Origin of the sequence: Rhizobium sp. Nf11,1, assembly GCF_050587665.1 — a bacterium.
GTDB lineage: Bacteria > Pseudomonadota > Alphaproteobacteria > Rhizobiales > Rhizobiaceae > Rhizobium.
In genome coordinates this window covers 1-113166 of the sequence record NZ_JBOBHU010000011.1, presented here as the reverse complement: position 1 = coordinate 113166, position 113166 = coordinate 1, and the positions used below count along the sequence as shown (strand labels likewise).

Genomic DNA, 113166 nt, shown 5'->3' with positions numbered 1-113166 from the left:
CGATGCCCTCTCCATGCTGGCCGGTCACCGCATCAAGCCGTCGATCGAGGATCTCGACGAACCGCAATCCGTCGAGCATATCAACGGCTGGGTCAGGCAGGCGACGCGCGACGCCATTCCGGTGATCCTCGAAACGCCGCCCGGCGGCGGCTTCATCAGCCTCGGGGCGCTCTCCTTCAAGGCCCGCTGGAAAACCGCCTTCGAGGCAGAGAGCCCGGCAGCCCCGTTCCGGCGGCCGGACGGCTCGACAGTCTCCGTGCCGATGATGCATCTTGCCGGCGACGGCCAGAAATTCCGCGTCGACGATCGTTTCGCAGCCGTCGACCTCGCCTATGCAGGCGAAACCTACCGTATGGTGGTGATCGCGGCGCGCTCGGAAAAAGGCGTCGGCGGCGCCGATCTCAAAACCCTTGGGTCCTGGCTTCAGGGTGAGAAATTCGAACCCGCCAAGGGGGAAATCTTCCTGCCCCGCTTTTCCCTCAATGACGGGCGTGATTTGATGCCGACACTCCACGCGATGGGGCTTTCGCCCGAAAAGGCGAGCGATGCGGCTTTTCCCGGGTTCACCACGGAAAACATCAGCTTGTCGCGCGTTCTGCAGAAGACGATGATCAAGGTCGATGAAAACGGCACGGAAGCGGCGGCGGCAACGGCCGTGGTGACCGAGCGCAGCATCGATCCGAAACTGGTGCGGGTGAGCGCGGATGCCCGTTTCGCCTTCGCGCTTCGCGATACGAAAACCGGCCTTTTTCTCGCCGCCGGCCTGATCGGCGATCCGCTTCTGGCGGGTGAATGACATGCGCTTTGATGAAGACAAAATGGCAGGGGGACACGTGCATGAGAAGTGATCTGATCGCCCGCTACACGATCGGCGAGCCGGTCTATGAGAACGAGTTCATCGTCTATCCGGCTCAGGACAAGCGGATGGATCGTTCGGTCTTCATCGTCGCGCCTGACGTGGCGCTGAAACTGGACAAGGCCCGCTTCGAGCGGGTCTGGACCTCGGTCAACGAGGCCAAGTCGCTGACGGCGCGGCGCTTCGTCGAAATAGAGGACCTCATCCCGCCGTCGCCGGAAGACGACAACTTCTACATCGTCGAGAAGCGGCCGTCGAAGACGCTGCACCAATATCTCGAGGAAACCGAGATGGTGGCCTATGATCGCGCCATCGAGATCGGCCGTCATATCCTTGAAGGGCTGGCGACGCTGCACGGGGCGGGTTATGCCCACAACGCGCTGACCGACCAGTGCATCTACGTGTCGGAGGATTATTCCGGCCTCTCGGTCAGGATCGGCAACCTGCACCTGATCTCCAAGATCGGCGAGCACATCATCCCGCCCTATGCGCCGGAATTCGGCGCGCCGGAGATCTATGCCAGCGGCACCTTCTCGGCTTCCGCCGCACTCGACATCTATGCGATGGGCATGATCGCCTACAAGCTCTTCCTGCCGCGCCAGACCTATGCCAGCGTCTTTGACAGCGTCATGGTCTGGGAGGACGAACACCAGCGCGAGCAGAGCTGGAAGAACATCCATCTCGACCCGTCCAACATCTTCCCGCGCCTCGACGTGCTGATCCCCGGTTTTCCCGAGGGGTTGGCCAGCCTGGTCGAGAGAATGCTGAGCCGCGACCCGGCCCAGCGCCCGCGCATGGGCGCCGATGCGCTCGGCGAATTCAGCCGGGTGACGACCGGCATCCAGCCGATGGCCTGGGATCCGCGCGGCGGCATGCCGCAACAGCCGGAAGCTCCGAAGCGGAAGAAATGGACGCTGGCGCATTTCTCGATGATTGGTGCGCTGCTCCTGATCTGCATCGGCGTCGGCGTCGTCACCATCCCTAAGCTGCTACGCCCCGATCCCAAGCTCGTCGCCGATGTCGGCACCTGGAAGAAGGAGGCCGAAAGCCGCAGGGACAAAGCCATCGCCGCCAAGGCGCCGGAACGCCCCTCGGGTGATGAGGCGAAGCTTTCCTATGATGCCGGCGCCGCCGCACTGACCGAGGCCAATGCCCTGCTCAAGGACGAGGACTATAAGAAGGCGCTTCCGGGATACCAGAAGGCCGCCATCAGCCTCGGCAAATCGCTGATCACCATCTCGAAAGAAAATGCCGAGAAGGCCAAATCGGCCGCTGCCGCCGCCGGCGGCGACAAGGCGCCAAGTTTTGCCGAGGCCGACGGCAAGATGAAGGCCGCGGCCGACAGCGCCGCCGCCCAGCAGATGCACGGCGCGGTCGATAATTACGAGGCTGCGAGAACGGCTTACGACGATCTCGCCAAGGCGCTGACCGCGCTGACGGCGGCCGAAAAGGACGCCACGGCAAAACGGGAAACCGTCACCCGCATCGGCGCCGGCGACAGCCCCGACGTCGCCAAGGCAAGCGGCGTGATGACCGAGGCCAAGGCCAAAGCCGAGCAATGGCAGCTGCCGGCCGCGACCTCGGGCTACGGCGACGCCGCCAAAATCTTCGCCGCGCTGATATCGGATGTCATGGCCGCCAAGGACGAGGCGACGGCGCTGAGGCAGAAGGTCACCGATCTCCACGCTTCGCTGACGACGCGCGCCGGCCCCACAGATCCGACGCTTGCCGCGCTCGCGCCGAAGCTCACCGAGGCCGACGGCCGCTACACCGCCGAGGCCTACAAGCTCGCAATCGCAGCTTATCAGCCGATCCTGGCCGATCTCGAAGCGCTGTCGGCACGCGGCTTCTGCCCTGTCGCACCGAATGTCACCTTCGAGACCATCCCGGCCGGCAGCTATTCGCTCGACAATGTCCGGCTGATGACCTCGTCGCTGAAGGAGCTCGGCGGCATGCTCGGCGTCGCCAATGGCGCGGTGAAGGTCGAAAAATCCTTCTGCATGCAGGCAAAGGCGGTCACCCGCGCCGAGATGGCAGAATATTACACCGCCAACGCCGACCCGGCCTCGGCCCAGGCCTATGCCGGCAATCCCGAGCAGCCGGCCGACGACGTGCCGCTCGCCGAGGCGCAGAACTATACCGCCTGGCTGTCGAAACAGCTGAACGCCCCCGTCCACCTGCCATCGGCGACCGAATGGATGGCCAGTGCCGTCAAGCTGATGCCGGAAAAACTGCCCGACAATGGCGACATCATCCTGCAATGGAGCGCCACCCCCTGCGAAGCCGGCGGCAACGTCGCCTTCATGGCGCAGGAGGGCTCCACCTTCGTCGTCTGCTCGGATGCCTCGGCCGGCGGCATTTTTCGGGTGAGTGCCGAGTTACGGTGAGGGAGCAGAGGCCTTGAGTCGAATTGTCCCCCGATAGGCGTGGGATTGTTGGGGTTCGGTATCACCAAGGGTACCGGCTTTGCTCGCGCATCTCAGGCTCGGAGAGCTCCTTCATGCTGTCGGAGCGACTGAACACCATTCACGTCCTCATATTTCGTCTTACGGGCGCGATTGAGCGGTTGGGAGCTCGAAACTTGCTATCCGCCTTTTCATTTGCCAATGGTACTATTCGAAACGCGTAGCAGGCACCGCGATACATTCATCATCGCGAAGATGGCGGCGCCGAAGGGGAATATATGCTTTCAGTAGAGAGATATCTCTATGCCGATGGTGTCGTTGGCGGCACAATAATATTGTCGTTGGTGTTTTTATTTTTGGCTATCGAGGAAGCCAGAGAAATTCTATTTTATATTGGAAATAACTGGAACTTTGACATCGACAGCAATATTGGAGGAAAGATTTATAATGGGGACTCAACCGACGATCGAGATCTTGCGACAAACAGATCAAGGGTTTTATATGGAAGACCATTCCTTATTGTAGTGTTTCTGGCGTTTCTTGTTATTCATATTGCCGCTCTTTTCTCGAAATAAATTTCGTTCTTAGTGAGTGACGATGTTGGCCTTGAGAGCTTGCTGATTAGTTTGAGGTTCTCAGCTAAAGGCAAAAATTGTGCATCCCTACAATCGGCGAAGGGTAGCCACCGTCTGTGGAAGGTCTGCAAACCGCTGTTGGCGGCGCGACCCCCGCTACGCTCTATGCTTCAAACCGCCTTCTCACGATAAGCATGAATAGCGCGTGCCAACGCTTCTCCTTTGGCTCGGGCGGCTGCGGTGCGACCAAACATGACGCCCGCTGCAATGCAGTACCAGCCAGAGAACCAAGGTGTGACGAGAAGCAACAGCGCAATGGCCGATATTCCTCCGAGCAGGAGACCAAGGGTACCCAGGATCTGCGAAACAAGCAGGGTTGGGATCAAAACCGATAGTCCAGCAACGCCCCACCAGAAAAAAACCACTGCTCCAATCAGATGCATGGCGAGGAGCGGCACTCGCAATGCCAGGCGAAGCGCTGCCAACTCGCTCCGATGGCGATAATACGTGACTTTCTCCCAGAGCTGGCCCATTGCGTTGTCTCCGCTACCGCAGTGTATCAAGACCCCGGTTAACCAATGTCATATGAGCTATTCTCACCGCGACGTCAGCCAAATGCGGGCATCCGTCTGTGAACGCCCCCGCTTTTCTTCTCAATTCACGATCCTCCCGTTTAAGCAGCGTCTATCCAAAGATTTCAATTCCAAATTTCTAAATACGCGCGTACATTGAACATGGGGACTGCAGTATCCGTGCGTTGAGGGGTCGGGGAAAATGTGCTGGAATACATCATCAGCATTCACGCCTGTCGGGTTTGCTTTGCGGGGTCCGAAATCTCGCAAGATCGTGTGGACGTTGGGCGACGCGGCGCGCCTCCTGATGAACGACTGGCCTTGCGATGACGGCGAGGAATACATGGCTGCCGTCAAAGCCTGCGTCGACGCCATCACCGGCAAAATTGCCGCGGAGCAATTCCGCGAAGTGCTTCTGCGTGCCGCCGACGAGGCGGGTATCCGAACTCTATCGCTCGTTCCGCAGGGAATGGGTGAGCGGCGGCCCGGTCTTCACCCCACGTTGCGTATATAGGCTTTCCATTAGGGAGCTGTCCGCTTTCGCCGGGTTTCCGTGAAGGAACGACGGATTTTGGGCCTGGAGCGGAATGGCAGCTTCAGGCAATAGGTGATGTAGCTGATACGATGCCAACAGCAGCGGCGTGCGCTGGCCCCTGTCCATCAACAGCCCGTCCATACTGCAAGCGAGGCTTACTAACATATTGACCGTCGGAGCCTTCAACGAACGGGCGATCTACGGACGGGTTAGCGATGAAATCAGCCAGTTGAGTTCGGTGCGAGCCGACGAGAGTAGGCTTGCGTAAGAACTGACGGTAGTCATATCAGTCCCATATCTCTTGTCCATAGAGGCTGCGGAGCCCTTACCGATCATCAAGATCCGCAACGGGCTGCTTGAGGTGATGGTCCCTGACAAGTCATCACGATATTGCTCGGCTTGAGCTATGTCTTCCCGAGAAATCGGATGGTTGGGGCGTTTGAACTCAATCAGCAGATAGCTGTCAGCTAGATCCTGTGACAACAGAAGATCAGGCCGTCTCGAGGCCCGCTCGCCCGTAAATTTCTTATCACTATAGTTCGCGATGACCCGTTTCAATGTGATGTTCGATGACATCAAAGCGTATTGGCGACCAAGAAGCCACAAATTCGTCTCGAAGGCCTTATGGACGTCTTTTTCGAGGGTCGCTTCGTTGTCGATAAGCTCCTCAAGGTAGTCCAGAAATCTCATCCGTCTAGTCGCTTGAGCAGCGATCCCAGAGAGCTCAACCATACCAAAATCTTCGAGCGCCGTTGCAAAAGAACTGACATCTGTGCGGTCGGTGGCATTTATCCGCTCGAGTACGGCCCAGTAGGCGTCATGCTCCATGGCGTCGAGCGCGACCTCAGCGATCGTCGCAATGCGGTCCTCGCTTTCCCGATAGAATCGCTGCAGGATCCGGTGGAGACGCAAGTGCTGGTGCCGACGCTGATCGAATACCAGAATGCCTATCCCGACGTCAGCATCGAGCTGTCGCTCGACAACAATGTCCATGATCTCGTCGGCGAGGGGTTCCAGCTCGGCATCCACATCGGCCCGCTCTCGGACAGCATTCTCGTCGCCCGCCCACTCACGCCCTATCGGCGCATTCTCGCCGCCGCGCCGGATTATCTTGCCCGCCATGGCCGGCCGGCCGCGCCGGAGGATCTGGCGACCCATCTCTGCCTCGGCCATTCCTATTGGCGAATGCATGACCGCTGGCACCTGGTCGGGCCGGGCGGCGAAATGCGCGATGTGCCGATCTCCGGAAAATTCTCCACGAACCAGGGCGCAGCACTGCGCATGGCAGCGCTCAGCGGCGCCGGAATCGTGCTTCAGCCGGAACTGCTGCTCGCCGCCGATATCGCCGAAGGTCGGCTCGAACAGGTGCTGCCGGAATGGTCCTACAGGCCTGTGCCGATGTATCTCATCTTTGCCCCGAACCGGCGCCCGACAGCGATGCTGCGCACGGTGATCGATTTCCTGGTGGAACGGTTTGGCTAGAGCAAATCCGGCCTCGCGCCGCTGATTGGGACGGATCCAGAAGCGCAATGTTGAGCGCCGGTATGCCTTTGCTTGTTTGATCGCGGTCATTGATGGATCGATGACCGCATCGATGACCGCATCGATGGCGTCGAAATCGACAACTAGCGACGACCGACGCGGTTAACTGGACCACCTTTATTTACGGCGGTTCCGTGCGTCACTGTACCACGCGCTGCGCGAGCAACTGGGCGCGGCTTCAACACGACCCCGGGTCTTACGACGCAGCCGGCCGGATAACTGATATATTGGCAATAGACGACAGCATTGGCGGTATCGATGGGCGGGGCCGTAAATCCAATCGTTAGGAAGGCAAGTGACGCGGCGGCAATTCTTTTCATATTCTCCTCCTATATCCTCGACACTTCCCCAGAATTACTGCGGTTGTTCCCCCTTCTAGGGTTAGGCCTGTGGGACTGATCAATGACATTAAACAGGCCATAGTACGTACAAACGCTTTGATAATGCGGAGCGTCAGAACTGGCCATGGCGGACCCTTCCACGAACGGCCTTATCATAACATTCGAACCAATTCCTGGCCCGTAACATCATGTAGAATCGGATCCGTGCTGCGATGCTGCGGACGGTGATCGATTTCCTGGTGGAACGGTTTGGCTAGTCGATCGACGTCGACATGGCGACGGACGTGCCGGGTCATCCCCCATACGGTAAGACTCTTCTCGCCGGATTGAAGCCCATGATAAGAGCGCTCATGGGCATCAAGAACTATTTGATCGAAGGCAGTTCGGGCACTGGAAAAACGTCAGTCGCTTCCGAACTGGAGCGGCGGGGCTACCATGTTGTCCATGGCGACCGCGTCCTGGCATATGTGGGCGACCCCGAGACAGGCCGCGCACTCGCAGGACCACCCGAAGGCGCCGACCGCATTGCCTGGGGATACGCGCATTGGATTTGGCCAGCCGAAAAGGTCCGGGCCATTGCTGCCGACACCACCCACCCTGTTACCTTCTTCTGTGGCGGCTCGCGCAATTTCCACAAATTCCTGCACCTGTTCGATAAGGTTTTCGTGCTCGATATCGATGTTGAGACTTTGAACCGACGATTGGATGGACGGCCCGATGAGCCGGGCTTCGAGCCGGCCGAGCGGGCTCTGGTGCTCCGTTATCATAAGACCCGGGAGTATCTTCCCGTCGGCATCAATATCGACACGGCGGGCAGCATTACGGGTGTCGTCGACGATATCCTCGCTCAACTCACCTGAGGTTCTCCGCCTGAACGCTGATCGACGGAGCGGCAAACGGCGTGTCGTCGCGGCTGTAATGAGGGCGCGAAGCTGCCGAGCTCCTTCGGCAGCTGTCGGCTGGCGCCCAGACGATCTTTTGCTGCCGCGACGGTGCATAACCTCGAATGACCTGTCGACGGCAGGGCAAGTTCGGAAGGCTTGCACTTCCTGCGCGAGCAGGTTATACACTGAACCATATGGTTCAGTATTTAGATCCTCCCCTCGATCTCTCGTTCGCGGCGCTGTCCGATGCGACCCGCCGCGGGATCATCGATCAGCTTGGGCGAGGGGACGCGTCGATCACCAGTCTCGCGGACAAGTTCCAGATGACGCTGACCGGCATGAAGAAGCATGTCCAGGTTCTCGAGCGGGCGGGGCTCGTAGTCACGCAGAAGGTGGGACGGGTGAGAACCTGCAAGCTCGGGAAACGCGGTCTCAAGGCAGAGGCCGAGTGGATCGAGGCGCATCGCAGGCTGTTCGAGGCCCGCTTCGAAGCATTGGACGAAATCATCAGCGAAATGAAACGGGAGGGAAGCGATGACTGAGCCAGTTGAGAGGGCAGGTGGCGCGCAGAACCGCTCGTCGGTCGAGCGCAGAGGGGATCGCGAACTCGTGGTAACCAGGATATTCGATGCGCCGCCGAGCACAATTTACAGGGCGTGGAGCCAGCCCGAGCTGTTCCAGCGCTGGTGGGTGCCGAAATCAGCACCCGGCATTTCGCTCGTATCATGCGAAATGGAGGTCCGCACCGGCGGCAAATATCGGCTGGAATTCGGCGCCGGCGGTTCGGAAACCATGGCCTTCTACGGCAAGTATCTCGAGGTGGTGCCGAACGAGCGCATCGTCTGGACCAACGACGAGGGCGAAGAGGGCGCGATCACCACCGTGACCTTCGAGGATCAGGGCGGGAAGACGCTGCTGACGTTCCACGAACTCTATCCATCCAGGGAGGCGCTTGAGGAAGCACTGCAGGGCTCGGCTGTCGCATTGCCGGAGCAGTTGGAACAGCTCGACGAATTGCTTTCCAGCCTGCCCGAGTAGCGGACGGCCTTCATCGCCTTTGCCGCCATCCACGCACGGTTGGAACGCAACTCGTCCTGTTTCATTACCGTGGATGCGGTAAGAAAGGGGAGTTATGGCAATGCTGATCCAGGGAATCTACGCCGCGCTCGCAACGGCAGACATGGACAGAGCGGAGAAGTTTTACACGCAGCTGTTCGACCGGGAGCCCGATGATCGCCCCATGGAGGCGTTGATCCAATGGCGCAACGTCGCCGGAGCGAACATTCAAATCTTCCTCGAAAAGGAGAATGCCGGGTTCGGCAGGCTGACCATTGTGGTGCCGAAAATGGATGAAGCCCGCAGAGCGCTCGAAGAGACCGGCGTGACGCTGACAGGTGAATCCGAGGGCGACTACGGAAGGATTGCCCAGATCGCGGACCCGGACGGCAATTGCATCACCCTTGCGGAGCCGCCCTCTCGGCCGTTCGATACGCAGCGAAAATAGCGTCACCGCTTGACCCTCTGGTTTGCTCCTGCCTAAGCTTGTGCATGGGCGAGCAAGAAATTCCTCTCGCAGGCGGCGCAGATTCGAATGTTGTCCGGGTCGGCGGCACGGTTCGGCGTGGCGGCCGCGCATGGTCTTCCGCCGTTCTCGACCTGCTTCGCCACGTCGAACGGCAAGGATTTCTCGGAGCTCCCCGTGCGCTCGGCTTCGATGATCAGGGACGCGAATGTCTCACTTACGTCGAAGGTGAAGTCGGCATGGGCAAAGGCTTCATCCCGGATCAACTTGGCCGCTTCGACGTCCGGCTTCCTGACTATGTCTGGAGCGACCGGGCCCTTGTCGAATTAGGGAAATTGCTGCGATCCTACCACGATGCTGCCGCAAGCTTTCCCTGGAATGAGCGCAACTGGCGTCTTCAACCTCAAGAACCCGTCGAGACGATCTGTCACAATGATCTCTCACCCTGGAATACCGTCGTTCGGGCTGGGCTCCCTGTCGCGTTCATCGATTGGGATGCTGCAGCACCAGGACCACGCTCCTCGGACCTCGGCTTCATTGGCTGGCGTTGGGTGCCCTTCTGGCGTGACGACAAATGCGAAGCGCATGGTTTGCCGAAAGGCGTGCGCGAGAAAGCGCGGCGCTTCCAGCTGTTCCTCGACGCCTATGGGATTGAGCCGGAGATTGAGATCATGCGGGCAGCTATCGAAAGGGTGCGGCAGATGCAGCAACATATGCGCAATCTCGCTGCCTCCGGCTCGGCATGGGAAATGGAATTGGAACGCCGTGGCGTCCTTGATGAAGGGGCACTCGAACTGGCCTGGATGGAAGAACACGCACGGGAATTGGTGCGGCGACCAGGTGTGTCGTCATAGCCTCTGGATCAGGCTGCGCGAGCAAGACAATACCTGGCAAGGTGCGAACGGCATATCGCTTACGCGGAAAAGTTCTAGGCTTGTAAGCCAACGCCAGAAACAGGATTAACAGGCAGTCGCCCGTCCTTTGCGACCAGACCCGTGTCTTGTCATGGGCAGTGTTGCAGAACCGACGATCACCACGGTCGGCGGCTTCGAGGCGCCGCCCCCACGCGGTCTACTTGACGACGTTGACGTCGAAAGTCACGTCGCGAACGACGCCGTCTCCATAGGACTCCCTGAACGTTGTTTTGTCAGGGCCGACATATCCGGCTGCAGAGGTGTAGTAAACGACCATGCCGGCGGTTTTCACCCCGGCGCATTTGGGAAATTTCTTCGAATTCGCAACTACGTCTTCCGGTACGATTTCGAGTTTCCCATGAGCTGGCGGAGAAACTGTTCGAACGTTCGGACGGCTTGATGGTGAGCAATCGACTTTGAGGTGCCAGGCCTGCCCCAGTCGTGTCCGCTCGGCGCTGACTGCAGTAAGTCTCTTGTTCTCGGTGACGATGCCACCCGAGGTGGTCGTGCAACTCGCCAGTATTGGCAGAAGGAGAGCGGAAATTGCTGCAGCCGAAGTTCGCATCACTGGTTTCCTGTTGCTGATGCGTATGCGTATCGACGGCCCGTAAAAGCGTCAATTGCGTGAGGCATTGAGCCGCAGGTGCCAAGTCCCGCTGACCAGCTGCAGGCGCTCCGCATTGGTGAACTCTGCGCACGACGGCAAGGGAACCTTTGGCAGCGCCGAAGTGTTGTGCTCGGCATGATTGCGGGAGGCATGGCCGATGTACATCATTGTCGGAGGGACGGGGCGCGTCGGCTCCGCCGTGGCGAAGGCGCTGCTTGCTGAGAGCGAACCCGTCACCATCGTCACCCGAAACGCTGAGAAGGCGGGCGCGTGGCGACAGCGGGGCGCAGAGGTTGCGCTCGCCGACGTCCACGACGTGACTTCGATGCGGACGGTGTTCCGCCGCGGGAAGCGGGCCTTCCTGTTGAACCCGAACGCTGACATCGCGAGCGATACGGATCGCGAAGAACGCGAGACCGTGCGTTGCCTGCTCGAGGCAATCGAAGGCTCGGGACTGGAGAAAGTGGTGGCGCAATCAACCATGGGCGCGCAGCCGGGCGAGCAATGCGGCGATCTCAATGTCCTTTATGAACTGGAGACGGGGCTGAGAAGCCAGCCGATTCCCGCCAGTATCATCCGCGCAGCCTACTACTACAGCAACTGGGATGCGATGGTGGGGCCTGTCACGAATGGCGGGGTGCTATCGACCATGCTCCCGGCCGAGCTCACGCTCCCGATGGTCGCGCCGGAGGATCTGGGAAGGGTGGCTGCGCGGCTGCTGCAGGAGCCGGTCGACCGGATCGGCATATACCCCGTCGAAGGGCCGGAACGATACTCCCCCAATGACGTTGCCGCAGCCTTCGCCGCCGCCCTCGACCGCGCCGTCCGCGTCGAGGTGATCCCGCGGGAAGCCTGGGAAGACGCATACCGCAATTTGGGCTTCTCCGACGCGGCGGCTCACTCATATGCCAGGATGACGGCTCTCACCGCCGATGGCCCCGAATATCCCGAGGACTCAATTCGCGGATCGATCTCGCTCCAGACGTACATAGATGGGCTCGTTCGTGGCTCGTCCTGACGCGCCCCGATGGACGAAATAGCGAGACCGCCAAAAAGGCTGTGTGAGACTTGTGCCGTTGGGCAGGCGCCTCGGCCTCAGGTAGCGACCTCCATGGGATTGCTGAAGCCGCCACGGCGTGTTCATCAACCGCGTTCGACCAGTTTGCGGATAGCGGTCTCAAAGGTGGTTGTGCCCTTGCGCGATCGGGCCTCGCCGCCTTCGAACTCGATCCAGCCTTCGTTGAAGCCGTCAAGCATGCGCATACGGGGTCTGGGGTTCTGCATGCCCTGGTTCAAAAACAGCGCTTCCCATGTCTCTCTTGCAACCGGCTCGGCACGGACCGTCTTGTTGAGCACCGCAGAGAAGGCCTCCGCCATCTGCAGCGGCGTGATGCGGAAAGGACCCTCAAGCTCGACGATGCGTTTACCGGTCCAGTCCTCCTGCAGCATTTCAGCCGCAGTAGCGCCGACATCGCGCACGGAAACCATCGGCACGGGTTTGGTGACCGGCTGCAGAAAGCTTGGCATGATGCCGCTCTCCCTTGCCGGTGCGATGTCCCAGGCTGAATTCTCCATGAACCAGCAGGCGCGCAGGAACGCGACCGGCATCGGAAGTGTCGACATTGCCTGCTCGAAGAGGCCGAGTTGGCTCAGCAGATTCTCCTGCTTTGCCTGAGCGCCGATCGTCGACAGGCAGACCACCTTCTTCGGTGACGCCTTTGTGAGGGCGGTCTTCAGTGCTTCGATGATTGCCTTTACCTCCGGGAAGCCCGGCGCGGGATCGAAGCTTGGCGGCAGAAGCAGGAAGACGCCCTCGGCGCCTTCGAAGGCGAGGGCGAGGGATGACGCGTCCGTCATTTCGGCAATGGCGATTTCCGCGCGGCGATCCCGCCAGGCGCCTGCTTTTTCCGCATTGCGCAGGACTGCACGGACAGGCAGTCCCTGATCCATCAATTTCGCGCCGACCACGGCGCCGACCTGACCTGTTATTCCAGTCACAGCAAACATTCTCGGACTCCTTTTGGCAGCGGCTTGCGCCGCGATGAAAGAAAAGATGCGCCAAAGTCGCTTTTGACTGAATTGACCTTTTGTCAGATAGTTCATGACACAATATCAGGAATTGGATGATGTTCGACGGACGATTGCTGAATGGGGTCAGCGTGCTGGTCGCCGTCGTTGAGAGCGGCAGTTTTGCGCGGGCCGGCGAGGCGCTGGGCCTGACAGCTTCCGGAGTCAGCCGGGCGGTGGCGCGACTTGAGAGCCGCATCGGCGTGCGCCTGCTCGAGCGGACGACCCGATCCCTGAGGCTCACCGATGACGGCACGCGTTTCTACGAGCAGGTGGTGCCGCTACTTGGCGGCATCGAAGAAGCCGCTGCCTATGCCGCCGGGACGACGCAGACGGTGCGTGGGAGGCTGCGGATCAATGTCGATCCCTATTTTTCGCGGCTGATCCTCGCGCCGAAGCTCGGCATCTTTCTCGACCGCTATCCCGATCTTCAGATCGAGCTGGTGACAAGGAACGAGATCGGCGCTCTTGTCGCCGACGGCATGGATGTGGCGGTGCGCTTCGGCGAAATCCCGGCGAAGAGCTCGCTGATTGCCCGGCAGCTTTTTCGCACGCGGGTGATCACGGTTGCCGCGCCGTCCTATCTTGCACGGCACGGCACGCCGAAGCTGCCTGCCGATCTGACCGATCATACCTGCATCCAATATCAGGACCCTTTGACGGGCAGGCCTTTCGAATGGGAGTTGCGACGCGGAAAGAAGGTCGTGCCGATCCAAACGCATGGGCGCATCCTCGTCAATGATGCCGGTACGGCCCTTGCTACCTGTCTCGCCGGGATCGGCATTGCCCAGGTCTTCTCGCTCGGCATGAAGCCCTATCTCGATTGCGGCCAGCTGGTCGATCTCTATCCGGACTGGCCCGATGAGACCTTTCCGTTGCACTGCTTCTACACCTCCCGCCATCACGTACCGGCCAAGGTTCGCGCCTTTATCGATTTTTGCGTCGAAATCGTCGGCTAGATGCCGCTGCGAAGATCGGCTCGGAGGCTTTTGCCACCAGCATCTTCGGACGGATTCAGCGGCCGCAAAAGCGCGGCATAAGTCGCATCGCACTTGCCGACGGCGTGGGCTGGCCTCAGGCGACGGACCAGCCACCATCCACCAGCAGGTTCGCGCCGGTGATGAGGCTCGCCGCCGGCGATGCCAGGAACACGACGGCGCCCACCACATCATCGGTTTCACCGATCCGGCCGAGGGGAATGTGATCGAGCGTCGCTTGGCGATTGGCGGGGTCGGATAGAAAGGGTGCCGTGCCATCCGTGTGGATGAAAGTCGGCGATACGGTGTTGACGGTGACATTATAGCGGGCCCATTCGGCCGCAAGGCAGCGCGTCAGATGATTGATGGCCGCCTTGCTCATGCAATAGATCGCTTCGCCGCGCAGCGCCACGGTGCCGGCCTGTGAGCTGATGCTGATGATCCGGCCACCATTCTGTTTGATCATCTGACGCCCGACGGCCTGCGTCATCAGAAAGGTGCCCTTGATGTTGACATCGAGGATCTCGTCGAGGTCCTTCTCCTCGACCAGTTCGGCGAGATTGCCTGGAGCCACCCCGACATTGTTGACGAGGACATCGATCCGGCCAAATGCCGTCAACGCCGCGTCGACGGCTTGGGCGATATGGGCCTTGTTGGGAAGGTCCAGTTCGACGGCGAGGACTTTTCGCCCCGTGTCCTCGAGCTCGGCAACCAGACCCGTCGACGCTGCGACATTGCGAACTCCCAAAACAATATCGGAGCCTGCTGCGGCACAGGCAAGCGCGCAAGCCCGGCCGATGCCACGGCTCGCTCCTGTTACCAAAGTCACTTTGCCCTCAAGGCTGAAGTCCGGCGCATTCTTCTGCATCATGGTTCCTCCCTTGATGAAATCAATTTATGCCAGGGTCGGCGCGGATGCCAGTGCTCTGCGCATGTGCAGCGGCATCCCCGCCGGACCGCAGCGCCGGGGTTCAAGAGAGCATCATTCTGAGGTGCCGCAGGGGCCTCGAAGGACGAGGCGGGCGCTCAGGCGTCGATACATGCAAGAAGCAGCGTTGCGGCGTGCTTCGAGGCTTCGCCCTTTCGGGCTGCGCACCTCAGCATGAGGGACGTTGGAGGATGCCGCACTCCGATAACAGGCGCTTGGATGCATATACAGATCACGGGGTTGGAGAATATAGCGCCGGGGTTCAAGAGAGCCTCATCCTGAGGAGCCCCGCAGGGGCCTCGAAGGACGAGGCGGGTGCTCAGGCGTTGATACATGCAAGAAGCAGCGTTGCGGCGTGCTTCGAGGCTTCGCCCTTTCGGGCTGCGCACCTCAGCATGAGGGACGTTGGAGGATGCCGCACTCCGATAACAGGCGCTTGGATGCATATACAGATCACGGGGGTGGAGAATATAGCGCCGGGGTTCAAGAGAGCCTCATCCTGAGGAGCCCCGCAGGGGCCTCGAAGGACGAGGCGGGCGCTCAGGCGTCGATACATGAAAGAAGCAGCGTTGCAGCGTACTTCGAGGCTTCGCCCGTTCGGGCTGCGCACCTCAGCATGAGGGGGGTTGGAGGATGCGGCGCTGCTCGGACCCGCATCCGCCTGGCACTGTTGATGCGCGGCTTAACGCAGTGGACGCATATGAATAACAGAGTCCGATCCCCGGGGAGTGCAAGTCTACTCACGTCTTAGCCCGAATTAACTAAGAAAATCACACAATTAGTAAGTTGATCTGTCGCCGCCCTGATTATAGTCTTCTCGTCTTGTGGAAAGGCATAAATCCTCCTCCGACTGCAGAGATCAGTCGGAAATGGAGGTTTTTGCTATGGGCAAACATTCTCACGTGTCAGATGGATTTGTATCGCGCGTTGAAGCCGATAGCCGACCTCCAATGAGGAGAATCCTAACATCCGATTCAGCTCCCGCCGCGAGGCGGGGCGAGGAATCGTCGTCCGTTGGCGACCAACGCCAGGGGAGCCAACATATCTCAAAAGGAACGCTCTGGCGCATGCCTGATGTTAGTGAACCCGATCAAGGAGCATGTACCATGTCGAGACTTACGCTTTCGGTTTTCACCGCCCTCGCACTTCTGCTCGGTGGGCTTCAGTCGACGTTTGCTGCCAGCAGCAATTCACGGGACCAGACCACAACCATGGGCGAAAGCGGCAACCCGCCACCGAACGACAACGCAGCAAGCAGCAGCGGCACCAAGGACACCTCAACAAACAAGGGCAACCCGGACAACACCAACTGCAACGACTGCGGTTCGACCGGGCCCGGCAACAAATGAGGCTAATCCGGACGGCATCAGGTCCGGACAAACGTAGCAAAGCCAAACCATTGGATGGCTAACTCTGCCGGAGCAGATTTTCGTCAGGCGAAAGGCGTGGCGAGGGCATACTCAATGTGCCGCCGGCATTCAGGGGCCTCGCAGATTTGTCAGCGAATCTGCGGGCCGCCTGCTCGACCGGCCGGCTTGGCCGTAGGCGTGACTACGACGCGCGCTGGCCGGTCGACCCTCCGAGCCGTTTTGAAGAGTTTCGACCCGCCAATCACCGCCGCGCCGGCGGCTTGGTGGCGGCGCGGCGCTGCAGCGCGAAACGCGCGGCCGAGCAGTTGACGTCGGGGACGAGATCGTAGGTCTGCTGGTAGAGGCTCTGAGCCAACGTGTTGTTGCCACGGTTTTCCGAGGCAAGGGCGGCGAGCGCCGTGCGCTTGTAGGCCTCGACGATCGGCTCCGCCGCCTTTGCCAGCGCCGCGTCGTCGGCGGGGTCGGCTGCCAGCGCAAGCGCGGCATAGGTGACGTCGCCATCGCGGCCGACGCGGCCGCCGACGGCGCCGTTGAAAGTCTGCTCGGAAACCTGGCGCAGACGCCTGGCATTCTTGATGCATGTCGGGATGCGGGCGGCTTCGGCATTGATGCGCTCGGCAGTCGGGCCGGCCTCCGTGCTGCCGCCGCCGGAGAGGATCACATAGCCGATGATCCCGACGACGGCGAGGTAGACGAGGCCCATGGCGGCGAGGAAGGCCGGCTGCTTGAGGAGCGGCTTTTTCGGCTTGCCGTCGTCTGCCTTGGCAGCCTCCTTTTTCGGCGCCTCCTTGGCCGGCGCCTTCTCCAGAAACTGGAATTCGACATCCTTGCCGAGACGGAAACTGTCGCCTGTTTTGAGCGAGGCGGTCTGCAGCAGCGCCTCGCCGCGCAGCATGATCGGGTTCAGCCCCATGCGGCGGATGATGAAGCCGCCGTCGCTCTGCTTTTCGATGCGGGCGTGGATCGGCGCCAGGAACGGATCGTCGACGACGATATCGGCATTGGCTGCCCGGCCGATCGACATTTCCGCCCGGTCGAGCACATGGCTGCGGCTCTGGCCGCCGGGGCCGGTCTGCAGAAGGCTGGGTTTGTTGCCACGAAAGAAGGAAAAGACCATGATCAGAACATCCCACTCGACATCATCTCGACGATAGCAGGCGCCAGTACCAGAAGAAGGATCGACACGACGATCAACATCGCCGGCATGACGATCTTGGCCTTCAGCTTCTCACTGGCCCTGTCGGCCTTTTCCCAGCGGCGGAAGCGCAGGTCGCGGGCATGTTCGCGCAACAGCTCAACGCGGTTGCTGCCCTCGACCTCGCCCTGGATGACGGCGCGGATGACGCGCACCACCTCCTCGGCCGTCATGCGCGCCTCCAGGCGCTGCAGCGCCTCGATCATGCCGGTGCCGAGCGCCACGTCCTTCAGCGTCTGCTCGATCTCCTCGGTCATCACGGTGCCGGGTGCTGCCTCGGCATAGAGCCGCAGGCTTTCCGGCAGGGTCGCCTGCGCCTGCTGCGTCATGACGACGAGATCGAGGAAATAGGGAAATTCGCGCGAGATGCGTTCCTTGCGGTCCTGCATCTTGTCGTCGGCGACGACCCAGAAATAGATGGCGGGGATGAAGCCGAGGATCAGGCCGGCGGCCAGCCCGCCGATGACGCTGCCGCTCGCAATGCCGAACAGCACGCCGAGCAGGATGAAGCCGAAGAGGCTGAGGACGACGAGAAGGGCGATATATTCACGCCCCGTCACGCCGCCGAAGGGCCGGCCGCCATAGATCAGCTTCTTTTCGAGCTGCGCACCGAAATCGGCCAGAAGCGGCTCGAACTGCCTCAGCACGAATTCGACCGGCGTGCGCATGCCGATGCTGTCGACGATATTCGGCGGCGGCCCGTCGCCACCGGCCGACCGCCGCACCACCTTGATGCTGCCGAGGAGATCGCCGATCCACCAGACGATGAGCGCCGCAGTGACGCCGGCAAGGACAATGATGATCGGGGCGAGGGGGATTGCCGACATCATACCGACACCTTCATCATCGAGCGCATCCAGAAGAAACCGGTGGCGTAGAGAATGGCGCCGACGATCGCGATGACGATGCCGATGGCGTTGCCGAACACCTTGTCGATAAGCTCCGGCTGGCCGAAGAAGATCATCAGGATCATGAACAGCGCGCCGCCATTGACGACGCGGAAGTTCATCCGCGCCTGTGACGACGAGGTGCTGATCTTCTGGTCGAGCTTCCAGATCTCCTTGAAGGATTTCGACATTTCCGTCAGCGGCTCGGATATGTCGCCGCCTTGCCGGGCAAACAGGCCGAGGGCGGCGTCGACCATCTTGAAATGCAGGCTCGGCACCGTGCGACCGTGGCGGTCGAGCGCTTCGACCAGGCCGATGCCGAGCTTCTGTTCGCGGGCGATGCGCTCGAATTCGCGCGAGGCCGGCATCTGGCCAGTGTCGGCAACCGCATTGACGGCGACGGCGAGCGGCTTGCCGGTGCGCACCGCCGAAACGATCTGGTCGACGGCATAGGGAAGCTGCGATTCGATCTGCAGCCAGCGGCGCCGCAGGAAATAACGGATCGTCGCCTTGGGCAGGAAGAAGGCGACGGGAATGGCAACGACGATGCCGAAGATCGGTCCGAAGACCAGCGAGATCAGAGCGAAGACGATGATGGCGGTGATGGCATAGGCGAGGATCATCGTATAGGGCGGCACGGCGTCGCGGCCGAAGACCTGGGCCGCCTCGCTGGCGAGCGCGATATCGCGTTCGGTGGCGCGCAGCAGCGGTGCCGGCCATTGCATTGGCGCGCCCCAGACGAGCAGTCCAGCGGTCACTGCGCCGAGGGCGATCGTCAGGATCTGCAGAAGGCTGATGTCCATGGTTCCACCCTCAAACGAACATATCGAGGTTCTTGATCTCGCCGTCTTCGCCGAAGGCGACGAGTTCGGCGACGAAGCTCGGCAGATAGCCGGTGAAGGCATGCACCGCCTGGCCGCCGGCGCGGCCGACGAGATTGAAGATCGGCTCGACGATGATGAGGCCGGTATCCGGATCGATGCCGATGACCTCGGATATTTCGGTGACGGCGCGCCGGCCGCTTTCCAGGCGGTTGAGCTGCACGACGAGTTCGACGGCGGCGACGATCTGCTGGCGGATCGCCGTCACCGGCAGCGAGCTCTGGCCCTGCAGCACCATCACCTCAAGCCGGGTCATCATGTCCTGCGGCGTGTTGGCATGCGCCGTCGTCATCGAACCGGCATGGCCGGTGTTCATCGCCTGCAGCATGTCGATCGCCTCGGCGCCTCGGCACTCACCGACGATGATGCGGTCGGGGCGCATGCGCAGCGCGTTGCGCACGAGGTCGCGGATGGTGACGCTGGTTTCGCTCTCCGCCGTCTTCGGCCGCGATTGCAGGTAGACGACATGAATGCCGTCGAGCTGCAGTTCGGACGTGTCCTCGACGGCAACGACGCGCTCGCCGACCGGAATGAATTGTGACAGGCTGTTCAGCAGCGTCGTCTTGCCGGAGCCGGTGCCGCCTGAGACGACGATATTCTTGCGAGCGCGCACCGCCGCCTCGAGGAAGGCGCGCATCGGTTCGCTGAGCGCGCCTGCGGCCACCAGCTTGCTGATATCGAGCCGCGACTTGCCGCCGAACTTGCGGATGGTGAGGCAGGCGCCCTTGACGGCGAGCGGCGGGATGACGGCGTTGACGCGCGAGCCGTCGGGCATGCGGAAGTCGGCCATCGCCTCGCTCTCGTTGATCGAGCGGTTGGAATCGACGGCGATGCGCTCGATCACCTTCATCAGCTGCCGCTCATTGGCGAAGGCGAAGGGATAACGTTCGAGCAGGCCGAATTTTTCGACATAGATCTCGTCGTAACGCGTCACCATGATTTCCGAGATGACGTCCAGATCCATCAGTTCCGAGATCGTGCCCCAGCGATACATCAGCTCCTCGATATTCGAGCGCAGGTGCATATGGGCGATCTCGTAGCGGTCGCCGGCGTTGAACAGCGCCTGCCGGGCCTGGAAGGCGGCGCCGAACTTGGTGTCGAGCTGGGCGAAGTCGGAGCGGGTGGATTCGAAGTTGAGCTTCAGCTGCAGCGCCGAGATCAGCGCCTTGCCGACATCGAAGAGCCGGCGGTTGTCCTGCTCTTCGCGTGCGAGGCTTGCCGCATTCGACGCGCCGTCGCGCCGGCCGGTGCGGGCAATGCGTTTTGCCAGCCACCGGTAGACGGCGTTCTTGATGACGAGGATGACGAGATCCTGCGGCGCGCTGTCGAGTGCCTCCTTGATGAACAGGTCGAGGCGCTCGCGAATGCGGCTGCGCGTCTCCTCGCGGCCGAAATCGGAGGATTTCACCAGCCGGTCATATTGCGTGTCTTTTAGCAATCGCTCATGGATTTCCATCTGCAGCGCCAGCACCCGCTCCTGGTCCGGAAACTGCGTCACCGCCTCCGGCGCCGCCGCCGGCTCGACCAGTTCGATCGTGACATTCGGCACCCAGATCGACATGCCGGCCGAGACCGCCACCGGCGTGCCGGCCCGAAGCGGCTGGTCGTCGACCCGGGTCGGGTTGCGGCCATGATGCTGCACCGACCATCCCTGGCCGGACTTGCGCAGCACGAATTGCGGCGAGGAAACGTGGCTGCCGCGCAGCCGCACGACGCCGGCGCCGGCGGGAAGCGAAAGCGTGCTGCTTTCGCCGACGAAATAGGTCTCGTTCGCCGAGAGCGGGATCACCTCCCGTCCAATGCCGTCCTCATAGGAAATCTTCAACAGCATGGCTCAATCCCCGAAACGATCACATGCGCGTCCAGTTGATGCTCGGCAGGTCTTCGACGCTATTGTCCGTCGGATTGCGCAGCACGAGGTTGAGGCTGCCATTCGCTTGGCCCATGGCGAAGATCAGCATCTCGGCTTCCGACGGCGTCACTTCGACCGTCACGTGATTATAGCTGCTATTGGCCTTGGTGACCGCACCTTCCGGCGTGGTCGCCGCCCCGACGGCGAGCACCTTGACGTTTTGCAGGAAGGTGCGGGTGACGACGCGGGTGCGTGAGCTGATGCCGAGCTTGTAGTCTTGCGCCTGCTTCCGGTAGGCGTTGATGTCGTTCTCGTCGGCGCCCGGATATTGGGTGAGATAGTTCTTCAGCATCTGCTCGACCGGCGAGGGCGGCTGGGCCGGAGCCTGCGGCTGCGTGGTTGCGGCGGGCGTCTGGCCGGGTGCGGCCGGTGGCTGCCCAGGGGTTCCCGGCTGCACCACGGCGGGCGGCGCCACCGGCTCGACCGGTTCGTCGACCGTGCCGAGAATATCGACATAGCTGCCCGGCTCGACGAAATGGCCGACCGCCTCGGCGGCATTGACCGGCAGGGTCAGCGCCCGCTTGCCGGGCGCGATCATCGTCGTCAGCCGACCGCCGTCGGTATCGTCGAAATACTGGAAGAGCAGCACCGAGCCGGCCGGAATGTCGGCCGCCGCCGTCCGGTCCTTCAGCCATTCCTGATAGGCGCTGGCGGCAGGAACGGCGAGCTTGGCGAGCGCCCCGAAGCTTTCCGGCAGCATCACCGGTTCGGCGAGCATGTCGGGGGTGATCGCCTGTCCTCTCGTCACTTTTTTGTCAGGCTGCAGCCGCATGAAGGCATAGGCCACCTGCTCGTTCTTGACGCTCTCTGTCCAGAAGTAGAGGAGAACGCCGGTGATCAGCCCGACGATCACAGCGGCAATGAGCTTCCAGTTCATGGTGTTGTTCCTTCGACGAAGGGTTGCCTGATTTGAATCACCTCTACGGTCCTGCCGTCGGTTCTGCTTCTGGTGTAGAGAACATTGGCTTCGACGCTGCCGCGCCGGCCGTAAAGCGCGGTGACGCCGCCGCGCTCAGCCGGCGGCGTTTCGATGGTGAAGCCGTCGCGGACAAGGAGATCGGCGCGCTGATCGGACCAGCGCGCGGCGGCGAGCGTGCCCTTCGACACGACCGTGCGCGACATATGGCCTTTGTCATGGTCGCCGATATCGCTCAGCACTTCGACGCCGGCCGGCGGACGCAGCGACGTCGGCAGCTTGGCGACATCGGCAGGGGCGGCGAAGGCCGGCAGGGTGGCGGCGACATCGTCGAAGCGGCTCATCAGTACTTCGGTCATCGGCGCATCGGCAGGCCGGCGGATCATGATCGAGACGCCCGGAATCGGCGCTCTCGCCGAAGGATCGTTCGGATCCTGCTGTCTCATATAGTCGAGCGCAGCCTCGCCGTCGCCGTCGAAGAAGCGCACGACAACGGCAAGATCGTCGCGGATGCGGCTCACCTTCGGGACGATCATCATGTTGGCGGCGATGACGGCGGTCAGTTCCTCCCGGTCACTGCTTTTCGGCATGGCCGGCCGGGTATTGGCGGCCAGCACCCGCAGCCACTCGTCGGTGATATCGGCAATGCTGCGATCGCTCTGGTAGGGCGTGAACTCGAGCGGCTGGCCGTTGATGACGAGATCGCGCGGCGCCCGTTCCGGCGCCCCGAGGATGCCGGCCAGCATCGAATTCAGCGTCACCCGGATATCCTTGTAGATCTCGGCGCGCCCCGGTGTCGCCATCACGGCGAGCCCGACGACCAGGGCGGTGCCGAGGAGATGAACGGAGATGCGCGATCGCTGTGCCATGTCACTTCGCCCCCGGAAAGACGCCGTCGAAGAGATCGCCGGAATCGCTGGCCACATCGCGAATTTCCCGGCGCAGCGTCGGGTCGTAGCCGCGCCGCGTGGTGTCGTTGTTGTGCGAGATAAACAGCGTCGAGTCGTCGACTGTGAACGCATCCTTCCAGCGGATGCTGCGGATGGTGTCGAGATCGTCGGAATCCCTGAACTTGTAGACGCGGTCGGCGGTCGCGGTGACGAGCTGCGGCTTCTCGTCGGCAAGCTCGCCGACCATATCGCCGAAGTCGCGACCATTGCCTTTGAGGGTTTTCTGCACGTCATCCCAGATAAAGGTCCGCTGAGGATCGCCGTCGCCTTCATGCGAAGGGGTGCGCGAGCAGTTGATCGCGTCTCCCCCGGGCAGGGCCGGCAAGGCCGGGATCGGGAAAACGTTGGAGAAATCAGAGGTGCAATTCAGGCCGCTCGCCTCGGCGAAGGCTGCATTGCGCATGGCAAGCATGGTCGCGACCTTCTTGGTGGAGATCTTGTTGGCGTGAATGACGAAGATTACGATCAGCAGGATAACCGGCGCGGCGAGTACGAATTCGATCGAGGCAAGACCGCGCCGGTCGCGGTGCAGCCGCATCATGAACCCGCCGGCCGGAGCGTCACCGGCTTGCTCAGTGTGTGTTGACGGCAGCCCAGGCATTGGCTCCTCCCTGGTCGAAGACGCGCGTCAGGCCGGTGAAACTGTCGGCGGCCGGGCTTTGCTTGATGGTGCCAGAAACAGCGCCGATATCGTCGGCGAGCGTCGCTGGCGCCAGCGAGGCAAGCCAGTCCTGCGTGTAGAGATCGAAGGCCGTGTAATTATGGACCCAGCTCTGCGCGAGCGCATAAGCGGACGGCGTCTTGTCCTTGAACAGGCGAACCTGGAGCCTGGCGCGCGGCGCACGCGAAACGATCGCCAGCGTCTGGTAGTCGGTAAGCTGGTCGCCGCCGAAGGGCGTGAAGTTGAAGGGAATGCGTCCCTTCAGCCAGTAGGGCTTCGGAAAGGAGAGAAGCGGCAGACTGACACCGGTCACCGAGATCGCCCCGCCCGCCGGGCCGCAGACCTGGTTCCAGATCATGTCGAACTTGCGGGTGAAGTCGTTCTCGTCCTTGGTCTGTTTGTCGGAATAACGCGGCGGCACGTCGATCGGCAGCTGGAAGGGGTTGGTGATGCCGAAGCCGACGCCGAAGACCTTGTCGGCGATCCAGAAGCTGGCATCGAGCGCCAGTTCCTGCCACCAGCTGAGATCGCCGGCATATTGCTCGACAATCGCCTTGAACGGGACCTTGCTCAGATAGGCCGGCCCAAAGGCTTCGTAGAAGATGTAGAACTCCACCAGCTGATCGTCGATGCCGCTCTCGTGGTTGACCCAGTCGCGGATATGGCTGCCGTCGACGCCGCCTGCCGTCAAAGGACCCTTGCCGTTGGGGAAGCCGCGATTGGCGTATTCGCCGCGCATCAGGAACGGATCCTGTCCCTGGGTGCCATAGGACATGGCAAGGCACATTTCGGTATAGGCGGCGGCTGGATTGACGCCGTCGCGATCCACCGGCAGGTTGCCGCCGGCGCCTTCTCCGGCCTGACCGCAGGATTCGCAGGGCGGATGGAAGACGACGTGATCCGACTTGTTCAAACGAACCAGGTGCAAGGCGTCGTTGCCGACCCGCTCCGGAAAGCTTTCAACGAGGTAATCGTTCAGGTCATTCATCGCATCGATGATGTCGCTGGACTTATTGATCAGACCCAGCGGATCGTATTTGACCTGCGCCGCCACCGTATAGGCGATCGCCTTGGTGGCTTCGGTCGCCCGGAATCCCTGGAATGCAAGGCAAGCGCCGTAGATGATGCCGCCGACGATCGGAACCTTCTGCCAGCCGGGGCAGTAGGGCATCGGCGGCAGCGGCGGCAGGAGCGATGCCGGTCCGAAGCCTTCGGTGAAGGAATATTGGGCGAGTTTCGCCAGAATGGCGGCCGAGCGCAGGGCCAGTTCCGCGGTGGTCAGCTGATAGGCAACCGAGGTCGCCATGACCACGGTTGCCTGCGAGGAGGCGACGTTGTTCATCGCCATGATGTTGAGATAACGCGCCTCCCAGTCGGCATGGACGAGTGCGGCGGCATCGGCGGTATCCTGCGTGCGCTGCTTGTCGTAGATCATCTGCCCGGTGTTCAGGATCCAGACGATCATCAGCGCCAGCGCGATCGTCATGTAGAGGATGATCGGAGACAGGAAGCCGCGCTGGTCGCGGTGCAGGCGATGGACGAAGGACGGTGTCATAGCAGGTTCACCTCCGCCGTCGAAATCGTATAGTAGCGCCCGTCCTTCCGCTGGCCGCGGGCAAAGACCCAGCCGGCATATTCGAGCAGCAGGAAGCGCGCTTCGACCTTGGCCGTCACGGGCACATGCGGCGAGCGGTTGATGGCGGCAAAGAGCGCCATCGGGGCGCGGTCGACGGTGACCGTGACGTTCTGCGGGTCGAACATGTAGCGGGCCTGGTTGCGCATCGCGCGCCAGTTCTTCGAAAGGCCCGAGGCGTCGGCAAGGCTCTTCAGCGCCTCCTCCGGCGGCTGGCAGGCGCCGACGCATTTCAGCTGGTCGTAGGGAGCGGCCGGGATCAGCGCCAGGCGGGCGGCAAGATCGGCCTTGCCCGCTGCAGCGTCGTTATCGCAGGTCTTGGGGCCGATGAAGCTGTGGATGGTGATCGGCAGGGCCGGGCAGAAATAGACGCGGGCGCTGCGGGCCGCCGCATAAGCGGCATAATGGGTGAAGAGGTGGTTCTTCGCCAGGATCGTGAACTGGAAAACCACGAACATGAAAAAGACGAAGATTGGCGTGACCAGCACGAAATCCATCATCGTCGTGCTGCCTGACATATCGCCATGAAGCTCCGATATCCGCCGCCGGCGGGCGGAAAGCCGCGGCAGCAGCAGCATCGAGGTTAGCAACAGCATGGCGATGACAAAGGTGCCGAGAAGCGCGCCATGATCCTGAGGGATCCAGAAGGTCCGCGAGTGCAGGATCGAACTCCAGAAAGCACCGTCGAAAGTGGGGCGTTCGAGTTCCGCGCGCATTGCCGTTACCTCACGAGGGCAAGAGGGGTGAAATCAGGCATGAACAGGCACCAGAGAAGTCCGAGAGCGGCGGCGACGCCGAAACGGACGGTATGATGGGTTTCGCGCGGCTTCAGCACCGAAGCGGCGCTTCGGAGGCCGACAGGCAGAAGCAGGGCGAAAAGTCCGACGCTTCGCGCCAGCGCGCCCCATTGAACCCGCCGCGCCATCGACAAAACCGCAATCATGCCGCCGATCATCAGCGATGCGAGCATCACATCGATGGCGGGCCAGAGGCCGAGAACGGCGCCGAGCGCTGCCATCAGCTTGACATCGCCGCCGCCGCAGCTTCCGGCTGCGAAGGCGATAATGAAGATCGTGCCTGCAGCAAGCAGGCCGGCGAAAGCCAGGCCGATCCCTGCCAGACCGCCGCTGATCGCTGCCAGCATGAAGCCGGCTAGCAGGCAGGGATAGGTCACGGCGTTCGGGATGTGACCATGGCGGTGATCGAACACCGCCGCGGTCGTGGCGCAGGCGACGGCAAGAGCCGCCGCCGCTGGCATCTGGGTCAGATCGTAGGTCATATCCATGACACGGATCCGCTTATTGGCCCGGCTCGGGGATCCTCTCGGCGCTGGTAAGGGCCTCGTTCTTCTCGTTGAACCATCCGGCGATCTTGGTGCCGAATGCGAGCAGGATCAGCATGAGTGGAATGACGATGAGGGCGACGGCCAGGACGATCTGGGCCATGTCGCCGCGTTCGTCCTTGTGAAGTGCAATTGCGAGAGTCTTGAGTTTTCCAAACATCTGCGTATTCCTCGTTCCTTGGTTTGTTTCGGATCGAAGACCTTAGTGAAGAAGAAGCAAGCATACGCTATCGATCCGAACCAGCACGTTGCTCGTTCCAATGATTTTTTCTGCTTCTGCTTTTCTTCCCCGGTCGCCAACGCTTGTTGAGCAACATCATTAAGACCCAAGAGTGCGCCCAAGGCCAGCCCTCCGTCAAGCAAACGGAAGGCAGGGTTCCAATTGTCTTGGAGGCGTCGCTTGAAGGAATGCGGTTGACGGTGACGTTTTCACCCTAACCGGCTGATTAAGCGGTAATTTTTTCGGGTGAGGCATGCAGTGAAGCCGTTTTTGCAAATATCGTCAGCTGCTCCATTATTGGCCAATTGTTTCAAGGTGATAGAAGAGACAGAAGCAACGCGCCCATAGTGGCGGGCGGGCGAGGGCGCCCCCATGGCATTGCTTGCCGATCTGGATTAAGCTCGTCTTCAATATTGGCTATGGCCCGTTAGTCGTTCCGGAGACAAAACCATGGAAACGATGAGCAGCGTCTTGATACTTGCATTGGTCCTCATTCCACTGATGCTGTTCTTTCCGACTGCGGTTCAGATGATGGTGACGCTGTTCGGCATGAGCTCCGTCCTCGTCGGGATGCCGCTCTGATGAAAGCCGTTTCCGACGACGCTGCCGAACAGGCGACCTTCCAGGTTCTGACCCGGGCGCTGGACAAGCTCCTGGCGCCCATCCGCTTCCTGCTCGAGGATCCGAGCGTTTCCGAAATCCTTATCAACGGAACCTCCGACATCTTCGTCGAAAGGCGAGGCAAGCTCGAGCGCGCCGATACGCGGTTTGCCAGCCGCGAGGATCTGGAATCGGCGGCGCGCAGCATCGCGCAATTCTCAGGCAAGCGGCTGACGCCGGAGGAACCGAGCGTCGAAGCCCGTCTGCCGGACGGTTCGCGCGTGCAGATGATCCAGCCGCCGGCCGCCCGCACGGGGCTCTGCATCTCCATCCGCCGCTTCCTGAGAGAACACCGCAGCATTCGCGACCTCGTCACCCAGGGAAGCCTGACGGAGGAGTCGCTGTCCTTGCTGCAGGCGGCGGTCGGGCTGCAGAAGAATGTCATCATCTCCGGCGGCACCGGCACCGGCAAGACGACGATGCTGAACGCACTGTCGGAAGCCTTCGCCGATCATGAGCGGGTCATCGTTATCGAGGACACGTCGGAACTGCAGATCCGCAAGGAGCACGTCGTCTATCTCGAAGTCACCAAGCCCGACAGGTTCGGCCGCGGCGGCGCCAGCATTCGCGAGCTGTTCCGCTCTTCCTTGCGAATGCGGCCGGACCGCATCATCGTCGGCGAGTGCCGCGGCGGGGAAGCGCTCGATATGATCCAGGCGATGACATCGGGCCATAGCGGCAGCCTTTCGACGGTGCACGCCAATACGCCATACGACGCGCTGCATCGTCTGGAAACCCTGGCGCTGATGTCGGATATCGATATGCCGCTGCGGCCGCTGCGCTCGCAGATCGCTTCGGCCGTCGACGTCGTCGTCCAGATTGCCCGGTTCAAGCGCACCGGGCGGCGACGGGTCATCGAAATTTCCGAGATCAAGGGCCTCAATGATGACGGCCAGTATATCGTCGAGAGCATCTACAAGCTCGACGGCGGCGGCCATTCCAACGCGGATGGCGAGCTGCGCTGGACAGGCGCCGTGCCGAGCTTCGCCACGGAAGCCTTTGAGGAGCTGGGAAGCAGCCAGGCTGAGCTCCCGAGCTGGATGAAGCCGGTGGCGACCGCTCACCGGCCTGAGTAAAGCGGAGATCGGTCTGGCCGAGCTCGACACGGTCGCGAGCGACCCCGCCGTTCATCTCCTGGCCTAACCTGCTATCTTCTGCCAGACGGAGACATGTCGATCGCTGACCTTTGTGAACGGCTCCTTTTTCCAGCCGCTCCATCGGTCTTTGAGTTTCAGGCCGGCCAGCCGCGCCATAAGGTCGAATTCCGCTGGCCATGCATAACGAAACGGGACCGAGAAGCTTCGGTAGTTCCCGTCCCGCATCCGGATGTGATGGGACGTGAAGTTCTGGCTTACCACGTCGTACTCGTCGACGCCCCAATGCGTCTCGCTGCGGTCGAACGCCAGGATCGTCTCGCCGAGCGGAAGCCGCTGAAGCGGCGGGACGCCAACCTCGATCAGGAAGCGCCCGCCAGTTTCAAGATGCGCGGCCGCGTTCTGAAAGCAGGCGACCTGCGCTTCCTGCGACGTCAGATTGTTGATCGTGTTGAAAGCGAGATAAACGAGGGAAAAGCGCCGCTCGACACGGGTTGTCGCCATGTCGCCGATCACCACCGGAATGTCCGCGCCGCCCTCTTTGGCGCGAAGGCGAGACACCATCGCTTTCGAAAGCTCGATGCCTTCTACCTCCACGCCTTTCCGCGCGAGAGGCAGCGCCAGGCGCCCGGTTCCGATCGCGAATTCGAGCACGCGCCCGCCGCCTGCGACCTCGGCTAGGAGATCGACCGCCGGATCAACGACCTCCGGGGCCGAGATCCCGTCAGCATCATCGTAGGTTGCCGCGACCTCATCGTCAAAAAAACCATCGTCGTGCATCGTTCTTACCTCTCTGATAGCGGTTGCCTGCGGACCGGTGGTGCGATCACCTTGCCCGCCGCTTCGCGGGCAACGCGTCAATTGGCTCTAGCGATCGCGCCAGCTCGCCAATCTCGTGGCGGGCGACGCCGATATCCGCCAGATCGCGGTCCGACAGCCACTCTAGTGCCTGTTCCGTTTCGCGCCGTTGCCACCAGCGAAGGAGGGCGGGCGCTGCAAACCGCAAAGCTGCCATCTTCGTCAGAAGGCTGGGAGCAAAACGATCCGAAATTTCAATGTGCCGGAGTTCGAATGTCATAACCTACGTCCAAGTTGTGTTGCGGTGATATCAATCTAGTGAAATGCCATCCGACGTGTTATCGGCAGTCTGTCAAATTATGTCTGTGAGACGCCATGATTGCCCGCGACAACCTGACCAATGTTCATCTGCCGGAAGACGCATTTGGAGATTATCCGCACACCGCCGTCGCTCAGGGTGGAGCAGAGCCCGCCGGGCGAACCTATTCTTTCCACGTGCACCATCGCGCCCAGCTCTTTCAGATCGTGCGCGGTTCGCTGCGGCTGGAGACTGAGCGGGGCTACTTCATCGTTCCGCCTGAACGTGCCGTATTCGTGCCGTCAGGCGTCCTGCACGAAGTGACATACCTGCAGGAGACGGAGCGCAGCTACCTCTTCTTCCGGCCCGACGCGGTGATGAACCTGCCCTCCCAGGTCTCAGTGATCGGTACGACGCCGCTCCTGCGCGAACTGATCCTGGCCTTCCTGGAAATACCGCGCGCGGATGCCGGCAGTGCCCCTGCCGAACGGCTCGTCGCCGTCATTCTCGACCAGCTTCAGACGAGTACGGTCGCGCCGCTATCGCTTCCCTCGCCGGCATCCGAACGCCTCCGGAGCATCGCTTCAGACATCCGCAACGAACCGGGTGACGATTGGCCACTCGATGAACTTGCCTCGCGGGCGGCCATGTCCCCCCGCAGCTTTCAGCGCCATTTCCAATCCGAGACCGGCATGAGTTTCCGCGCCTGGCGTCAGCAGGCGAAACTGCTCAAAGCAGTGGAGTGGCTCGCCGCCGGCCGAAGCGTCGGCGATATCGCCTTCTCGCTCGGCTACTCCGGCCCCAGCGCCTTCATTGCGGTGTTCAGGACGGCCTTCGGTGTCTCTCCCGGACAATATTTCCAGGGAGCCTTTCCTGGCCATGGTGCCGGATTTTCCGTGCGCGCGGCGCAATGACGCGTCCGCTGGCGCAATACGGCAAAGCCAGCATCAGCGCCTGACGGTCAACCGGATATTATCTCCAAAGACGCATCGAAAACGGCTCAGCCCGTCTCCGCCGCAAGGGCGCGCCCGCCCGTGCCGCGGGCCATCGCCATGCCGCCCAGCAGGTTGCGCAGCTCCGCCGCGGCTCTGTTGGCGATAACGCCGAGCGCCAGGCCGCCTGATATCGCCAGCAGATGAAAGAGCGGCGCCGGCAGCACGGCGGCGGCCTCTGGCATCAGCAGTTCCGGCACGAAGCGGTGCAGCAGGTAGGTCGGAAAGGCGGAGACGGCAATCAGCGTCACCAGGCGCCCCAGCCGCACCGGCAAGGAAATGCGCGGCAGGTACAGGAGAGCCATCAGTGCTGCGAAGATCGTCAGATATTTCACCGTCGTGCCGATCCAGAGCGTTTCCCAGAAGGCGAGATAGCCGAGCACGGCGGCGGCAATGACCGTCAGGATGATCCGTTGCCCCGGCCTGCCGGCGAGGCCCGCGCACCAGCCGAACAGGCCGAGATGCAGGCCCCAGTAGAGGGTAAAAATCTGCCGCTGGCCGATATCGAAGACGTGTGGCAGCGAAAACCGCGCCGTGACCGCGAGCGCCAGCAGCGCCAGCGAGAAGGCGAAGGGGTGCGCCCGTGCGAGCCTGCGCACCGCAGGCACGGCGAAGACAAGCGAGAAGACGAGGAGCGTCTGCGCATAGGCTTCGATGAACCAGTAGAGATAGGGAAGCATCTGGTGACGCTCCGGCTCGGCATAGCCGAAATTGCCGGTCAGCGTGACCGAGGCCCAGGGAATGGTGCGCCAGGCCAGCCCATAGGCGGCGACGATCAGGAAATAGGGAATGAGAACATTGATGGCAGGCCGCAGCGCATGGCGGAAACTGCCGGCAAGGAAATGGCCCGATTGGAAGCGCGCCAGGCTGAAGCCGACGAGGAGCAGCATCACGCCCGATCCGCCGGGAATGGGCCAGAGCATCTCGTGATGGGTCACGACGAGCAGGATGGCGATCGCCCTCAGAACCAGATCGGTCGGCAGTGCCCTCAACTCTGCGATCCGGCCGGACGCGGTGACCCGCGGGCCGATATCGAGCTCGCCGATCCGCCGCTGCTCCCAGCCCTCCGGCAGCTCGACGCCGAGCCGGTCGAGCGCCATCGTCAATTGCAGGAAGCGCAGGGAATCGCCGCCGAGCGAGACGAAGCTGTCGTTGCGGCTCACTTTGTGGGGGTAGAACACCCCCGCATAGGCATCGAGCACGCTGACCGCCACCGCCCGGCTCGTCTCGCGCGCCGCCAGCATCTCCTCGCCGAGGGCCGCATAGTCGATCTTGCCGGAGGCAAGCCTCGGCAGCGCGCTTCGCGCCCTGACGGTAACCAGGTTCGCCGGAACATGGCTCGCCTCGACGAGCGTCTGGAGCGCCCGGTCGGCCTCACGTGCATCGCTCACATAGGCCTGCAGACCGTGATCGTCGCCGACGACGGCAGCTGCGATCCCCGCTTCCGCCAGAACCTGCTCCATGATGTCGAAGCCGATGCGCAGCCCCGCGACCTTGGCAAAACGGCTCTTGCGGCCGACGATCCGGTAGAAACCGTCCTCGTCGCGCATGGCGATGTCGCCGGTCATCAATGCCGCGACCTCGGCCCCGCGCTGAAGATCGGCGCGGTCCGTACCGTAGCCCATCATCACGTTCGGGCCGGCATAGACGAGCTCTCCGGCAACACCGGCTCGGTCGAGCGGACGCCCGTCATCGCCAACGAGGCTGAGGCTGCCGCCGGGAATGGCGATGCCGATCCGCTCTTCATGGTCGCCCAGGCTCTCCGGCGGCACGAAGGCGATGCGGGCGGCGGCCTCGGTCTGGCCGTACATGACGAAGAAGCGGCCACCATTGGCGCGCATATGATCACGGTAGAGGCGGATGAGTTCGGGCGCCAGCCGGCCGCCGGCCACCGTCATGAAGCGCAGCGCCTTCAGCGCGTTCGTCCGGAAACCGGTCTTTTCCATCAGCTCATAGGAATAGGGCACGCCCGAAAGATTGGTGCAGCCGCTTTCGCCGAGCAGCCTTGGGAAATCCTCGCTGACGACGGAGACGCCCGGCATGAAGATGCTGCCGCCGGCAACCAGATGCGAATGGAGGACGGAGAGGCCGTAGGAATAGTGGAGCGGCAGGACGAGCGCGGTCCTGTCGGCAGGGGAGAGCTCGAGATAGGAAGCGATCGCGCGCGCATTGGCGTCAAGATTGGCATGCGAGAGGCGAACGGCTTTCGCCGGCCCCGAACTGCCAGACGTCATCAGCAGAAGAGCGAGGTCCGGATGCAGCGGCGCAGCACTTTGCCCGAGCCGGCTTTCCTCCACCAGCCGCCAGCGGCCATCGGCCCGGCGGTAGATGAAGTCGGGCTGAAAGGCCGCCAGAAACTCTCGCCACATCCTGTCGTCGCAGGGCGGCAGCATCGCCACCGCATGGCCGGCGCGCAAGGCGCCGAGATAGGCGACGATCGCATGTTCCGAGATCTCGGCCGAAATTGCCACGAGCCGCTTTTGCCCGCCCCCCAGCCGCTCGGCAAAGCGCCGCGTCCGGGCGTTGACATCGGCATAGGAGAGCGTCCGCCCGTCCGGGAAGATAAGGGCAGGGCGGTCGTCGGCGCGAGCGATTTCGGAAAACAGGTTGTCGGGGATCATGCTGACGCTTCGGATTGGCAGAAACTGGCCGAAGCGCGTATAATCCTTGACTATCGCAGTCAACTAATTTCCAGGTGCATATCTGGGCCGCGCCAACTGCTGCGGTCCTCGCACGCGCTGGGGGAGCGGTGTCGTCACGACCGCGGCGGCCGCTTCACTCGGCGGCGACACCAGCCTTGCAGCATGGCTTGAGCCCCGATCCCCCGGCAGCCGATGTCCGATCATCAGCGGGAATGTTGACGCTTCCGTAATCACGGCAAGCGCCTTTGCTTGCCGAGCGGCTCTTTTCTCATAGGATTTCTGCGCCATCTCTTGCCGGGGCAACCAGACAGGGTGCTTTATGGACGAGACAATCGAACAGCTTCTCCATCTTTCCGCACAGACGGAAACGCTGATGGCGGTCTATGACGGCGATGACCGGCTGCGCTATGCCAACAGCGCCTTCCGCTCAGCCTATTTCATCGAGCCGGAGGAAACGCCGCTCTGGCCGGATCTGATGCGGCGCAATTTTGATCTCGGCCGCGGCACCGTCATCCGCACGGAGAATTTCGAGGAATGGCTGCGCTCGACCCAGTCGCGCCGTGGCAAGATCGGCTATCGCGCCTTCGAGACGGATCTTGCCGACGGCCGCTGGCTGTGGATGACCGAGGCGGTGCAGAGTAACGGCTGGATGCTGTGCATCGCCAGCGACATCACCCGTCTCAAGGTCCATGGCCGCACTGTCCGGCAGGATCGCGACCAGGCGATCAAGGCCTCCTACACCGACGAACTCACCGGCGTCGCCAACCGCCGCTTCGTGATGGCGCGTGTCGAAGACATGCTTGAAGCCGCCCGGCATGGCAGCAGCGGCTGCCTTGCCGTCTTCGACATCGACAATTTCAAACGCATCAACGACCGGCTCGGCCACCACGCCGGCGATCTCGTGCTGCGCGATTTCGCCCATCGCATCCATCAGAATGTCCGCCGCAACGACTGTTTCGGCCGGGTCGGCGGCGAAGAATTCCTCCTCGTCATGCCGGCCACCGGGCCGGAAGACGCGCTTGCCATGGTCGAACGAATGCTGACCGTGATCCGCTTCTCCCGGCCGCTGCCGGAGTCGCCGGATTTCAGCTACACGTGTTCCGCCGGTATCGCCGCGTGTGTGCCGACGGACAGTGCGTCCGAGCTTTACCGGCGGGCGGATCAGGCGCTTTATGAGGCGAAGATGAGCGGCCGGGATAGGGTGCGGGCGGCTTAGGAGGCTGATGTTGGCTGATTTCTGCAGGCTTATAGAGCCACACCGTGCGCGCGGCAGATTTCCTTTGAATGCAGGACGCAAGCGCGTATCTGAACCGACCTGATCGTGCTACGCATCGGAGATGGGATTCGGGGTTTTCATTCACCGCTCAGATTCGATTTACGATGACAGCCCGGCAGAACAATATCAGTTCCCGCGCCAGTATCTCGGTCGCGTGCAAGCCTGCCTCGAAGATTGGATCATTTATTACGAGCCGCGCAAGGTGGCGGCGACCCGCGGCTATTTTGCCGTTGCCAAAGTAGCCCAGGTCATCCCGGATCCAAAGGCGTCCGGCATGTATCTGGCACTCATCGAGCCAGGCAGCTACCTCGATTTCATCAATCCCGTTCCGTTCAGTGGGCCGGACGGTGTGACTGAACGAGGCGTGCTGAATCAGGAGGGGCGGATTTCCGGCCGAGCACAAGCCGCCGTCCGCCTTATATCCGCGGCGGATTTCAACCGCATCGTGTCGATTGGCTTGGACGAGCATGAGCCCGAACTCCCTCGACTGGGTGAGCCGGCAGTAACTCGTCCTGCCGACGGATTTGAAGACGGAGCGCAGGCGCCGTTCCTATTTGAGCAAGAGCGCGATCGGATTACACAGCTCTCGTCGCGGATCGTTCGCAATCGGCTGTTTCGTCGGCTTGTTCTACAGGCCTATGACAAACGGTGCGCAATCACCGGCCTGAAGCTTATCAACGGTGGCGGCCGCGCGGAAGTCGATGCTGCGCATATTCGCCCCGTGGAGGCGAACGGACCCGATATCCTCACCAACGGCATTGCTCTTTCTGGCACCGCGCACTGGATGTTCGACCGCGGGCTGATCAGCCTCTCGGATGATCTTGATGTCGTGATCTCGCGGCAAGCCAACGATCCGGACAGCATCCGAGGCCTGATCAACAGGACCGGAAGAGCGATCGTGCCTCCACGACCATTCGAGCGGCCACATCCTCATTTTCTCCACTGGCATCGTCAAAATTGCTTCAAGCAGTAGCAAAGAACGATCCGAAGCCGCTTCAGCCGCGCCTAAACATTGCAGACGATATACTGATGATCCGAGACGCTTCCGGCTCTTCGAACGATAGCCGGAGCGGTCCTAGCCCCAGCGAGCACATGGCATGAATCGTGAGAAGTAGAGTCGCTCCGTCGGGCGGTAAGGCATTTAGGACGGGTGTGTAGTTCAGTTGCTCCGGGAACAGACATCCGGTCTGCGCGGATCGGTCTCCCCGGGTCCCAATTGTGCTCCGTGTTCATCTGAGGAGATCGCCAAAACTGCTTATGGCAATGCGAAATTGGTGTTTTGCTTCCCACTCATATCGAATTTCGTCTGCGCTGACGATGTCGAGAGCGCCCGCCCGAATCAAGTCGACAACAATATCGACCGTCCGCAGGACCATAAGCGTTTGTCCGAAGAGCCCGGCTTCCCGAAGCGCATGTTTGATCGCTCTTCCGTCGTCGATTGCCAGCGCATAGCTACGTGACAATGCTACGGCAATTGCAGAGCATTCGCCAATTCCGAGTCTCGGCGTTTCGGACAAGCGGGCAAATAAGGCTAGTTCGATTGGATCAATAACCTTCTCCTCGCCGATATAGCCTGACTCGATTGCGGCCGCGTAGCGAACAATTTGAGAAGGATAACGGTCAGTCACTTCACCCCGGACGTGATCTGTTGCGATGAAGCCCCCCGGATAACGCCCAAGAAGATCCATACGATCAATCTTTAAGAAATTGATCAATACCGAAGTGTCGGCGACAATAATCATCGTCCGTCGCCCGCACCTATTCCGCTCGAGCCGCCTCGGCGAAGTCGAGAAGATCATCTGCTTCCATAGGAAGTTTCCGACTAAGGTCACGCAGCCTGCCTGCGCTTATCTCGCCACGGCGATACGCTTCAATGGCGAGCCGCGTTATCTGCGCGCGAATCTCCACCCCCCCATCCTCAGGCCGAAGATTGCCCCGTCCATCGGGGTCGCGGAGCATTTGTAAAGCTTGGCCGTAACGATTACCAACATCTTTCTGAGTAACCAGCAAATCGGTCTCGGCGCTGTTTATTTTGCCGACACTCTTAAGCCGCCAAACCATGGCTTCATAGCTCACGCCAAAATGCTGGGCGAGCGCCATCACTTCCTGGTAAGTGATGGCTTGAGATCCAGCAGGTGGCCGGATTTCAGCTTCCTGCGGCTTGTCACCTGCCACATCAAACAATATCTGCGATTGCCGACTTGGATTTCCTTTGTCCATTAATCGTAACTGTTCCGCGATGCCATCTGATGGCATTAAGAAAGCCGCAGCAAACGCATTTGCCCGCTTTTCTATCATGTCCGAGGCGTTTGCCCGTTCGGTCTTTTTAAGTTCTTCTTCCCGATCAAAAAGCGCATGGGCATATTCGTGAGCATAAGAAAAACGGCGGCGGACTGGGTGATGTCTGCCGTTTACGATAACCGCGAGCCCGATCGATGCGTGGTTAAGAAACAGGCCGGATAGGTCATCAGGAAGCTCAGTCGCGGCCGTCCAAATGCCTTGCGAGGCAATCAATGCCGCAATATTCCCAACGGGCGCGGCTCCAAGGCCGAGCCGACGACGTTCTTCGTGTGCTACGAGTTCTGCCTGACGAAGCGATTCGCCAACGGTTCCGGCTTTCATCGCATAATTTGGGACTGCGCTTTCGATCGACCCTCCAAGCAATTCCCGGAGCTTTGCACCCTCGGTGTAAAGGTCGACGATTCTATCGACTGCCGGTCCCATCTCGTTGCTCGCCATGACTGCAGGTAGTGCGCGTGGCAACACGACGGAAAGTTCTTCCATATTGGATTTAGGGCGACCGAAGAAGCTAGCAATCGGTTGCCCGTAAAGATTTGCCAACTTCGACAATTCCAACGTCGAGACAGCGCGATTGCCCGCCTCGAGATTGGTTACCGCCGTACGCGGCATTGCTAAAGCTTCGGCAACTTCCTGTTGGCTCTTTCCGCTACGCTCTCGCGCTCTTTTAAGGTTTGCGCCCAGTTGAACTGCATCAAGTTCATCCCCCTCCTGCATCTCACTCTTCCTTCGAATCGCAACAGGCCAGAGTCCGGCGGGCTCTAGCCTTGATCCATACTGCATTCTCAGACAGATCATGTCAAGTTTATCCTTGACTGTCCGAAAATCGGACATACCATGGAAAGCAGAATCGGACGTTATTGGCCGGTTCACTGAAAAGGAGGTTCGCAATGGACAGTTCTGAGACGAGCAAAAATCTCGATGCCAATAGCCCGTCACCTCAGGCGAAGAAAGTTCGAGTCGAGCTTGAGTTTGAAACCTTGCCCGATGTGAAATCCGAGGAGATTGAAAAAAATGATCTCGATAAGGTGATCGCCATCGCACGAGCAATGGTGGGATTCGAGCATGCCTATGTATTCGAACGTGATAAAGAAGAGCCGCTGAACGCCATTGGTGATCGTCGGGCAATTACCCTTCTCGTGCATCGTTGCCGCCATATTGTTGTGGAGATTCGCTATGATGTCGAAACGCGGCGTCACAGCTTCTCGCCGGCGGCAACCGTTCTACGCGTACTCCATTGGGCTGTCGGTAAACACGGTTTCAATCTCGATGATAATGCTGCCGCTAAGGCCAATTTGATCCTGCAGGGCGCCGACCAACCTTTGCCGAAAGATGCGATGATCGGCCGTTATGCGGAGCACACTGATTGTGCGATTACGCTCGACCTTACGCTAAGGGACTTCACCAATGGCTGATTCCGAGCAGACGCCGGCTATGACAACGCTCCTGGCGCAACTGGACGGCGTTCGCCTTCTGGCTGGTGTTGATGAGGGACGATGGGAGGTGTTGGAACTCAATTGGCCTTACCTCTATGTCCGCATTCGGTTCGTCAGCGGCCTCGACGCCCCCTCGCTCGTCTGCGATTTCCGATTGGAATGTTCGGGGTATCCCGATCCGGGGCCGTTTATCGAAGCTTGGAACTACGCTGAGGATCCTCAACGCGGTCAACGCTGCCCCGCGCCATCCTTGGGAGCTCCGGGCTTTCTGGATGCTCTCAAAAACTGGGGCAGCGGGATGGAAGGGGGCATCTATCGGGCCTGGAATCGCGGTGCAGCCAAGCACAACGATTGGTCGCGCAAGAGGCCGGATGAAGCCTGGAATCGCACGCGAGATATCATGTTCATAATGGAGCATCTCTATGCATTGGTTTCTGAGCAGGCTCTTTGGCTGGCTGCACGATCAGCCTAAGCCACGCATCGTGTGCGATAAGGCCCTTTGGATGGCCGGCGTTGCAGAGCTCGCGCGACGCACAATGGGTTGTCAGAGAGAAAGTGGTGCCTTTTTAATCGGCGATGCTCCCGAACGTCGCCCAAGAGTGATCCGGGCTTTCATATATTACGATGACATCGATGATCGCGCCCTTGAGACAGGCATTGTCAGGTTTAATGGCAATAAGATGCCGAGACTTTGGGAGATCTGCCGACAGCGCGGATTGAGGGTTGTCGCCGACATCCACGTGCATCCGGGCGGGTATGCCCAAAGTTCATCCGACAAAACCGATCCTGTGATGCCACGAGCTGGCCATTACGCTTTCATTTTGCCGGACTTTGCAATCCGCAATGTCACTCCCGGCAGTATCGGACAATACGAATATCGTGGCAATGGCGTTTGGATAGATCATTCGCAAGCCGCCGTTCCTTTTCTCCAGTTGAGGTGATTACCATGGCTCAAATTGCACATCTCCGTCGCTCGCGGATCGTCAAAGCCATCACCGATGTTGCAGGTAGCGACAAAGATTTCGAACAGGCTGACATAATCCTTAACCGGATATTGCCGACTATAAAAATTGACCGTGAGCTAGCTGTGACGGCAGCTGGTCAAGCAGCGGTGCTGACGGCGTTAACAACTTCGATAAAATGTTTCGGCAGCGCCAATCTGGTGTGCGACTTCGATGCACCGCTCAAGCGTAGGCTGAGCTTAGGGAGCAGCTTGTTTGAAGCGGCACACGCAATCGGAGCGACGATCACACAATCAGTTCCAGGGAATTCAACACATCTCATTGCAATCGGAAATGGCCCCGACGAGGGTGCGTTCGTTCGCTGTTGGTGGGACAGATGGACTGCCGGCATACTTCCTCCATGGGATGAGGAGTTGGCTGGCGTATCGGGAAATCCGCTTGCTGGTGTTTTTGCCGGCGGCCTTGCGGTTCGCGAAGTGTTTGCCAATGCTATTGGCCGGCGCCGAAACGTTAACCAGCGGAGCGTTTTGTCGCTATGGTGCCCCTGGAATTCATCGTCAGTCGATGATGTTCCGCCCTCAATTCTCACGTTGCCAGGAAAACTATGGTTTGTCGGCTTGGGCCATTTGGGCCAAGGCTATCTTTGGAATCTTGCGTTCTTGCCGGTAAGTGACACCCATGCGATCTTACAGGATGATCAGGAAGTCGGCGAAGAAAATGTTGCGACCGGGCTTTTGACGCGACACTTAGATTTTGAGACCCATAATAACAAGGCTCGGGTGTCAGCGCGTTGGCTTGAAGAAGCGGGCTGGACGACTAACCTAATTGAACGGCGCAACTATGGAGATATAAGGCTGACGCCTGAAGATCCGCCTGTCGTTCTCACGAGTATAGATGAGCCGCTTGCGCGGATTGAGATCGCAAAAGCTGGACACCAGTTCCTGATTGACGCGGGTGTAGGCCACGGCGCACTCGATTTCGAGATAGGACAGATCCGGGTTGTCCCCAGCGATATTGACCCAGAGAGCCTGTGGTCGCGACAAACGCCTGCCAAAGACATTGATGCTGTGTTGAGAAAGGTCGCCTACATTGAACACGCCAGAAAGCACGATAGGTGTGGCACCTTCACACTTGCGGAAGCAAGCGTGGCGGTTCCTTTCGTAGGCGCAACGGTCGGAGCGCTTGGAATCGCCCAGCTCCTTCGGCTTGCGGCGCTAGGCACGACTCCTCAGATATTGCAGATCGAGCTGGGAATGCCGCAGGGAGCGACCAGAGGTGTTTTGAATCCACCGTCGCCCTCCGCCTTTGGCGGCTCAGAATTCTCGTTCGCTTAGCGTTTGCTTTCATCATCCGGTAGTGGAACTGGAGTTCCGGCCAACCCGAACGAATGGGCCGCTTTTTCCGTCCCCTATCCGTAAGAGAACACGCACTCCCTTCGCACCAATCACCCCACGTCACCAAACTCCGCCGCCAACACCGCATCCTTCAGCGCCCTTGAATACTCATGCTGCGGATCATCCAACACCGCCCGTGCCCGCCCGCGTTCAACAATCTCCCCCTTGCGCATGATGATAATATTGTCGCTGACATAATAAGCCGTCGCCAGATCATGCGTGATGTAGATGATCGAGAGACCCAGCTCGTTTTTCAGCCGGCCGAAGAGGTTGACGATCGCCATGCGCAGCGAGGCGTCGACCATCGAGACGGGTTCGTCGGCCACAAGCAGGCGGGGCTCAGGGATCAGCGCGCGGGCGATGGCGACGCGCTGCAGCTGGCCGCCGGAGAGTTCGTGGGGGAAGCGGCCCTTCACCTCTTCGAGCGTCAGGCCGACATGGTGGAGGGCGGTATCGGCCGTCTTCTCCACCTCCCGCCGGTCCGGCCGGTTGCCGGAGGCGGAGAAATTGCGGGCGGTCTCGAAGAGGTAGCGGTCCACCCGCTTCAGCGGGTTGAAGGCTTCGAAGGGGTTCTGCAGCACCGGCTGCACCTCCTTCATGAAGGCCTTGCGTTCGGCCCGGCTGTGGATGGCGACCGTCTTGCCGGCAAATTGCAGCTCGCCTTCGGTCGGTTCCGTCTGGCCGAGGATCATCGCCGCTACCGTCGATTTGCCGGAGCCGGATTCGCCGACGATCGAGAGGATCTCCGGCTCGTCGCCGATTTCGAAGCTGACATCCCTAACGGCAGTGATCAGCCGCCGGCCGAGCATGCCGCCCTGGCGGTAGATTTTCGTCACATGCGAGAGGCTAAGCAGTGTCAAACCTGATCCCCCGTAACCGCAAAACACGCCACCCGCCGCTCGGGCGCGACGGTGACCATGGGCGGAACCTTCTGTGAGCAGATCTCCATGCGCTTCGGGCAGCGCGGGTGAAAGCGGCAGCCCTCGGGCGGCATGGCAAGGTTCGGCGGCCGCCCCTCCAGCGAGGGCCGGGTGGTGGGGTCGCCGATCTTCGGCAGGCTGCCGACGAGGTGCTGCGTATAGGGGTGGAGCGGCGCGCTGAAGAGCTTCGCCGTCGGCGCCTCCTCGACCAGCCGGCCGGCATAGACGATGCCGATGCGGTCGGAGACCGTCGCATGCACGCCCATATCATGGGTGACGAACAGGAAGGACGAGCCCATCTCGCGCTGGATGTCGCGGATCATCGACAGCACGTCGCGCTGCACGATGACGTCGAGCGCCGTCGTCGGCTCGTCGGCGATGATGAATTCAGGCGTCAGGATGGTGGCAAGCGCAATGGTCATGCGCTGGCGCATGCCGCCGGAGAGTTCGTGCGGATAGGCGTCGAGCAGCTGCGGATCGAGCTTCAGCCGCTGCAGGTGGGTCGCGACCTTTTCGAAGAAGACCGATTTGCTCACCTTCATGTGACGGAAGGCGAAATCGGTGAAGGAATGGCGGATCCGGCGTACCGGATTGAGCACATTCATCGAGCCCTGCATGATGTAGGAGAGATGCTTCCAGCGCAGCGCCACGCGCTCCTCCGGCGTCATCGCATAGAGATCCTGGGTGCCGCCGCCGAAATGGAATTTGACACTGCCGGAAACGACCCGGAGCGGCGGCCGGATGGCGCCGGCAATGGTCTTGATCAGCGTCGTCTTGCCGCTGCTCGATTCACCGGCGACGCCATAGACCTCGCCGCGGCGGATCGCCAGGCTGATATCGTCGACGGCGCGCACCTCGCGATCGACGCCATACAGGAAGGCCCGGTAATAGGCTTTCAAATTGTCGATTTCGACCAGATTCTCCATGCTAACTTCCCATCCGGTTCAGCCGGCTGCGCGGATCATTGTATTCGTTCATCGACATGGAGAGCAGGAACAGCGCCAGGAAGAGAATGACGATGACGGCGACGGGGGCGGCCACCCACCACCAGATGCCCGAGATCAGCGCCGAATGCGCATTGGCCCAGTAGATCATCATGCCCATGGTCGGCGTCTCGATATCGGTGAACCCAAGCACCGAAAGGGTGATCTCCATGCCGATCGACCAGATCATGTTGTTCATCGTCGTCGCGAAGACGATCGGCAGCACATAGGGCAGGTGCTCCTCGACCAGGATCTTGCGCATCGTCATGCCGGAATAGACGCTCTGGGTGGTGAACGGCCGGCTCTTCAGGCCGAGCGCCACCGAGCGGATCAGGCGCGCATCATAGGACCAGCCGAGCGAGGCCATGATGACGATCAGCGCCACCCAGGTCATGTTGTCCTTCAGCACGAAATAGAAAAGGATCAGCAGCGGAAATTGCGGGATGACCATGACGCTGTCGTTGATCGCCATCAGCACCCGGTCGACCGCGCCGCCGGCATAACCGGCGACCAGCCCCACCACGAGCGAGATGATGCGCGAGAGAAAGGCGACGCCGATGCCGAAATAGAGCGTGTTGCGAAGGCCGATCGTCAGCTGCCAGAACACGTCCTGGCCGCGCGATGTCGTGCCGAGCCAATATTCGCCGTCCGGCGGCATATCGGGCGGTAGCAAATAGATGTCGGTCGCGCCATAGGGCGAGAAATAGGACAGGATCACCAGCCCGACGATGACGGCAAAGAGCAGCAGGCCGCAGAGGAATTCCATGTTCTGGCGGGCGAGGTCGCGGATGATGGTAAACATGGCCTATTCCACCTTGATGCGCGGGTCGATCAGCGGGCTCAGCACGTCGATGATGAAGACGGCGGCGGCAACGCCGACGATCGACAGCGCGCTGAGGCCGAGCACCAGGCTGTAGTCGCCGGCATGCACCGCTTCGATCAAGAGATTGCCGATGCCGGGATAGCCGAAGACGATTTCTGTGATGACGGTGCCGTTGAAGATTGCGCCGAGCGACATGGCAAGCCCGGTGAATTGCGGCACCATGGCGTTGCGGGCGATGTAGGAGCGCAGGATCTTTCCCTTCGGCACGCCGCCGAGCTCGGCGAAGACGACATAGTCGTCGGTGATGATGTTGGAAACCAATGCCCGCATGCCGATCAGCCAGCTGCCGGCGCCGACCAGGATCAGCGACAGGGCCGGCAGGATCGAGTGCTTGAGGATATCGACGACGAGCGCAAAGGAGAGGTCCAGATTGGCGTTCATCTCATAGCCGCCATTGATCGGCAGGACCGGCCAGATGAAGCCGAAGACGATGAGCAGCACGAAGGCGAGGATGTAATAGGGGATGGGCAGCATGGCGATGAAGACGAGGCTGACGGCCTTCAGCACCATGTCCTTGCGATAATAGCCGGCGAGCGCGCCGATCGCATTGCCGAGCACGAAGGTGATCAGCGTCGACACCGTCATCAGCCCGATCGTCCAGGGCAGCGACCGCAGGATGATGGTGGAGACGGGGGTCGGAAAGGCCGAGAGCGAGGGGCCGAGATCGCCGGTCGCAAGCCGCAGCCAGAAATGCAGATATTGCTGCCAGATCGAGCCCTGCATGCCGTAAAGCTCGCGCAGCGACTGGCGCATCAGCTCGATCGCGTTGGGATCGGACTGACCCATCTGGGTAATGGCGCCTATGCTTTCTTCGACCGGATCGATCGGGGTCAGGTGGGTGACGAAGAAGGTGATCGTCACGCCGAGAAAGACGACGAGCAGAAACTGACCAAACCGCTTCAGCACAAAGATCAGATAGGGCGTCATAAGGCAGTGGTTCCTCTCTGCTTCCCTTCTTGAAAGGATCGACGAGCATGGCAGCTGGGGCGCATGCCCGCCGATGAGGGGGCCGGCGCGATGGCTTACGCGCCGGCGTTGGGAGGGTTATTGCGGTTGGGCCGGCTTCAGCTTGACCATCATCAACCTGGAGTTCGCCCAGTTCGGCACCGGATCCGTATAGGGGTCCTTGATGGTGGGATAGCCGGTCCAATAGGTCGTATCCATCGAGGTGAAGACGTTGTAGGACATCAGCGGGATCGTCGGCATTTCGCGGGCGACGAGCTTCAGATAATCCTTGCCGAGCTCCATGCCCTTCGGATCGTCGGCGCTGATGCCGCGGATGCTCTCGATGATCTTGTCGAGCTCCGGATTGGACCAGCGCTGCCAGTTGCGCGGCGGCTGAACCTCGCCCTTCTTGGCGACGAACTGGGAGTGCCAGCTGTCGAGGAAGAAGGAGAGGTCGGGATCGCCGCCCCAGGTTTCGACGCTCCAGGCGATCGCCACCTGGAAATCGCCAGGCTGCAGCGCCGTCTGCCAGAGCTTGGCGGCCGGCACGGCCTTGGCGTCGATGCCGAAGGCCGCCCATTGCTGCGCAATCAGCGTGCCGGCGCGGGTGAAGACCGAGCGTGTATCGCCTTCCACCGTCATGCGGATCTTGAAGGGCTGTCCGTCAGGGGTCAGCCATTTGCCGCCGGACTTTTTGAAGCCGGCCTTCTCAAGCAGTTCGCCGGCCGCTTTCGGGTTCGGCTTCCACCAGCCATAGCCGAAGGCACCGCTGATCGCTTCCGCATCGGTCGGGATCTGGTCCTTGAACTTCGGCTGCTTGCGCAGGATATCGGCGATCTGTTGCCCGACCGTCGGGTCATAAGGCTTGATCTTGCTCTTGCCGGTATCGATCTCGAAATCCTTCAGCCAGTCCTGCATCGGCGCCTGATAGTCTTTCATCGTCGCCGCCGTCGGCGGCACGCCGAGTGCGGAAAGCGTCGCCGCGCCGCGGTAGCTCGCCATATCGACGGCCTTGATGTCGATCAGCAGGGCCAGCGCCCAGCGCACATCGGCATTGTCGAAGGGCGCTTGCTGGGTGTTGAAGATCACGGCCGGCAGCGTCGGATCCGGATGGGCGAAGGGGAAGCCCGGGAACCAGGTCTCGATCGTCTTCGACTTCTCCTTGAGGGTGAACATGCCCTCCGGCGTGTTGTCGTGGATGATATCGAGATTGTGCTCGAGCTGGGCGATGGTGCGCTTATCCGGCGGGCCGGGATCGGTATAGGTCACATATTTCGGGGCCGGCTCGCCGAAGCGGGCAAGCGAGGTGCGCTGCCAGTCGTCGCGCTTCTCCCAGGTATACCATTTGCCCTGCGGATCGTAGGCCTTCAGCTTGTAGGCGCCGAGCGAGACGGGATTGGCGAAATCGTAGCGCAGCGGATCTTCGACCTTCTCGAACACATGCTTCGGCATGATCCAGGCGCCGTTCCAGCGCACGGTGAAGATCGCATGGAAGCGCGAATTCGGCTTCTTCAGCTTGAACACCACAGTCTGCGGATCGGTCGCCTCGACACTTGCCACCTGCACCGAGAAGGCCGCGCTCCAGATCATGCCGGGGTGATCCATCTGCGTCTTGACGGTATAGACCACGTCATCGGCAGTGAATTCCACGCCGTCGCTCCAATAGAGCCCCTTGCGCAGTTTCACGGTCATTTCGGTGAAGTCGGCATTATATTGCGGCTTGTCGGCGGCGAGCGAATTGTCCCAGGCCGCACCGCCAAGACCCTGTTCGGGGTCGATATACCAGAGCGTATCCATGGTCAGCTGCTGCAGGCCGGTCGAGACCCCGCCGCCGCCATTGACCCAGATGTTGAACCAGCCGGGATTCTTGATCGTCCCTTCCGGATTTTCGACGATAAGCGTCTCCTTGCGCGGCAAGGAGGTATAGTCTTGGGCTCCGGCCACCGCGGTCAGGCCGAGCGTGGCCAGCACGAAGCCGAATGCAAACCTCTTCCACTTTTGCATGAACTCCTCCCTTGTAAGCGACGATGCGGCGGCCTTCGAGGCACGCAGGGGCATGTCGCGGTTGTCGGTTCCCAGAAGCGGGCTTGTGAGCCTGACGCTTCGGCGAACCATCCTCCGGCCGCCTGCCTCCTCGCAGGGGGCCGATTTCTCAGCCGGGCCGATCGGCACCGGCGGCGGCTGTCACACCGACAGCCGGATGACGTTGTAGGACAGCGGTTTCAGCGCCGCCCGCACCCGTCCATCCTCGATCCTTGCCGTCTCGACCTTGGCGGGCACGACCGTCTCCGGCCGCCGCGCGGTGTTGACGGCTTCGAGATCGCCATGGGTCATCTCCACCTGCTCGATCAGCCGGGCGCCGCCGAAACCTTCCAGCCGCACGTCGAGATCGAGTGCCGTGTCGGGATGGCGGTTGACGGCAAAGAAGGTCAGCGACCGGCCATCCTCGGAATGCACCGCCGAGACGTCGAGATAGGGAACCTCGTTCTCCTCGTCGCTGTCATAGGTCGGGCCGTCGACGACGAGCTGCAGGGCCGATCCGCGGCCATAGCGCGAGGCGTAATAGAAGGGATAATAGATCGTCTGGCGCCAGGCCGCACCACCGTCCTCGGTCATGATCGGGGCGATGACGTTGACGAGCTGGGCGATGCAGGCGATGCGCACCCGGTCGGAGCGGCGGATGAAGGTGTTGAGGATGCCGCCGACCTGCAGCACGTCTTCGAAATTATAGACGTCCTCGAGCAGATGCGGCGCATCCGGCCATTCGTCGCGCGCCAGGATCTCCTTGTCCTGCTGGTTGGAATGGTACCAGACGTTCCACTCGTCGAAGGAAATGCCGATCGTCTTCTTCGAGCGCTTCTTCGCCTTGATGTAATCGATCACGCCGCCGATCGTGGTGATGTAGCGGTCGAGCTTGGTCGCCCGGGCGAGGTAGTTCAGCGTGTTCTTCTCGCGGTTGGCGAAATACATATGCAGCGAGATGTAGTCGGCGCTGTCATAGCACTGGTCGAGAACCTCGGCCTCCCATTGCGGATAGGTCTTCATGTCGGAATTCGACGAGCCGCAGACGACGAGCTCGAGCGACTTGTCGAAGCCGCGCATGGCTTTCGCCGTCTCGTCCGCCAGCCGGCCATATTCATAGGCCGATTTGTGACCGACCTGCCAGGGGCCGTCCATCTCGTTGCCGAGGCACCAGAGTTTGACATCATGCGGATTGGACCAGCCGTGCTTGCGGCGCAGGTCCGACCAGTAGGTGCCGCCGGGATGGTTGCAATATTCGAGGAAGTTGCGGGCGGCATCGAGGCCGCGCGAGCCGAGATTGACGGCCAGCATCGGCTTGGTATTGGCCTTCTTGCACCAGTCGACGAATTCGTTGACGCCGACCTGGTTGGCTTCGCGGGTGCGCCAGGCAAGGTCGAGGCGCACCGGGCGTTCCGAGCGCGGACCGACACCGTCTTCCCAATTATAGGCCGAGACGAAATTGCCGCCGGGATAACGGCAGTAGGGCGTGTCGAGTTCACGCACAAGATCGAGCACATCGCGGCGGAAGCCGTCTTCATCGGCTGTCGGATGTCCAGGCTCGTAGATGCCGCCGTAGATCGCTCTGCCGAGATGCTCGAGAAACGAGCTGTAGAGCCTGGCGTCAATGGTCGCGATGCGGAAATCGCGGTGGGCAACGACATTCGTCTTCAACGGATCCTCCCCGTTTATGTATCAGGATTTTTGTTTTCGTGCCTCTAACTTGATATCAGGAATGTCGTGATGTCAACCGAAAGGCGGATTTAATCATACTAATGCTAATCCGAAGGAAAAATATTGAAATACAATGGCTTGATAAAGTTTAGCGACCTCTGAAACACGAAATAAATGCGATTTTTAAATCAGGTTATCCGATATTATGTTTTCAGACATGCAGCCGCATGGTGATGTCGCGGCCGTGATTGCCGAAGCCGCGACCGAAAATATTGACGCCGCCTGTGTGGCCGGCATTTTCGGCGATGCCGACGCGCAGGCGGATCGACGAATGCTGGCCGAGCGCCAGATCGCTGAGCGTGATATTCGATGCGGCGATACCGTCGATAAAGGTGCCGCGCGTCGAGATCCGCCAGGTTTTCATCGTCCCGTATTGCGAACCTTCGAGCTTCCACCAGGCGGGCGTGAAGGCGCCGCGCTTGTCGCCGTAATCGCCGGGCGAGGTCCAGGTGCCGATCGCCATGCCGTTGACCCAGAGCGTGATGTCGGAGGGCCAGTCCGGATTGGTGCCGGGCACTTCGGATGACAGCTCCAGCGAAAATTCGATAGCGCGAATATCCTTGTTCAACACCTTGGCATTGTTCGGAAATTTATATTCGACATAACCGCGGCCGAACCAGACCAGCCCGGCCTGCATGCGCTGCGGATCGAGGAAATAATCCGGCACATCGAGCGGTCCGATGACGCTCTCGGTCGAGCAGAGACCGCAGGGCGCATGCACGTCGCAGCTCGTATAGAGCCCGACCGGCATCTCGACCTCGATGATATTGTTGGCCCGCTGCGCCGCACTTTCCTCGAAGCTGATCAGGATTTCGCTATAGACCGCCGAGCAGATCTTCTGGTTGCCCTTGCGCGCCTTGGCCAGCCGGGAATCGACGAGTCCGGCATCTTCCAGGATCTGGATGCCGGTGGCGACGGTCGATTGCGGCAGGGAAAGCGCCTGGGCGATATCGTTGATGTTGAGCGGCCCCTTGGCGCAGAGCAGCTTCAATATCTCGATCCGCGCCGGCGCCGACAGCGCTCGAATGGCCTCACTGTTCTCGCCGGCGGCGATCGTCAAAAACGAGCGTTCCATCATTTCCCCATAGTTTCCGATAGAATGATGTATATCGGAAATTATGATGCAGCAAGTGGAGTAGTTCGGAATGATGCGCTAAGCGAGAACAATCACGCGCCAAAGTCCGGCTGCAACAATCAGAGCGTCAGACGTCGCTGCGAACTGTGGGGCGGAAGTCAGCTTTTCTCAAGGGCTGACAGGCTGTCGCTGGAGGAGCGGGATGCGCTTCAGGCGCAGCGCACGTTTCTCCAGGAGATGCCATGAAAGCCAGCCGAGCAACCACGATGTCGGCAGCGAAAGGGCAAAGACGGCCCACCACGTGCTGTACTGGCCGAGGGCATGGTTCATCACCTGCTCCACTGGCCAGCCATAGAGATAGGTCCCGTAGGAGACGTCGCCCAATCGTTCGAGAGTCGGCAGGCGAATGGAGGGCGAGGTCGCGATGTGGACAAGCGGATAGGCGAACAACATGCGGCCGTAGAGATAGCCGGGCCAGAAGACGAGGAAGAGCACGCCGAGCGCCGCGAAGACCAATGCCAGGACAATGCTGGGCCGCCGCTTTTCCATCACGAACCAGAGAAGCGAACCGCAGAAGAAATAGGGAGCGATAAAGGTGAAATCCGTCAGGAAGCGTATGTTTGGCCACGGATGATCGAAGAAAAGCTGCCATGTCACGCCCACGGCGACGGCAAGTGCCATAAGCGGCGCCCGCAGAAGCCCGATTGCCATCAATCCCGCGACGATCAGGTAGCAGAAGATTTCCTGCCCGATCGTCCAAAGAGAACCGTTGACGGAGGTGGCAAGCCAGGAGATGGCCGGATCATAAAACTGCACATGCGGCAGGGTCATGCCAAAGTTCGGGTCGAGCAGCGAATGCAACGTCGTCTTCAGATGAAGCGATTTCAGCAAGTAGCCACTGATGCCCAACGGGCTGAACAGGGCGCCCAGGACATAGACGCTGAGCAGGGTGCAGACGATGAACGCCGGGTATATTCTCAGCGCCCGTCGCCAGAGAAAACCACCCGCGCTGCCGAACTGCGCGCTCTGCGTGACGAGGAAGCCGCTGGTGATGAAAAACACATAGACGCCGAAGAGGCCGAGGATATTGCCCTCTCCGAACAACCGCTCGAAGGGCTCGTTCGCCGAGGTCTTTTCCACGATAAGGAAGGCATGCGAGAAGATCACCGTCGAGGCTGCGACGAGCCTGATCATGTTGAAGTTCGGGTAAAATGCCTTCTTGCCATCGCCCCCGTGCATGCGAGCCTCCCGCACCTCTAAAGTTTGACACGCCATTAAGGCGAGTTTGAACGTTGTCACGAGCCGTTGTGAAAATGGGCTCAAGTCGAGACTCTCTCCGATCTGCCCAACTGCGCCTCTGACAACAGTGCGCTCGGCACAACGACCGGATGAGCCGTGGCCCACCGCCTCAGTCTATCGGAGTGAGCGCTAGAACGAAGTCATCTCCGAAAATCCAGCATGTCTAACATTACGAAAAAGTAATGTAAATCTGGTGCGATTCTATGTCGCGCCGAAGTCCAATTGACTCATTCAGCTGATGGATATAGATCAGTCGATAAAATTTAGAGAATCACGTTGTATTGATGCATCACCTCGGCGAAGTTGTAATACATAGACAAAGAGAAAAGTTGATTGAAATAGTAAGGAAGTTCGTAAATACGGGACAGCCTTACATTATAATTGACTTTCCTTCGAATAAAGATCCGGGGCATCATGCAAGTTGGCTTGGGTTGTCGCAGGTATTGAGGGAAGTAACGGGCAGGATGCCGGCGCTTGTTTGCGGTGCATCCCAAAATATAGACGAGATAAAGGAAACGCCGGCCGATGCTCCCATTTTCATTTGCGGGTGGAGTGATTTTGGGGATTTGCGGGCGGGCAGGGATGATCTTCGCTGCCGCTTGATGTGGAAATATCCGGACCGGACGATCATCCAGATGCCGCAGAGGATTCACTTCGCCAACGAGTCGCTCAAGGAATACGCCAAACGCACGATTGGCAGGCATCGCAACTTCTTCTGCCTGACACGCGATGACCAGAGCTTCGAACTGGCAAGAGCGAACTTCGATTGTGAGGTCGAGGCCGGCCCGGACACGGCATTCGGTATCGAGACGCTGAAGCCCTTCGACGCCGACCCTCTGAGGGTGTTGTATGTCATGCAGCCACTTGGCGAGGACGACGACGTCGATATAGCGAAAGCGCGATCGATTGTTGACGGACCGCTGACCAATTGGATCAATGGTCCCGACAGTTTGTCGCGCCTGCGCATGTCGAGCATCGTCAGCTCAGCGCTGCGGCATGGATTCAGCCGCACGGCGATGCTGGCCCAGCACCGCGAGGATGTCGCCCGTCGATATGTCGATTATGGCGTGCGGATCCTGTCCGGCGCAGAGCGGATCATTACCAACCATTTACACGGCCATATTCTCTGTCTGTTGCTCAATAAGCCGCATGTCGCGGTCGCGAGAGACGGCAGCAATCTTCACGCTTTCATCGATAGCCGGACCGGCGACAGCCCCCTGGTGGAGACAGCAACGAATGCCGGCGAGATTTTCGCAGCAATGTCTCGCCTGCCCTATGAGATCGGCGGCACCTGGTACAAGTCGAGCCGGCCCATGACTGTCGGTCCCAGTATTCCCGCCCCCGATCTGGTCCCTCAACCTTCCATAGTCTGATTTTCGGAGGAGCTCAGTTTGTCGGTTTTGCAAGACGACGATATTCTCTTCAGCCATGTCAGTGAGAACCGGTCCGCCGCAGCCGTAACGGGTGCCTTCTGGTCGGCACTCAGTACCCTTATTCCGACGGTCCTGACCTTCGCTGTTTTTGTGGTCACGTCTCGTATTCTCCAGCCTCAGGACTTCGGTCTTGTCGCGCTGTCCTTCAGCATCGTCTCCTTTGCAGCGAGTTTCGGGCCGACTGCCTTTGGCGAAGCGATCATCCAGAGAGCCGAGATCAGGCGCAGCCACCTCGACACGATATTCCTGCTTTCGCTCGGCTTTTCGTTCCTGGTCTACGGCGGCTTATGCCTGGCCGCTTCGTCGATCGCGGCCTATGTCGGGCATAAGGAAGTCACCTATCTCATTTACATCATGGGATCGAAGGTATTCTTCGACTTCACGGCCGTCGTTCCGAATGCGATCGTGAACAGAAAAATGTCATTCCATCTGGTGGCCGTCCGCACAGTCATCGCGACCGTCACGTCTGCTTGCCTTTGCCTTGTTCTGGTTCTCGCCGGTTTCGGCTTGTGGGGGCTTGCCATTGCCCAGATCGCCGCCACAGCGGCATCGTGCGGCGCCGCTTTCTGGGGTGCGGGTTGGATTCCCGGCCTGAAGATAAAGAAAGCGAGCCTCAATGATCTGCTTCACTACGGTTTCTTTGCATCCGGCACCCGTTTTTTACAGACGATGAGCCTGGACAACTTGCTCATCGGCGTGCTCCTGAGCCCGTCGGCGCTCGGCATCTATAACTTTTCCAAGCGCCTGTTTGACATGATCAACAACGTCATCGCCGGCGGCCTGACGTCGGTGACGCACGTGCTGCTGTCTTCGCTGCGGGCCGATCCGAAAAAAGTCCGGGAAGCATTCCTGATGGCGACGTTTGGCTGTGCTCTGGTTTCCTACCCCGTCTTCATCGGGCTTGCGGCGGTTGCCGATGATGCAATCACGACGATTTTCGGAGCGCACTGGATCGAGGCCGTTTGGCCGGTTCGGTTCTACTGCGTTATTGGCTTGATGGCTGGGATCGGCTACGTGCAGGCATCCCTGATAAAAAGCCAGGGAGAGATGGATTGGTGGTTTTACTACCAGCTGGCTCGAAATGTTCTCACGCTTCTGACCATCGCAGTTCTGTACCCCTACGGCGTGACGACAATCGTGTTTGCGATCATGATCGAAGTCCTGTTGTTCTGGCCGATCACCAGCTGGAAGGTGTCGCAGCATATAGAGCTGAGTGTGCCGGCATATTTGGCGCAGTTCCTGCGGCCGACCACGGCCAGTGCAGCGATGGTGGCTGTCGTTTTGCTGCTGCACGAACTGTTGCCTCATTGGTCGCCCTACGCACGTCTGGCTATAGAAGCCCTTGCAGGCGGCATCGCTTACTGCAGCCTGATATTCTTGCTGTGCAGGGCGCGCCTGAATGTCCTGATCGGCAGCATCAAGCAGGCTCGGCAGCGCAAGGGCAACAGGGGCGCAGTGGCCACCCCTGTGTGATTTCCTGGCTCCAGTGCGGCGGATTGTTTCGCCGCCCGTCTCTCAACCCAAACGGCTTCGGCCGCAAACGCATGAGATAATCGACAAGATGACCGATCTCGACCACGATTATCCGTTACATCAGCTTCACCGGGCAGATGTTTCGACAAGTGGCCGCAGCCGCTACTATACGCTCGATGCCATGCGCGGCTTTGCCGCCATTTGTGTTGTCGCCACGCACTTCCAGGAGAGATACGCGCCATCGGCTTATCTGGCGGTCGACTTTTTCTTCGTTCTCAGCGGCTTCATTATCGCCGACATTTACGGACGAAGGCTGTCGCGCGGCCTGCCATTTCAGTCATTCATGAAGGCCCGCATCAAACGCCTGTATCCGCTCTATCTGATCGGGATCTTGGTTGGCCTCGTGCAGATCATTCTGTTGACGAGCTGGGGACTGCGAGCCCAAAGCGCGGTCGATCTGCTGGTGTCGAGCGCAACCAATACCTTCGTTTTGCCGAGCCCGATGTATTTCCTTCAAGCGCATCCGATGCAAGGGATGTTTCCGATCAACGGCCCGGCCTGGTCGATGTTCTGGGAATTGCTGGTCAATATCGTCTTCGCACTGTGGCTCTTCCGGCTCTCCGTCCGCGCCCTCTGCGCCGTTGCGCTCGTCTCGGCGGCATTCTTGGTTTTTGTCGGTCTGAAGTACGGCATGTTGAATATCGGCTGGGAGTGGCCTTCAGCAGTGGGTGGACTGCCGAGGGTGATGTTCTCATTTACCGCAGGTGTCGTTATCAGCCGTCTCTTCAACGGCGTTTCGGCCTGGAGGAGGGGCTGGGTCGCAATAGCTCCGTGCCTGCTTTTGCTGATCTGCATTGCAGCTCCGGTTCCGCTCGTACTGCGGCCCTACTACGATCTGATCTTCGCGATCACCCTGGCGCCGCTCATCGTAACACTCGGCCTGTTGCTGGAGATGCCCGCCCAGGCAGAAGGGCTGGCGACCTGGATCGGATACATCTCCTATCCCGTCTACATCCTGCATCGCGGTGTGATCGGTGTCTTCAAGCCCCTTGCGGGTTTGGTTGGTCTGAATGGCCCTCTCGCCTTCTTGGTGCTTCTTGGCGCAGTTGTCTGTTTCGCTTACATGACAGCACGCCTCGTAGACAAAGCAACCGCCATCCGGGCTCGTCAAACCGTACAGCTCGATGACATGCAGCCCTGACTGGGCTTCGCACGGCCCATCCAGCGATTGTTTCAATCCCCGCTCGGCTCTGGCAGCAGATCCGCATCCGTCAGCGTCCCGAGGAAGGCGACGATGTCGTCGATTTCGGGATCGGTCAGCGCCGGCGCGTCGCCGGGCTTCCGGCCGAAGGGCGGGTCCTGGTTGAGATTGTCCGAATAGGCCTGCGGCAGGTCGTCATAGCGGCGGATCGTGCCGTCGGCATTTTGCGCATACCAGCGGCCGGGGTCGCTGTCGCGGGTGGCATAGAAGGAGACCACGTCGCGCAGCGTGTGGAAATAGCCGTTGTGAAAGAAGCTCTTCTTCAGCGCGACATTGCGCAGCGTCGGCGTGCGGAAGAGGCCGCAATAGTCCTTGTGGCTGGCGAGATCGGTCCGCTGAGGGCCGCAGAGGCCGAGGTCATGATAGGTCGGATCGCCATTGGCCGGGATCGCCATGTTGCGCGGCGCGCCGAGCGCGAGGAAGCCGAAATCGGAAAAGAGCGGCGGCTCGCCGTCATTGGCGGGTTCGCTGAGGTGACAGCTCGAACAATTGCCCTTGGCCGGGTCCTCGAACAGCTGCCGGCCGTGCAGTTCCTGCGCAGTCAGCGTCGCCTTGCCGGCGAGAAATGCGTCGTAGCGGCTGGAATAGGGGTAGAAATCCGGGCCGCTCTGCTCGAAGGTGGCGAGCGCCTCGGCGGCGGCGTCGAATGTGTCTTGCGGGTTGTCGAATACGGTCTCGCCGAAGACCGCTTTGATGTCGGCGGCATAGGACGCCTTGCGCAGTTTGGCGGCGACGTCGGCCGCATCCGTGTTGCCCATCTCGAAGGGTGAGAGCAGCGGGATCTTCGCCTGGTCGGCGCCATGATCGACCCGGCCGTCCCAGGTCAGGCCGCCGGTCGGGCCGTTGTGGACGCTCTCGTCGCCCTCGTCCTCGGACTCGTAATAATGCTCGGTGAAGGCGGGCACCGCCTGCAGGTAGCGCAGCGTCGGGACGGCGCGCAGGCCCGGCCGGTCCATATTGGCGCCGCCCATCTCGACCGGCGCTGCCGAGGCCGGGCCGAAGGCGTGGGCTGGATCATGGCAGGAGGCGCAGGCCTGCAGCCCCGAGGCCGAGAGCGAGGGATCGAAAAACATCTTGCGGCCGAGCGCGGTCAGCCATTCGGCCCGGGCGAAGGCCTCGGCGCGCGACATTGGGCCGGGATGGATGTCGGCAGCCGCCGCCGCGCTGCTTTGCCGCAGCGGCATAATGGCGAGAGAGAGCATTGCAGCGCCGATTCCGGCCGCCAGGCCGGGCCGCGCAAGCCAGGACATCGTTTTCGTCATCCTAAGGATTCCAATGATTTATGCATGGCCTCCAGCATGATCGAACCGTGATGCAACAAATTGATGACGGCTGTTGTCGTGCCACCGCTGTAACCTTGCTGTCACAAAGTTGATGGAAGGCGGGACTAGCGTCGGTGCGCCCCCCGAGCGGCCCCCGCTCCCTCTAGCCAATGCCCCCTAGCCATGAGGTAACCCCCGTGAAAAGCCTGAAACGCCTCGCCTCGCTCTGTCTCGCCGGATCGGCCATGATGCCGCTCACTATCGCGGCCTCCGCCCATGCCGCGCCCGCCGGTTACGACAAGATCGGCAATATTGTCGTCATCTATGCCGAAAACCGCAGCTTCGATAATCTCTATGGCGGCTTTCCCGGCGCCAACGGCCTTGCCAATGTCGGCGCCGGTCAGGACCGCCAGCTCGACCGCGACGGCAAGCCGCTCGCCGAACTGCCGCCGGCCTGGGGCGGCCTGACCGCCAAAGGCGTGACGCCTGCGATCACCGAGGCGCAGTCGGCCCATCTTGCCAATGCCAGCTTTGCGATCGACGATCCCAAGGGGTTTGCGCAGGCGCCGACGATCGTCACCCGCGATCTCTGGCATCGCTTCTATCAGGAGCAGATGCAGATCGACGGCGGCAAGAACGACAAATTCGTCGCCTGGGCCGATTCCGGCAGCCTGGTCATGGGCCATTATGACGGCTCGATCCTGCCGATGTGGCAGGTCGCGAAAAAATACGTGCTCGCCGACAATTTCTTCCAGGGCGCTTTCGGCGGCTCCTTCCTCAACCATTTCGCGCTGGCCTGCGCCTGCGCGCCCTTTTATCCCGATGCCGACAAGAGCCCGGCAAAGCCTGTCATCGCCAAGGTCGATGCCGACGGCACCTCGCTTGTTGTCGCCGACAACGCGCCGAAATCGGCGCTGCAGGGGGCGCCGAAATTCGTCTCCGACGGCACGCTGACCCCAGACTTCTACGCCGTCAACACCATGCAGCCGCCCTATCAGCCGAGCGCCAATCCGCCGGCCAAGGACGGCGATCCGGCCTATGCCGATCCCAATGCGGCGACGACTTTGCCGCCGCAGCATGAGACCACCATCGGCGATCTCCTGTCGCAGAAGGGCGTCAGCTGGGCCTGGTATGGCGGCGCCTGGCAGGCGGCGCTCGACGGCAAAAACGCCACACCGGTGCCGAACTTCCAGTTCCACCACCAGCCCTTCAATTATTTCGCCAATTTCGCCCCCGGCACACCCGCTCGCGCCGACCATCTCAAGGATGGCGGCCTGGCCGGCGAGGCGTTCCTGCGGGACATCGACGCCGGCAAGCTGCCGGCGGTGTCCTTCTACAAGCCGCAGGGCAATCTCAACGAACATGGTGGTTATGCCGATGTATCAAGCGGCGACCAGCATCTTGCCGATGTCGTCGCCCATCTCGAGAAGAGCCCGCAATGGGGCCATATGCTCGTCATCGTCACCTATGACGAGAATGGCGGCTTCTGGGATCACGTCGCGCCGCCGAAGGCCGACCGCTGGGGTCCGGGCAACCGCGTCCCGGCCGTGATCATTTCGCCCTTCGCCAAGGCCGGCACGGTCGATCATACCCAGTACGACACGACCTCGATAATCCGGCTGATCACGACGCGTTACGACCTGCCGGTGCTGCCCGGCATCGCCGCCCGCGACAAGGCGCTCAGCGACAATGGCGAGCCGCCGATGGGCGATCTCACAGCCGCGCTCGATCTGACGCATTGACTTTTCGTCTAGCGGCTCCGGTTCCGGCCGGGGCCGTTCGCCTTTCGGCTTGCCGTTATCGGCGCAGCAGCGGCCGCAACGCCGCTTGCGTTTCCTTCAACAGCTTGAGATAGCGCGCCTTCATCTCGGCGGCCGGGACGAGCGCGGCCGGCGCGCCGATATTGATCGCCGCGATCGTTTCGCCGCGGTCGTTTTCGACTGGCACGGCGATCGAGCAGAGGCCGATCTCCAGCTCCTGATCGATGACGGCGCAGCCTTCTGCGCGCACCCGGCGGAATTCTTCGATGAGTTCGTCCGGATCGGTTTTGGTATTGGCCGTGTTCTGCTTCAGCTCGCTCCTGGCCAGGATGGCGCGCGCCTCTGTCTCCGATAGGGCCGCCAGCAGCACCCGGCCCATCGAGGCGCAATAGGCCGGCAGGCGGCTGCCGGGGGTCAGATTGATCGACATCACCCGGCGCTGCGCGGCGCGGGCGATATAGACGATCTCGGTGCCGTCGAGCACCGAGGCCGAGGCGCTCTGGCCGGCCTGTTCCGAGAGCTGATCGAGATGCGGCTGCAACAGCGCCGGCAGCGGCGTTGCCGCCAGATAGGCATGGCCGAGCCGCAGGATCTTCGGCGTCAGCGTGAAGAACTTGCCGTCATAATCGGCATAACCGAGCTCGGCGAGCGTCAGCAGCGAACGCCGCACCGTGGCGCGGTCGAGCTCTGTCAGCTTCGATGCCTCGGCGATGGAAAGCCGCTGCCGCGTTTCACCGAAGGCTTCGATGACTTTCAGGCCGCGGGCAAAGCCGCTGACGAAATCGGTTTCACGCATGGGTTCGATTCTCCTCTTAACAAGTGAGCATGTGCGATATATGAACAAATGTCAAATAACGCACAAAATGCCTTGCCGTTGCTCCTGCTGCGTTTTATTTCTGATGACAAGGAAAGGCTGAGGAGATCCCCATGGACAAGACAATCGCGAGCACGGCTGAGGCCGTCTCCGAGATCGGCGACGGCGCCACCGTCATGATCGGCGGCTTCGGCGGCTCCGGCGCGCCGATCGAGCTGATCCATGCCCTGATCGACAAGGGCCCGAAAAACTTGACTGTGATCAACAACAATGCCGGTAACGGCCGCATCGGCATCGCCGCGATGATTGACGCCGGCTTGGTCCGGAAAATGATCTGCTCGTTCCCGCGCTCCTCGGATCCGCGCGCCTTCACCGAAAAATATCTGGCCGGCGAAATCGAGCTCGAACTGGTGCCGCAGGGCACGCTCGCCGAGCGCATCCGCGCCGGCGGCTCCGGCATTCCGGCCTTTTATACGCCGACCGGCTACGGCACCGAACTCGCGGAAGGCAAGGTCATCGCCGAATTCGACGGCCGTCACTATGTGCAGGAGCGCTGGCTGAAAGCCGATTTCGCCATCGTCAAGGCTGCGGTCGGCGATGTCCACGGCAACCTCACCTACAACAAGGCCGGCCGCAATTTTAATCCGCTGATGTGCATGGCGGCGGCCAGGACGATCGCCCAGGTCTCCTCGATCGTGCCGGCCGGCGGCATCGATCCCGAGCATGTCGTCACCCCCGGCATCTTCGTCGACCGCGTCGTCGCCGTCCCCCATCCGCAGCAGGAAGAAGAGCTCATCCGAGCCGGAGTGGTCTACGTATGACCGTCGATATCAGGGACGACATCAAACTTTCCAATGCGCAGATCGCCTGGCGCGCGGCGCAGGACATTGCTGACGGCGCCTATGTCAATCTCGGCATCGGCTTTCCCGAAATGGTCGCCCGCTATCAGCCGCCCGGCCGTCAGGCGATCTTCCACACCGAAAACGGCATCCTCAATTTTGGCGAGCCGCCGGCCGAAGGTGAAGAGGACTGGGATCTGATCAACGCCGGCAAGAAGGCGGTGACGCTGAAGCCGGGTGCGGCCTTCTTCCACCATGCCGACAGCTTCGCCATGGTGCGCGGCGGCCATCTCGACGTCGCCATCCTCGGCGCCTATCAGGTCGCGGAGAATGGGGATCTTGCCAATTGGCGGGTCGGCAGCAAGGGCGTGCCGGCCGTCGGCGGCGCCATGGACCTGGTGCATGGCGCCAAGCAGGTCTGCGTCATCACCGAGCACGTCACCAAGACGGGCGAGCCGAAGCTGGTGGAGAAATGCAGCTTCCCGCTGACCGGCGTCGCCTGCATCACCCGCGTCTATACCAGCCACGCCGTCATCGACATCCTCGACGGGCGCTTCGTCCTGCGCGAGAAGCTCGCCGCCATGTCGCTGGAAGAACTGCAGGCGATGACCGGGGCGCGACTGCATGTCGACCGCCCGGTGGCCGATCTCGTCGTTCCGAAACTCTGAAGGGAAAGCCATGACCGAAGCCTTCATCTGCGACTATATCAGGACGCCGATCGGCCGCTTCGCCGGCGCGCTTTCCCAGGTGCGGGCCGACGATCTCGGCGCCATCCCGCTGAAGGCGCTGATGGCGCGCAACGGCGCCGTCGACTGGGAAGCCGTCGACGACGTGATCTTCGGCTGCGCCAACCAGGCGGGCGAGGACAACCGCAACGTCGCCCGCATGTCGGCGCTGCTCGCCGGCCTGCCCGTCGCTGTCCCGGGCACGACGATCAACCGGCTCTGCGGCTCCGGCATGGATGCAGTGATGACGGCGGCGCGCGCCATCCGCGCCGGCGAGGCGGTACTGATGCTCGCCGGTGGCGTCGAAAGCATGTCGCGCGCGCCCTTTGTCATGCCGAAGGCCGAGACGGCTTTTTCTCGGGCAGCCGAAATTCACGACACGACGATCGGCTGGCGCTTTATCAACCCGCTGATGAAGAAGCAGTATGGGGTCGATTCCATGCCGGAGACCGGCGAGAACGTCGCCGAGGACTATCAGGTCAGCCGCGCCGATCAGGACGCCTTCGCGCTGTGCAGCCAGGGGAAGGCGGCGGCAGCCCAGGCGAGCGGACGGCTGGCGAAGGAGATCACGCCGGTGACCATCCCGCAGCGCAAGGGCGATCCGGTTGTGGTCGACAGGGACGAGCATCCTCGGGGGACGACGATCGAGGCTCTGGCGAAACTTGCCACTCCCTTCAAAAAAGAAGGCGGCACGGTGACGGCAGGCAACGCCTCCGGCGTCAATGACGGGGCGGCGGCGCTGATCGTCGCTTCCGAAGCGGCGGCGCGAAAATACGCCCTGACGCCGATCGCCCGCATCCTCGGCGGTGCTGCCGCCGCCGTACCACCAAGGGTCATGGGCGTGGGTCCGATCCCGGCCTCGCGCAAGCTGATGGCGCGGCTCGGCATGACACAGGAACAGTTCGACGTGATCGAACTCAACGAGGCCTTTGCCAGCCAGGGACTGGCGGTGCTGCGCGAACTCGGCATTGCCGATGACGACGCCCGCGTGAACCGCAATGGCGGCGCAATCGCGCTCGGCCATCCCTTAGGCATGTCGGGCGCCCGCATCACCGGCACGGCGGCGTTGGAACTTGCCGAAACCGGCGGACGCTATTCGCTGTCGACCATGTGCATCGGTGTCGGGCAGGGGATTGCGATCGCGCTCGAAAGGGTCTGAGCGCAAAACGCACGGCTGATATCGAGAGGCGCCCGCGTTTCCAGATGAAGGTGCTCCGTTGCCGCGGCACATCATTTTCAGGCGCGAAATCCTATTGGTGATGGATTCCGGTTGCGCGCCGATGGGGCATGGGCAGTGGGAAAGCAGGTGCTTTCGGTCTGAAAGTGTAGGCCGTCTTACTCGAATACGCTTTCCTGACGCCGTCGCAATGAGTTGAAGACCGTTTGCGGGAGCCGTAGTTTAGGCTCCTCGGAAAAACGCCGGCTCAACGCATCGAAATCTGCATCTGCATTGGCCGTAATCAAAGCGACCTCGTCAAAGAAATCCAGTTCGGAATGCGAAAGCGTCGCATTTATCGTGGGTTGTGCTCCCCAAACGTCCCAAGGCAGGACTTCGCGACCGTTGAGAGTGGCGAGATCTCTGATCAGGTTACCGGCGATGAACCACAGACCACGAAGCTGCTCAAACTCGATGCCGAACAGATTTGGATCGAGTTCTCCGCTGCGGCATCTGCGCCACGCCTCGGAAGCGGTCAGGAATTGGGCGCGCGGAACGTCAGTGATGTCGAAACCAATTCCGAGATTGCGGATGAAAACTTCGTCGAGCTGGCTGTCCAGCAGGGCCCAGCGCCCATCAGCCGCTTTCCAGTACTCACATACCCAATGATCCTCGAACTTGCCCGGATTGAAGTAGGTGGCGAAGCCTCCGCGACCACGGGCGGGAATTCCGTGCTGCCGAAGAATTGCGACGGACAGCAACATGTAATGGCGGCAGATTCCGACCAGACGCTTCTCGGGCGACCGGGCGACGGAGAGCGGACGGTCGTCGAGGACCAGCAACGCATCAAGCATTTTTTCCATCGGCCGGATGTGGCTTTCGCCGCGGCGCGCTTCGGGAACCCTGTAACCATAGAATGGTTCTGCGGCGTGCTCGTAGATCAGTAAGGCCTGCGCCGTGCGGGCAACGCCGGCCGGATCGGACGGCAGTATGTCGAGGAGCGCAGAATGGCGGCCGGGCGCGCTAAAGGCAGAATGCCTTGTATAATGTTCATGCTTGCGACGCTGCGCGCTGTCATCGCCCGCGCAAAGGGCAGAAAGAGTCTTGGTATTCATGATTAACCTCGTGCGGGTGGACTGCCATTACGCCTGTTCTGCCATGGGATCTAAAGGGGTGTTTGATCCTGGTTGCTGACATTTGCGCGCTCTTCGCCCTCCGCTCTGTTCATCAGGCCGCACCGCCGGCATAATGGCACTGAGCTTGTGCAGACCGGGCGCTGTCGGCAGGGTCCTTCGTAACCCGCACTTTATAACTGCCGCGATCTGAGCGCTCGCGGAACGTTGCGTGCCGCGATCTACTTCGATAGAAAACGTCATGCTGATCCGGCCCGCAAACAACGACGACCGCGGCGCAATCTGGCGGATCATCGGCCCGACGATCCGCGCCGGTGAGACCTATGCGCTCGACCGCGATCTCTCCGAAGCCGATGCGCTCGCCTACTGGATGGGAGCGGACCGCGAGACCTTCGTCGTGGAGGAGGACGGCGTCATCCTCGGTACCTATTACATCAAGGCCAATCAGGCCGGCGGCGGGCGCCACGTCTGCAATTGCGGCTACATGACCGATGCCGCTGCGAGCGGCCGCGGCGTCGCCCGCCGCATGCACGAACATTCGCTCGAGCATGCCCGGTCACGGGGCTTTCGGGCCATGCAGTTCAATTTCGTCGTCAGCAGCAATCGCCGCGCTGTCGCGCTGTGGCAATCCCTCGGCTTCGACATCGTCGGCCGGCTGCCCGGCGTCTTCCTGCATCCAACTGAGGGTTATGTTGACGCGTTGGTGATGTTCCGCACGCTCTAAATGGCCGGTGGAAAAAAGATGTGACGGCGCTGTCGAAATCGCAACGGTTCGAACGTCTTTAATCGCAAGGCGCGGAAAGCGGCGGATGGGCTGCACGCGTCGCGATCACTCTGTCGCCATGGAGGTATGAAGCCATGAGTGTTTCCTATCGTTGGGTCATCGTCGCCGTTGGTGCCCTGATGTCGTGCGTCGCCATTGGCGCAATGTTCTCGTTGGCGATTTTCCAGGAGCCGATCGCCACCGCCACCGGCTGGTCGCATGTCGGGATCGCCAGCGCCATGACGCTGAATTTCCTCGTCATGGGTCTCGGCGGTTTCCTCTGGGGTGCGGCGAGCGACCGTTTCGGCCCTCGCATCGTCGTGCTGGTCGGGTCCGTGCTGCTCGGCCTGGCCTTGGTGCTCGCCAGCCGCGCCGCAACACTCATCGAATTCCAGCTGACCTACGGCATCCTGGTCGGACTGGCCGCCAGCGCTTTCTTCGCGCCGATGATCGCCGCGACCACCGCCTGGTTCGACGTGAACCGCGGTCTTGCCGTGTCGCTGGTCTCGGCCGGCATGGGGGTAGCCCCGATGACGATTTCGCCCTTCGCCCGCTGGCTGATCTCGGCCTATGAATGGCGCCCTGCCATGTTGATCATCGGCATTGCCACCTGGGTGCTGCTGGTGCCGGCCGCCCTGCTGGTCAGGCGTCCGCCTGCCGAAGCCGTCGATGCCGGTACCGAATTTGCCGCGGCGGGCGCCCGGCCACAGCTCTCGAAAGTCTTCCGGTCACCGCAGTTCATCGTGCTCGGCCTCACCTTCTTTGCGTGCTGTGCGGCCCATTCCGGCCCGATCTTCCACATGGTGAATTATGCGACGATCTGCGGCGTCGCACCGATGGCGGCCGTCAGCATCTACAGTGTCGAAGGCCTGGCGGGCCTCGCCGGTCGGCTGCTCTATGGCAGTCTCGCCGACAGGATCGGCGTGAAGCCGGTCCTGGTCGCCGGCCTCCTGGTGCAGGCGGCCGCACTCGCGACCTATCTCCTGGTCAGCCAGTTGACGGAGTTCTATGCGCTCGCCATCGTCTTCGGCAGCGCCTATGGCGGCGTGATGCCGCTCTATGCGGTGCTGGCGCGGGAATATTTCGGCCAGCGCATCATCGGCACCGTGCTGGGTGCGGCGACGATGCTCTCCAGCCTCGGCATGGCCTTCGGGCCTCTGATCGGCGGCTGGATCTTCGATACCTTCGCCAATTATTCCTGGCTGTTCATCGGCTCCGCGATGGTCGGGCTCGGGGCTGCGGCGATCGCGCTCGCATTTCCGCCTCTTGGGCGCCGCGAACAGGAGGCGGTCTTGGGCGTGTCTTCTTGAGGGTGGAGATCGGCGAGGTCAGCCCCTCATCCGCCTGCCGGCACCGACCGGGGTCGAGCCACTGGTCTCGACCCGTCCTTCGGACCCCCGCACGCGGGGCGAAGGGACCATGTCGCAGTCTCTCCATTCTCCTCTGACCTCTCGCGTGGCACGTCCCCTCGCCCCCGTTTACGGGGGTCCACAGGACGGGTCGAGACCAGTGGCTCGACCCCGGTAAGGGTTAGGGTGAGGGGCAGCCAAGCGGTCCGAACCCATAGTCATGCCATCACCCACGACCCAAATCTCCCGCTTTCGTGCATTGCGCTTGGCCGATTTGGGCTGATAGACTTCCCTCGTCTGTTTCATCACCTATGTCCTTGTTTTTCGGGAGGCTGTCTTAGCCATGACAGAACTTGCTCAATTGCTCGCATCCATCAAATTGCCGGATCTCGCGGGCAAGGCCGTGCTGATTACCGGTGCCTCGACCGGCATTGGAGCGGCCGTCGCCCGCGCCTTTGCCGCCCAAGGTGCCAAGGTCGGGGTGCATTACAATGCCAGCCGGGAGCCGGCAGAGAGGCTTGCCGAGGAGATCCGCGCTGTCGGCGGCACCGTGCATCTGATCCAGGGCGACGTGTCGAGGGAGGGGGAGACGGAGCGTGTCGTCGAGGAGACGGCGAAGACCTTCGGCCATCTCGACGGGCTCATCAATAATGCCGGCGGCATGCTGGGGCGTAAGCCGACTTCCGAATATACAGACGCCCATTATGCCGCGGTGATGGACCTCAATGCCCGCTCGGTGCTGGCGGCGACGCGCGCGGCCCATCCCTGGCTGAAGAAACAGGGCGGCTTCATCATCAACACCACATCGATCGCCGCCCGCAACGGCGGCGGCAATGGCGCGGTCCTCTACGCCGCCTCCAAGGGCTTCGTCTCGACCATCACGCGCGGCCATGCCAAGGAGTTCGTCGCCGACAGGATCCGCGTCAACGCGGTGGCGCCAGGTGTGATCGCCACGCCCTTCCACGAGCGTTATACCAATGACGAACAGATGGAGCTGCAGCGCAGATCGATCCCGATGGGCTTCGTCGGCACATCTGAGGATTGCGTCGGAGCCTATCTCTTCCTCGCTTCGCCGACGCTCTCGGGCTACATCACCGGCCAGGTCATCGAGGTCAACGGCGGCCAGCTGATGCCGTAAACGCCTTGATCGGCAAACGACAGCGTCCGCTTTCCCCGGGGCTACGGAACTTTCGAACCACCTTCACGTTTCCCGCTTGGTCTTTTCATCAGGCGGGGCGCCATGAGCTTTTCATTTTCGGAACTCGACTTCCTCAAGCCGGAGCTGGGGGCGGAGTATACGGGTTCCGGCACTCATTTCGCCGTCTTCTCGGCGCATGCGGAACAGATCGAGCTCTGCCTGTTTTCCCCCGACGGAACGGACGAGATTGCCCGGCTGCCCCTGCCCAAGCGCGAGGGCGACATCTGGTCGGGCTATATCGCCGGTATCGGACCAGGCGCCGTCTATGGCTATCGCGCCCATGGCCCCTATGATCCGGGCGCCGGCCATCGCTTCAATCCGAACAAGTTGCTGCTCGATCCCTATGCCAAGCAGGTGACGGGCGAGCTGCAATGGCATGATGCGCTGTTCGGCTATCGGATCGGTGAGGACGATCTGACCTTCGACGACCGCGACAGTGCGCCCTTCATGGTCAAGGGCGTCGTGCAGGATCCTGATTTCGACTGGGCGGGGGAAGAGGCGATCCGCCGGCCCTGGACCGATACCATCATCTACGAAGCGCACGTGCGCGGCCTGACGATGACGCATCCGAAAGTGCACGACCGGCTGCGCGGGACCTTTCTCGGCATGTGCAGCGATCCGATCATCGATCATCTCGTCAAACTCGGCATTTCGGCGATCGAGCTGCTGCCGATCCAGTATTTCCTCGACGACCGCTATCTTATTGAAAAGAAGCTAAGGAACTATTGGGGCTATCAGACGCTCGGCTTCTTCGCGCCACAGGCGCGCTACCTGTCGAGTGACAAGATCACCGAGATCAAGACCATGGTGAAGAGGTTCCATGCGGCCGGGATCGAGGTCATCATGGACGTGGTCTACAATCATACGGCCGAAGGCAGCGAGAAAGGGCCGACGCTGTCCTTCCGCGGGCTCGACAATGCGAGCTATTACATCCTCTCTCCCGATGATCCCCGCCATACCTTCGATACGACGGGAACCGGCAACACGCTGAATGTCGCCAATCCGATGGTGATGCGCATGGTGCTCGACAGCCTGCGCTATTGGGTCGGCGTCATGCATATCGACGGTTTCCGTTTCGATCTTGCCAGCACACTCGGGCGACAGGATCTGGAATTCGACCGGCAGGGGCTGTTCTTCGGCGCCATTCGCCAGGATCCGATCCTTGCCGGCGTCAAGCTGATCGCCGAACCTTGGGATATCGGCGCGGGCGGGTATCAGGTCGGCGGTTTCCCGCACCCCTTCCGTGAGTGGAACGACAAGTTCCGCGACGACGTCCGCCGTTTCTGGAAGGGCGACGGCGGCATGGTTTCGGAGCTGGCGGCGCGCATCACCGGTTCGGCGCCGCAATTCAACCATTCCGATCGGGGCGCTACCTCCTCGATCAATCTTCTGTCGGCTCATGACGGCTTCACGCTGATGGATACGGTTTCCTTCGACGGCAAGCACAACGAGGCGAACGGCGAAGATAACAGGGACGGGCATTCGGATAATCATTCCGACAATATGGGCTTCGAGGGCGCCACCGATGATGCCGATATTAACGCGGCACGCGCACGCCGCCGCCGCAACATGATGGCGACGCTGATGCTTTCGCAGGGCGTGCCGATGATCCTGGCCGGCGACGAGCTCGGCAATAGCCAAGGCGGCAACAACAATGCTTATTGCCAGGATAATGAGATCGGCTGGACGAGTTGGGACGGGCTCGACGATCCCTTCCTCGATTTCTGCAGGCAAGCCGTCGCGTTCCGCAAGGCCCATCCCGTCCTGCGCCAGGAGCGGTTCCTGACCGGTGAGACCACCGAGGACGGGCGCATCGAGATCGCCTGGTACAAGCCGGACGGTAATTTCATGGACGATGCGGCCTGGAACGACGATGGATTGCAGGTCCTCGGCGTGTACTTCTCGAAGAGCGTGCACGCACTCGATACAGAGAAGATGGATGACCTCTTCCTCGTCTTCAACGCCGGCGGTGATTGCGAAGTTCATCTGCCCATCGTGAACGGACTGAAACAGTGGTCACGGGTTCTCGACACCGGGGCTGAGACCGGTGCTTTCGACGTACACGACGAGGTCAATCCCGTCATGGTCTATACCCAGAGCGTGGCCGTCTTCGCGCCAACAGGCCAGACCCAACCGCCGGAAGGGGCGACCAAAGCCCAGCGGCGCCGGTGGTTTCAGCTCGGCCGCTGGGGCAAATAGCAGGTCGCCAACAGCATGAATGCCGAAACAATTACCGAACTTGGCCTGATTTATGTCAGCGATACCGAACCGGGCATCCGCAGGCGAAGGAAAGGCAAGGGCTTCAGCTATGTGATGCCTGACGGCACGACGCTTTCCGATGAATCACAGCGGGCGCGCATCGGCGCGCTCGGACTGCCGCCAGCCTACGAGAATGTCTGGATCTGTCTCTACGAGAACGGTCATCTGCAGGCGACCGGTATCGATGCGCGCGGGCGCAAACAATATCGCTATCACAAGGACTGGCAATCGTTCCGCAGCGCCGGAAAATTCTACCAACTGATCGAATTCGGCCGGGCGCTGCCGAAGATCCGCCGCACCGTCCTGCGGCATCTCGACACCGGTGCCGAGGATGTCAAAGGCGTGCTGGCGGCTTTGACGACGCTGCTCGACGAGGCGCATCTGCGGGTCGGCAATCAGGCCTATGTCAGGGAGAACGGCACCTATGGCGCGACGACGCTCTTGAAGCGGCATCTGAAAATCGTCGACGGGCGGATCGAGCTCAAATTTCGGGCCAAGGGCGGCAAGCGCGTCCAGCGCAGTCTCAAGCATCCCAGGCTGCAGAAAATCCTGGAAGAGATTTCCGACCTTCCCGGCCGCCAGCTCTTCGTCTGGAAGGATGAAAGCGGCGTGCTGAAACCGGTCGACTCCGGCCGGCTGAATGCCTATTTGGCCGAAATATCGGGCATTCCGATCTCCGCCAAGACCTTCCGCACCTGGGCCGGATCGCTGGCGGCCTTCGGGGTCGCCCGCGAAAGGATCGTCGGCGGCGGACGGCCGACGGTGAAGGAAATGTCGGAGGCTGCGGCCGAGGCTCTGCACAATACGCCGGCGATCTCGCGCTCGAGCTATATCCATCCGGCAATCATCGCGCTGGCGGGCAATGATCATCCTTTGATCGAGGGCGGCAGCGAGCCGCTGCGGGGCTTACGGGCCGAAGAAAACAGGCTGCTTGATTTCCTCATACGCGAGACCGAGGGATCTCTTCAGCTCGCGGCGTCCAGTTCTGGGTAGTGCCTGAAAATCCCTTCCTCGTTGAAGGCGAGGCGGCGAGGGGAGGCGAGATAACGGGCGATGTTTGGCCGCTTCGCCACCGCATCATGAAGGGCAAGGAGAGCGGGGTATTCGGCCTTGCTCTTCTTCATGGCCTTGGGAAAGGCATAGGTGAGGCCCTCGATCACCTGAAAAAGCGAGAGGTCGACATAGGTGACCGCATTGCCGACTATATGATCGGCGCCTTTCGGATTGCGCTTCAGAACGCGCTCGAAATAACCGAGGAATTTGGGAATGCGGTCGCGGATGAATGCGGCCGAACGGGCTTTGGCTTCCTGCTTCTGGTCTTCGTAATAAAGCGACAGGTCGATCGGATGGTGGGTATCGTGCACTTCGGCAACGAAATCGGTGATGGTGAGCTGCAGGCCGTTGGTGACGTAGCGAAGGCTTTCGTCCTCCGGCGCAAGGCCGAGCTTCGGCCCGACGTAAAACAGGATGTTGGCGACATGCGGGATAATGAGGTCGCCGTCCTTCAGGAAGGGCGGAGCGAAGGGGATGTGCGGCTCGCCTTCGCTCTTCATGATCTCGAGCATGGCGCCCGTTCCCCGGCCGGGCTGACGCGTGACGTCGACATAGTCGGCGCCGGCTTCCTCCAGCGCCAAGCGCACAAATTCACCGCGGCCTTGAATGCCGTCCCAATAATAAAGCTCATATGCCATGTTCAATGCCTCGGTTGACGACCGAAGTCTTTTCGCAGTTCGTCCTTGGCTTTTTCAAGGGTGCCGCGCCGCTTTTTCGACAGCTGCCCGCCAGCGCGGTTTATGTAGAAGGTCAGCATCGACATGGCAGCGCGAAACGGGCTCGACTTACGGCGATCGGTCTCCTCGGCGGAGTGCTTGATCGATCGGGCAATTTTCTTCGGATCGTCCGATTTGAACACGCCTTCCTTGAGATCCATCGCGTTGCTGTGCTCGGTAACGTCCTGCGACCACTTCTTCTTCGATTTGGCCATGGTGAAAATCTCTTTTGCCGGACGGGCTGCAGATAGCTGGCGCCTGCCGTCCTCTTCTCGATTGGTTGGAGCATGGTGCCGCCCGAGACCGCTCACACTCTTCGGCACATGCTCAGTGATGGCTGTGGTGCTCGTTGCGCTTGCGTGTCGCGGCCGCCTTCTTGGCGGAAGCGGAACGCTCCTCCTTCGAGCGTGCCGCAGATGCAGCGCCGCCGGCCCGGCCGCCTTTTTTGGAGGATTCATGCGTATCCTTCTTGCCGCGGCCGGACCCGGATTTGTTGCCGCCGCCGCTTTCCTTGTTGACGGTCGCCCAGGCGCGCCGTTCGGCCTCCTTCTCAGAGACGCCGCGCTCCTCGTAGCTCTCCTCGATGTGTTCGGCCTTGCGTTTCTGCTTGTCGGTATAGTCGGATTTGTCTCCTCGCGGCATCTTCGCCTCCTGTGGTTTGCAAAGCGCTCGAACGCGATTTGTAAGAGAATCCAACCGGTGGGGAGGGGAAAAGTTCCCTATAGGGTCATTGTCCCAGATTTCGGAACAAAAGCCGATTTTGTCGGGTTTTCGATGGGCAAGCCTACTTAAGCCCGCATGCAGCAAGGAACGGAGAACATGGAAAAACACATCGTCAAAGCCGATGGAAACGGCACGATCGACGTGAACGGCCAGGTATCGCCGGTCACCTACACGGTAAGCTTCAAGGAAGGGAAGGGACATTCCTACGAGGTCGATATCCGCCTGATGGCGCCGCGCGACTGGCTGCTGCGGAGGGGCTTCAAGAGGGATGCCGTGCTTGTCAGCCAGAGCGGCGCCCGCATTCCCGTCTATCACAATGACGGTAGTCGTTACGACGGCGGCAGCCATCACGATGGCGACCATCATGACGACGGCCGCCTCGATCTTGGCGACACGATCTCGATCGAATTGACGGCGCGCGACGACAGCTGCACCAGCGAGGCCGACCTGATGCGCAAATATCCCGAGTTCGACGGTGCGGGTTAGGGCGGTTCAGCTTGGGAAAACTGGGCGGCTCTCTTGACCGCCCGGTCGAGCGCAGCGCTGGTGTAGGGTTTCATCAGCAGCACCGAGCCGGAGAAGCGAGCGGCGTCGGGCGGGTCGCTGTCGCCCGTGGCGAAGACCAGGCCGACGGAGGGAAAGGCTTCCCGCGCCTTGGCGGCAAAGGCCGAGCCCGACATGCCGGGCAGGCCGACGTCGACGACGATCACGTTGATGAGCGTGTGACCAAGGATATCAATGGCCTGTTCGCCGCTGCCCGCCTCGATGACGGCGTAGCCGAGATCCTGCAGGATTTCGGCGGTATCCATCCGGATGAATGCATCGTCTTCCACGAGCAGCAGCTTCAGCTTTCCGGCCGTGCCGGGAACCTTTGGATCGGGTTGCTTTGCATTGGACACCGGCGCATTGGCCTCTGCCTGGTGGCGTTGCGGCCGGTTGGCGAGCACCTGGCGGATCTTGCGGGCGAGCTCCTCGCGCGTATAGGGCTTGGAGAGCAGCTCCAGGCCTGGATCGAGCCTGCCGCCATGAACGATTGAGTTTTCCGTATAGCCCGAGGTGTAGAGCACGGCGATGTCGGGCAGGCGCTGTCGCGCCATGCGGGCAAGCTCCGGGCTGCGCAACGGACCGGGCATGACGACATCGGTAAAGAGCAGGTCGATGTGGGCACCGCTTTCGATGACGGTGAGGGCGCTTTGCGCATCCTTCGCCTTCAGCACGTAATAGCCGAGATCCGAGAGCATCTCGACGACCGTGGCGCGAACGCCCTCGTCGTCCTCGGCGACGAGGATGGTTTCGGTCCCACCGGTTGCCGGAAGGTTGTCGGCCGCCGCGGCGCGATCCTCGCTGCGCAACGAGCGGGCGAGGTAGAGTTTGACGGTCGTACCCTCGCCGATCTCGCTGTAGATCTTCACGTGACCGCCGGACTGCTTGACGAAACCGTAAACCATGGAGAGGCCGAGACCGGTGCCCTTGCCTTCCGGTTTTGTCGAAAAGAACGGCTCGAAGGCCTGCTCCATCACCTCTTGCGTCATCCCGGACCCTGTATCGGTGACGGCGAGCACGACATATTGGCCGGCCTTTACCTCGGGATGGGTGCGGCTGTAGGAATCATCGAGGAAGGCGTTGCCGACCTCGATCGTCAGCTTGCCGACACCATCCATTGCGTCGCGCGAGTTGATCGCGAGGTTGAGCAGGGCGTTCTCGATCTGAGCAGGATCGGCGAAGGTGTTCCAGAGGCCGCCGGAAACGATGGTCTCGACTTCAATTTCCTCGCCAAGCGCGCGACGCAGCATGTCGTCCATGCCGGTGACCAGGCGGCCGATATTGACGACCTTCGGCTCCAGCGGCTGGCGACGGCCGAAGGCGAGCAGCTGACTTGCCAGCCGCGAGCCGCGTTCGACGGCGGCCAGCGCATTCGCGATGCGCTCCTTTGCCCGGCCGTTCTCAGCCACGTCTTTGCCGAGAAGCTGCAGATTGCCGGAGATGACCTGCAGCAGATTATTGAAGTCATGGGCAACGCCGCCGGTGAGCTTGCCGATCGATTCCATCTTCTGCGACTGCCGGAGCGCCGCTTCGGCCTGCTGGCGATCGGCAATCTCGGCCGCGACCCGGACCTCGAGCATTTCATTGAGTTTGCGCAGCTGGTCTTCCATGTGGCGGCGCTGGTCGATTTCGATTTTGGCGGCGCGGAAGAGCCGAATATTGTCGATTGCCACGGCCGATTGGCCGGCGAGACTGATGAGGCTCGCCTCCGCTGCCTGCGAAAACCGGCCAGGCTCGCCGTGGCCGAAGAACAAACCGCCGATGACGCTGCCGTCGCGCGATTTCACCGGCACGGCAAGATAGCTCCTGACCGGCAGATGCCCCTCCGGCATCCCGGAATGCGGCAGATTCTGACCGTAGCGCGGGTCGAGCAGGATGTCGTCTGAACGCACGATGGCCTCGCCGCTGAAGGTCGGCTCAAAGACCTTGGTATTGCGGGGCATCGGGAATTTCTCGAAGTTCTTCCGGTCGACGCCGGAGAGCGCGTAAAGCATGTAGCTGCCGCCCTCTCCATCATCGACATTGTAGAAGAAGGCGCCGAATTCGGCGCCGGTCAGCGTCACGCCGGCATCGACGACAATCTGGGTGAGACGTTCGACATCGGGCTCGACGGTGATAGCTGCGCCCGCTCGGTTGACGACCGCAAGCGCCTCCGATTTGGCGCGCAGTTCCTCCAGCGCCAACTTCTCGCCCCGCTTGGCCGCCACCTGGTCCGTGACATCGAGGGTCGCACAGAGGATGCCGGCGATGGCGCCGTCATCGTCGCGCAACGGCGTATAGGAGAAGGTAAACCAGGTATCCTCGGTGCGGCCGTCCCGGCGCATCGGGATGAGCAGTTCCTTGAAGAGCTGAGGCCTGCCTTCAAGCGTGCTGGCGACGATTGGTGAGAATTGCTCCCAGATATCCGCCCAAACCTCGCGAAAGGGTCTCCCGAGTGCGGCAGGATGCCGGTCGGGGAAAACAGGCACGTAGGCATCATTGTAGAGAAAGGCGAGATCCGGACCCCAGGCGACGAATTTCGGCTGGCGCGAATTCAACACCATTTCGGCGATATGCTTGAGAGACGCAGGCCAGCTTTCGGCCGGTCCGAGACCGACGGCGTCAAAGGCCGGATGCCGCAACAATTCGCCGATTTTGCCGCCGCCTCTCGGCCAGCCGTTGCCGACGCTTCCCATTCAAAACCGCTTCCCTATCGCCGCCGCGCCGGTGCGAGCGGCAGCAATTCAAAGTTCTACAGCATTTCTTGGGCGCCTGAAAAGATGCGCGGCGCCGTAAGGGTTCAGCTCGTCCACCGTCAACATAGAGGCTTGCGATGGGAGGGAAAGGGTTCGGTTGAAATATCGTTGCCGCCCGGTATTCAGCGCTTTGTCATCGGGAAAAGTTCAGTGCTCGATCTGCTGCTCGGCGACGACGCTCGCGAGCACCTCGTCGCTGCCGTTAGGGTAGATGGGAAGATCGAGCGTCACCGCCTCTTTCAACCCATCGCGCTCGATCGTGAAGAATTTCCGGATACGTCCTTCACCATTCTGCTCGCCGGACGGTTTTGCCGCTTTTGTCGAAACAAGACTGTGCTCGAAGCCCGCGGCGTCGGTCCCGGCGAAGGCCATCGTGCAGCTCTCGACGGGCTTCTCGCCGACCATACCCCTTCCAACGACCAGGGCTTCGAAGGGTGCCGCGCTGCCCGCCCCGGTTATCCAGCCGTCGAATGCCACCGGCTCCGAAAGAGGAAGAATGCTCAACACCATATCGGCAGCAAGCGCCGGCCATTTGTTTCGGTGGGCGAGGGCGGCCGCGCGATCATACTGCGGCCCGCGGTTCAGACAGCGGTCGGCGAAGCGGCCGAATGAAGACAGAGCATCGTCCGCAAGAGCGTTGGTGAGAGGCACGAGCGCAATTGCTGCGGAAGCGAGCATAGTCTGAAGTCTTCGCATCGGCCTGATCCTCATCCCAACCAGTTTTGCTATCTCGACCGCGGCGACGGCGACGAGCACGAGGCCGGCCAAGCCGGCCGTCGCGCGCGAGACAGAGGCAAGCAATTGCGGATGCCTTCTCATCAGATAGGAAATCCTGTTCCGGAAGACCACGGCGAGCTACCCGAGGAGGGTGCTCCACGCCATGGCGATGCCGAAGGTGAGGATGGCGCCCGCAAAAACACTGTTGAGCGCATTTTGATAGGGCCTAACGCGGTGCACAAGGTTGCAGCCGAGGACGGCGCCGACCGCGCCTCCCCCGATGAAGACAGCGGCCAGCGGCCAGTCGACGAAGCCTGAGATGGAATAGGTGGCAGCCGTAGTCGAACCGAACGCCACGATCGCGACCAAAGAGGTCGACACCGCATTGATCGTCGGCATCCCGGTCGAAAACACCAGGCCGGGGACGATCAGGAAGCCACCGCCTATTCCGAAAAAGCCGGACACGACGCCGCTTCCACCACCGATCGCAAGAACCTTCGTGGTGTTCCGACGTTCGAAGACGCAGGTATTTTCGCTGGCGACGCTTATTCGACGCAGCATCAAAGTGGCGATGGCGATCATCAGCCCTGAGAAATACAAAAGCAGATGCTTCCCATCGAGTATCTTTCCGATCGATGCTCCGAGCAGCGCCCCGACGATTCCAGTCGCGCAGTAAAGTCCCGCATACCGCCATATCACTGTTCCTCGGCGCGCGTGCATGACCAGGCTGATCAACGCATTCGAAGCAACGGCAACGGCGCTGGTGGCAATGGCGGTATGGGCGTCGGTCAGTCCTACGGCATGAACAAGAAGCGGGACTGCAAGGATGGAGCCGCCACCGCCCAATAGGGCGAGGGTGAAGCCAACCAAGGCGCCGCTGAGAGTCCCCATGCCATATTGAAAAAGATCTAGCGCCATTTTTCAGGATCCTGCGTGAGCACAGAATGTTCAGTCAGCGGACGAGGTGCCGTAATCGGGTTGCTCAGGACCAGACGGAACCTTGAAAGGCACCTATCGGGAGCTTGAGGTAGCGAAGGCCGTTCTCTTCGGGTTCCGGTAGCCGGCCGCCGTTGATGTTGACCTGCAGCGCGTGAAGTATGAGCTTCGGCATTGACAGCGTCCGATCACGCGCCTCGCGAAGGGTGACGAACGCGTCAGCGCAAGCACATCGCGCAACATGGATGTTTTCCGCCCTCTGACGTTCCACTGTGCTTTCCCAGAGCGGCTGCCGGCCGCCGGGCTGATAGTCGTGTCCCACAAAGAGGCGCGTATCGCCGGGTAACGTCAGAATGTTCTGAATGCTCAACCAGAGTGACTTGGCGCTACCGCCTGGAAAATCTGCACGGGCAGTGCCGCTGTCAGGCATGAAGACAGTGTCATGAACGAACACGGCGTCGCCCGCCAGGTAGGTGATCGAGGCAAGAGTGTGGCCGGGCGAATACATGACGCCGACCTCGATGTTCCCAATCGAGAAGGTGTCTCCATCGAAGAAGAGCCGATCCCACTGGCTGCCGTCGACGGGAAGATCAGGCCAGTTGTAGATGTTCGACCAGATTTTCTGAACATCCGTGACGCGGCTCCCGATGGCCGTTGGCGCGCCCGTCCGCTCCTTCAGATAGGCGGCGGCCGAAAGGTGATCGGCATGCGGATGCGTGTCGAGGATCCAGTGCAGGCGCAGGTCCTGGTCCCGAATGTGGTCCAACAGCATCTCGGCGTTGTGGGTCGTCGTCGATCCTGACTTCTCATCGAAGTCGAGAACCGGATCGATGATCGCACAGGCCCTGGTTTGCGGATCGCTGACCACGTATTGGATTGAGGAGGTAGGCGGGTCGAAGAAGGCGGCGACATCAGGTTTACGCACAGGCCGCCTCCTGTCGACCGGACGCGACGGGCGAGAAAATCGCGCGCGCCGGATCGAAGGTGTATTGCCCGACATATGCCGATGCGTCCCGCGCGAGTTGCGCGACCGAATCCAGAATAAAGGCAACCGTTTCGTCCGATGCCAGGACGCTCAAGTTGAGCCGCGTGAATCCGGGTTTCTCGATTTCGTTGCCAGCCAAGATCGCCTGCCGCAGGCGCTGCGACGTCCGGGTGTCTATCGAAAGCAGCCGATGCACGTAGGGACCAGCGCAGGCGCAGCCGCCACGGGCCTGAATGCCAAATCGGTCGCTGAGCATGCGGGTGACCAATTGCTGGTGGATGTAGCCACCCTTGCCATCGCGCACGCGAAACGAAAAGATCGGCAAGCGTGCAATCGAGGTGGAGCCAAGCAATTCGATTTCCGAAACGTCCTTCCACGCGGTGAAGGCGCGCCGCGTGTACTCGTCGTTCAGCCGCTTGATTGCATCAAGTCCTATCGCGTCCTTGACCAGGAAGGCGAGCGCCGCACGGATGTCGCCGATGATGTTGGGTGTTCCCGCTTCCTCCCGAGACTCCAGGCTGTCGCTGTAATCGTGCCCCGTGGGTGACACGAATTTCACCGTGCCGCCACCGGGCCAGGATGGCTTGCTCGTCGCCACCGTGTCCTGCCGCACGACCAATACGCCAGAGGCCCCCGGGCCGCCCAGGAACTTGTGAGGTGACACGACGATCGCGTCGATTTCGGCTCCCTGCTCGGGCGTCATCGCAATCGGCACGTATGGTCCGGCCCCCGCGTAATCCCAGACGACTTTGGCGCCTGCAGCCTTTGCAATCTTCGTGAGCGCCGCAACGTCGGTCAGGATGCCAGTGACGTTCGATGCGGCAGAAAACGAGCAAACGGTGAAATCTGCGGGGGCATTCTCAAGGACCTTCTGCAACATGACCGGATCGGGACCACCGTCGTTGCCCTCGGCAATTTCGATGACCTCCGCCCCGCTCTCGCGCCAAGGCAGGATGTTCGAGTGGTGTTCATATGGGCCGAGGACGACGCGCACGCTTTTGCCGGCCGCGATCGTATCGGTGACCCCCAGCAGGTTCACGAGGCGATTGAGGCCCGCCGTCGCGCCGGATCCGGCAAAGATGACCGCATGCTGTCGATCGGCTCCGCAGAACTCGCCAATGATTGAGCGGGCTTCCCGTCGAAGCCGGGTCATCATTCCTCCGCAGTAGGACGCCTCGGTATGGCTGTTCGCGTAGTACGGAAGGACGTCTTCGAGGATGAATTCTTCGATCTGTCTGAGGGCGCGTCCCGAAGCCACATAGTCGGCATAGACGAGGTCCTTGGGGCCGAACGGGCCGTCGACCTTCACCTTTGAGCCTATCAGCCCCGCCCTAAACCTGCCGATGGGGTCATCTCGGTTGAGATCACTCTTGAACTTGCCGAGAACCGTGGAGAGTTCTTTTGATGGATAGCGCGCAGCCAGTTCGTGCATCGTCATTCTCCGCGAAAGATTTGACAACGATTCTAATCTGCATCACCGTCGAAAACTTCACCATTTTTTTGGGCGATTGGGATAAGAATGGGTCATATGATCGATAACAATTTGAGAATCGACGAAATTGATCTGAGAATTCTGACGTGCATGCAGCGGGATTCGTCGCTTTCTCAACGTGACTTGGCTGAGCAGGTCGGACTGTCGCAGAACGCTTGCTGGCGCCGGCTTCAGCGCCTTTATGCGACAGGTGTCATCAAAGGATCGCGCGCCTCCATCGATTTCGAAGCGCTCGGTTATGATCTCACGGTGATCGTGATGATCCGAACTCGCCATCATTCAAAGGAATGGTCGGAAGGATTTCGCAAGCACGTCGACCGGATGCCGGAAGTCGTCGATTTCTACCGAATAGGCGGCGACTGGGACTATCTGATCAAGGTCATCACCAAGGGAATGTCGGGCTATGACGCTTTCTACCAGAAGCTGATAACGAACTTCGATCTTGCGACAGTGACTGGCTATTTTTCGATGGAAGCAATCATCAGCAATCGCGCTGTGGACCTGATGCGCATGCGGTGACGCCCACGCCGAATCCAACAGAATGCTTCAAGCTAATCCAGAAATGTCTAGTCCTTTACTGGTTCGCCAAGCGTATGCATCAGACGGTTCGCCCAGCCGAATATGGCCGACGACAGCACGAGGTCCAGGGCCTCAAGCTCGGAAAGACCGACGTCCGTCAGCGCCTGCGCATCAGTTTGCGTCGCTTCCGGCGGCGTGGTCGACAGATGTGCGGAGAAATCGAAGATGGTTTGAAGGTGCTCATCGAGTTCGGCGTCGAGTCCATCGGCGAAAATGGCGTCGATTACGTCAGTCCGCTTGGTATGGCTGATGAACCGGGAGGCATGGACGGCGGCGCAGTAGACGCAGTGATTGACGACGGAAGCAGCAGTGGCGCCTAGTTCGCGTTCTCCCGGTGAAAGCCCGTCCTTCCCGTACATGATCAGGTTGAACAGGGGTGAGCGGACAGCGAGGGATTCCGGGTCGTGCGCAAGCGTCAGGACGTAAGGGGAGATGCCCTTGTTGGAGGGCGTGACCTGCATTGCCTCCCGCTGCTCGGCTGTCGCGGTTTCAAGATCGACTGGAATGACGTAAGGCTGCCAGCGCGGAACCTGGGTGGTGAAGGTATGGACGACTTCGCTCATTGTCTTCCTCCGATCAGCGCCAGCCCAGCAATGACGCGAGCCTGATAATTTACGAAGGCCGCAAGCTCCGACAGCCGGACGATGTCGGCGTCGGTCATTCCCGCGCTGCGCAATCTTTCTATGTGGTCGCGGGTCGCTTCCCGCGGCGCGACCGTCAGTCGGTCGGCATGGCGGACGATCTCTGCGATGCGCTCATCGGTTGCGCTAGTGCCTGGCTTGGCGAGCGGCGCTGTCGATGCCTCGGCGGCACGTTTGACCAGTTCGTCGTAGTGCTGCGCCAGTTTTTCGCTGTGGTTGTGACGGGCCATACGGGCGGCAAGCGCCGCCCTGAGGCCATGCGACAGGCCGCCGGGATCACGCGGAAGAAGGACTGCGTCGTGGGCGGCTTCGCTGAGGCGCAGGATCTCCGCCCTTTTTTCAATGGCCTCGGCCAGGGCTGAGCCGGGTCTGACGGCGGCAAGAGTTTCGATGAGCGTCAAGGCAGGCTCCTTTGCATCTCGCGGGAGAGCATTAAATAGGTTGAAGTGTCATTATGTCAAATTAGCATGAAGACTTGCAATCCATGCGAAATAATTATCTACTATCTGCTCAATTCTTAGGAAGGTCATGCTTCCAAAGCATGGATGGCGGTGCTTCATGTTGAATATGAATAAAAACCCGTTCGACATCCGGCAGCTTGAAGCCTTCGCGGCGGTGATGTCGGCTGGCAGCGTCACCGGCGCAGCCCGGCTGCTCGGCCGTTCGCAGCCGGCCGTGACGCGGCAGATCCAGGACCTGGAAGGCGATCTAGGCTATGCGCTCCTCCACCGAAGCGGCCCGCGCATCCAGCCGACGTCGCGCGGTCTGCGCTTCCATGCCGAGGTCGAACGTCATCTCGCCAGCCTGACCCACATCCGCGAACGGGCCGAGGCAATCGGTCTTGACGAGCCAGCGACCTTGACCATCGCGGCAACGCCATCCCTTGCTGCAGGAATCCTGCCGCAGGCTTTGGCGGCCGTCTCGCCCGAGCTGATCCCGCGTCATCTCCACGTCCAGGCGCTCGCCGCCGAAAACGTCGTGCAGGCGGTTCTCGCCCGGTCGGCCGATCTTGGCATATCGAGCCTGCCGCTCGAACATCCCGGTCTCGACATCCACTGGATCGCGGAAGCACCGTGCGTGATCGCCATCGGCGCCGACGAGCCTCTCGCCGCGAACGAGGTCGTCCGCCTGGCCGATCTCGCGGAGCATCGCATCATCACGCTCGCGAACCCCTATCGGCTTCGTCATCGCGTCGACGAGGCGCTGGAACGGGCAGGGGTGGCGCCGGATCGCATCATCGACGTCAACGCCTCGCTGACTGCGCTCTCGTTGGTGCGCGCAGGACTTGGCATTGCCATCGTCGAGCCGGCGACCGTCTGCGGCGTGCCCCTCGATGGCGTCGTCATGCGCGTGCTCGACCAAGCCATCCCGTTTCTGTTCGGTGCGATCTCCGCGGCGGCGTTACCGCTCGCGCCGACGGTCGCCGCCGCAATCGATGCCGCGCGGATCGAAGCGTTGAAGATGCCCGGCTGCCGCCTGCTGGAGGCAAATGGCATCGAAACCTTGGCGGACACAGTTTACGGGCAGGCGGCAATTCCCGAAGGAGCGCCCGCATGAGCGATCTCTCCACACATCCGGATAATCTTCACGCCCTCGAAGCGCGTCTTCGCCAGGACCTCGCCTGGCTGGAACTGCCCGCAAAGGCGTGGGTTCCCGCCCGCGAAATTGATGGCCGATCCGTCATCGACGTCGTCATCATCGGCGGCGGCATGGCAGGCCTCGTCGCTTCCGGAATGCTGAAGCGCCTTGGCGTCGCCAACCATGTCGTCTTCGACAAGGCACCCGCCGGGGAGGAAGGGCCGTGGGTCACTTTCGCCCGGATGCGCACCCTTCGTTCGCCGAAACAGCTTACAGGTCCCGCGATGGGACTGCCGGCGCTCACCTTCCGGGCCTATTATGAAGCGCGCTTCGGCAGCGCGGCGTGGGTGGCGCTCGACCGGGCGCCGCGCGAGACGTGGATGGACTACCTGATCTGGTATCGGAAGGTGCTCGAGCTGCCGGTGCGCAACGGCGTCTCGGTCGATGCGATCCTGCCGCGCGACGATGACATGCTCGACCTCGCCTGCAGCGAGAATGGCCGCACGGAAAGGATCATCGCCCGACACGTGGTTCTCGCAACCGGCCGCGACGGTCTCGGCGGCCCCTTCGTGCCCGACATCGCCGAAAATATCGATCGCAAGTTCTGGGCGCACACCGCCGATGCGATCGATTTCGCAGCGCTGCGCGGCAAGCGCGTAGGGGTGATCGGTGCGGGTGCGTCGGCGATGGACAATGCCGCGACCGCGCTCGAAGCCGGTGCCGCCCGGCTCGACATGTTCGTCCGCCGGACGGAACTGCCGCGGATCAACAAGTTCACCGGCATCGGCAGCCAGGGCGTCGTCCATGGCTTCGCCGGACTGCCGGACGAATGGAAGTGGCGCTTCCTCGACTACGCCATGAGCCAGCAGACGCCGCCGCCGCGTGCGAGCGTGCTGCGCGTCAGCGCCTTCGAGCAGGCCCACCTTCATCTCCAAAGCCCGATCACCGGCCTGCAGCAGCACGGTGACCAGCTCGTCGTGACGACGTCGAAGGCCAGCTACCTCCTCGACTTCTTGATCTTCGGAACCGGCTTCAAGATCGATCTGACCAATCGGCCGGAATTGGCAGTCTTTGAACCCCACATCCGACTTTGGCGCGACCGCTTCCCGACGCCGGCCGGGATGGCCAATGCGGAGCTTGAAGGATCGCCGGATCTTGGCGAGGCTTTCGAATTCCTTGAGAGGGAACCGGGTTCCTGCCCGGTTCTCTCGAAGATTCATTGCTTCAACTTCCCGGCGACTCTCAGCCACGGGAAGCTCACAGGCGACATCCCTGCAATCAGCGAGGGCGCCGACCGCCTGGCGCGCGGCGTCGTCCGATCGCTTTTCGTCGAAGACCGCGAGAAGCATTTTGCAAACCTTCAGGCTTTCGACGCGCCGGAACTTCTCGGCGACGAGTGGTTCGATGCCGAGACCGAAGCGCTTCCCGAACTATCTTCCGAAAGGACCTGAGACCCCAAAATGCTTGAGATCAAGAACCTGAAGCTGTCCTACGGTCGCACCCAGATCCTGAATGGCGTCGATCTCTCGGTGAAACGAGGTGACGTGGTTTCGATCATCGGCCCCAGCGGAACCGGCAAGACGACCCTCTTGAAGTGCATCAACCATCTGGCGAAGCCGGCATCCGGAACGATTGCCTTCGATGATATCAGGATGGACTTCGCCCGGCCGGACAAGACCGCCGTTCGGGCGATCCGTCTGCGCACTGCGATGGTGTTCCAGCAGTTCAACGTCTTCAAGAACATGACGGTTATCCAGAACGTCATGGATCCGCTGGTGGTCGTACAGGGCAAGGCCAAGGACGAAGCCCGCGCCATCGCGCTGCAGGAGCTCGAGCGAGTGGGGCTTTCCGACAAGCTCGACAACTATCCGTCGCAGCTTTCCGGCGGGCAGCTCCAGAGAACGGGCATCGCCAGAGCGCTCGCGGTCAAACCTGATGTGATGCTCTTCGACGAGCCGACCTCGTCACTCGATCCTGAACTGGTGAACGAGGTTCTCAAGGTGATCAAGGATGTCACGTCCTCCGGCATCACCTCGCTTCTCGTCACTCACGAGATGCAGTTTGCGAAGAACATCTCGAACCGCATCGTCTTCATGGACCGGGGTGTCGTCGCAGCCGACGGCAGTCCGTCCGAAATCTTCGACACGCCCTCCAACCCGCGCCTCGCTCAGTTCCTCAATTCCGAACGCGCGATCCAGTAAGAAAGGATGCCTGAAATGACTTCCATGAGTTCAATCTCGCGCCGTGGTCTCGGTTTCGCCGTAGCAGGCGTCGCGATCGCCTTCGCAACCGCGTCGTTCGCCGAAGACGTTCGGACGATCAAGATCGCCACCGCGGCGGAATCGAAGCCGCTCTCGTGGGGTGCGATCGGCGTCGAACCGCAGGGCTACGAGCCCGACGTCCTGAAGGCGATCAACGCCAAGCTGCCGCAGTACAAGTTCGTGATGGAAGGTGCTGCCGACATCGCGCAGGAGACGGGTCTTGCGACCGGCAAGTACGATATCGCAACCGGCGGCTACTACCGTGCTCCCGCCCGCGAAAAGCAGTTCCTCATCCCGGAAGCTCCGATCGGCGCCAGCCTGATCAAGATCTACAGCCGCAAGGACAGCGGCATCAAGGAAATGAAGGACCTGGTCGGCAAGAAGATCGTTCCGGTGACGGCAGGTGGCGGCATCTACAAGTTCGCTACGGCGTGGCAGGAAAAGAATCCCGACTACAAGATCGAAATCACCGCTTCGAGCGCCGGCATTCCCTATCCGGATCGCCTGAAGGAGGTGGAGAACGGCAAGTATGACGCGCTGGTCCTGCCGTCGAATCTCGGCGAGCAGACGGTGATCGACCAGCAGAAGCTGAACGTCCAGGCAAGCGAGCCGGTCGCGATCAACAACACTTTCGTACTCATCCATCGCTCGGAAGAGAACAAGGCGCTCGCGGACGGCATCGACAAGGCTTTGAAGGAGCTCAAGGCCGACGGCACGCTCGCCAAGCTCTCGCAGAAATGGTTCGGCGAGGACATCACCACGTACATGAAGTAACGCCGGGAATTTGCAGCCGGCGACCCGGCCCAGAACTGAAAGAAGGAGTGTTCCCAGGTGGACCTATCCATCATGATCCCGGAGCTGCTCTCGGCGCTGCCGCTGACGCTTGCGATCACGTTCACGGCCATGGTCGCCGGCTTCGTGCTGGCGTTGATTACGACGACGTTCCGCGTGCGCAGGATTGCGGTGGTCAGCCAGCTGGCCGACCTCTATGTGTCCTACGCGCGAAGCGTTCCGGTCGTTCTGCAGCTGTTCGTGGCCTTTTATGGTCTTCCGGTGCTTGTCGGCGTTTTCGGCATCGACGACTTCGTCTCGCCGACGATCGCCGCCATGCTCGGCCTCAGCCTCTATCACGGCGGCTATCTGTCGGAAGTCATGCGTCCGGCCTTTCTCGCCGTCGAGCGCGGCCAGCATGACGCGGCCGACAGCCTCGGTTATACGTTCCAGCAGAAGCTGGTGCGCGTCGTCGCGCCGCAGGCGGTGCATATCGCGCTTCCCGGCTACGGAAACTCGATCATCTACCTCATCCATAATGTGGCTCTGGTCATGTACATCGGCGCCGCCGACGTGATGGCGACCGCCCACCTCGTCATGGAGCGGGACTACAATCAGTATCAGTTCGAAACCTATCTCGTATTGGCGGTGCTGTACTCGGTACTTTGCCTCATCGCCTGGGCGATCGTGCGGCTCTTCGAGCGCCGCTCCGGCAGGTACGTCCCGGGCGAAAAGGCAGCACGTGCCCCGCTGATGGCCAGCATCTGATCGAGGAAGGAAATCATGATTTTCGACAGCGAAGTTCTTCTCCCCGACCTTTATGAGATCCTGGGCGCGGTGCCGCGGACGCTTGTCATGGCCCTCGCTATCTTCGTCTTGTCGACGGTCGTTGGCAGCCTGTTCGCCATGATCGAGTATCGTCGGGTGCCGGTCCTTCGCCAACTCGTCGTCGCCTACAAGGTGGCATTCAAGGGCGTCCCGATGGTGGTGGTGATCTTCCTTGCCTATTATGGACTTCCGTCGACGCTGCAGTTCCTGACCTCGCTCGTCGGCGTGGAGTATAATGGTCACTCGACGCCGAACTGGGTGACGCTCATCGTCGCCCTGACGGCCTGCGTCGCGGCCTTCCAGGCGGAGCTGGTCAAAGGCGCGCTGAACTCGTTCGACACGGGGCAGGCGGACGCCGCCTATTCGCTCGGCTACAAGAAGAGCCAGCTCTTCCGCCGGGTCATGCTGCCGCAGGTGATCGTCGCCGCCATCCCGGATCTCGCCAACTCCTTCATGGTGATCATGAAGGCGCTGTCGCTCGGCTTCGCCATCGAGGTGGTCGACATCTTCGCGCAGTCGCAGCTGACCGCGGCGCTGAACTTTTACTACCTCGAAGCCTTCCTGGTCGCCGTGGTGATCTACATGGTGATCGCCTATGCCGTGACCCAAATCGCCGACAGAACGGAACGGGCTCTCAGAGTCCGGACCTGAGCGGCATGCGCCCACTGCAAGCAAAGCACTTCAGGATTCCTCGGGCGGCTTGAGGTGGCGGAACTGCAGCAACAGCAAGAGGTCGTATATGATCTTTAGGCCGGCACAGATGACAAGCGGCCAAGCCCGATAAGACGCGGCGAAAAGAGCGCCCGCCAGTGCAGGGCTGGCCGCCGATGCGAGGCTGCGCGGCACCGATGTGAAGCTTGCGGCGGCGGCTCGCTCCGCCTCGGTGACAACAGCCATCACGTAAGAAGACCGGGTTGGCACATCCATCTGCGAAAGCGCGGCCCGAACCAGCAGCAAGGCAAGCACCAACGGCAAGGTGGGGGCGAATGCGGCAAGGGCGAGAGCTACGCTTGATGGAATGTGGGTGAACACCATGGTGTTCACGAGTCCAATCCGCTTCGATAGCCGGGCGGCAACAGGAAACGAAAACGCCGACAGAACACCCGTCCAGAAGAAAAACACTCCAGCCTCGGACAGCGAAAGATCGAATCGTTCGAACAGCCACAGCGCGAGCAAAGACTGCACAACGAAACCTCCAGCGAAGGCATCGAGACTGAAGAGGGCTGCGAGCTTCATGACGATGGCGCGCGAAGGCCCGAGTGCGGCTGGCTTGTGCTCTTCGTGCGTCACCGGGCGAGGCGGTATGCGGGCATAAAGAAGGCCCCCGAGAATGCCAACGAGCGCATAGAGAACGAACATCAGCCTGAGCGAACTCAGTTGCGTCATCCCGAACCGCGTGATGAGGTCAGGCAGCGCAGCGGCAAGCGCGCCGCCGGCGCTTGCAAGCGCCCCGACGAGGCTGTAGCGCGCGAACATCCTCGTTCGGTCGACGCTGGTCACCTCCCGGGCAAGGACCGCATGTTCAAGCGGCACGAAGATGCTCACGCTGCCTGCCGACGGGTTGATCGTGCCGGCAAAGGCGATGGCGAGCAGCAGCGCATAATCGTCGATCATGGGCATGGCGACACCGGTGGCCACCATCAGGCCGGCGGCTGCCAAAAGCAGCCGGCGGAGATCATGATGCGCGCCGAGAAATCCGATGATGATCGTCAAAAGTGCGGATCCGAAAAGGGATGCCGTCGCAATGACACCGACCTGCAGGGGCGAAAATCCAAGAGCAAGGAGATAGACCGGCAACAGGATGGCCACGAAACCGTCGCCGAAGTCGCGCAAGGAGCGCGCCGCAAAAAGCCAAATCGCCGGCTGAACGCTTCGCGCCTGTCCCATTGTCGTCGATCTCATCCTGCTTTCCGAAAATCAATTCCGATTTTCGGGCCGATGCGCCAGGCCCACCCTACTTTCTAACCGTGCGTGGGCGCCAGCCGAGAACCGTTATTTCCGCTGGAATTTCTGCGACGCTACGAAGGCGCGGCCGATGTCGAAGGAGGGCAGTTGCAGCGGCGTACGGGAATCGCGAAAAACCAGTCCGACGAGGTTATCGATGACGAGGATAAAGCCGAGCGCCAGACCGAGATAAAGCAGAGCGGCGATGAGCACGAGCGATATTTCCATGGCTCACACGATCACATTGGGAGCGTGGCTGCGGGCGGCAAGAGGCGTGACGAAGAGCATTCGGATACGATCGTTCATGGCTGCCCCCCTTATTTCGCCACAAACAGTCTTTGTATGATCTTGTTCCCGGCTTGCGGGCGAAGCCTCAAATTTTTTGGAAGCTTCAAAGCTTGCAGCGTCATCCGGCCTTTGTTCACCCCCCCGCGCGGCAAGCCCGCCTACAATCTCTCTTAAGACCCAACTAATTCAGGGATATGACAAAGCACAGCCGAAGGGCGTCGCAACGACGCCCTTTTTTGAATGTGATCGGTATTCCAGCAGTCAGGATGCCGTCTTGCGGCTCACCGTCCGCTTGGGCGCCGGCGTGACGACGCCATTCGTCTTGGCGCCTGTTGCGGCACGCTTCGTGACCGTTGCGGCGCGCTTGGCCTTGGGTTTGGCTTCTTTGCCGTTGGAGGGGGCAGCAGAGCCTTCGAGCGCTTCGCGCTCGTGCCGGGCCTTTTCCCAATGGATGGAATCTCGCCCTGTCGGGTGGCCCTCTTCTTCCCAAAGGGCGTATGCACGTTTTTTGATCCACTCTTCGCGAGTTTCTGACATCGCTGATCTCCAGTCACATAATGCCGTCGTTCGAACGCGATACTGCCAGGATGGTTCCAGAGGAGGAGCGCCGTTTCAAGCGAAATCGAACTGCAACCGCAAATATTTCGCATTGCAGCATATCAAGGTTGAGAATCGGCATTCACCGAAGCTGAAATTCCGTCGCCCTGTGCAGATCTGACACGAATGCCTGGCGCTGCCTTTGCTGCTCGGCCTCATCACGGATTCTCAGGAGATAGGAGGGGTGGATGGTCACCAGAACCGGCGGGTGGTTTGCAGGCTGCAGGACATGACCGCGCTCGGGCGTCAATTTCGCCTTCGGCCCAAGCAGCGCGTAAAGAGCGCTTGCGCCCAGCGCCACCACGAGTTTCGGTTGCAGGATGTTGAGCTCCGCGCCGAGCCACCAGGCGCAACGCCTTATCTCGCCGGCATTGGGTTTCGCATGCAGCCGTCGTTTGCCGCGCGGCGTGAACTTGAAGTGCTTGACGGCATTGGTGACGTAGCAGCGTTGACGATCCAGACCGGCCTCATCGAGACAGAGGTCGAGCAGATGCCCTGCCGGGCCGACAAAGGGCCTGCCGGTGATATCTTCCCGGTCACCGGGCTGCTCACCGACAAGGACGATCTCGGCCTTTCCCGGACCTTCACCGAAGACGATCTGCGTCGCATTGCGATAGAGGTCACAGCGGGTGCAGTCCTCGGCCTGATGCCGGAGTTCGGCAATGCTTTCGGCATCCGCGACTTCGAGCGCCAAGGCAGGACCGACGCTTGCGGCGATGTTCATGATGGCGATCCTCATCTTCTGAGGAGGAATCGATCTCAACCAGGATTGTTCCCGCGATCGAATGGCCCACTCCCGGCAAAATAATCCCGAGGAGAAATTTCGCGCCATGGGGGAGCGGCGGCATAATTGAACGCCGCCGTTTCGCGGCTATATTGGCCAGCGATGTTCTATCTCCTGTCGACCTACTGGCCGCATATTCTCTTTGTCGTTTCGATCGCCATGGGAGCCGCGGCGGCGATCCATGCCGCCATGACCAAGGAGGAGGTGCGCGCGGCAATCGGCTGGGTCGGCGTCATCATCCTCTCGCCTGTTGTCGGTGCGCTGCTTTATGCGATTGCCGGCATCAATCGCATTCGCCGCAAATCGCTGAGCATTCGCCGCGACGCCCTGCTGCTCGCGCCCGGGACCGACGAACTGGAGACATTCGACGCCGACGCCGAGACCGTGATCAGCCAGTTCGGCCGCCGCTTTGCGGCGCTGCAGACGCTTGGCGACCGCGTCACACGCAACCCGCTGACATCAGGCAATACGATCGACATGCTGGAGACCGGCGACGAGGCCTATGCCGCGATGAAATCCGCCATCGATGAAGCGGAGCGCAGCATCCTGCTCGAAACCTACATCTTCGACCGTGACGTCATCGGTCTGCGCATCGCCGATGCGCTGATTGCCGCGGTGAAGCGGGGTGTGAGGGTCCGGGTGCTGATCGATGCCGTTGGCGCGCGTTATTCGGTGCCGAGCATTCTCGGCCATCTCAAGGAGGGCGGCGTCACCGTCGCCGTCTTCAACGGTAATGTCATCATGGGTTTGCGGCTGCCCTATGCCAATCTGCGCACCCACCGCAAGATCCTGATCGTCGACGGACGCATCGCGCTGACAGGCGGCATGAATATCAGGGCGGGTTTCAGCGAGGAGGCGACGGGCGAGACCTTTGCCCGTGATACGCATTTCAGCGTCACCGGCCCGGTCGTCGCCGATCTCTTCGATCTTGCCGCCGAAGACTGGCGGTTCACCACCGACGAACTGTTGAACGACGAGGTGTGGCGCATCGAACCGCCGCAGCGCAGCCCCGGCGACCCCATCCTGATGCGCATCGTCGCCTCAGGGCCGGACCGCAGCCTCGAAACCAACCATAAGATGCTGATGGGCGCCTTTTCCGTTGCGCGTCAATCGATCCGCATCATGTCGCCCTATTTCCTGCCGGACCGCGAACTCATCAGCGCCCTGGTGACGGCGGCGCGGCGCGGCGTTGAAGTCGATATCGTCGTACCGGCTCTCAACAATCTCATGCTGGTCGATCGGGCGATGACGGCGCAATTCGATCAGATTCTCAAAAATTATTGCCGCATCTGGCGCTCGAGCGGCAGCTTCAGCCATTCGAAGCTTTTGACGATCGACGGCACCTGGGCCTATGTCGGCTCCTCCAACCTCGATCCACGTTCGCTCAGGCTGAATTTCGAGGTCGACCTCGAAGTGCTGAATGAGGGCTTTGCCGCCGAGATCGACGAGCATATCGAAGAAATCCTGAAATCGGCAACGCTGGTGACGCTGGACGGCTTACGCGCGCGGCCCTTCCCGGTGCGGCTGATCGAGAAGGTGCTGTGGCTTGGTTCGCCCTATCTCTGACTGATTTTTTGCATTCCGACATGGCAAGTTCCGCGCGGCCGCCTATACTGCCGAGTGAGTAGCCTCGTTGATCAACGGAACAAGTGCGCTTCCCAATGCACGCCAGGAAAGACAGTCTTCCCGCCAGCATTCTCGCCTCGATCAGGAGCAGGAAAAAGCGGCTTGACGCAGCGCATATGGAGGCAAGGCCGCGTAGCGCCGGAACGTTGATCGCTTCCTACAATGTCCACAAGTGTGTCGGTACCGACCGCCGCTTCGATCCGGAGCGGACCAGCCGGGTGATCCATGAAATCGGCGCCGACGTGATCGCGCTGCAGGAGGCCGACACACGTTTCGGCGAGCGCACGGGCATACTCGATCTCGGCCGGCTGGAGCGGGAGACGGGGCTGATCCCTGTGCCGGTCGCCGGCATGGCGAAGGCGCATGGCTGGCACGGCAACGTCGTGCTGTTCAAGAAGGGGCTGGTGCATGATGTGCACCAGGTGAAACTGCCGGGGCTGGAGCCGCGCGGCGCCCTCGTCGTCGAAATCGAGCTGGAAGAGGGCGGCGCGCTGCGGATCATCGCCGCGCACTTCGGCCTGTTGCGCCACAGCAGAGCCCAGCAGGCCCGGACCCTCGTCGAACTGATCAACGACAGGCATGAGATGCCGACCATCCTGCTCGGCGACCTCAACGAATGGCGGCTCGGCGACCGCTCGTCGCTGAACACATTCCAATCCGCCTTCGGCGAGCTGCCGCCCGCCGTGCCGAGTTTTCCCGCCGGCCTGCCGCTTCTGGCGCTCGACCGCATCATCGCCAACCGCAAGGGCATCATCTCCGAGGTGGAGGCGCATGATACGCCGCTCGCCCGCATCGCCTCGGATCACCTGCCGATCAAGGCGCTCGTCGACCTGACGCCGGTGGGTGGGTAGCACCTCTCATTTGGAGCGGAAAGAACCGATGAAACGGCAAAACCGCTGGGCCCACAGCTGCGGATCGATGACTTCGGGTGAGCAAGGCGCAGTCATTCGCTCAAGCCGAGGCAAGAGGAACGCAGCCCAATCGTCAACATCGCCTTTGCTGAAATAGGGCAGCCAGACATCGGAGGGGATCTCCCATTGTCGCGGATTTGCTCGCGCAAGGTCGCCGAGCTTGACCAAGACAGTTCCGCCGTTGTCTCCAACGACTTCGATTTCCGAATCAGGATCGGGCCTGGCAAGACGCGCGATGATGGTTTCTTCCAGAGCTTTGCCAAACGCGCGATCCGCCTCGTCTAGGCGGCGAAGTCTTCTAATGTCACCAGCGGAACCGGAGCCCTCGGTCATGTTGATCGTAAACTTCGCGCCGATCAAGCTGTTCGAATATTGCGAAACCTGCAGCCAACAAACCCTTCTCCCCCGGGCAAAGCTGCACTTGCCGGCCGTTTGCGATTCCCAGCCAAGCGCACGAAATTTTGGAGCCAGCAGCGACCGCATATGCCGGTGAAAGTCTTTGCTTTTCAGGTAGTCGCGCATGCCTCTGAGCTCATGCATGTTGGAAGGCACTACGGCCCCTTGTGTCGTAGTAACGACTTTTGCCGCTCCAGACAAATTGTCTGGACGGTCAGGGAGCTTCTGGGAAATGCGGTTTGGTCTGCTCATTGACATAAACAGAATTCGCAGCCAGCGCTTCTTCTTCCAACTTCGTCAATGTAGCCACGGCGCGGTTTTCCCAGATTCTTGCCCCCTGGTTTCGCGCCAGTTGGACAGCTTGCTGGAGTGCTGCACGCGCGGAAGCTTCGGAGCCGTTGAGATGAAACTCGTTTACTGCTTCTAGGCGTAAGAGTTCCGCCAAGAAATAGCTCTCGCCAGTCGTTCGTGCGACGTCAAGTCCCTCTGCAAGATGGATTCGGGCGTTTGCAAAATCTCCCAGTTCCATCGTCGCAGTCGCAAGCAGGCAGAGGTAACATGTCTTATCGATAAGTTGCTGCCCGAGATTGTCGCAGGTCCGCCGCATCTCTTCGAGGCCACTGCCGTCGTGTTCTGCATACACTGTGACCCAACCTTTGAAGAAAAGACCGATCTTGTGCCACAGTTGAAACCCGTTCTTCTCCGCAAGTGGGATCAGTTCGTCGACCATTGCGCTGACTGCCGTCACGTCCTGTCTCATGGCCATCAAAATGCAGCCGTTGCCGAGGCAGGCCGCAAGATTGTAGCTGGACTGTTGCCGGGCATCTTTTTCCGCCTCAAGGTATAGATGCCGAGCGCTATCGGACTCCCCCAAAATCTGAAGCGTCCAGGAAAGATAGCTCATCGCCATACTCGGAAAATCACTGCCAATTTCCTCGGCGTGGTTCCGGTGTTGTAGCGCTCGCTCGAGGTATTGCTTTGCCTCCTTCAGCTTTCCTAGAGAGAACAGGCACATTCCTTTGAACTGCAAGCCAAGGACAAGCGCTCGACGGTTTTTGTTTGTCTCGCCGAGTGTTATGAGGCGCTCGCTCGCCCATCCGGCGTCTGCGAATTTCGCTGAATTTAGAGCTGTTCCGAAAAGGCCATCAAGCGCGCGGATTCCGGCGTCGATATCTTCGAGCTCTTCGCTGAGGCGCATGACGTGTTCATAGGCGGCACTCCCCTCCGAAGTGACGTATCCGAACGTGGCATACAAGACGTCGCCCCGTTCCAGCTCCAGTTTGAGTTTCCTGCGGTCTGTTTCCTTTGATGCCGGCAATCTTTCAAGACATCGAAGACCGTGCACAAACATGTTTGCAGCTTCAACTTTCGCCCATGTCGAACCCAGCCTCAAACCGGCCTCCAGCCAATAGTCAGCCGCCTGAGCATACTCGCCGGCCCCTTCGTAGTGCTGTGCCAGGAGCTCCGGCGACTGTCTTGCCAGGTTGGGCTCAAACATGAGGATACCCTGAGCTATGGCACGGTGCACTTCTCGCCTCCGCTCGAGCAGGAGGCTGTCGCGTGCGACCTCCTGCAGAAGCGCGTGAGAAAAACTGTACGTGGGCCAGCCGGACGTCGGTTGGTGGATCAAAACTCCCGCGACAACGAGGTCATTGAGTATCGAATGCAGCTGATTGGATGGAGTTGCCGAAACGTGTGCAAGAAGATCGATTTGGAATTCACGGCCTATAACAGCTGCGATTTGAGCTATCCGCTTTCCCTCGCCCATTTTGTCCAGGCGTGACAGGAGCGATGATTGTAGCGAGACCGGTATGTCTGGTGCTGAGCTGCCATTTACGGTCACAAGTGATCGGCAAAGCTCCTCGACATACAGGGGCACGCCCTCAGCCCGACTCACTATGAGATTTGCAGTGGATGTTTCCATGACGGTATCTTGAGCAAGCGCCTGGCAGAGTTCTTGCGTATCGCGGGAGTTAAGGCGCTTTAACGTTATCTTCTTATCCGCCGAGCTGTCTTCGAGGCTAACGCAGGAGGACAGCCGAGAGGTCAGGACAAGATAGATACTGTCCGCAGAGATATTCGATATGATCGCTCTCAAGAGATCTGCCGACGACGGGTCAATCCATTGTTCGTCCTCGATCGTTAGCCAAATGGGAGCCTGGTTTGCGAAGCTACGCAGCAAAGTAAAGAAAAATTCTCTAATTACCTGCTGCTGATCCTGGGACGATAGATCTATCAGGGGATATTCGTTCTGATCCAATCCAAGCAATCTTGCAAGAACCGGGAGCGTTGTCGCGATCGGTACGTCAAGTTTGGATATAAGTTCCCGGAGGGTTGTAACCGTCGGGGAATATCTGAACGCGTCATGACCTTTGATGAGCTCGATGAAGGGCGCGAGCGCGCTGTTGGTAAAAGCGGGCGCGCATTGCAGTGTGATGTAGTTGAAACCCTCAAGCTGCCTTTTGGACTCGTAAATTAGCCGGGATTTTCCGATGCCCGCTTCGCCCGTGACCAGAAGGACGCGTCCTTGGCGGGACGACTTGACATCCTCCGCCAAAGCTTGAATGTCAGCCACCTCGCGGCGTCTCCCGACAAATCTTGCAAGCTGGCCTCTTTTGGCAAACCTGTTTCCGAGACTTTTGGGACGGATGACTTTCCAGGCTCTTACCGCCTTGGCGAAGCCCTTCAATGTCAGCTCGCCGATGTCGGTAAACTCATATGCTCCGGCCGCTGAATCCCGCGTGTTCTGATCGATCAGAATGGTTTGGTGGTCCGCGAGTGCTTCAAGCCTTTGCGCAAGGTTTGGAACCGGCCCGAAAGCCACAGTCGACACTCCCGCCGGAGCTCCTTCGAAGTCTCCGACAACGACCAATCCACTCGCAATGCCGATGCGGACCTGGAGCCTCGACCCATCCGGGGCCTCGATTTGCGGTATCGTTTGGACAAGGCTGATTGCAAGGGATATCGCTCGCTCGGCATCATCCTCTTCAGCGGCCGGATAACCAAAGAGCGCCTGAAGCGCGTCACCAATGTAGTTTGCGACGAAGCCTCCATGCGCGCGGACGAGCGCGCTGCAACGGCGCAAATAGATTTGCGTTAAGCGACTGAAGTCCTCAGGATCCAGTTTGGTGGCATATTCCGTCGATGCCACCATGTCGCAGAACAATATCGTCAGGGGTCTCCGTTCTACCGGGGTGACCTTTCTGGCCTTTATTTCGGGCCCCTCTGTCATACCGGCGATTGCGGAAAGTATCTTTCGCCGCGGCCCGATCGGAATCAGCATTTCTTTCAGATCATCGGCTGATAGTAGCGGGAGGGTCTCGAAATCAATTTCCGCTTCAGAGAAGTTTTTCGCGTATTTCTCGAGACCAAGCTCTTTCAACCATTTTACAACCTCGTCCATCCCGCTTCTCCGCCGGATCGCTCAATGATGTATTGTGACATGTGTTTTCACGAATCGTGCAAGCAAATCATAGGCCTGGCAACGAAACGCCGGACTGCAAGATCAGCAACTTCTTGATTAGTGTTTCAAGATAAAATACAAGCATCAGTGATCATGAAAGGTCGCAATGCACGGTTAATCTCGATATCGCGTGTATAACACTCATGCCGCGTTGATTGTTGCCGACCATTTTGAATGCTTCTTCAATCGTATTTCTGAGTAAAGCTGACAGGAGGGACGGTTGGCTATTCTCCAGGTTACAAAAACGAAGCTCAACAGGATTGTTTTGTTGGCCGCCGCCTCAGCAGCGTTGCTGTGCTCGGGCCCAACGGCTTGGTCACAGTCCGGATGCGCCGATCCTACGCTCAACCGCGACTGGTCGGCTGCTGTTAGCAATCCCGGGCCGGCGGATCGTCAAGCTGCTATGGATCTGATCCATCAGTATTATTGGGCGGTCGATGAACAGAATGCGGCAGCAATTGCCAGGATGTTTACCGCTGACGCGTCCTACGAGGTCTGTAGCGGAGGTGGGTCACTTCAATTGAAGAAAACACTCGGCCCAGAGCAGCTGGCGACATACCTCAAGGGGTTATTCTTTGATCTCCAAAACCGGACGTCCAGAGTTCGCCATTTCGAATCCAACACATTGCTCCATGTGGCGGATCCGAAGATGATCGACAGAATAGAGGTCAAATCGGCAATACTCACCACCATTCAACGATCAGATCTCGAAGTGCCGGCACTCGACTATTCCGCCGTTATGAAGGCGGTCTTGGTGAGGGATGGCGGTGTCTGGAAATTTTCGATGATGACCCTCACTACGGATGAACCTGAGATCATGGCACGTGCGCGTTAGCTTGTTCGGGCGTATGCATCGCGGCCCTATGCTCGTTGTTCTCCTGTTCATGGCTGTGGTTGTTGCACGCAGCGATGCTCGCGGAGAGCTTTATGGCGGGACGTCGGCGTTCGAGCAGTTCTTCGTCGACTTGGTGAACCGCTGGAACGGAGACTTTCTGTGGGCTCCTGCTTCCATGAGCAATAACACAATCACGCGCTTTGGCGACGAGGCTCGCGCTGTATTCGGACAAATTCCGGAAGGAGACTGTGAGAACGACGCACGGACAATTCCCATGCAGGTGGAGGGCAATGTTGTCGATCTTGCACGGAGCAGCCTCGACTCGGAAACGTTCGAATTTCAGTATCGCGATACGCAAGGCACTATCGTCAAAAGAACACGCTTTCTCGCCCAATGTGACAAGCCATCACTTGCGGGAGATGTGTCGTATTGCGGATTGAATTCCAGGTTGAAACGCGTTGTCAAAGGCAATGTCGAATGGCTTTTCCTTTGTCGAAAATCCCAGCCTTCGCTGGAAGTCGAAGCGAGCGCTTATTGGTCGTCTTACAATCCGCAATTCGCTCGCTATGGCGTCATCGGGTTCAACAGACAGACGGGCGAGATCGTCTACTTCGACGGGACAAAGGAAGTACAGCAGTTTGACTGGTCTCGGAAATTTCCTCCACCCGGAGGCAACGGATACGCGGATGCACACACTCGCGCGAGGGCGGAGAAACTATATGATCCGCAGTTTCGAGTGCCTTGCTCTTCGTGCCACGATAACAAGAGCCCATATGCGATCAGCCCTAACATCTCGATGTCGCGAGTTGGCTATGGTGTGTCGAAACACAATCTTCAACGGGACGCCTTCAGTCTTGGGGAGTATCTGCCCCGTCACCCCAGAAGCGAAGATGCGCCGTTCAGAGTCATAGGTACGGGTTACACCGCGACTTACAAACTCGAACTTCAAAGAGCGCGGACGCTGCGAGATCCCTCAGGGATTTGCACAGACTGCCATACGCTAACGACCCAGATAAGCGGACAGCGCTTTGCTTCCGACGCCTTATCTCGCGAACCGTATTCTTCAACGACGCAATGGTCCACGTTATTGGAACTCGAGGCGGAACGCCAAAAGCTGAAACAAATCGATCTGCACCGAACCGATTGGGCAAAGAGCATCGAAGGTGGAATCCATCCTTGGATGCCGCTTGGGTCAACCTTGAACGGAGCAACACAAAGAGAGGTGCCAAATCTTGATCAATGGCGGTCGCTAAGTGACTGCCTCTGGGGCTCGGGCGGTGATCAATGTAACTACCGCCCGCTATATAGCGCGTGCCCTCCACCCGAGGGGCGCGAGGACAGATCTATGGCAACTGACTTAAAGCTCGAGACGGTCGGGACGGTTCATCTTGGTGGAGTGTCCATTTCACGGATTCGGGCTTCCTGGAAATATGCAAATGACTATGGCCAAGTTCCAGGACGCGATGATGTGAGATTCGATGTGACGGTCGCCGAAACCAAGCGGCTGAGCGGGGAGATTGACCATTCAGAAAATCGGCAAACGCAGCGCGAGCATGTTCGATCGCAGCTCGGGTTTGCCGGTTCGGAACGAAAATGGGTCGTCCGAAATCTCTCGTATTTCGGCCATACCGCCTTTTCGGAACCATCACAAACTGCAGGCCCACATGACTACGCACTAGATATTCCAGCGCAATGTGGCCGCACGTATACGATCGGGATCGTTGCAAAACGCTTCTGTTTCGATCAATCCGGAACTGCAACAAGTTCGCGTGACCACACTGCCTCGATTAACGTCGATTGTAAGGCACATTAGCGGATCGACTCGCGCACATTCCGTCGAGCATCGCCCTGATGCTGGCTGCACTTGCGCCAACGCTGTCCTCGCGCTTTTCTTCCTGCTTGTCCGGGCCGCGCTGTCGCAGATGGACGTGCCGGCGCGCTCGTCTTACATGATGGCCGTCGTCAGCGAGGCGGAGCGGGCAGCGGCTGCCAGCTTCACGTTGGTGCCGCAGTCTCGCCGCCTCGGCCAGTCCCGTGCTGGCAGGCGCGCTCCGTGCCCGGCCGCTTCTCATTTGCGGCGCGTTGAAGATTGTCTACGATCTGCTTTTGTTGATGCAATTCCGGCGGTTGAAGCCGCCAGAGGAATGCTGATGTTGCCGCGGCGAGATCTCTGCTCGCCCGCATCGCCTCGGACCGCCGACCGATCAAGGCGATTAGCCACTCCTGGCCGAGGACGGAGAGCGACCATCTCGCCGATGTCGGCATGATATCGGAGGCAGCAGCTGCCTTGCTTGCCACCGGGCCGACGATCGAGCGGCGGGAGGAGATTCTGCGCCACGCTGCTGCACCAGCCTTAGCTCATGCGGTGAACTTGGTCTGCGCCACCTTTTGGCGGCTCCCGGTCCGCCATTTCTGGATAGGCCGTTCGATGAGTTCCCAGCTCAGGGCGGAAAAAGCGATTGTGGGGATCGCGACGACGACCAGCTGGATGATCCCCCGCTTCAGCGGATAATCGAACACCCGCCACATCATCTCCGTTATCAGCCAAAGCATCGGGAAGTGGTAGAGATAACATCCGTAACTGATGCGCCCGAGATAGGCCAAGGGCCGGGCTCCAAGGATGCGACTGAGAATCGGGCTGGTCCCTGATGCCGTTATGGCAATCAGAATTGCCAACGGCAGAAGCGGAAGAATTTGCAGAAGAAAATCGACGACAACCGGCAATTGTGGGCGGCCATCTGTCTCGATGAGTTGCAGGGCACCCCACAATGCTGCCGGCAGGATTGCTGCAATTAGCCGCGTTTGGCTCGGGCGTACCAGCATGGCCGAGAAAAAGAAAATCAAGGCTCCCACGCCCAGTGCATCCAGCGAGAAGGGCGGCCACAAGACCACGTTCTCGGGGTAATAGCCCGTGACATAACAGCCGAGCCAGAATGCAAGCGCAATGGCGATGGCGCCCGAGGCGGCCAGCGTCACCGATCTGTTTGTGCAGTTCAGGACAACCAGCGGCCAAAGGAGATAGAACTGCCATTCGACGGACAGGGTCCAGGTATGTGCAAGCACCCACGGGTTCCAATTCTTGCCCATCGCGAACCAGACGTTCGACAGAAAGGCGAGATGATAAAAAAGCCCATCGCGGAACGTGACGAGGCCTATCGCGGCGAGGGCCAGGACCATGGCGTAGTAGATTGGCAGGAGCCTGAGCGCTCTTCGCGCGTAGAAAACTCGCAGCGCCGCAAAACCGAACCCCTCGGAGTCGCGCAACGCGATCAGGTTGCCGGTGATCAGGAAGGAACTCAAAATGAAGAACGCTCGCACCGCCAGATCGCCGAGTAAGGAGTCTCCATCGACGAAATGCGTATAGAACACACCAAGGATGGCGATAGCCCGGATGCCATCAAGGCCCCTTATTCGCTCCTCCGCCATTTCCCAACCATTCCCTCGACCCCAACGGGGTCATATTCCGACAGACCCTGGCCAGGCGCAAGAGGAAGAAGCTCGGCTTGCAAGGCGATCCCGGCTCTTTACTCGAGTGACGAGAACCATTCCGCTGGTGCAAAAGGGTGTTGTGGAGGGCGGGATTACTCCCACAACATGACTTGACGCCTTCCCATCTTTGCGGAATGCTAAGATGTCAGACCAATTTCACGTCGGGCTGCCTGATAGTAAAAATGGGAACCATGAAGGCAAATCGTAGCGACAGGCCGGTGATCCGGCCGCTTCCCGTCATGGACCGGGCGCGTCAGGTGACCGATGCGCTGGCGGATTATGTGGAGGAAGCGCGGTTGCAGGCGGGTGATCGGCTGCCGGCCGAGCGGGAGCTGATGGCGGCTCTTGCCGTCGGCCGTTCGACCATTCGCGAGGCGATCCGCCACTTTCAGGCGCTCGGCGTCATCGAGACGCGCAAGGGCAGCGGCACCTATCTTTTGAAGCCGGTTTCCAGGGCGACGATCCATATGCCGCTGTCGCTCGACACGGTGCATCTGCGCGACGCGTTGCTGCAGACGCTCGAGGTCCGCCGCGGCATTGAATGCGAGGCGGGCATGGTCGCGGCCCGGCGGCGCACCGAGAAGGACCTTGTCGTCATTGAGGAGAAGCTCAATGAGATGGAGCGGGTGCATCTGGAGAAAGGCACCTCCGGGCCGGAAGATCTCGCCTTCCACCTTGCCGTCTACGACGCCACCCACAATCCGCTGTTTCGCCAGCTGCTCGAGCAGATGCGCGAGACCTTCGAGCGCTTCTGGGAGCATCCGTTCGACCGGCAGGATTTCGCCCGCCGGTCCTTTCCCTTTCACCGCACGCTTTTCAACGCGATCGCCGCCCGCGATGCGGAGGCGGCGCGCGCGGAAACATTGAAAATTCTCGATATCGTCGAGGAAGACATCAAGGAAATGTCCAAATGAGCAACGGCGCAGATCCGTTCGATCTTGCTTCCCTCATCACCGCCCACGACGACGGCAACTTCGCCGATGCCGTCGTGCCGCCGATCTTTCAGACCTCGCTTTTCACCTTTTCCAATTACGACGAGATGATCACCGTCTATCGCGGCGAGAAGGTGCGGCCGACCTATACGCGCGGGCTGAACCCGACGGTGCGCGCCTTTGAGGAAATGCTGGCCAAGCTCGAAGGTGCGGAGGATGCGCTGGGTTTTGCGAGCGGCATGGCGGCGATCTCCTCGGCGGTGCTGAGCTTCGTCGAACCGGGCGACCGCATTGTCGCCGTCCGGCATGTCTATCCCGATGCCTTCCGCCTGTTCGGCACCATCCTGAAGCGGATGAAGATCGAGGTGACCTATGTCGACGGCCGTGACGAGGAAGCCGTCGCGAGGGCGCTGCCCGGCGCCAAGCTCCTCTACCTGGAAAGCCCGACGAGCTGGGTGATGGAGGCGCACGATGTCGGTGCGCTGGCCGCCCTCGCCAAGCGGCACGGCGTCGTCTCGATGATCGACAACAGCTGGGCGAGCCCTTTCTTCCAGCGGCCGCTGACGCTGGGCGTCGATCTCGTCATCCATTCCGCTTCGAAATATCTCGGCGGCCACAGCGATGTGGTGGCGGGCGTCGTCGCCGGCTCGAAGGAAATGATCGCGCGCGTCAAAGCCGAGGCCTATCCCTATCTCGGCGGCAAGCTTTCGCCGTTCGATGCCTGGCTGCTGATCCGCGGCCTGCGGACGCTTCCGCTGCGCATGAAGGCGCATGAGGCATCGGCGCTTGAAATCGCCAGACGCCTGCAGAAGCTCGAGGTGGTGGAGACGGTCTGCCATCCCGGGCTTGCCAACCGTCTGCCCGCGGGGCTCAACGGCACCTCGGGCCTGTTCTCGTTCATCTTCCGCGACGGCGTCGATATCCGCGCTTTCGCCGACCATCTCAAGCTGTTCAAACTGGGTGTAAGCTGGGGTGGGCATGAAAGCCTGATCGTACCAGGCGAGGTCGTGCTTCAGCAGAAGGCACAGCCGAACTCCGCGCAAACCTTCGGCATCCATGCGCGATCCGTACGCCTCCATGTCGGCCTCGAAGGAACCGAGGCTCTGTGGAGGGACATCGAGGAGGCGCTCGCCGCCGCCTCACAATCCTGAAACCCGAGAGAAACCTAACAAGGGGGAACTGAGCCATGAAAAAACTAATAATCTCGACGTTCTTTGCTTCGATGATGGCCGGCACGGCCTTTGCCGATACGACGCTCAAGCTTGTCGAAGTCATCACCAGCCCGGAGCGCACCGAAACGCTGAAATCAATCGTCGGCAAGTTCGAGGCCGCCAATCCCGGCACCAAGGTCGATATCATCTCGCTGCCCTGGAACGAAGCCTTCCAGAAATTCGCGACCATGGTCTCGGCCGGTGATGTGCCCGATGTGATGGAGATGCCCGATACCTGGCTGTCGCTCTATGCCAATAACGGCATGCTCGAAAGCCTCGAGCCCTATCTCGAAAAATGGGAGCACACCAAGGAGCTGACGCCGCGCGCGCTCGAGCTCGGCCGCGACGTCAAGAACACCGCCTACATGCTGCCCTACGGCTTCTATCTGAGGGCGATGTTCTACAACAAAAAGCTGCTTTCGGAGGCTGGTGTCGCAGCGCCGCCGAAGACGCTGGACGAGTTTGCCGCCGCCTCGGAAAAGGTCTCCAAGCTGCCCGGCAAATACGGCTACTGCATGCGCGGCGGCCCGGGCGGCCTCAATGGCTGGATGATCTTCGCCGCCACGATGGCCGGCGACAACAAGTACTTCAAGGAAGACGGTACCTCGACCATGAACAGCCCCGGCTGGGCAAAGGGCATCGAGTGGATGGTCGATCTCTACAAGAAGGGATATGCGCCGAAGGACAGCGTCAACTGGGGCTTCAACGAAGTCGTCGCCGGTTTCTATTCCGGCACCTGCGCCTTCCTCGACCAGGATCCGGATGCGCTGATCGCCATTGCCGAACGCATGAAGAAGGACGATTTCGGCGTCGCGCCGCTGCCGAAGGGCCCTGACGGCAAGTCCTTCCCGACCATCGGTTATGGCGGCTGGTCGATGTTTTCGACGAGCGCCAACAAGGATCTCTCCTGGAAGCTGATCGCCACCCTCGAAGGGCCGGAAGGCAATATCGAGTGGAACAAGCGCATCGGCGCCCTGCCGGCCTATACGGCGGCCGAGAAGGATCCCTTCTATGCCGGTGACCAGTTCAAGGGCTGGTTCGAGGAACTGGCGGATCCGAACACCGTGCCGACCGTGATGCCGACCTATCTGGAAGAGTTCGCCTTCTTCAAGGATTCGCTCGCGATCAAGACCTCGCAACAGGCCTTGCTCGGCGATATCTCGGCGAAGGATCTGGCTGATCAGTGGGCGGATTATCTGACCAAGGCGCAGCAGAAGTTCCTGGCCAAAAAGTAATTGGTGGGCTCTGAGTGCGGAGCCCCCTCATCCGACCCTTCGGGCCACCAACCGGGGTCGAGCCGCTGGTCTCGACCCGTCCTTCGGACCCCCGCTGGGGAGAAGGGAACCGAGAGGTTGCGGCATATTCCCCTTCTCCCCAGCGGGGAGAAGGTGCCGGCAGGCGGATGAGGGGGCCTCGACCTCCTGCTTCAGAAGTATCACCCGGGCGAGACTCCGCTGATCAAGACAATGGAAACCGCAATCCGATGACCATTTCCGCCGATATGCTCGACATGCGTCGCGACCGTAGGCCGTGGCTGCGCCGTCTTGCAGATGCTTCGGAGCCCTATCTCTACAGCGCGCCGTCGCTGATCCTGATCATTGCGGTGATGCTGGTGCCGCTGACGCTCGGGCTGTCCTATGCCTTCCGCGATATTCAGCTGCTCAACCCCTTTTCCGGCGGCTTCATCGGGCTCGAGCATTTTCGCGAGTTGTCGAGCGACGCGGCTTTTTACGGTGCGCTGAGGAACACGCTGTGGTGGACCGGCGCATCCGTCGTCTTGCAATTCATCTTCGGCCTCATTCTGGCCTTGCTGCTCGACAAGCCGTTCCCGGGCCGCGCAATCGCGCAGGCGCTGGTTTTCCTGCCCTGGGCGGTGCCGTCCTTTCTCGCAGGTCTCAACTGGGCCTGGCTGTTCAATCCGGTCATCGGGCCGATCCCGCACTGGCTCTTCGCGCTCGGGCTGATGCATGCGCCGGGCAACATTCTCTCCGATCCCGATCATGCGATGTGGGGGCCGATCGTCGCCAATGTCTGGTGGGGCATTCCGTTTTTTGCCATCACCCTGCTTGCGGCGCTGCAGGCCATCCCGCGCGATCTCTACGAGGCGGCCTCTATCGATGGTGCCGGCTGGTTCCAGCGTTTCCGCTCGATCACCCTGCCGTTTCTCGCGCCGACGATCGCCATCACCGTGCTCTTGCGCACCGTGTGGATCTCCAACTTCGCCGATCTCATCGTCGTCATGACCAATGGCGGGCCGGCCGACCGGACGCAGATCGTCGCGAGCTACATCTTCACCACGGCCTTCAAGCGGCTCGATTTCGGTTACGCCTCGGCGATCGCGCTGGTGCTGCTGGTGCTGCTGCTTGCCTATTCGATGCTGATCATCCTGCTGCGGCAGACGTTGCTGAACAAGGATTGAGGCCATGAAACGATCCCTCATCCCAACGATCGCGCACCGTCTGGCGATCCTCTGCTATATCGCTTTCGCGCTCTTCCCGCTGTTCTGGCTGCTCAAGGTCTCGGTGACGCCGAACGATCTGCTCTATACCGAGGGCGTGCGGATGTGGCCGTCGCGCACCAGCTGGGATCACTATGCCTTCGTGCTGCAGCACAGCGCCTTTCCCACTTTTTTCAAGAATAGCCTGATCGTCTCGGCCTCGACGGCCGTGACGGTGACGATCTGCGCCTCGCTTTCCGGCTATGCGCTGTCGCGCTTCAATTTTCGGGCGAAATACTGGATCGTCGCGCTGATGCTGCTGACTCAGATGTTCCCGCTCGTCATGCTGGTCGCGCCGATCTTCAAGATCCTGTCGCCCTTGCATCTGACCAACAGCCTGACCGGGCTTGTCATCGTCTATACCGCTTTCAACGTGCCCTTCGCCACCTTCCTGATGCAGTCCTTTTTCGACGGTATTCCGAAGGATCTCGAAGAGGCGGCGATGATCGACGGGGCGACGCAGTTCACCGCGTTTCGCCAGATCATCCTGCCGCTGACGCTGCCCGGCATCGCCGCGACGCTCGGCTTCGTCTTTACTGCCGCCTGGAGCGAACTGCTCTTCGCGCTGATGCTGATCAACGGCAACGACGCGGCGACCTTCCCCGTCGGGCTTCTCACCTTCGTTTCGAAATTCTCGGTGGATTTCGGGCAGATGATGGCGGCGGGCGTCATGGCGCTCGTTCCTGCCGGCCTCTTCTTCCTGCTCATCCAGCGTTATCTTGTCCAGGGCCTGACGGCCGGCGCGGTCAAGGGTTAAACAGAATGGCATCGATCGATATCCAGAATATCCGCAAAGCCTATGGCCACGTGCAGGTGCTGCACGGCGTCGACCTCGACATCAGGGATGGCGAATTCGTCGTGCTCGTCGGTCCCTCCGGCTGCGGCAAGTCAACGCTGTTGCGGATGATTGCCGGGCTGGAGGAAGTCACATCAGGTGAGATCCGTATTGCAGGCGCCCGGGTGAACGAACTGCATCCCAAGGACCGCGACATCGCCATGGTGTTCCAGTCCTATGCGCTATATCCGCATATGAATGTCGCCGGCAATATGAGCTACAGTCTGAGGCTGCGGAAAACGGCGAAGGAGAAGATCGCGAGCGCGGTCTCCGCGGCCGCCGCCAAGCTCGGCCTCGACCCGTTGCTTGAACGGCGGCCGAAAGCGCTCTCCGGCGGCCAGCGCCAGCGTGTCGCCATGGGCCGCGCCATCGTCCGCCAGCCGAAAGCGTTCCTGTTCGACGAACCGCTCTCCAACCTCGATGCGCGCCTGCGCGAACAGATGCGTGCCGAAATCAAGAAACTGCACGGCGAGCTGAGGGCGACCTCGATCTACGTCACCCACGACCAGATCGAGGCGATGACGCTGGCGGACCGGATCGTCGCCATGCATGGCGGCGTGGTGCAGCAGGTCGGCAGCCCGCTGGAACTCTATGATCGCCCCGCCAATCTCTTCGTCGCCGGTTTCATCGGCTCGCCCGGAATGAATTTCCTCGAGGCCAGCTATACCGCAGGCGGCGTCAAGCTGAACGATGGAACGATCGTGCCGCTGGCAAAGCCGTTGCCGCTTGCAGACGGCACGAAGGTGACGCTCGGCATTCGGCCGGAGCATGTGCTGATCACGAATGACGGGAGCGGGCTTGCCACCGACGTGGAACTCGTCGAACCCACCGGCTTCGGCATTATCCTCCACCTCGCCCTGCATGGCCTGCCGTTCAAGATCTTCACTCTGGACCGCGAAGCGCTGAAGGCGGGGCCGAAGGTCAATGTCGCCTTCCCGCCCCAATATCTGCATGTGTTCGACGGCGAGGGACAACGCATCGAATGAGCAGTCACGCCAGGGAAATCGGTCCGCAGCGGCTTTATCTCCTGGTTGTTTTCACCTTAAAAGCACTTAGTCAAGAAAAACACCTATCAGATTCAAGGAGATGAAAGAGACTCGGAAAAAGCGTGGGTAATTCTGATTAAGCTATTGAAATTTGATTCGTTTTGACTCGGAACCAATCGTAAACTGATTCGGTTGACTCGCACAGGTTGCGTCAGGAGCGCGAGCGAGATGGTTGCCCCGAGGGCGAATTGGAAGGGTTTTATCAAGTTCGGAGAGGTGGCTTTCCCGGTGGCGCTCTATACCGCCGCCTCCACATCCGAGCGGATCGCGTTTCATACGCTGAACAGGAAGACCGGCAACCGGGTGCGCCGAGAATTCGTGGACGGCGAGACCGGCGATCCGGTCGAGCGCGAGGAGCAGGTCAAGGGTTTTGAGATCGAGGACGGCCGCTATGTCGTGCTCGAGCCCGAGGAAGTCGCGGCCGCCATTCCCGAAAGCGACAAGACGCTGAAGGTGGAGGCCTTTATTCCTTTTGACGAGGTCGATGACGTCTATTTCGACAAACCTTATTATCTGGCTCCCGACAAGATGGGCAGCGACGCTTTCAAACTCCTGAGGGATGGTATGAAGAAAGCCAAGGTCGCGGCCATTGCCCGAACGGTGCTGTTCCGGCGCCTGCGAACGCTCCTCATCCGTCCCCATGGAAAAGGGCTGGTCGGCTCAACCTTGAACTTCGATTATGAGGTTCGCTCCTCCGACAAGGCATTCGAGGAGATGCCGGATCTCAAGATCGAAGGCGAGATGCTGGAGCTTGCCAAGCACATCATCAACACCAAGAAGGGCGAGTTCGACCCGAAGCAGTTCGACGACCGTTATGAAGCGGCCGTCGCCGAACTGGTGAAGGCCAAGATCGAAGGCCGCACCCTTCCGAAGAAAAAGGCGCCGCCGGCTCCCAAACCGAGCGACCTGTTGCAGGCGCTACGCGAAAGCGCCGGCATGGCGACGCCGGCCAAGACGAAGCGCACCGCTGCAAATGCCAATGCCGGAAAGAGCAGGCAGAAGGCCGCGCGCGCGTCGACGACGAAATCACGCGGCCCGGCCGGCGCTCACCAGCGCCGCGCCGGGTGATCGGAGGTTTCCATGGCGATCCGGCCTTACTGGAAAGGCTACCTCAAACTGTCGCTCGTCACCTGTCCGGTGCAGATGATGCCGGCCACTTCCGAAAATGAGAAGGTGCGGTTTCACACGCTCAATCGCGCCACCCAAAACCGCGTCGTCAGCCACTATGTCGATGCCGTCACCGGCAAGGACGTGAAAGATGAAGACGAGGTGAAAGCCTACCAGCGTGGCGAGAACGAATATGTCTTGCTTGAAGACGACGAGTTGGAGAACGTCGCGCTTGAAAGCACCAAGACGATCGATATCGAGGTCTTTACGCCGCGCAACGGCGTCGACTGGATCTGGCTCGACACGCCCTACTATCTTTCACCGGACGATCCGGTCGGCCAGGAGGCGTTCTCGGTGATCCGCGATGCGATGGCCGCCGAGGACATGGTCGGCATCTCGCGACTGGTGATTGCGCGCCGCGAGCGCGCCGTGATGCTGGAGCCACGGGGCAAAGGCATCGTTCTTTGGACCCTGCGTTACGGGGACGAGGTGCGCGACGCGGAGAGCTATTTCGAGCAGGTAGACGATCAGCCGGCGGACAGTGAGATGATGCCGCTGGTCCAGCAGCTGATCAAGAAGCAGACGCAGCACTGGAACCCGAAGATGGTCTCCGACCCGGTGCAGGATAGGCTGCTCGACATCATCGAGGCCAAGAAGAAACAAATGAAGAAGCCCGTCAGAGCAAAATCCAAGGGCAAGGAGAAGGCGGAGCCGGTGCCCAGCAACGTCATCAACATCATGGACGCCCTGCGTAAATCCGTCGATGCGGAGAACCGACCCGACAGGCATTGAGCGATGACCAGACCACGGCGCCCCTCCGCTCCGCTTCTTCGCGAGTCGAATTCCATACAATCACGACCTCTCCGTCGGCGTGATCCCGACCAGCCAAACCTGCCGTTCGATGCGATGCCGTCGAGAGTGGAGCCGTGCCTGGCCTTGCTGAAGCAGACGGTGCCGCAAGGGCCGGATTGGCTTTATGAGGTGAAGTGGGACGGCTACCGATTGGCAATCCACATCGAGCCAAAGGGCATTCGCATCCTCACCCGTGGCGGTCATGACTGGACCCACCGATTTCCGACGATCGCCGCAGGGGTAAGAGAACTCGGCGTATCGACCTGTATTCTCGACGGAGAAGCGGTCGTCCTTGATGACGAGGGTCGGTCCGACTTTGGGGCGTTGCAGCGATCGCTCGGCGGAAGGGGCGGCAAACGAATCTCGACTGAATCCATCTTCTACGCCTTCGATCTATTGTATCTCGACGGTCACGACCTGACGCGCACCGAGCTCTCGGTCCGCCGCCATCTTCTCGAAGATCTGATCCCTGAGACCGACGATGGCGCTATTCGGTTCTCGCAAGACCTGGATCTAGGTGGCGAGGAACTGCTTGAGCACGCATGCCATCGGGGTTTGGAAGGCATCATTGCAAAGCGCAGGGATAGCCCTTACCGCAGTGGTCGTCTGGGGGACTGGCAGAAGATCAAGTGCGTTCAGAGCGAAAGTTTCATGATCGTCGGGTACGAGGAATCCGTCAGCAACCGCGGTGGGCTCGGCAGTCTTTTGCTTGCGGGTCGAAAGGGTCACGAGTGGATCTATGTCGGCTCCGTCGGCACAGGCTTCAACCGAACGGAGGCGGAGTATCTGCGCAAGACGTTGAACCGCCTACAGACAAAAAAACCTGTTGTGCCGCTCAAAGGAAAGCGCCTCGTCTTTTCTCAACCGACACTCATCGCCGAAATCGAGTTTCGCGGCTGGACGCGTGAGGGCAGCCTGCGCCACCCCTCATATAAAGGCCTCCGCGAGATCCAGGATAACGCAGCCGTCTTCGATATGACTGATGCCGCTGCAATCAGATGAGTGCCGCGGGGCGATCAGCCGTGTCAGGCGGCATGCTTGCCGGTGCGGCCGAGCCTCTTGATCGCCTGCTCTAGGGGACGCTGCCCCTCGCAATAATCCTTCCAGGCGGATGACTTCGGTAGCAAAGCAGGCACGGTTCGAATCGTAAACCTTTTAGGATCGAGGTCCGATTTCACCTGCGTCCACGTCAGAGGCATTGACACGGTCGCCCCTGGGCGGGCTCGAGGGGAGAGCGGCGCCACGGCCGTCGCCATGCGATCATTGCGCAGGTAATCGAGGAAAATGCGACCGCCCCGCAGGCTCTTGGTCATCTTGATAAGGTAGAGATCGGGGTTGTTTCGGGCCATCTGCTGGCAGACGTCATGCGCGAAGGCCTTCGCTTCGGGCCATGACAACGGTTTTCGCTTGTTTACTGTAAGCGGGGTCACGACATGCAAGCCCTTGCCGCCCGTCGTCTTGCAGAAGCTGATCAATCCGAGGTCTTCCAGCCGGTCGCGCATCTCGCGGGCAGCGGCAACAACCGTGGAAAAGGGAACATCGGGACCGGGATCAAGATCGAATACCAGGCGGCCAGGAACTTCCGGTTGCCCGGGTTCACAGTTCCACGGATGGAGCTCGACAGCCGCGATTTGGGCGACTGCGGCGAGCCCTTCGATGCGGTCGATCTGGAGGTATGGCTTCTTGTCGCCGAATACCTTGACCAATTCGAGCAGTTTGGATTGCCCCGGCATGGCATGACGCTGGAAGAACTGCTCGCCACCAATCCCATCCGGGGCACGGATGATGGAGCAGGGCCTGCCCTTGAGGTGGTCGATCATCCAGTCGCCGACCGCCTCGTAATAGCGGGCCAATTCTTCCTTTGTTACCGGCTCACCATCCTCGGCATCTGGCCACAATGGCTTGTCCGGGTTCGAAATGAGCACACCCATGACATCGGCCTTCTGACCCTTACGGCGCGTCGATTTTGGTTCGGCCCGGGGAGCCGGTTCCGCAATCTCGGCCTTGGAGGATCTTAGCGGTCGCTCCGCCTCGACTTCTTTGGCCGGCTTATCTTCACGCAAGCCCTTGAAGGCCGCCTGACGGACGAGACCGTCCGCGGTCCAGCCCTCGAATTCGATCTCGGCGACAAGCTCGGGCTTCACCCAGACGACGTCAGCCTGCTTCTTCGGAGCGCCGATACCGGTGAACGGCGACTTCGTCGTCTCCAGCGCCTTCAGTTTCGGAAGCAGTGTTTCGACTTTCTTGGCGCCGTAGCCGGTCCCGACGCGGCCGACATAGACAAAATGATCGTCGCTGAAAACGCCGACGAGAAGGGAACGAAACTTGCCGTTGGTCTTGGCATAGGCGCCGATGACCACCTCGTGGCCCGCCCGGCATTTCGACTTCCCCCAGCTTTCCGTTCGACCGGACTGATAGGGGGCATCTGCCTTCTTCGACACGATGCCTTCCAGCGATAGCTTGCATGCCGACCTGAGCACAGCGTCGCCTCCGCCTGCAAAATGCTCGACGTAGCGGATGCGAGGATCGTTGCCGGCCTCCGCGAGGAGCTCCTGCAGCCGCGTCTTTCGCTCGATCAGAGGTTTGAGGCGGAAATCCTCGCCGCCGTCATAGAGGAGGTCGAAGGCGAAGTAGACGAGGCTGCCGGTCTTGCCTTCCGACAGTGCCGCCTGAAGCGCGGCGAAGTCGGGCGCGCCGTGCTCATCGAGAGCGCAGATTTCACCATCGATTATGCAGTCTTGAAGCGCTGACGCCGCCTCGGCGATTTCGGGGTATTTGGCCGTCCAGTCGAGACCTTTTCTGGTTTTCAGCGTCGCTTCGCCGTCGAGCACACGCATCTGGATGCGGTAGCCATCGAACTTGATCTCGTGGATCCAGTCGTTCCCGCCGGGTGGCCGCTCCAGCTTCTCGCAAAGCTGCGGCGCGATGAAATCCGGAAGATCAACCGCCGTTGCGGTGCTGGCGCGCTTTCCGCCTCTCGCCTCCTGCCGCTCCTCGGCGGCCAGTCCGTGATTGCTGTCCCAGACGGCGTCGGCCTGGATCTTGCCGCCCTCCACCATGAAGGGTTTCGGCTTGCGCCCCTTACCGGCCGCGATCATTTCCATGCTGCGGCCCGAGGCGACCGAGGTGACGTTCTCTTCCAGAATGGCAGCACCGTCTTCCTCCACGGAGAACTCGTCGTGATGCTTGATCAGCAGCCAGTTGGCACGCTTGCTGCGGTTGCGATCGTTGCGCATGCGCACTAGCACGAAGCTGCCGTGCAAGCGCTCGCCCTCGAGCGTGAACTTGAAATCGCCCTTGGCAAGCGCCTGCTCAGGGCTCTTCCGCCCCTCCGGCTCCCAATAACCGCGATCCCACAGCATGACCGTGCCGCCGCCATACTGGCCTTTCGGAATCGTCCCTTCGAAATCGCCATAATCGAGCGGATGGTCCTCGACCTCGACGGCCAGCCGCTTGTCTTGCGGATCGAGCGACGGACCTTTCGTGACAGCCCAGCTCTTGAACACGCCGTCGAGTTCAAGCCGCAGGTCGTAGTGCAGACGTGTCGCATCGTGCTTCTGAATGACAAAGCGGCGGCGGTTGCTCCGTTTGAGGGGCCGCTCGCCGCTGGGCTCAGCAGTCTTCTGAAAGTCGCGTTTTGATCGATAGCTTGATAGCTTGTCGCTGGCCATGGCTGTTCCCGGGCATTCGGTCCTCAAACGAAATATTGGTGATCGTTGTTCCAGCCGCGGCAGCGTTCCCCGTTTGAGTAGGCACGACAGCGACGGTTCTACGGCGAAACAACTACAATTTCAGCTCCGAAGCCCAGACGGCAAAGGAAATCGAGATGCCTTGGGTTTTGACCTGGCGCGGCTCCTCGCGGGGCCGCGCGACAGGTATCTTGAAGTCAGGGTCCCGACGTGAACTGCGCACGCCTGGCCCTTAGCCAAGAGCAGCGACACGCGTGGGTCGCACCGGGCGGCTGGTAGCCTGCACCTGCCAGGGAGCCACGACCGCGGGCATGCCGGCTTCGACGCACGCGGCCATGAAAGCCTCCCGCGCAATCAAAGGGGCAATAACCCGGTTAAGAGCGCCCCGACAGGTCTTGACCGCGCGCTTGTGGCGCTCTCCGTGGCCCAACGGCCATTCGTTTTCCAGGAAATCCAAGGCGTCATAGACGCCCGTAAAAGTTCGTTCCAGGCCGCACTGCAGCCGGACCGTCACTGGACGAGTCCAGAGCACATCGTTCAGCGGCATTTTCTTCTTCCTCCTTTCGATGCCAGCTTGATCCCTTAAAAATATTGGAAATGGCTGCTGGTAGTTCAAGACGGCAGCGATAATCCATTAATGGGTATGCCTACAGGACAAATTCCGCCTGCCGCTGTTGGATGCGAGAGAACGATTGCAACAGCTCCTCGGCTGGACGCGCCCGGGCGAGCCAGATCATCCCCGCTCCTCAGTAGGGGCCGTCGTCATAGAACCATGCGCCGAGCGGAAAATCCTTTTGTCGCTTCGCCCGGAAGGGCTATATCCTCTGGTGATCTCATTGGATTGGATTGAAATGACCGACACTGTTCTCGACCGCTTCCTCCGTTATGTCGTTATCGACACTCAATCCGATCCCTCCTCGTCGACGCAGCCGACCACCGAGAAGCAGAAGGATCTCGGGCGGATTCTGGTCGACGAACTGCTGGAGATCGGGCTTTCCGATGCCCATCTCGATGAACATGGCTATGTCTATGCCACCATTCCGGCTAATAGCGACAAGGCGGTGCCGGTCATCTGTTTCTGCTCGCATATGGACACGGCGCCCGATTTCAGCGGCACGGATGTCAAGCCGCAGATCGTCAGGAATTATGCCGGCGGAGATATCCAGCTTGTTGGCGATTCGAGCCGGGTGATTCGTGTCGCCGAGCATCCGGAGCTGAACAACCAGATCGGCAACGACATCGTCACGACCGATGGAACGACATTACTCGGCGCCGATGATAAGGCGGGACTGGCGGAAATCATGACCGCGGCCGGGGTTCTGGTCGACAATCCCGACATCCGACATGGAACGATCAAGATCCTGTTCACGCCCGACGAGGAAGTCGGACGCGGTGTCAACAAGGTCGACCTGGATAAACTCGGAGCGGACTTCGCCTATACGATGGACGGCGAGACGGCGGGTCACATCGAGGACGAAACCTTCTCGGCCGACGGCGTCGAGATCGGCATAACAGGCGTGGCGATCCATCCGGGCTTCGCCAAGGACCGTATGGAGAACGCTATCAAGATCGCCGGCGCCATCATCGACCGGCTGCCGAAGGATTTGGCGCCGGAGACGACGGAAGGCCGGCAGGGCTTCATCCACCCGGTCGGCGTGACCGGCTCGATGGAAAAGGCGTCGCTGAGCTTCATCATCCGCGACTTCACGGAGGAGGGGCTCGCTGAGAAGGAGGCGATGCTCGAAACTATCGTCAAGCAGGTGATGTCTGCCTATCCAGCCTCGACCTACCATTTCCAGGTGACGGAACAATATCGCAACATGAAGACGGTGCTCGACCGCCATCCGGAGATTGTCGAGAACGCGCTTGAAGCGGTGCGTCGTGCCGGCATGACGCCGGTGCGCGGCAGCATCCGCGGCGGCACGGACGGCTCCCGCCTCTCCTTCATGGGGCTGCCGTGCCCGAACATTTTTGCCGGTGGCCATGCCTTCCACTCGCCGCTCGAATGGGTGAGCCGCCAGGATATGGAAAAGGCGGTCGCAACGATCGTGGAGCTTGCAAAGATCTGGGAAGAGCGCGCCTAAGGCGCACTCAGGCTACCGACAAATGACCCGCGACGTCATCCTCGGCCTTGTGCCGAGGATCTGCGCCGGTCAATTAAGTGACCGAAAATAAATGAATTCCTGTCAAGCAATTGCAGTGATCAGATGCTCGGCGCAAGACTGGTAAGACCGAGCATGACTAGACCTTCTCAACAAACTGAGCGCGCTTAGAGCGCGCT

105 protein-coding genes and 3 pseudogenes (1 of these 108 only partly in view) are annotated in these 113166 nt (G+C 60.7%); 56 read left to right on the top strand and 52 right to left on the bottom strand.

All coding sequences use genetic code 11. The features are described 5' to 3' along the window. From ACQ7C1_RS17860 to ACQ7C1_RS17850, 3 genes are all read left to right on the top strand, one after another. Positions 1–796, top strand: partial view of a serpin family protein gene (locus ACQ7C1_RS17860; RefSeq protein ID WP_430959329.1) — the 3' portion only. Its footprint begins 386 nt before the window's first position; only the last 796 of its 1182 coding nucleotides appear in the window; its start codon lies beyond the left edge, outside the window; its stop codon occupies positions 794–796. Between the two features lie 41 nt (positions 797–837). After that, positions 838–3243: a protein kinase domain-containing protein gene (locus ACQ7C1_RS17855; protein ID WP_430959248.1), complete on the top strand. Its 2406-nt coding sequence runs from the start codon at positions 838–840 to the stop codon at positions 3241–3243. A 296-nt stretch (positions 3244–3539) separates the two neighbouring features. Then, on the top strand, positions 3540–3836 hold the full coding sequence (locus ACQ7C1_RS17850) for a hypothetical protein (protein WP_430959247.1): 297 nt from the start codon (positions 3540–3542) through the stop codon (positions 3834–3836). 170 nt (positions 3837–4006) lie between these two features. On the opposite strand, the gene ACQ7C1_RS17845 is transcribed toward ACQ7C1_RS17850, so the two are convergent. Continuing rightward, the gene (locus tag ACQ7C1_RS17845; protein ID WP_430959246.1) at positions 4007–4369 is read right to left on the bottom strand and encodes a hypothetical protein; all 363 of its coding nucleotides are present in this window, start codon (positions 4367–4369) and stop codon (positions 4007–4009) included. Between the two features lie 241 nt (positions 4370–4610). Here ACQ7C1_RS17845 and ACQ7C1_RS17840 point away from each other — a divergent pair, with 241 nt between their 5' ends. After that, positions 4611–4922 carry a DUF982 domain-containing protein gene (locus ACQ7C1_RS17840; protein ID WP_430959245.1) on the top strand — a complete coding sequence of 104 codons (312 nt, stop codon included), beginning with the start codon at positions 4611–4613 and terminating at the stop codon, positions 4920–4922. Positions 4923–5141: 219 nt separating this feature from the next. Here ACQ7C1_RS17840 and ACQ7C1_RS17835 read toward each other — a convergent pair whose 3' ends face one another. After that, the gene (locus ACQ7C1_RS17835; protein WP_430959244.1) at positions 5142–5771 is read right to left on the bottom strand and encodes a Shedu anti-phage system protein SduA domain-containing protein; all 630 of its coding nucleotides are present in this window, start codon (positions 5769–5771) and stop codon (positions 5142–5144) included. 78 nt (positions 5772–5849) lie between these two features. Between ACQ7C1_RS17835 and ACQ7C1_RS17830 the strand changes: the two are divergent. Further along, positions 5850–6425, top strand: a pseudogene (locus ACQ7C1_RS17830) (LysR substrate-binding domain-containing protein); the annotation flags it as partial. A gap of 143 nt (positions 6426–6568) precedes the next feature. On the opposite strand, the gene ACQ7C1_RS17825 reads toward ACQ7C1_RS17830, so the two are convergent. Then, positions 6569–6805 carry a hypothetical protein gene (locus ACQ7C1_RS17825; RefSeq protein WP_246721820.1) on the bottom strand — a complete coding sequence of 79 codons (237 nt, stop codon included), beginning with the start codon at positions 6803–6805 and terminating at the stop codon, positions 6569–6571. A 371-nt stretch (positions 6806–7176) separates the two neighbouring features. Here ACQ7C1_RS17825 and ACQ7C1_RS17820 point away from each other — a divergent pair, with 371 nt between their 5' ends. The 5 genes from ACQ7C1_RS17820 (at position 7177) to ACQ7C1_RS17800 (ending at position 10086) form a co-directional block, all read left to right on the top strand. After that, positions 7177–7686, top strand: a complete 510-nt coding sequence (locus tag ACQ7C1_RS17820) for a nucleoside kinase (protein WP_430959243.1) — start codon at positions 7177–7179, stop codon at positions 7684–7686. A gap of 218 nt (positions 7687–7904) precedes the next feature. Next, positions 7905–8252 (top strand): ArsR/SmtB family transcription factor, encoded by a 348-nt coding sequence (locus ACQ7C1_RS17815; protein WP_183701459.1) that lies wholly within the window; start codon positions 7905–7907, stop codon positions 8250–8252. Further along, positions 8245–8748 carry an SRPBCC family protein gene (locus ACQ7C1_RS17810; RefSeq protein WP_430959242.1) on the top strand — a complete coding sequence of 168 codons (504 nt, stop codon included), beginning with the start codon at positions 8245–8247 and terminating at the stop codon, positions 8746–8748. The genes ACQ7C1_RS17815 and ACQ7C1_RS17810 overlap by 8 nt, the downstream gene beginning before the upstream one ends. 94 nt (positions 8749–8842) lie before the next feature. Then, positions 8843–9214 carry a VOC family protein gene (locus tag ACQ7C1_RS17805; RefSeq protein ID WP_430959241.1) on the top strand — a complete coding sequence of 124 codons (372 nt, stop codon included), beginning with the start codon at positions 8843–8845 and terminating at the stop codon, positions 9212–9214. Between the two features lie 44 nt (positions 9215–9258). Next, on the top strand, positions 9259–10086 hold the full coding sequence (locus tag ACQ7C1_RS17800; protein WP_430959240.1) for an aminoglycoside phosphotransferase family protein: 828 nt from the start codon (positions 9259–9261) through the stop codon (positions 10084–10086). Positions 10087–10303: 217 nt separating this feature from the next. Here the strand turns inward: ACQ7C1_RS17800 and ACQ7C1_RS17795 are convergent, their stop codons facing one another. Then, the gene (locus ACQ7C1_RS17795; RefSeq protein WP_430959239.1) at positions 10304–10711 is read right to left on the bottom strand and encodes a hypothetical protein; all 408 of its coding nucleotides are present in this window, start codon (positions 10709–10711) and stop codon (positions 10304–10306) included. A gap of 199 nt (positions 10712–10910) precedes the next feature. Between ACQ7C1_RS17795 and ACQ7C1_RS17790 the strand changes: the two genes are divergently transcribed. Continuing rightward, the gene (locus ACQ7C1_RS17790) at positions 10911–11771 is read left to right on the top strand and encodes an NmrA family NAD(P)-binding protein (protein WP_430959238.1); all 861 of its coding nucleotides are present in this window, start codon (positions 10911–10913) and stop codon (positions 11769–11771) included. Between the two features lie 125 nt (positions 11772–11896). On the opposite strand, the gene ACQ7C1_RS17785 is transcribed toward ACQ7C1_RS17790, so the two are convergent. Beyond that, a complete protein-coding gene (locus ACQ7C1_RS17785; protein ID WP_430959237.1) occupies positions 11897–12760 on the bottom strand; it encodes an NmrA family NAD(P)-binding protein in 864 nt (287 codons plus the stop codon). Positions 12761–12879: 119 nt separating this feature from the next. Here ACQ7C1_RS17785 and ACQ7C1_RS17780 point away from each other — a divergent pair, with 119 nt between their 5' ends. Continuing rightward, positions 12880–13779, top strand: a complete 900-nt coding sequence (locus ACQ7C1_RS17780; protein ID WP_430959328.1) for a LysR family transcriptional regulator — start codon at positions 12880–12882, stop codon at positions 13777–13779. Between the two features lie 115 nt (positions 13780–13894). On the opposite strand, the gene ACQ7C1_RS17775 is transcribed toward ACQ7C1_RS17780, so the two are convergent. Then, the gene (locus tag ACQ7C1_RS17775) at positions 13895–14665 is read right to left on the bottom strand and encodes an SDR family NAD(P)-dependent oxidoreductase (RefSeq protein ID WP_430959327.1); all 771 of its coding nucleotides are present in this window, start codon (positions 14663–14665) and stop codon (positions 13895–13897) included. A 1166-nt stretch (positions 14666–15831) separates the two neighbouring features. On the opposite strand from ACQ7C1_RS17775, the gene ACQ7C1_RS17770 reads away from it, so the two are divergent. Then, positions 15832–16074 (top strand): hypothetical protein, encoded by a 243-nt coding sequence (locus ACQ7C1_RS17770; RefSeq protein ID WP_430959236.1) that lies wholly within the window; start codon positions 15832–15834, stop codon positions 16072–16074. 262 nt (positions 16075–16336) lie between these two features. On the opposite strand, the gene ACQ7C1_RS17765 is transcribed toward ACQ7C1_RS17770, so the two are convergent. From ACQ7C1_RS17765 to ACQ7C1_RS17715, 11 genes are read right to left on the bottom strand one after another with little or no spacing between them, the layout of a single operon-like run. Further along, entirely contained in the window at positions 16337–17212 is an 876-nt protein-coding gene (locus ACQ7C1_RS17765; protein ID WP_430959235.1) for an FHA domain-containing protein, read from the bottom strand. 2 nt (positions 17213–17214) lie between these two features. Beyond that, positions 17215–18120: a type II secretion system F family protein gene (locus ACQ7C1_RS17760; protein WP_183701437.1), complete on the bottom strand. Its 906-nt coding sequence runs from the start codon at positions 18118–18120 to the stop codon at positions 17215–17217. Continuing rightward, a complete protein-coding gene (locus ACQ7C1_RS17755; RefSeq protein ID WP_430959234.1) occupies positions 18117–18980 on the bottom strand; it encodes a type II secretion system F family protein in 864 nt (287 codons plus the stop codon). Before ACQ7C1_RS17755 ends, ACQ7C1_RS17760 begins: the two co-directional genes overlap by 4 nt. A 10-nt stretch (positions 18981–18990) precedes the next feature. After that, entirely contained in the window at positions 18991–20889 is a 1899-nt protein-coding gene (locus ACQ7C1_RS17750; protein ID WP_430959233.1) for an ATPase, T2SS/T4P/T4SS family, read from the bottom strand. A gap of 19 nt (positions 20890–20908) precedes the next feature. Then, positions 20909–21847: a Flp pilus assembly protein CpaB gene (gene cpaB / locus ACQ7C1_RS17745; protein ID WP_430959232.1), complete on the bottom strand. Its 939-nt coding sequence runs from the start codon at positions 21845–21847 to the stop codon at positions 20909–20911. Continuing rightward, positions 21844–22755, bottom strand: a complete 912-nt coding sequence (locus tag ACQ7C1_RS17740; RefSeq protein ID WP_430959231.1) for a hypothetical protein — start codon at positions 22753–22755, stop codon at positions 21844–21846. The genes cpaB and ACQ7C1_RS17740 overlap by 4 nt, the downstream gene beginning before the upstream one ends. Position 22756: 1 nt before the next feature. Then, a complete protein-coding gene (locus ACQ7C1_RS17735) occupies positions 22757–23437 on the bottom strand; it encodes a TadE/TadG family type IV pilus assembly protein (RefSeq protein ID WP_183701424.1) in 681 nt (226 codons plus the stop codon). Next, on the bottom strand, positions 23409–25052 hold the full coding sequence (locus ACQ7C1_RS17730) for a TadE/TadG family type IV pilus assembly protein (RefSeq protein WP_430959230.1): 1644 nt from the start codon (positions 25050–25052) through the stop codon (positions 23409–23411). Before ACQ7C1_RS17730 ends, ACQ7C1_RS17735 begins: the two co-directional genes overlap by 29 nt. Continuing rightward, the gene (locus tag ACQ7C1_RS17725) at positions 25049–25846 is read right to left on the bottom strand and encodes a TadE/TadG family type IV pilus assembly protein (protein ID WP_430959229.1); all 798 of its coding nucleotides are present in this window, start codon (positions 25844–25846) and stop codon (positions 25049–25051) included. The genes ACQ7C1_RS17730 and ACQ7C1_RS17725 overlap by 4 nt, the downstream gene beginning before the upstream one ends. Before the next feature lie 5 nt (positions 25847–25851). Beyond that, positions 25852–26415, bottom strand: coding sequence for an A24 family peptidase (locus tag ACQ7C1_RS17720; protein ID WP_430959228.1), 564 nt, complete (start codon positions 26413–26415; stop codon positions 25852–25854). Between the two features lie 13 nt (positions 26416–26428). Then, positions 26429–26632: a Flp family type IVb pilin gene (locus ACQ7C1_RS17715; protein ID WP_085781002.1), complete on the bottom strand. Its 204-nt coding sequence runs from the start codon at positions 26630–26632 to the stop codon at positions 26429–26431. Between the two features lie 479 nt (positions 26633–27111). Between ACQ7C1_RS17715 and ACQ7C1_RS17710 the strand changes: the two are divergent. Continuing rightward, a pseudogene (locus tag ACQ7C1_RS17710) lies at positions 27112–28428 on the top strand (CpaF family protein). A 63-nt stretch (positions 28429–28491) separates the two neighbouring features. On the opposite strand, the gene ACQ7C1_RS17705 reads toward ACQ7C1_RS17710, so the two are convergent. Then, a complete protein-coding gene (locus tag ACQ7C1_RS17705) occupies positions 28492–29226 on the bottom strand; it encodes a class I SAM-dependent DNA methyltransferase (protein ID WP_430959227.1) in 735 nt (244 codons plus the stop codon). A 46-nt stretch (positions 29227–29272) separates the two neighbouring features. Further along, positions 29273–29461, bottom strand: a complete 189-nt coding sequence (locus ACQ7C1_RS17700) for a DUF1127 domain-containing protein (protein WP_430959326.1) — start codon at positions 29459–29461, stop codon at positions 29273–29275. A gap of 158 nt (positions 29462–29619) precedes the next feature. Here ACQ7C1_RS17700 and ACQ7C1_RS17695 point away from each other — a divergent pair, with 158 nt between their 5' ends. Then, positions 29620–30456 carry an AraC family transcriptional regulator gene (locus ACQ7C1_RS17695; RefSeq protein ID WP_430959226.1) on the top strand — a complete coding sequence of 279 codons (837 nt, stop codon included), beginning with the start codon at positions 29620–29622 and terminating at the stop codon, positions 30454–30456. A gap of 86 nt (positions 30457–30542) precedes the next feature. On the opposite strand, the gene ACQ7C1_RS17690 is transcribed toward ACQ7C1_RS17695, so the two are convergent. Continuing rightward, a complete protein-coding gene (locus tag ACQ7C1_RS17690; RefSeq protein WP_430959225.1) occupies positions 30543–33218 on the bottom strand; it encodes an AMP-binding protein in 2676 nt (891 codons plus the stop codon). Between the two features lie 277 nt (positions 33219–33495). Here ACQ7C1_RS17690 and ACQ7C1_RS17685 point away from each other — a divergent pair, with 277 nt between their 5' ends. Both ACQ7C1_RS17685 and ACQ7C1_RS17680 read left to right on the top strand, forming a co-directional pair. Continuing rightward, positions 33496–34392 carry a GGDEF domain-containing protein gene (locus ACQ7C1_RS17685; RefSeq protein WP_430959224.1) on the top strand — a complete coding sequence of 299 codons (897 nt, stop codon included), beginning with the start codon at positions 33496–33498 and terminating at the stop codon, positions 34390–34392. 121 nt (positions 34393–34513) lie between these two features. Next, positions 34514–35425, top strand: coding sequence for an HNH endonuclease (locus tag ACQ7C1_RS17680; protein ID WP_430959223.1), 912 nt, complete (start codon positions 34514–34516; stop codon positions 35423–35425). Positions 35426–35681: 256 nt separating this feature from the next. On the opposite strand, the gene ACQ7C1_RS17675 is transcribed toward ACQ7C1_RS17680, so the two are convergent. Together ACQ7C1_RS17675 and ACQ7C1_RS17670 are read right to left on the bottom strand one after the other, a co-directional pair. After that, on the bottom strand, positions 35682–36194 hold the full coding sequence (locus ACQ7C1_RS17675; RefSeq protein WP_430959222.1) for a hypothetical protein: 513 nt from the start codon (positions 36192–36194) through the stop codon (positions 35682–35684). A 16-nt stretch (positions 36195–36210) separates the two neighbouring features. Beyond that, positions 36211–37467, bottom strand: a complete 1257-nt coding sequence (locus ACQ7C1_RS17670; protein ID WP_430959221.1) for a helix-turn-helix domain-containing protein — start codon at positions 37465–37467, stop codon at positions 36211–36213. Between the two features lie 173 nt (positions 37468–37640). Here ACQ7C1_RS17670 and ACQ7C1_RS17665 point away from each other — a divergent pair, with 173 nt between their 5' ends. The 4 genes from ACQ7C1_RS17665 to ACQ7C1_RS17650 are packed head-to-tail and all read left to right on the top strand — an operon-like array spanning position 37641 to position 40482. Next, the gene (locus ACQ7C1_RS17665; RefSeq protein WP_430959220.1) at positions 37641–38165 is read left to right on the top strand and encodes a hypothetical protein; all 525 of its coding nucleotides are present in this window, start codon (positions 37641–37643) and stop codon (positions 38163–38165) included. Further along, a complete protein-coding gene (locus ACQ7C1_RS17660; RefSeq protein WP_430959219.1) occupies positions 38158–38658 on the top strand; it encodes a DUF7665 family protein in 501 nt (166 codons plus the stop codon). The genes ACQ7C1_RS17665 and ACQ7C1_RS17660 overlap by 8 nt, the downstream gene beginning before the upstream one ends. Further along, positions 38609–39127, top strand: coding sequence for a hypothetical protein (locus ACQ7C1_RS17655; protein ID WP_430959218.1), 519 nt, complete (start codon positions 38609–38611; stop codon positions 39125–39127). Before ACQ7C1_RS17660 ends, ACQ7C1_RS17655 begins: the two co-directional genes overlap by 50 nt. Positions 39128–39132: 5 nt before the next feature. Continuing rightward, entirely contained in the window at positions 39133–40482 is a 1350-nt protein-coding gene (locus tag ACQ7C1_RS17650; RefSeq protein ID WP_430959217.1) for a hypothetical protein, read from the top strand. Between the two features lie 110 nt (positions 40483–40592). Here the strand turns inward: ACQ7C1_RS17650 and ACQ7C1_RS17645 are convergent, their stop codons facing one another. From ACQ7C1_RS17645 to ACQ7C1_RS17610, 8 genes are all read right to left on the bottom strand, one after another. Further along, positions 40593–41351, bottom strand: coding sequence for an ABC transporter ATP-binding protein (locus tag ACQ7C1_RS17645; protein WP_430959325.1), 759 nt, complete (start codon positions 41349–41351; stop codon positions 40593–40595). A 47-nt stretch (positions 41352–41398) separates the two neighbouring features. Beyond that, on the bottom strand, positions 41399–42388 hold the full coding sequence (locus ACQ7C1_RS17640; protein WP_430959216.1) for an ABC transporter ATP-binding protein: 990 nt from the start codon (positions 42386–42388) through the stop codon (positions 41399–41401). 1 nt (position 42389) lies between these two features. Next, entirely contained in the window at positions 42390–43247 is an 858-nt protein-coding gene (locus ACQ7C1_RS17635; protein WP_064808333.1) for an ABC transporter permease, read from the bottom strand. A 3-nt stretch (positions 43248–43250) separates the two neighbouring features. Next, positions 43251–44255: an ABC transporter permease gene (locus ACQ7C1_RS17630; RefSeq protein WP_097598935.1), complete on the bottom strand. Its 1005-nt coding sequence runs from the start codon at positions 44253–44255 to the stop codon at positions 43251–43253. Between the two features lie 117 nt (positions 44256–44372). Beyond that, positions 44373–46277 carry an ABC transporter substrate-binding protein gene (locus ACQ7C1_RS17625; RefSeq protein WP_430959215.1) on the bottom strand — a complete coding sequence of 635 codons (1905 nt, stop codon included), beginning with the start codon at positions 46275–46277 and terminating at the stop codon, positions 44373–44375. Positions 46278–46457: 180 nt separating this feature from the next. Beyond that, positions 46458–47966 (bottom strand): alpha-N-arabinofuranosidase, encoded by a 1509-nt coding sequence (locus ACQ7C1_RS17620; RefSeq protein ID WP_221119515.1) that lies wholly within the window; start codon positions 47964–47966, stop codon positions 46458–46460. Positions 47967–48177: 211 nt separating this feature from the next. Continuing rightward, on the bottom strand, positions 48178–49104 hold the full coding sequence (locus tag ACQ7C1_RS17615) for an ArsR/SmtB family transcription factor (protein WP_170965829.1): 927 nt from the start codon (positions 49102–49104) through the stop codon (positions 48178–48180). A 165-nt stretch (positions 49105–49269) separates the two neighbouring features. Continuing rightward, positions 49270–50340, bottom strand: coding sequence for an acyltransferase family protein (locus ACQ7C1_RS17610; RefSeq protein ID WP_430959214.1), 1071 nt, complete (start codon positions 50338–50340; stop codon positions 49270–49272). A gap of 344 nt (positions 50341–50684) precedes the next feature. Here ACQ7C1_RS17610 and ACQ7C1_RS17605 point away from each other — a divergent pair, with 344 nt between their 5' ends. The 3 genes from ACQ7C1_RS17605 (at position 50685) to ACQ7C1_RS17595 (ending at position 54507) form a co-directional block, all read left to right on the top strand. Beyond that, entirely contained in the window at positions 50685–51773 is a 1089-nt protein-coding gene (locus tag ACQ7C1_RS17605) for a polysaccharide pyruvyl transferase family protein (RefSeq protein WP_430959324.1), read from the top strand. Between the two features lie 18 nt (positions 51774–51791). Next, positions 51792–53306: a lipopolysaccharide biosynthesis protein gene (locus ACQ7C1_RS17600; RefSeq protein ID WP_430959213.1), complete on the top strand. Its 1515-nt coding sequence runs from the start codon at positions 51792–51794 to the stop codon at positions 53304–53306. Between the two features lie 88 nt (positions 53307–53394). After that, a complete protein-coding gene (locus ACQ7C1_RS17595; protein ID WP_430959212.1) occupies positions 53395–54507 on the top strand; it encodes an acyltransferase family protein in 1113 nt (370 codons plus the stop codon). 32 nt (positions 54508–54539) lie between these two features. Here the strand turns inward: ACQ7C1_RS17595 and ACQ7C1_RS17590 are convergent, their stop codons facing one another. Further along, positions 54540–55829 carry a cytochrome-c peroxidase gene (locus ACQ7C1_RS17590; RefSeq protein ID WP_430959211.1) on the bottom strand — a complete coding sequence of 430 codons (1290 nt, stop codon included), beginning with the start codon at positions 55827–55829 and terminating at the stop codon, positions 54540–54542. Between the two features lie 197 nt (positions 55830–56026). On the opposite strand from ACQ7C1_RS17590, the gene ACQ7C1_RS17585 reads away from it, so the two are divergent. Next, positions 56027–57571, top strand: coding sequence for an acid phosphatase (locus ACQ7C1_RS17585; protein WP_430959210.1), 1545 nt, complete (start codon positions 56027–56029; stop codon positions 57569–57571). 55 nt (positions 57572–57626) lie between these two features. On the opposite strand, the gene ACQ7C1_RS17580 is transcribed toward ACQ7C1_RS17585, so the two are convergent. Then, positions 57627–58385 (bottom strand): IclR family transcriptional regulator domain-containing protein, encoded by a 759-nt coding sequence (locus tag ACQ7C1_RS17580; RefSeq protein WP_430959209.1) that lies wholly within the window; start codon positions 58383–58385, stop codon positions 57627–57629. Between the two features lie 131 nt (positions 58386–58516). Here ACQ7C1_RS17580 and ACQ7C1_RS17575 point away from each other — a divergent pair, with 131 nt between their 5' ends. The 3 genes from ACQ7C1_RS17575 to pcaF are packed head-to-tail and all read left to right on the top strand — an operon-like array spanning position 58517 to position 61126. Further along, a complete protein-coding gene (locus ACQ7C1_RS17575) occupies positions 58517–59224 on the top strand; it encodes a 3-oxoacid CoA-transferase subunit A (RefSeq protein WP_430959208.1) in 708 nt (235 codons plus the stop codon). Next, the gene (locus tag ACQ7C1_RS17570) at positions 59221–59910 is read left to right on the top strand and encodes a CoA transferase subunit B (protein WP_430959207.1); all 690 of its coding nucleotides are present in this window, start codon (positions 59221–59223) and stop codon (positions 59908–59910) included. The genes ACQ7C1_RS17575 and ACQ7C1_RS17570 overlap by 4 nt, the downstream gene beginning before the upstream one ends. Positions 59911–59920: 10 nt before the next feature. Then, the gene (gene pcaF, locus ACQ7C1_RS17565; protein WP_430959206.1) at positions 59921–61126 is read left to right on the top strand and encodes a 3-oxoadipyl-CoA thiolase; all 1206 of its coding nucleotides are present in this window, start codon (positions 59921–59923) and stop codon (positions 61124–61126) included. A gap of 176 nt (positions 61127–61302) precedes the next feature. On the opposite strand, the gene ACQ7C1_RS17560 is transcribed toward pcaF, so the two are convergent. Next, positions 61303–62238 carry a transglutaminase domain-containing protein gene (locus ACQ7C1_RS17560; protein WP_430959205.1) on the bottom strand — a complete coding sequence of 312 codons (936 nt, stop codon included), beginning with the start codon at positions 62236–62238 and terminating at the stop codon, positions 61303–61305. A gap of 259 nt (positions 62239–62497) precedes the next feature. Between ACQ7C1_RS17560 and ACQ7C1_RS17555 the strand changes: the two genes are divergently transcribed. The 5 genes from ACQ7C1_RS17555 to ACQ7C1_RS17535 all read left to right on the top strand — a co-directional run bounded on the left by ACQ7C1_RS17555 (position 62498) and on the right by ACQ7C1_RS17535 (position 68818). Next, entirely contained in the window at positions 62498–62980 is a 483-nt protein-coding gene (locus ACQ7C1_RS17555) for a GNAT family N-acetyltransferase (RefSeq protein ID WP_430959204.1), read from the top strand. A 134-nt stretch (positions 62981–63114) separates the two neighbouring features. After that, positions 63115–64329 (top strand): MFS transporter, encoded by a 1215-nt coding sequence (locus ACQ7C1_RS17550; RefSeq protein WP_430959203.1) that lies wholly within the window; start codon positions 63115–63117, stop codon positions 64327–64329. A 382-nt stretch (positions 64330–64711) separates the two neighbouring features. Next, the gene (locus tag ACQ7C1_RS17545) at positions 64712–65506 is read left to right on the top strand and encodes an SDR family NAD(P)-dependent oxidoreductase (RefSeq protein ID WP_430959202.1); all 795 of its coding nucleotides are present in this window, start codon (positions 64712–64714) and stop codon (positions 65504–65506) included. A 102-nt stretch (positions 65507–65608) separates the two neighbouring features. Then, positions 65609–67765, top strand: a complete 2157-nt coding sequence (gene glgX, locus ACQ7C1_RS17540) for a glycogen debranching protein GlgX (RefSeq protein ID WP_430959201.1) — start codon at positions 65609–65611, stop codon at positions 67763–67765. A 15-nt stretch (positions 67766–67780) separates the two neighbouring features. Further along, a complete protein-coding gene (locus ACQ7C1_RS17535; protein ID WP_430959200.1) occupies positions 67781–68818 on the top strand; it encodes a DNA topoisomerase IB in 1038 nt (345 codons plus the stop codon). On the opposite strand, the gene ACQ7C1_RS17530 is transcribed toward ACQ7C1_RS17535, so the two are convergent. The 3 genes from ACQ7C1_RS17530 to ACQ7C1_RS17520 all read right to left on the bottom strand — a co-directional run bounded on the left by ACQ7C1_RS17530 (position 68791) and on the right by ACQ7C1_RS17520 (position 70236). Beyond that, complete coding sequence (locus tag ACQ7C1_RS17530) at positions 68791–69516, bottom strand: glutathione S-transferase (RefSeq protein WP_430959199.1); 726 nt, start codon at positions 69514–69516, stop codon at positions 68791–68793. The two genes, ACQ7C1_RS17535 and ACQ7C1_RS17530, sit on opposite strands and share 28 nt — an antisense overlap. 2 nt (positions 69517–69518) lie before the next feature. Next, positions 69519–69809 (bottom strand): DUF3175 domain-containing protein, encoded by a 291-nt coding sequence (locus tag ACQ7C1_RS17525; protein ID WP_430959198.1) that lies wholly within the window; start codon positions 69807–69809, stop codon positions 69519–69521. A 112-nt stretch (positions 69810–69921) separates the two neighbouring features. Beyond that, on the bottom strand, positions 69922–70236 hold the full coding sequence (locus ACQ7C1_RS17520; RefSeq protein ID WP_302749270.1) for a plasmid stabilization protein: 315 nt from the start codon (positions 70234–70236) through the stop codon (positions 69922–69924). Between the two features lie 177 nt (positions 70237–70413). Here ACQ7C1_RS17520 and ACQ7C1_RS17515 point away from each other — a divergent pair, with 177 nt between their 5' ends. Continuing rightward, a complete protein-coding gene (locus ACQ7C1_RS17515) occupies positions 70414–70803 on the top strand; it encodes a hypothetical protein (RefSeq protein ID WP_430959197.1) in 390 nt (129 codons plus the stop codon). Here the strand turns inward: ACQ7C1_RS17515 and ACQ7C1_RS17510 are convergent. The 5 genes from ACQ7C1_RS17510 to ACQ7C1_RS17490 form a co-directional block, all read right to left on the bottom strand. Next, entirely contained in the window at positions 70800–73535 is a 2736-nt protein-coding gene (locus ACQ7C1_RS17510) for a response regulator (RefSeq protein ID WP_430959196.1), read from the bottom strand. The two genes, ACQ7C1_RS17515 and ACQ7C1_RS17510, sit on opposite strands and share 4 nt — an antisense overlap. 207 nt (positions 73536–73742) lie before the next feature. Next, positions 73743–74414, bottom strand: a complete 672-nt coding sequence (locus ACQ7C1_RS17505) for a hypothetical protein (RefSeq protein ID WP_430959195.1) — start codon at positions 74412–74414, stop codon at positions 73743–73745. 36 nt (positions 74415–74450) lie between these two features. Further along, positions 74451–75230 carry a sulfite exporter TauE/SafE family protein gene (locus ACQ7C1_RS17500; RefSeq protein ID WP_430959194.1) on the bottom strand — a complete coding sequence of 260 codons (780 nt, stop codon included), beginning with the start codon at positions 75228–75230 and terminating at the stop codon, positions 74451–74453. A gap of 64 nt (positions 75231–75294) precedes the next feature. Next, positions 75295–76173, bottom strand: a complete 879-nt coding sequence (locus tag ACQ7C1_RS17495; protein ID WP_430959193.1) for an MBL fold metallo-hydrolase — start codon at positions 76171–76173, stop codon at positions 75295–75297. Beyond that, positions 76166–77665 (bottom strand): aminotransferase class V-fold PLP-dependent enzyme, encoded by a 1500-nt coding sequence (locus ACQ7C1_RS17490; protein ID WP_430959192.1) that lies wholly within the window; start codon positions 77663–77665, stop codon positions 76166–76168. Before ACQ7C1_RS17490 ends, ACQ7C1_RS17495 begins: the two co-directional genes overlap by 8 nt. Before the next feature lie 96 nt (positions 77666–77761). Between ACQ7C1_RS17490 and ACQ7C1_RS17485 the strand changes: the two genes are divergently transcribed. Then, a complete protein-coding gene (locus ACQ7C1_RS17485) occupies positions 77762–78244 on the top strand; it encodes an Lrp/AsnC family transcriptional regulator (RefSeq protein WP_430959191.1) in 483 nt (160 codons plus the stop codon). 47 nt (positions 78245–78291) lie between these two features. Here the strand turns inward: ACQ7C1_RS17485 and ACQ7C1_RS17480 are convergent, their stop codons facing one another. Both ACQ7C1_RS17480 and ACQ7C1_RS17475 read right to left on the bottom strand, forming a co-directional pair. After that, on the bottom strand, positions 78292–78867 hold the full coding sequence (locus ACQ7C1_RS17480) for a peroxidase-related enzyme (protein WP_430959190.1): 576 nt from the start codon (positions 78865–78867) through the stop codon (positions 78292–78294). After that, the gene (locus tag ACQ7C1_RS17475; protein WP_430959189.1) at positions 78864–79346 is read right to left on the bottom strand and encodes a CMD domain-containing protein; all 483 of its coding nucleotides are present in this window, start codon (positions 79344–79346) and stop codon (positions 78864–78866) included. The genes ACQ7C1_RS17480 and ACQ7C1_RS17475 overlap by 4 nt, the downstream gene beginning before the upstream one ends. Before the next feature lie 166 nt (positions 79347–79512). Between ACQ7C1_RS17475 and ACQ7C1_RS17470 the strand changes: the two genes are divergently transcribed. The 6 genes from ACQ7C1_RS17470 to ACQ7C1_RS17445 are packed head-to-tail and all read left to right on the top strand — an operon-like array spanning position 79513 to position 85034. Then, positions 79513–80502: a LysR family transcriptional regulator gene (locus tag ACQ7C1_RS17470; RefSeq protein ID WP_430959323.1), complete on the top strand. Its 990-nt coding sequence runs from the start codon at positions 79513–79515 to the stop codon at positions 80500–80502. Further along, entirely contained in the window at positions 80499–81974 is a 1476-nt protein-coding gene (locus tag ACQ7C1_RS17465) for an NAD(P)-binding domain-containing protein (protein ID WP_430959188.1), read from the top strand. Before ACQ7C1_RS17470 ends, ACQ7C1_RS17465 begins: the two co-directional genes overlap by 4 nt. Before the next feature lie 9 nt (positions 81975–81983). Beyond that, on the top strand, positions 81984–82724 hold the full coding sequence (locus tag ACQ7C1_RS17460) for an amino acid ABC transporter ATP-binding protein (RefSeq protein WP_430959187.1): 741 nt from the start codon (positions 81984–81986) through the stop codon (positions 82722–82724). Positions 82725–82739: 15 nt separating this feature from the next. Further along, entirely contained in the window at positions 82740–83558 is an 819-nt protein-coding gene (locus tag ACQ7C1_RS17455; protein ID WP_430959186.1) for an amino acid ABC transporter substrate-binding protein, read from the top strand. A 57-nt stretch (positions 83559–83615) separates the two neighbouring features. Further along, entirely contained in the window at positions 83616–84323 is a 708-nt protein-coding gene (locus ACQ7C1_RS17450; RefSeq protein ID WP_430959185.1) for an amino acid ABC transporter permease, read from the top strand. 18 nt (positions 84324–84341) lie between these two features. Beyond that, the gene (locus ACQ7C1_RS17445; protein WP_430959322.1) at positions 84342–85034 is read left to right on the top strand and encodes an amino acid ABC transporter permease; all 693 of its coding nucleotides are present in this window, start codon (positions 84342–84344) and stop codon (positions 85032–85034) included. Positions 85035–85064: 30 nt separating this feature from the next. On the opposite strand, the gene ACQ7C1_RS17440 is transcribed toward ACQ7C1_RS17445, so the two are convergent. From ACQ7C1_RS17440 to ACQ7C1_RS17425, 4 genes are all read right to left on the bottom strand, one after another. Continuing rightward, on the bottom strand, positions 85065–86270 hold the full coding sequence (locus ACQ7C1_RS17440) for an MFS transporter (RefSeq protein WP_430959321.1): 1206 nt from the start codon (positions 86268–86270) through the stop codon (positions 85065–85067). A 105-nt stretch (positions 86271–86375) separates the two neighbouring features. Further along, on the bottom strand, positions 86376–86555 hold the full coding sequence (locus tag ACQ7C1_RS17435; protein ID WP_430959184.1) for a hypothetical protein: 180 nt from the start codon (positions 86553–86555) through the stop codon (positions 86376–86378). A gap of 321 nt (positions 86556–86876) precedes the next feature. Beyond that, positions 86877–87152, bottom strand: a complete 276-nt coding sequence (locus ACQ7C1_RS17430; protein ID WP_430959183.1) for a DUF2934 domain-containing protein — start codon at positions 87150–87152, stop codon at positions 86877–86879. 142 nt (positions 87153–87294) lie between these two features. After that, positions 87295–87936, bottom strand: a complete 642-nt coding sequence (locus ACQ7C1_RS17425) for a UdgX family uracil-DNA binding protein (RefSeq protein WP_430959182.1) — start codon at positions 87934–87936, stop codon at positions 87295–87297. Between the two features lie 162 nt (positions 87937–88098). Here ACQ7C1_RS17425 and ACQ7C1_RS17420 point away from each other — a divergent pair, with 162 nt between their 5' ends. Then, on the top strand, positions 88099–89562 hold the full coding sequence (locus ACQ7C1_RS17420; protein ID WP_430959320.1) for a phospholipase D-like domain-containing protein: 1464 nt from the start codon (positions 88099–88101) through the stop codon (positions 89560–89562). Positions 89563–89657: 95 nt separating this feature from the next. Further along, positions 89658–90473 carry an endonuclease/exonuclease/phosphatase family protein gene (locus ACQ7C1_RS17415; protein WP_430959181.1) on the top strand — a complete coding sequence of 272 codons (816 nt, stop codon included), beginning with the start codon at positions 89658–89660 and terminating at the stop codon, positions 90471–90473. A 6-nt stretch (positions 90474–90479) separates the two neighbouring features. Here the strand turns inward: ACQ7C1_RS17415 and ACQ7C1_RS17410 are convergent, their stop codons facing one another. Together ACQ7C1_RS17410 and ACQ7C1_RS17405 are read right to left on the bottom strand one after the other, a co-directional pair. Beyond that, positions 90480–91055 carry a hypothetical protein gene (locus ACQ7C1_RS17410; RefSeq protein WP_430959180.1) on the bottom strand — a complete coding sequence of 192 codons (576 nt, stop codon included), beginning with the start codon at positions 91053–91055 and terminating at the stop codon, positions 90480–90482. Positions 91056–91143: 88 nt separating this feature from the next. Continuing rightward, the gene (locus tag ACQ7C1_RS17405; RefSeq protein ID WP_430959179.1) at positions 91144–94332 is read right to left on the bottom strand and encodes an adenylate/guanylate cyclase domain-containing protein; all 3189 of its coding nucleotides are present in this window, start codon (positions 94330–94332) and stop codon (positions 91144–91146) included. Between the two features lie 280 nt (positions 94333–94612). Here ACQ7C1_RS17405 and ACQ7C1_RS17400 point away from each other — a divergent pair, with 280 nt between their 5' ends. The 3 genes and pseudogenes from ACQ7C1_RS17400 to ACQ7C1_RS17390 all read left to right on the top strand — a co-directional run. Then, positions 94613–95227 carry a nuclear transport factor 2 family protein gene (locus ACQ7C1_RS17400; protein WP_430959178.1) on the top strand — a complete coding sequence of 205 codons (615 nt, stop codon included), beginning with the start codon at positions 94613–94615 and terminating at the stop codon, positions 95225–95227. A gap of 28 nt (positions 95228–95255) precedes the next feature. Then, a complete protein-coding gene (locus tag ACQ7C1_RS17395; protein WP_430959177.1) occupies positions 95256–97040 on the top strand; it encodes a hypothetical protein in 1785 nt (594 codons plus the stop codon). 14 nt (positions 97041–97054) lie between these two features. Then, positions 97055–97378, top strand: a pseudogene (locus tag ACQ7C1_RS17390) (MFS transporter); the annotation flags it as partial. Positions 97379–97585: 207 nt separating this feature from the next. Here ACQ7C1_RS17390 and ACQ7C1_RS17385 read toward each other — a convergent pair. Further along, positions 97586–98653, bottom strand: coding sequence for an acyltransferase family protein (locus ACQ7C1_RS17385; protein ID WP_430959176.1), 1068 nt, complete (start codon positions 98651–98653; stop codon positions 97586–97588). A 254-nt stretch (positions 98654–98907) separates the two neighbouring features. Between ACQ7C1_RS17385 and ACQ7C1_RS17380 the strand changes: the two genes are divergently transcribed. The 9 genes from ACQ7C1_RS17380 to ligD (ACQ7C1_RS17340) all read left to right on the top strand — a co-directional run bounded on the left by ACQ7C1_RS17380 (position 98908) and on the right by ligD (ACQ7C1_RS17340) (position 108198). Then, entirely contained in the window at positions 98908–99630 is a 723-nt protein-coding gene (locus ACQ7C1_RS17380) for a FadR/GntR family transcriptional regulator (RefSeq protein WP_430959319.1), read from the top strand. Continuing rightward, positions 99627–100799, top strand: a complete 1173-nt coding sequence (locus ACQ7C1_RS17375; RefSeq protein ID WP_430959175.1) for a PLP-dependent transferase — start codon at positions 99627–99629, stop codon at positions 100797–100799. The genes ACQ7C1_RS17380 and ACQ7C1_RS17375 overlap by 4 nt, the downstream gene beginning before the upstream one ends. A 35-nt stretch (positions 100800–100834) precedes the next feature. Then, positions 100835–102094, top strand: a complete 1260-nt coding sequence (locus ACQ7C1_RS17370) for an ABC transporter substrate-binding protein (protein WP_430959174.1) — start codon at positions 100835–100837, stop codon at positions 102092–102094. A gap of 248 nt (positions 102095–102342) precedes the next feature. Continuing rightward, complete coding sequence (locus ACQ7C1_RS17365) at positions 102343–103278, top strand: carbohydrate ABC transporter permease (RefSeq protein WP_430959173.1); 936 nt, start codon at positions 102343–102345, stop codon at positions 103276–103278. A gap of 4 nt (positions 103279–103282) precedes the next feature. Continuing rightward, positions 103283–104113, top strand: coding sequence for a carbohydrate ABC transporter permease (locus ACQ7C1_RS17360; protein WP_430959172.1), 831 nt, complete (start codon positions 103283–103285; stop codon positions 104111–104113). A 5-nt stretch (positions 104114–104118) separates the two neighbouring features. Continuing rightward, the gene (locus ACQ7C1_RS17355) at positions 104119–105177 is read left to right on the top strand and encodes an ABC transporter ATP-binding protein (protein ID WP_430959171.1); all 1059 of its coding nucleotides are present in this window, start codon (positions 104119–104121) and stop codon (positions 105175–105177) included. Between the two features lie 228 nt (positions 105178–105405). After that, positions 105406–106305, top strand: coding sequence for a Ku protein (locus ACQ7C1_RS17350; protein WP_430959170.1), 900 nt, complete (start codon positions 105406–105408; stop codon positions 106303–106305). Between the two features lie 12 nt (positions 106306–106317). Next, positions 106318–107136 carry a Ku protein gene (locus tag ACQ7C1_RS17345; protein ID WP_430959169.1) on the top strand — a complete coding sequence of 273 codons (819 nt, stop codon included), beginning with the start codon at positions 106318–106320 and terminating at the stop codon, positions 107134–107136. Positions 107137–107139: 3 nt separating this feature from the next. After that, positions 107140–108198: a non-homologous end-joining DNA ligase gene (ligD, locus tag ACQ7C1_RS17340; RefSeq protein ID WP_430959168.1), complete on the top strand. Its 1059-nt coding sequence runs from the start codon at positions 107140–107142 to the stop codon at positions 108196–108198. Between the two features lie 23 nt (positions 108199–108221). On the opposite strand, the gene ligD (ACQ7C1_RS17335) is transcribed toward ligD (ACQ7C1_RS17340), so the two are convergent. After that, the gene (gene ligD, locus ACQ7C1_RS17335; protein ID WP_430959167.1) at positions 108222–110867 is read right to left on the bottom strand and encodes a DNA ligase D; all 2646 of its coding nucleotides are present in this window, start codon (positions 110865–110867) and stop codon (positions 108222–108224) included. Positions 110868–111117: 250 nt separating this feature from the next. Next, a complete protein-coding gene (locus ACQ7C1_RS17330; protein WP_085781055.1) occupies positions 111118–111432 on the bottom strand; it encodes a DUF982 domain-containing protein in 315 nt (104 codons plus the stop codon). A 304-nt stretch (positions 111433–111736) separates the two neighbouring features. Here ACQ7C1_RS17330 and pepT point away from each other — a divergent pair, with 304 nt between their 5' ends. Then, on the top strand, positions 111737–112969 hold the full coding sequence (gene pepT, locus ACQ7C1_RS17325; RefSeq protein WP_430959166.1) for a peptidase T: 1233 nt from the start codon (positions 111737–111739) through the stop codon (positions 112967–112969). Positions 112970–113166: the final 197 nt, after the last annotated feature.

Bases quoted from the DNA above. Each gene is read 5' to 3' on its own strand.
- ACQ7C1_RS17855 (WP_430959248.1), top strand. From the start codon at position 838: ATGAGAAGTGATCTGATCGCCCGCTACACGATCGGCGAGCCGGTCTAT.
- ACQ7C1_RS17850 (WP_430959247.1), top strand. From the start codon at position 3,540: ATGCTTTCAGTAGAGAGATATCTCTATGCCGATGGTGTCGTTGGCGGC.
- ACQ7C1_RS17845 (WP_430959246.1), bottom strand. From the start codon at position 4,369: ATGGGCCAGCTCTGGGAGAAAGTCACGTATTATCGCCATCGGAGCGAG.
- ACQ7C1_RS17840 (WP_430959245.1), top strand. From the start codon at position 4,611: ATGTGCTGGAATACATCATCAGCATTCACGCCTGTCGGGTTTGCTTTG.
- ACQ7C1_RS17835 (WP_430959244.1), bottom strand. From the start codon at position 5,771: ATGGAGCATGACGCCTACTGGGCCGTACTCGAGCGGATAAATGCCACC.
- ACQ7C1_RS17825 (WP_246721820.1), bottom strand. From the start codon at position 6,805: ATGAAAAGAATTGCCGCCGCGTCACTTGCCTTCCTAACGATTGGATTT.
- ACQ7C1_RS17820 (WP_430959243.1), top strand. From the start codon at position 7,177: ATGGGCATCAAGAACTATTTGATCGAAGGCAGTTCGGGCACTGGAAAA.
- ACQ7C1_RS17815 (WP_183701459.1), top strand. From the start codon at position 7,905: ATGGTTCAGTATTTAGATCCTCCCCTCGATCTCTCGTTCGCGGCGCTG.
- ACQ7C1_RS17810 (WP_430959242.1), top strand. From the start codon at position 8,245: ATGACTGAGCCAGTTGAGAGGGCAGGTGGCGCGCAGAACCGCTCGTCG.
- ACQ7C1_RS17805 (WP_430959241.1), top strand. From the start codon at position 8,843: ATGGCAATGCTGATCCAGGGAATCTACGCCGCGCTCGCAACGGCAGAC.
- ACQ7C1_RS17800 (WP_430959240.1), top strand. From the start codon at position 9,259: ATGGGCGAGCAAGAAATTCCTCTCGCAGGCGGCGCAGATTCGAATGTT.
- ACQ7C1_RS17795 (WP_430959239.1), bottom strand. From the start codon at position 10,711: ATGCGAACTTCGGCTGCAGCAATTTCCGCTCTCCTTCTGCCAATACTG.
- ACQ7C1_RS17790 (WP_430959238.1), top strand. From the start codon at position 10,911: ATGTACATCATTGTCGGAGGGACGGGGCGCGTCGGCTCCGCCGTGGCG.
- ACQ7C1_RS17785 (WP_430959237.1), bottom strand. From the start codon at position 12,760: ATGTTTGCTGTGACTGGAATAACAGGTCAGGTCGGCGCCGTGGTCGGC.
- ACQ7C1_RS17780 (WP_430959328.1), top strand. From the start codon at position 12,880: ATGTTCGACGGACGATTGCTGAATGGGGTCAGCGTGCTGGTCGCCGTC.
- ACQ7C1_RS17775 (WP_430959327.1), bottom strand. From the start codon at position 14,665: ATGCAGAAGAATGCGCCGGACTTCAGCCTTGAGGGCAAAGTGACTTTG.
- ACQ7C1_RS17770 (WP_430959236.1), top strand. From the start codon at position 15,832: ATGTCGAGACTTACGCTTTCGGTTTTCACCGCCCTCGCACTTCTGCTC.
- ACQ7C1_RS17765 (WP_430959235.1), bottom strand. From the start codon at position 17,212: ATGGTCTTTTCCTTCTTTCGTGGCAACAAACCCAGCCTTCTGCAGACC.
- ACQ7C1_RS17760 (WP_183701437.1), bottom strand. From the start codon at position 18,120: ATGATGTCGGCAATCCCCCTCGCCCCGATCATCATTGTCCTTGCCGGC.
- ACQ7C1_RS17755 (WP_430959234.1), bottom strand. From the start codon at position 18,980: ATGGACATCAGCCTTCTGCAGATCCTGACGATCGCCCTCGGCGCAGTG.
- ACQ7C1_RS17750 (WP_430959233.1), bottom strand. From the start codon at position 20,889: ATGCTGTTGAAGATTTCCTATGAGGACGGCATTGGACGGGAGGTGATC.
- cpaB (WP_430959232.1), bottom strand. From the start codon at position 21,847: ATGAACTGGAAGCTCATTGCCGCTGTGATCGTCGGGCTGATCACCGGC.
- ACQ7C1_RS17740 (WP_430959231.1), bottom strand. From the start codon at position 22,755: ATGGCACAGCGATCGCGCATCTCCGTTCATCTCCTCGGCACCGCCCTG.
- ACQ7C1_RS17735 (WP_183701424.1), bottom strand. From the start codon at position 23,437: ATGCCTGGGCTGCCGTCAACACACACTGAGCAAGCCGGTGACGCTCCG.
- ACQ7C1_RS17730 (WP_430959230.1), bottom strand. From the start codon at position 25,052: ATGACACCGTCCTTCGTCCATCGCCTGCACCGCGACCAGCGCGGCTTC.
- ACQ7C1_RS17725 (WP_430959229.1), bottom strand. From the start codon at position 25,846: ATGCGCGCGGAACTCGAACGCCCCACTTTCGACGGTGCTTTCTGGAGT.
- ACQ7C1_RS17720 (WP_430959228.1), bottom strand. From the start codon at position 26,415: ATGGATATGACCTACGATCTGACCCAGATGCCAGCGGCGGCGGCTCTT.
- ACQ7C1_RS17715 (WP_085781002.1), bottom strand. From the start codon at position 26,632: ATGTTTGGAAAACTCAAGACTCTCGCAATTGCACTTCACAAGGACGAA.
- ACQ7C1_RS17705 (WP_430959227.1), bottom strand. From the start codon at position 29,226: ATGCACGACGATGGTTTTTTTGACGATGAGGTCGCGGCAACCTACGAT.
- ACQ7C1_RS17700 (WP_430959326.1), bottom strand. From the start codon at position 29,461: ATGGCAGCTTTGCGGTTTGCAGCGCCCGCCCTCCTTCGCTGGTGGCAA.
- ACQ7C1_RS17695 (WP_430959226.1), top strand. From the start codon at position 29,620: ATGATTGCCCGCGACAACCTGACCAATGTTCATCTGCCGGAAGACGCA.
- ACQ7C1_RS17685 (WP_430959224.1), top strand. From the start codon at position 33,496: ATGGACGAGACAATCGAACAGCTTCTCCATCTTTCCGCACAGACGGAA.
- ACQ7C1_RS17680 (WP_430959223.1), top strand. From the start codon at position 34,514: ATGGGATTCGGGGTTTTCATTCACCGCTCAGATTCGATTTACGATGAC.
- ACQ7C1_RS17675 (WP_430959222.1), bottom strand. From the start codon at position 36,194: ATGATTATTGTCGCCGACACTTCGGTATTGATCAATTTCTTAAAGATT.
- ACQ7C1_RS17670 (WP_430959221.1), bottom strand. From the start codon at position 37,467: ATGCAGGAGGGGGATGAACTTGATGCAGTTCAACTGGGCGCAAACCTT.
- ACQ7C1_RS17665 (WP_430959220.1), top strand. From the start codon at position 37,641: ATGGACAGTTCTGAGACGAGCAAAAATCTCGATGCCAATAGCCCGTCA.
- ACQ7C1_RS17660 (WP_430959219.1), top strand. From the start codon at position 38,158: ATGGCTGATTCCGAGCAGACGCCGGCTATGACAACGCTCCTGGCGCAA.
- ACQ7C1_RS17655 (WP_430959218.1), top strand. From the start codon at position 38,609: ATGCATTGGTTTCTGAGCAGGCTCTTTGGCTGGCTGCACGATCAGCCT.
- ACQ7C1_RS17650 (WP_430959217.1), top strand. From the start codon at position 39,133: ATGGCTCAAATTGCACATCTCCGTCGCTCGCGGATCGTCAAAGCCATC.
- ACQ7C1_RS17645 (WP_430959325.1), bottom strand. From the start codon at position 41,351: ATGCTCGGCCGGCGGCTGATCACTGCCGTTAGGGATGTCAGCTTCGAA.
- ACQ7C1_RS17640 (WP_430959216.1), bottom strand. From the start codon at position 42,388: ATGGAGAATCTGGTCGAAATCGACAATTTGAAAGCCTATTACCGGGCC.
- ACQ7C1_RS17635 (WP_064808333.1), bottom strand. From the start codon at position 43,247: ATGTTTACCATCATCCGCGACCTCGCCCGCCAGAACATGGAATTCCTC.
- ACQ7C1_RS17630 (WP_097598935.1), bottom strand. From the start codon at position 44,255: ATGACGCCCTATCTGATCTTTGTGCTGAAGCGGTTTGGTCAGTTTCTG.
- ACQ7C1_RS17625 (WP_430959215.1), bottom strand. From the start codon at position 46,277: ATGCAAAAGTGGAAGAGGTTTGCATTCGGCTTCGTGCTGGCCACGCTC.
- ACQ7C1_RS17615 (WP_170965829.1), bottom strand. From the start codon at position 49,104: ATGATGGAACGCTCGTTTTTGACGATCGCCGCCGGCGAGAACAGTGAG.
- ACQ7C1_RS17610 (WP_430959214.1), bottom strand. From the start codon at position 50,340: ATGCACGGGGGCGATGGCAAGAAGGCATTTTACCCGAACTTCAACATG.
- ACQ7C1_RS17605 (WP_430959324.1), top strand. From the start codon at position 50,685: ATGCATCACCTCGGCGAAGTTGTAATACATAGACAAAGAGAAAAGTTG.
- ACQ7C1_RS17595 (WP_430959212.1), top strand. From the start codon at position 53,395: ATGACCGATCTCGACCACGATTATCCGTTACATCAGCTTCACCGGGCA.
- ACQ7C1_RS17590 (WP_430959211.1), bottom strand. From the start codon at position 55,829: ATGACGAAAACGATGTCCTGGCTTGCGCGGCCCGGCCTGGCGGCCGGA.
- ACQ7C1_RS17580 (WP_430959209.1), bottom strand. From the start codon at position 58,385: ATGCGTGAAACCGATTTCGTCAGCGGCTTTGCCCGCGGCCTGAAAGTC.
- ACQ7C1_RS17575 (WP_430959208.1), top strand. From the start codon at position 58,517: ATGGACAAGACAATCGCGAGCACGGCTGAGGCCGTCTCCGAGATCGGC.
- ACQ7C1_RS17570 (WP_430959207.1), top strand. From the start codon at position 59,221: ATGACCGTCGATATCAGGGACGACATCAAACTTTCCAATGCGCAGATC.
- pcaF (WP_430959206.1), top strand. From the start codon at position 59,921: ATGACCGAAGCCTTCATCTGCGACTATATCAGGACGCCGATCGGCCGC.
- ACQ7C1_RS17560 (WP_430959205.1), bottom strand. From the start codon at position 62,238: ATGAATACCAAGACTCTTTCTGCCCTTTGCGCGGGCGATGACAGCGCG.
- ACQ7C1_RS17555 (WP_430959204.1), top strand. From the start codon at position 62,498: ATGCTGATCCGGCCCGCAAACAACGACGACCGCGGCGCAATCTGGCGG.
- ACQ7C1_RS17550 (WP_430959203.1), top strand. From the start codon at position 63,115: ATGAGTGTTTCCTATCGTTGGGTCATCGTCGCCGTTGGTGCCCTGATG.
- ACQ7C1_RS17545 (WP_430959202.1), top strand. From the start codon at position 64,712: ATGACAGAACTTGCTCAATTGCTCGCATCCATCAAATTGCCGGATCTC.
- glgX (WP_430959201.1), top strand. From the start codon at position 65,609: ATGAGCTTTTCATTTTCGGAACTCGACTTCCTCAAGCCGGAGCTGGGG.
- ACQ7C1_RS17535 (WP_430959200.1), top strand. From the start codon at position 67,781: ATGAATGCCGAAACAATTACCGAACTTGGCCTGATTTATGTCAGCGAT.
- ACQ7C1_RS17530 (WP_430959199.1), bottom strand. From the start codon at position 69,516: ATGGCATATGAGCTTTATTATTGGGACGGCATTCAAGGCCGCGGTGAA.
- ACQ7C1_RS17525 (WP_430959198.1), bottom strand. From the start codon at position 69,809: ATGGCCAAATCGAAGAAGAAGTGGTCGCAGGACGTTACCGAGCACAGC.
- ACQ7C1_RS17520 (WP_302749270.1), bottom strand. From the start codon at position 70,236: ATGCCGCGAGGAGACAAATCCGACTATACCGACAAGCAGAAACGCAAG.
- ACQ7C1_RS17515 (WP_430959197.1), top strand. From the start codon at position 70,414: ATGGAAAAACACATCGTCAAAGCCGATGGAAACGGCACGATCGACGTG.
- ACQ7C1_RS17510 (WP_430959196.1), bottom strand. From the start codon at position 73,535: ATGGGAAGCGTCGGCAACGGCTGGCCGAGAGGCGGCGGCAAAATCGGC.
- ACQ7C1_RS17505 (WP_430959195.1), bottom strand. From the start codon at position 74,414: ATGAGAAGGCATCCGCAATTGCTTGCCTCTGTCTCGCGCGCGACGGCC.
- ACQ7C1_RS17500 (WP_430959194.1), bottom strand. From the start codon at position 75,230: ATGGCGCTAGATCTTTTTCAATATGGCATGGGGACTCTCAGCGGCGCC.
- ACQ7C1_RS17490 (WP_430959192.1), bottom strand. From the start codon at position 77,665: ATGCACGAACTGGCTGCGCGCTATCCATCAAAAGAACTCTCCACGGTT.
- ACQ7C1_RS17485 (WP_430959191.1), top strand. From the start codon at position 77,762: ATGATCGATAACAATTTGAGAATCGACGAAATTGATCTGAGAATTCTG.
- ACQ7C1_RS17480 (WP_430959190.1), bottom strand. From the start codon at position 78,867: ATGAGCGAAGTCGTCCATACCTTCACCACCCAGGTTCCGCGCTGGCAG.
- ACQ7C1_RS17470 (WP_430959323.1), top strand. From the start codon at position 79,513: ATGAATAAAAACCCGTTCGACATCCGGCAGCTTGAAGCCTTCGCGGCG.
- ACQ7C1_RS17465 (WP_430959188.1), top strand. From the start codon at position 80,499: ATGAGCGATCTCTCCACACATCCGGATAATCTTCACGCCCTCGAAGCG.
- ACQ7C1_RS17460 (WP_430959187.1), top strand. From the start codon at position 81,984: ATGCTTGAGATCAAGAACCTGAAGCTGTCCTACGGTCGCACCCAGATC.
- ACQ7C1_RS17455 (WP_430959186.1), top strand. From the start codon at position 82,740: ATGACTTCCATGAGTTCAATCTCGCGCCGTGGTCTCGGTTTCGCCGTA.
- ACQ7C1_RS17440 (WP_430959321.1), bottom strand. From the start codon at position 86,270: ATGGGACAGGCGCGAAGCGTTCAGCCGGCGATTTGGCTTTTTGCGGCG.
- ACQ7C1_RS17435 (WP_430959184.1), bottom strand. From the start codon at position 86,555: ATGGAAATATCGCTCGTGCTCATCGCCGCTCTGCTTTATCTCGGTCTG.
- ACQ7C1_RS17430 (WP_430959183.1), bottom strand. From the start codon at position 87,152: ATGTCAGAAACTCGCGAAGAGTGGATCAAAAAACGTGCATACGCCCTT.
- ACQ7C1_RS17425 (WP_430959182.1), bottom strand. From the start codon at position 87,936: ATGAACATCGCCGCAAGCGTCGGTCCTGCCTTGGCGCTCGAAGTCGCG.
- ACQ7C1_RS17420 (WP_430959320.1), top strand. From the start codon at position 88,099: ATGTTCTATCTCCTGTCGACCTACTGGCCGCATATTCTCTTTGTCGTT.
- ACQ7C1_RS17415 (WP_430959181.1), top strand. From the start codon at position 89,658: ATGCACGCCAGGAAAGACAGTCTTCCCGCCAGCATTCTCGCCTCGATC.
- ACQ7C1_RS17410 (WP_430959180.1), bottom strand. From the start codon at position 91,055: ATGCGCGACTACCTGAAAAGCAAAGACTTTCACCGGCATATGCGGTCG.
- ACQ7C1_RS17405 (WP_430959179.1), bottom strand. From the start codon at position 94,332: ATGGACGAGGTTGTAAAATGGTTGAAAGAGCTTGGTCTCGAGAAATAC.
- ACQ7C1_RS17395 (WP_430959177.1), top strand. From the start codon at position 95,256: ATGCTCGTTGTTCTCCTGTTCATGGCTGTGGTTGTTGCACGCAGCGAT.
- ACQ7C1_RS17385 (WP_430959176.1), bottom strand. From the start codon at position 98,653: ATGGCGGAGGAGCGAATAAGGGGCCTTGATGGCATCCGGGCTATCGCC.
- ACQ7C1_RS17380 (WP_430959319.1), top strand. From the start codon at position 98,908: ATGAAGGCAAATCGTAGCGACAGGCCGGTGATCCGGCCGCTTCCCGTC.
- ACQ7C1_RS17375 (WP_430959175.1), top strand. From the start codon at position 99,627: ATGAGCAACGGCGCAGATCCGTTCGATCTTGCTTCCCTCATCACCGCC.
- ACQ7C1_RS17370 (WP_430959174.1), top strand. From the start codon at position 100,835: ATGAAAAAACTAATAATCTCGACGTTCTTTGCTTCGATGATGGCCGGC.
- ACQ7C1_RS17365 (WP_430959173.1), top strand. From the start codon at position 102,343: ATGACCATTTCCGCCGATATGCTCGACATGCGTCGCGACCGTAGGCCG.
- ACQ7C1_RS17360 (WP_430959172.1), top strand. From the start codon at position 103,283: ATGAAACGATCCCTCATCCCAACGATCGCGCACCGTCTGGCGATCCTC.
- ACQ7C1_RS17355 (WP_430959171.1), top strand. From the start codon at position 104,119: ATGGCATCGATCGATATCCAGAATATCCGCAAAGCCTATGGCCACGTG.
- ACQ7C1_RS17350 (WP_430959170.1), top strand. From the start codon at position 105,406: ATGGTTGCCCCGAGGGCGAATTGGAAGGGTTTTATCAAGTTCGGAGAG.
- ACQ7C1_RS17345 (WP_430959169.1), top strand. From the start codon at position 106,318: ATGGCGATCCGGCCTTACTGGAAAGGCTACCTCAAACTGTCGCTCGTC.
- ligD (WP_430959168.1), top strand. From the start codon at position 107,140: ATGACCAGACCACGGCGCCCCTCCGCTCCGCTTCTTCGCGAGTCGAAT.
- ligD (WP_430959167.1), bottom strand. From the start codon at position 110,867: ATGGCCAGCGACAAGCTATCAAGCTATCGATCAAAACGCGACTTTCAG.
- ACQ7C1_RS17330 (WP_085781055.1), bottom strand. From the start codon at position 111,432: ATGCCGCTGAACGATGTGCTCTGGACTCGTCCAGTGACGGTCCGGCTG.
- pepT (WP_430959166.1), top strand. From the start codon at position 111,737: ATGACCGACACTGTTCTCGACCGCTTCCTCCGTTATGTCGTTATCGAC.